General features: G+C 34.0%; 102 protein-coding genes and 10 pseudogenes. 27 read left to right on the top strand and 85 right to left on the bottom strand.

The window, feature by feature from the left end; translation table 11 throughout:
- The 10 genes and pseudogenes from DN393_RS17645 to DN393_RS17605 form a co-directional block, all read right to left on the bottom strand.
- On the bottom strand, positions 1 to 1,153 hold a 1,153-nt coding region (locus DN393_RS17645), incomplete at its 3' end, for an aromatic amino acid transport family protein (protein WP_149173736.1).
- Positions 1,154 to 2,154: 1,001 nt separating this feature from the next.
- A pseudogene (locus tag DN393_RS32610) lies at positions 2,155 to 2,244 on the bottom strand (DUF3888 domain-containing protein); the annotation flags it as partial.
- Between the two features lie 40 nt (positions 2,245 to 2,284).
- A complete protein-coding gene (locus tag DN393_RS17640) occupies positions 2,285 to 2,620 on the bottom strand; it encodes an IDEAL domain-containing protein (RefSeq protein WP_098102708.1) in 336 nt (111 codons plus the stop codon).
- Between the two features lie 125 nt (positions 2,621 to 2,745).
- Positions 2,746 to 3,159: an Rrf2-family transcriptional regulator SaiR gene (gene saiR, locus DN393_RS17635; protein WP_001083471.1), complete on the bottom strand. Its 414-nt coding sequence runs from the start codon at positions 3,157 to 3,159 to the stop codon at positions 2,746 to 2,748.
- Positions 3,160 to 3,353: 194 nt separating this feature from the next.
- Complete coding sequence (locus tag DN393_RS17630) at positions 3,354 to 3,488, bottom strand: BA3454 family stress response protein (protein WP_000573513.1); 135 nt, start codon at positions 3,486 to 3,488, stop codon at positions 3,354 to 3,356.
- Between the two features lie 30 nt (positions 3,489 to 3,518).
- Positions 3,519 to 3,914, bottom strand: a complete 396-nt coding sequence (gene spxA / locus DN393_RS17625) for a transcriptional regulator SpxA (protein WP_000236196.1) — start codon at positions 3,912 to 3,914, stop codon at positions 3,519 to 3,521.
- A gap of 534 nt (positions 3,915 to 4,448) precedes the next feature.
- A complete protein-coding gene (locus DN393_RS17620) occupies positions 4,449 to 5,015 on the bottom strand; it encodes an SGNH/GDSL hydrolase family protein (protein ID WP_064475893.1) in 567 nt (188 codons plus the stop codon).
- 16 nt (positions 5,016 to 5,031) lie between these two features.
- On the bottom strand, positions 5,032 to 5,856 hold the full coding sequence (locus tag DN393_RS17615; RefSeq protein ID WP_064475894.1) for an MBL fold metallo-hydrolase: 825 nt from the start codon (positions 5,854 to 5,856) through the stop codon (positions 5,032 to 5,034).
- 28 nt (positions 5,857 to 5,884) lie between these two features.
- Positions 5,885 to 6,442 (bottom strand): DUF7010 family protein, encoded by a 558-nt coding sequence (locus DN393_RS17610; protein WP_064475895.1) that lies wholly within the window; start codon positions 6,440 to 6,442, stop codon positions 5,885 to 5,887.
- 27 nt (positions 6,443 to 6,469) lie between these two features.
- Positions 6,470 to 7,309, bottom strand: coding sequence for a phosphotransferase family protein (locus DN393_RS17605; protein ID WP_064475896.1), 840 nt, complete (start codon positions 7,307 to 7,309; stop codon positions 6,470 to 6,472).
- 176 nt (positions 7,310 to 7,485) lie between these two features.
- Between DN393_RS17605 and DN393_RS17600 the strand changes: the two genes are divergently transcribed.
- Positions 7,486 to 7,695 (top strand): hypothetical protein, encoded by a 210-nt coding sequence (locus DN393_RS17600; protein WP_000801653.1) that lies wholly within the window; start codon positions 7,486 to 7,488, stop codon positions 7,693 to 7,695.
- Between the two features lie 35 nt (positions 7,696 to 7,730).
- On the opposite strand, the gene DN393_RS17595 is transcribed toward DN393_RS17600, so the two are convergent.
- The 6 genes from DN393_RS17595 to DN393_RS17570 form a co-directional block, all read right to left on the bottom strand.
- Complete coding sequence (locus tag DN393_RS17595) at positions 7,731 to 8,630, bottom strand: PhzF family phenazine biosynthesis isomerase (protein WP_064475897.1); 900 nt, start codon at positions 8,628 to 8,630, stop codon at positions 7,731 to 7,733.
- A gap of 11 nt (positions 8,631 to 8,641) precedes the next feature.
- Positions 8,642 to 9,418 (bottom strand): GNAT family N-acetyltransferase, encoded by a 777-nt coding sequence (locus DN393_RS17590; RefSeq protein ID WP_098102711.1) that lies wholly within the window; start codon positions 9,416 to 9,418, stop codon positions 8,642 to 8,644.
- Complete coding sequence (locus tag DN393_RS17585; RefSeq protein WP_064475899.1) at positions 9,412 to 10,116, bottom strand: SDR family NAD(P)-dependent oxidoreductase; 705 nt, start codon at positions 10,114 to 10,116, stop codon at positions 9,412 to 9,414. The genes DN393_RS17590 and DN393_RS17585 overlap by 7 nt, the downstream gene beginning before the upstream one ends.
- Positions 10,113 to 10,676, bottom strand: a complete 564-nt coding sequence (locus DN393_RS17580) for a GNAT family N-acetyltransferase (protein ID WP_064475900.1) — start codon at positions 10,674 to 10,676, stop codon at positions 10,113 to 10,115. The genes DN393_RS17585 and DN393_RS17580 overlap by 4 nt, the downstream gene beginning before the upstream one ends.
- Before the next feature lie 144 nt (positions 10,677 to 10,820).
- The gene (locus DN393_RS17575; protein ID WP_149173735.1) at positions 10,821 to 12,323 is read right to left on the bottom strand and encodes a class I adenylate-forming enzyme family protein; all 1,503 of its coding nucleotides are present in this window, start codon (positions 12,321 to 12,323) and stop codon (positions 10,821 to 10,823) included.
- 133 nt (positions 12,324 to 12,456) lie between these two features.
- Positions 12,457 to 12,990 (bottom strand): NAD(P)H-dependent oxidoreductase, encoded by a 534-nt coding sequence (locus DN393_RS17570; protein WP_064475984.1) that lies wholly within the window; start codon positions 12,988 to 12,990, stop codon positions 12,457 to 12,459.
- Between the two features lie 124 nt (positions 12,991 to 13,114).
- Between DN393_RS17570 and DN393_RS17565 the strand changes: the two genes are divergently transcribed.
- Positions 13,115 to 13,438: a winged helix-turn-helix transcriptional regulator gene (locus tag DN393_RS17565; RefSeq protein WP_064475902.1), complete on the top strand. Its 324-nt coding sequence runs from the start codon at positions 13,115 to 13,117 to the stop codon at positions 13,436 to 13,438.
- A gap of 1,181 nt (positions 13,439 to 14,619) precedes the next feature.
- Here DN393_RS17565 and DN393_RS31615 read toward each other — a convergent pair.
- On the bottom strand, positions 14,620 to 14,790 hold the full coding sequence (locus DN393_RS31615; RefSeq protein WP_179876817.1) for a hypothetical protein: 171 nt from the start codon (positions 14,788 to 14,790) through the stop codon (positions 14,620 to 14,622).
- 214 nt (positions 14,791 to 15,004) lie between these two features.
- Between DN393_RS31615 and DN393_RS17555 the strand changes: the two genes are divergently transcribed.
- Positions 15,005 to 16,456, top strand: a complete 1,452-nt coding sequence (locus DN393_RS17555; RefSeq protein WP_064475903.1) for an FAD-dependent oxidoreductase — start codon at positions 15,005 to 15,007, stop codon at positions 16,454 to 16,456.
- 230 nt (positions 16,457 to 16,686) lie between these two features.
- Here DN393_RS17555 and DN393_RS17550 read toward each other — a convergent pair.
- The 5 genes and pseudogenes from DN393_RS17550 to sigI all read right to left on the bottom strand — a co-directional run bounded on the left by DN393_RS17550 (position 16,687) and on the right by sigI (position 23,512).
- Positions 16,687 to 17,066, bottom strand: a pseudogene (locus DN393_RS17550) (hypothetical protein).
- A gap of 384 nt (positions 17,067 to 17,450) precedes the next feature.
- A complete protein-coding gene (locus DN393_RS17545) occupies positions 17,451 to 17,717 on the bottom strand; it encodes an ArsR/SmtB family transcription factor (protein WP_064475904.1) in 267 nt (88 codons plus the stop codon).
- A 241-nt stretch (positions 17,718 to 17,958) separates the two neighbouring features.
- Entirely contained in the window at positions 17,959 to 21,306 is a 3,348-nt protein-coding gene (locus DN393_RS17540; protein WP_149173737.1) for a trifunctional glycoside hydrolase family 18/polysaccharide deacetylase/glycosyltransferase family 2 protein, read from the bottom strand.
- A gap of 204 nt (positions 21,307 to 21,510) precedes the next feature.
- On the bottom strand, positions 21,511 to 22,800 hold the full coding sequence (locus DN393_RS17535) for an anti-sigma-I factor RsgI family protein (RefSeq protein WP_149173734.1): 1,290 nt from the start codon (positions 22,798 to 22,800) through the stop codon (positions 21,511 to 21,513).
- Positions 22,790 to 23,512, bottom strand: a complete 723-nt coding sequence (gene sigI, locus DN393_RS17530; protein WP_064475907.1) for an RNA polymerase sigma factor SigI — start codon at positions 23,510 to 23,512, stop codon at positions 22,790 to 22,792. The genes DN393_RS17535 and sigI overlap by 11 nt, the downstream gene beginning before the upstream one ends.
- A gap of 509 nt (positions 23,513 to 24,021) precedes the next feature.
- Here sigI and DN393_RS17525 point away from each other — a divergent pair.
- Entirely contained in the window at positions 24,022 to 24,228 is a 207-nt protein-coding gene (locus DN393_RS17525; RefSeq protein WP_088047108.1) for a hypothetical protein, read from the top strand.
- 68 nt (positions 24,229 to 24,296) lie between these two features.
- Here the strand turns inward: DN393_RS17525 and DN393_RS17520 are convergent, their stop codons facing one another.
- The gene (locus DN393_RS17520; protein WP_229135873.1) at positions 24,297 to 24,575 is read right to left on the bottom strand and encodes a hypothetical protein; all 279 of its coding nucleotides are present in this window, start codon (positions 24,573 to 24,575) and stop codon (positions 24,297 to 24,299) included.
- 558 nt (positions 24,576 to 25,133) lie between these two features.
- On the opposite strand from DN393_RS17520, the gene DN393_RS32050 reads away from it, so the two are divergent.
- On the top strand, positions 25,134 to 25,430 hold the full coding sequence (locus DN393_RS32050; protein ID WP_002142559.1) for a hypothetical protein: 297 nt from the start codon (positions 25,134 to 25,136) through the stop codon (positions 25,428 to 25,430).
- 1,048 nt (positions 25,431 to 26,478) lie between these two features.
- Here DN393_RS32050 and DN393_RS31610 read toward each other — a convergent pair.
- Together DN393_RS31610 and DN393_RS17510 are read right to left on the bottom strand one after the other, a co-directional pair.
- On the bottom strand, positions 26,479 to 26,625 hold the full coding sequence (locus DN393_RS31610; protein WP_179194442.1) for a hypothetical protein: 147 nt from the start codon (positions 26,623 to 26,625) through the stop codon (positions 26,479 to 26,481).
- Positions 26,626 to 26,790: 165 nt separating this feature from the next.
- Positions 26,791 to 27,450: pseudogene (locus DN393_RS17510) on the bottom strand (M15 family metallopeptidase); the annotation flags it as partial.
- A gap of 268 nt (positions 27,451 to 27,718) precedes the next feature.
- Here DN393_RS17510 and DN393_RS17505 point away from each other — a divergent pair.
- Positions 27,719 to 27,973, top strand: coding sequence for a SunI/YnzG family protein (locus tag DN393_RS17505; protein WP_088047107.1), 255 nt, complete (start codon positions 27,719 to 27,721; stop codon positions 27,971 to 27,973).
- Positions 27,974 to 28,150: 177 nt separating this feature from the next.
- On the opposite strand, the gene DN393_RS17500 is transcribed toward DN393_RS17505, so the two are convergent.
- From DN393_RS17500 to DN393_RS17470, 6 genes are all read right to left on the bottom strand, one after another.
- The gene (locus tag DN393_RS17500; RefSeq protein WP_064475910.1) at positions 28,151 to 28,783 is read right to left on the bottom strand and encodes an ATP F0F1 synthase subunit alpha; all 633 of its coding nucleotides are present in this window, start codon (positions 28,781 to 28,783) and stop codon (positions 28,151 to 28,153) included.
- 834 nt (positions 28,784 to 29,617) lie between these two features.
- Entirely contained in the window at positions 29,618 to 30,640 is a 1,023-nt protein-coding gene (locus tag DN393_RS17495) for a sensor histidine kinase (protein WP_149173733.1), read from the bottom strand.
- On the bottom strand, positions 30,637 to 31,308 hold the full coding sequence (locus DN393_RS17490) for a response regulator transcription factor (protein WP_000720526.1): 672 nt from the start codon (positions 31,306 to 31,308) through the stop codon (positions 30,637 to 30,639). The genes DN393_RS17495 and DN393_RS17490 overlap by 4 nt, the downstream gene beginning before the upstream one ends.
- A gap of 81 nt (positions 31,309 to 31,389) precedes the next feature.
- Positions 31,390 to 33,372: an FtsX-like permease family protein gene (locus DN393_RS17485; protein ID WP_149173732.1), complete on the bottom strand. Its 1,983-nt coding sequence runs from the start codon at positions 33,370 to 33,372 to the stop codon at positions 31,390 to 31,392.
- Entirely contained in the window at positions 33,362 to 34,129 is a 768-nt protein-coding gene (locus DN393_RS17480; protein ID WP_064475912.1) for an ABC transporter ATP-binding protein, read from the bottom strand. Before DN393_RS17480 ends, DN393_RS17485 begins: the two co-directional genes overlap by 11 nt.
- 799 nt (positions 34,130 to 34,928) lie before the next feature.
- Positions 34,929 to 38,198 (bottom strand): VaFE repeat-containing surface-anchored protein, encoded by a 3,270-nt coding sequence (locus tag DN393_RS17470; RefSeq protein WP_149173731.1) that lies wholly within the window; start codon positions 38,196 to 38,198, stop codon positions 34,929 to 34,931.
- Positions 38,199 to 39,229: 1,031 nt separating this feature from the next.
- Here DN393_RS17470 and DN393_RS17465 point away from each other — a divergent pair.
- The gene (locus DN393_RS17465; protein ID WP_149173730.1) at positions 39,230 to 40,486 is read left to right on the top strand and encodes an ATP-binding protein; all 1,257 of its coding nucleotides are present in this window, start codon (positions 39,230 to 39,232) and stop codon (positions 40,484 to 40,486) included.
- A 1,782-nt stretch (positions 40,487 to 42,268) separates the two neighbouring features.
- On the top strand, positions 42,269 to 42,901 hold the full coding sequence (locus tag DN393_RS17460; RefSeq protein ID WP_048565956.1) for a lysozyme family protein: 633 nt from the start codon (positions 42,269 to 42,271) through the stop codon (positions 42,899 to 42,901).
- A 781-nt stretch (positions 42,902 to 43,682) separates the two neighbouring features.
- On the opposite strand, the gene DN393_RS17455 is transcribed toward DN393_RS17460, so the two are convergent.
- The 9 genes and pseudogenes from DN393_RS17455 to DN393_RS32045 all read right to left on the bottom strand — a co-directional run.
- Positions 43,683 to 44,120 carry an NUDIX hydrolase gene (locus tag DN393_RS17455; RefSeq protein ID WP_064475915.1) on the bottom strand — a complete coding sequence of 146 codons (438 nt, stop codon included), beginning with the start codon at positions 44,118 to 44,120 and terminating at the stop codon, positions 43,683 to 43,685.
- Between the two features lie 798 nt (positions 44,121 to 44,918).
- A complete protein-coding gene (locus DN393_RS17450; RefSeq protein WP_149173729.1) occupies positions 44,919 to 45,896 on the bottom strand; it encodes a DUF4179 domain-containing protein in 978 nt (325 codons plus the stop codon).
- A gap of 3 nt (positions 45,897 to 45,899) precedes the next feature.
- Positions 45,900 to 46,430, bottom strand: coding sequence for an RNA polymerase sigma factor SigX (locus tag DN393_RS17445; protein ID WP_149173728.1), 531 nt, complete (start codon positions 46,428 to 46,430; stop codon positions 45,900 to 45,902).
- A 403-nt stretch (positions 46,431 to 46,833) separates the two neighbouring features.
- The gene (locus DN393_RS17440) at positions 46,834 to 47,178 is read right to left on the bottom strand and encodes a hypothetical protein (RefSeq protein WP_149173727.1); all 345 of its coding nucleotides are present in this window, start codon (positions 47,176 to 47,178) and stop codon (positions 46,834 to 46,836) included.
- 765 nt (positions 47,179 to 47,943) lie between these two features.
- Positions 47,944 to 48,039: pseudogene (locus tag DN393_RS17435) on the bottom strand (YjcZ family sporulation protein); the annotation flags it as partial.
- Positions 48,040 to 48,332: 293 nt separating this feature from the next.
- Positions 48,333 to 49,313 (bottom strand): alpha/beta hydrolase, encoded by a 981-nt coding sequence (locus DN393_RS17430; RefSeq protein ID WP_064475919.1) that lies wholly within the window; start codon positions 49,311 to 49,313, stop codon positions 48,333 to 48,335.
- Positions 49,314 to 49,494: 181 nt separating this feature from the next.
- The gene (locus DN393_RS17425; RefSeq protein ID WP_064475920.1) at positions 49,495 to 50,862 is read right to left on the bottom strand and encodes a sensor histidine kinase; all 1,368 of its coding nucleotides are present in this window, start codon (positions 50,860 to 50,862) and stop codon (positions 49,495 to 49,497) included.
- Positions 50,859 to 51,533, bottom strand: a complete 675-nt coding sequence (locus DN393_RS17420) for a response regulator transcription factor (RefSeq protein ID WP_001142154.1) — start codon at positions 51,531 to 51,533, stop codon at positions 50,859 to 50,861. Before DN393_RS17420 ends, DN393_RS17425 begins: the two co-directional genes overlap by 4 nt.
- Positions 51,534 to 51,919: 386 nt before the next feature.
- Positions 51,920 to 52,123: pseudogene (locus DN393_RS32045) on the bottom strand (hypothetical protein); the annotation flags it as partial.
- A gap of 114 nt (positions 52,124 to 52,237) precedes the next feature.
- Between DN393_RS32045 and DN393_RS17415 the strand changes: the two are divergent.
- Positions 52,238 to 52,980 (top strand): annotated as a pseudogene (locus DN393_RS17415) (NAD-dependent epimerase/dehydratase family protein).
- A 1,049-nt stretch (positions 52,981 to 54,029) separates the two neighbouring features.
- Here the strand turns inward: DN393_RS17415 and DN393_RS17410 are convergent.
- The 3 genes from DN393_RS17410 to DN393_RS17400 form a co-directional block, all read right to left on the bottom strand.
- Positions 54,030 to 54,968 carry an alpha/beta hydrolase gene (locus DN393_RS17410; RefSeq protein ID WP_064475922.1) on the bottom strand — a complete coding sequence of 313 codons (939 nt, stop codon included), beginning with the start codon at positions 54,966 to 54,968 and terminating at the stop codon, positions 54,030 to 54,032.
- Positions 54,969 to 55,019: 51 nt separating this feature from the next.
- Complete coding sequence (locus DN393_RS17405) at positions 55,020 to 56,093, bottom strand: LLM class flavin-dependent oxidoreductase (RefSeq protein ID WP_149173726.1); 1,074 nt, start codon at positions 56,091 to 56,093, stop codon at positions 55,020 to 55,022.
- A 100-nt stretch (positions 56,094 to 56,193) separates the two neighbouring features.
- Positions 56,194 to 57,453 carry an MFS transporter gene (locus tag DN393_RS17400; protein WP_064475924.1) on the bottom strand — a complete coding sequence of 420 codons (1,260 nt, stop codon included), beginning with the start codon at positions 57,451 to 57,453 and terminating at the stop codon, positions 56,194 to 56,196.
- A gap of 274 nt (positions 57,454 to 57,727) precedes the next feature.
- On the opposite strand from DN393_RS17400, the gene DN393_RS17395 reads away from it, so the two are divergent.
- A complete protein-coding gene (locus DN393_RS17395) occupies positions 57,728 to 58,309 on the top strand; it encodes a TetR/AcrR family transcriptional regulator (RefSeq protein WP_002066413.1) in 582 nt (193 codons plus the stop codon).
- Positions 58,310 to 58,662: 353 nt separating this feature from the next.
- On the opposite strand, the gene DN393_RS31605 is transcribed toward DN393_RS17395, so the two are convergent.
- The 5 genes and pseudogenes from DN393_RS31605 to DN393_RS17375 form a co-directional block, all read right to left on the bottom strand.
- The gene (locus tag DN393_RS31605) at positions 58,663 to 58,821 is read right to left on the bottom strand and encodes a hypothetical protein (RefSeq protein WP_002137521.1); all 159 of its coding nucleotides are present in this window, start codon (positions 58,819 to 58,821) and stop codon (positions 58,663 to 58,665) included.
- A 582-nt stretch (positions 58,822 to 59,403) separates the two neighbouring features.
- Positions 59,404 to 59,682, bottom strand: a pseudogene (locus DN393_RS17390) (hypothetical protein); the annotation flags it as partial.
- Positions 59,683 to 60,191: 509 nt separating this feature from the next.
- A pseudogene (locus DN393_RS17385) lies at positions 60,192 to 60,398 on the bottom strand (isocitrate lyase); the annotation flags it as partial.
- Between the two features lie 243 nt (positions 60,399 to 60,641).
- Positions 60,642 to 60,899, bottom strand: coding sequence for a DUF3963 domain-containing protein (locus tag DN393_RS17380; RefSeq protein WP_098101905.1), 258 nt, complete (start codon positions 60,897 to 60,899; stop codon positions 60,642 to 60,644).
- A 146-nt stretch (positions 60,900 to 61,045) separates the two neighbouring features.
- On the bottom strand, positions 61,046 to 61,525 hold the full coding sequence (locus DN393_RS17375; RefSeq protein ID WP_149173725.1) for a GyrI-like domain-containing protein: 480 nt from the start codon (positions 61,523 to 61,525) through the stop codon (positions 61,046 to 61,048).
- 110 nt (positions 61,526 to 61,635) lie between these two features.
- Here DN393_RS17375 and DN393_RS17370 point away from each other — a divergent pair, with 110 nt between their 5' ends.
- Positions 61,636 to 62,601 (top strand): helix-turn-helix transcriptional regulator, encoded by a 966-nt coding sequence (locus DN393_RS17370; RefSeq protein ID WP_149173724.1) that lies wholly within the window; start codon positions 61,636 to 61,638, stop codon positions 62,599 to 62,601.
- Between the two features lie 149 nt (positions 62,602 to 62,750).
- Here the strand turns inward: DN393_RS17370 and DN393_RS17365 are convergent, their stop codons facing one another.
- The 6 genes from DN393_RS17365 to bla2 all read right to left on the bottom strand — a co-directional run bounded on the left by DN393_RS17365 (position 62,751) and on the right by bla2 (position 68,380).
- Complete coding sequence (locus DN393_RS17365) at positions 62,751 to 63,500, bottom strand: ABC transporter permease (protein ID WP_149173723.1); 750 nt, start codon at positions 63,498 to 63,500, stop codon at positions 62,751 to 62,753.
- Positions 63,501 to 64,262 carry an ABC transporter ATP-binding protein gene (locus DN393_RS17360; RefSeq protein WP_064475930.1) on the bottom strand — a complete coding sequence of 254 codons (762 nt, stop codon included), beginning with the start codon at positions 64,260 to 64,262 and terminating at the stop codon, positions 63,501 to 63,503.
- A gap of 155 nt (positions 64,263 to 64,417) precedes the next feature.
- A complete protein-coding gene (locus DN393_RS17355; protein WP_000891990.1) occupies positions 64,418 to 64,759 on the bottom strand; it encodes a DUF1048 domain-containing protein in 342 nt (113 codons plus the stop codon).
- A gap of 75 nt (positions 64,760 to 64,834) precedes the next feature.
- On the bottom strand, positions 64,835 to 65,155 hold the full coding sequence (locus DN393_RS17350; protein ID WP_064475931.1) for a PadR family transcriptional regulator: 321 nt from the start codon (positions 65,153 to 65,155) through the stop codon (positions 64,835 to 64,837).
- A gap of 466 nt (positions 65,156 to 65,621) precedes the next feature.
- Entirely contained in the window at positions 65,622 to 66,908 is a 1,287-nt protein-coding gene (gene hcp / locus DN393_RS17345) for a hydroxylamine reductase (protein ID WP_064475986.1), read from the bottom strand.
- Positions 66,909 to 67,609: 701 nt separating this feature from the next.
- Positions 67,610 to 68,380, bottom strand: a complete 771-nt coding sequence (gene bla2 / locus DN393_RS17340) for a BcII family subclass B1 metallo-beta-lactamase (protein ID WP_149173722.1) — start codon at positions 68,378 to 68,380, stop codon at positions 67,610 to 67,612.
- A gap of 201 nt (positions 68,381 to 68,581) precedes the next feature.
- Here bla2 and DN393_RS17335 point away from each other — a divergent pair, with 201 nt between their 5' ends.
- Complete coding sequence (locus DN393_RS17335; RefSeq protein WP_149173721.1) at positions 68,582 to 68,872, top strand: DUF3784 domain-containing protein; 291 nt, start codon at positions 68,582 to 68,584, stop codon at positions 68,870 to 68,872.
- 29 nt (positions 68,873 to 68,901) lie between these two features.
- On the opposite strand, the gene DN393_RS17330 is transcribed toward DN393_RS17335, so the two are convergent.
- Positions 68,902 to 69,183, bottom strand: coding sequence for a hypothetical protein (locus tag DN393_RS17330; protein ID WP_000397708.1), 282 nt, complete (start codon positions 69,181 to 69,183; stop codon positions 68,902 to 68,904).
- A gap of 132 nt (positions 69,184 to 69,315) precedes the next feature.
- On the opposite strand from DN393_RS17330, the gene DN393_RS17325 reads away from it, so the two are divergent.
- A complete protein-coding gene (locus DN393_RS17325) occupies positions 69,316 to 69,510 on the top strand; it encodes a hypothetical protein (RefSeq protein ID WP_000819645.1) in 195 nt (64 codons plus the stop codon).
- Between the two features lie 52 nt (positions 69,511 to 69,562).
- On the opposite strand, the gene DN393_RS17320 is transcribed toward DN393_RS17325, so the two are convergent.
- The 4 genes from DN393_RS17320 to yeiL all read right to left on the bottom strand — a co-directional run bounded on the left by DN393_RS17320 (position 69,563) and on the right by yeiL (position 72,387).
- Entirely contained in the window at positions 69,563 to 69,811 is a 249-nt protein-coding gene (locus DN393_RS17320; protein WP_000666939.1) for a hypothetical protein, read from the bottom strand.
- A gap of 268 nt (positions 69,812 to 70,079) precedes the next feature.
- Positions 70,080 to 71,123 carry a flavin-containing monooxygenase gene (locus tag DN393_RS17315; RefSeq protein ID WP_149173720.1) on the bottom strand — a complete coding sequence of 348 codons (1,044 nt, stop codon included), beginning with the start codon at positions 71,121 to 71,123 and terminating at the stop codon, positions 70,080 to 70,082.
- Positions 71,124 to 71,331: 208 nt separating this feature from the next.
- On the bottom strand, positions 71,332 to 71,682 hold the full coding sequence (locus tag DN393_RS17310) for a glyoxalase superfamily protein (RefSeq protein WP_149173719.1): 351 nt from the start codon (positions 71,680 to 71,682) through the stop codon (positions 71,332 to 71,334).
- A gap of 12 nt (positions 71,683 to 71,694) precedes the next feature.
- Positions 71,695 to 72,387 (bottom strand): transcriptional regulator YeiL, encoded by a 693-nt coding sequence (yeiL, locus tag DN393_RS17305; protein ID WP_149173718.1) that lies wholly within the window; start codon positions 72,385 to 72,387, stop codon positions 71,695 to 71,697.
- Positions 72,388 to 72,496: 109 nt separating this feature from the next.
- On the opposite strand from yeiL, the gene DN393_RS17300 reads away from it, so the two are divergent.
- The 3 genes from DN393_RS17300 (at position 72,497) to DN393_RS17290 (ending at position 74,005) form a co-directional block, all read left to right on the top strand.
- On the top strand, positions 72,497 to 72,943 hold the full coding sequence (locus tag DN393_RS17300) for a DMT family transporter (RefSeq protein ID WP_149173717.1): 447 nt from the start codon (positions 72,497 to 72,499) through the stop codon (positions 72,941 to 72,943).
- A 13-nt stretch (positions 72,944 to 72,956) separates the two neighbouring features.
- Positions 72,957 to 73,421 (top strand): DMT family transporter, encoded by a 465-nt coding sequence (locus tag DN393_RS17295; protein WP_149173716.1) that lies wholly within the window; start codon positions 72,957 to 72,959, stop codon positions 73,419 to 73,421.
- 89 nt (positions 73,422 to 73,510) lie between these two features.
- Complete coding sequence (locus DN393_RS17290) at positions 73,511 to 74,005, top strand: hypothetical protein (protein WP_149173715.1); 495 nt, start codon at positions 73,511 to 73,513, stop codon at positions 74,003 to 74,005.
- 40 nt (positions 74,006 to 74,045) lie between these two features.
- Here DN393_RS17290 and aiiA read toward each other — a convergent pair whose 3' ends face one another.
- A complete protein-coding gene (aiiA, locus tag DN393_RS17285) occupies positions 74,046 to 74,798 on the bottom strand; it encodes a quorum-quenching N-acyl homoserine lactonase AiiA (RefSeq protein WP_149173714.1) in 753 nt (250 codons plus the stop codon).
- A gap of 187 nt (positions 74,799 to 74,985) precedes the next feature.
- Here aiiA and DN393_RS17280 point away from each other — a divergent pair, with 187 nt between their 5' ends.
- On the top strand, positions 74,986 to 76,005 hold the full coding sequence (locus DN393_RS17280) for a zinc-binding alcohol dehydrogenase family protein (RefSeq protein ID WP_149173713.1): 1,020 nt from the start codon (positions 74,986 to 74,988) through the stop codon (positions 76,003 to 76,005).
- 48 nt (positions 76,006 to 76,053) lie between these two features.
- Here DN393_RS17280 and DN393_RS17275 read toward each other — a convergent pair whose 3' ends face one another.
- Both DN393_RS17275 and DN393_RS17270 read right to left on the bottom strand, forming a co-directional pair.
- On the bottom strand, positions 76,054 to 77,445 hold the full coding sequence (locus tag DN393_RS17275; RefSeq protein ID WP_149173712.1) for an amino acid permease: 1,392 nt from the start codon (positions 77,443 to 77,445) through the stop codon (positions 76,054 to 76,056).
- 711 nt (positions 77,446 to 78,156) lie between these two features.
- Positions 78,157 to 79,356 (bottom strand): multidrug effflux MFS transporter, encoded by a 1,200-nt coding sequence (locus tag DN393_RS17270; RefSeq protein WP_149173711.1) that lies wholly within the window; start codon positions 79,354 to 79,356, stop codon positions 78,157 to 78,159.
- 364 nt (positions 79,357 to 79,720) lie between these two features.
- Between DN393_RS17270 and DN393_RS17265 the strand changes: the two genes are divergently transcribed.
- Complete coding sequence (locus tag DN393_RS17265; RefSeq protein ID WP_064475943.1) at positions 79,721 to 80,272, top strand: DUF5823 family protein; 552 nt, start codon at positions 79,721 to 79,723, stop codon at positions 80,270 to 80,272.
- 105 nt (positions 80,273 to 80,377) lie between these two features.
- Entirely contained in the window at positions 80,378 to 80,806 is a 429-nt protein-coding gene (locus DN393_RS17260) for a cytidine deaminase (RefSeq protein ID WP_064475944.1), read from the top strand.
- 110 nt (positions 80,807 to 80,916) lie between these two features.
- Here DN393_RS17260 and bshB2 read toward each other — a convergent pair whose 3' ends face one another.
- Together bshB2 and DN393_RS17250 are read right to left on the bottom strand one after the other, a co-directional pair.
- On the bottom strand, positions 80,917 to 81,579 hold the full coding sequence (gene bshB2, locus DN393_RS17255) for a bacillithiol biosynthesis deacetylase BshB2 (RefSeq protein ID WP_000439468.1): 663 nt from the start codon (positions 81,577 to 81,579) through the stop codon (positions 80,917 to 80,919).
- Between the two features lie 15 nt (positions 81,580 to 81,594).
- The gene (locus DN393_RS17250; RefSeq protein ID WP_000407039.1) at positions 81,595 to 81,945 is read right to left on the bottom strand and encodes a YojF family protein; all 351 of its coding nucleotides are present in this window, start codon (positions 81,943 to 81,945) and stop codon (positions 81,595 to 81,597) included.
- Positions 81,946 to 82,207: 262 nt separating this feature from the next.
- Between DN393_RS17250 and DN393_RS17245 the strand changes: the two genes are divergently transcribed.
- Entirely contained in the window at positions 82,208 to 83,533 is a 1,326-nt protein-coding gene (locus DN393_RS17245; RefSeq protein WP_088047457.1) for an ArsB/NhaD family transporter, read from the top strand.
- Between the two features lie 109 nt (positions 83,534 to 83,642).
- On the opposite strand, the gene DN393_RS17240 is transcribed toward DN393_RS17245, so the two are convergent.
- The 5 genes from DN393_RS17240 to DN393_RS17220 form a co-directional block, all read right to left on the bottom strand.
- The gene (locus DN393_RS17240) at positions 83,643 to 83,870 is read right to left on the bottom strand and encodes a coiled-coil domain-containing protein (RefSeq protein WP_001047302.1); all 228 of its coding nucleotides are present in this window, start codon (positions 83,868 to 83,870) and stop codon (positions 83,643 to 83,645) included.
- Between the two features lie 98 nt (positions 83,871 to 83,968).
- Entirely contained in the window at positions 83,969 to 84,520 is a 552-nt protein-coding gene (locus DN393_RS17235; protein WP_064475946.1) for a GNAT family N-acetyltransferase, read from the bottom strand.
- A 215-nt stretch (positions 84,521 to 84,735) separates the two neighbouring features.
- Positions 84,736 to 85,644, bottom strand: coding sequence for an iron-hydroxamate ABC transporter substrate-binding protein (locus tag DN393_RS17230; protein ID WP_103655111.1), 909 nt, complete (start codon positions 85,642 to 85,644; stop codon positions 84,736 to 84,738).
- A gap of 21 nt (positions 85,645 to 85,665) precedes the next feature.
- Entirely contained in the window at positions 85,666 to 86,682 is a 1,017-nt protein-coding gene (locus DN393_RS17225) for a FecCD family ABC transporter permease (RefSeq protein WP_088107058.1), read from the bottom strand.
- A complete protein-coding gene (locus tag DN393_RS17220; protein WP_149173710.1) occupies positions 86,683 to 87,717 on the bottom strand; it encodes a FecCD family ABC transporter permease in 1,035 nt (344 codons plus the stop codon).
- A gap of 275 nt (positions 87,718 to 87,992) precedes the next feature.
- On the opposite strand from DN393_RS17220, the gene DN393_RS17215 reads away from it, so the two are divergent.
- A complete protein-coding gene (locus tag DN393_RS17215; RefSeq protein ID WP_149173709.1) occupies positions 87,993 to 88,802 on the top strand; it encodes a DUF817 domain-containing protein in 810 nt (269 codons plus the stop codon).
- Between the two features lie 77 nt (positions 88,803 to 88,879).
- On the opposite strand, the gene DN393_RS17210 is transcribed toward DN393_RS17215, so the two are convergent.
- Both DN393_RS17210 and DN393_RS17205 read right to left on the bottom strand, forming a co-directional pair.
- On the bottom strand, positions 88,880 to 89,917 hold the full coding sequence (locus tag DN393_RS17210) for a DUF4003 domain-containing protein (RefSeq protein WP_149173708.1): 1,038 nt from the start codon (positions 89,915 to 89,917) through the stop codon (positions 88,880 to 88,882).
- 279 nt (positions 89,918 to 90,196) lie between these two features.
- The gene (locus DN393_RS17205) at positions 90,197 to 90,673 is read right to left on the bottom strand and encodes a DinB family protein (RefSeq protein WP_141669124.1); all 477 of its coding nucleotides are present in this window, start codon (positions 90,671 to 90,673) and stop codon (positions 90,197 to 90,199) included.
- Positions 90,674 to 90,857: 184 nt separating this feature from the next.
- Here DN393_RS17205 and DN393_RS17200 point away from each other — a divergent pair.
- Together DN393_RS17200 and DN393_RS17195 are read left to right on the top strand one after the other, a co-directional pair.
- Positions 90,858 to 91,346: pseudogene (locus DN393_RS17200) on the top strand (DinB family protein).
- 204 nt (positions 91,347 to 91,550) lie between these two features.
- Entirely contained in the window at positions 91,551 to 92,087 is a 537-nt protein-coding gene (locus DN393_RS17195; protein ID WP_064475952.1) for a GNAT family N-acetyltransferase, read from the top strand.
- A gap of 108 nt (positions 92,088 to 92,195) precedes the next feature.
- On the opposite strand, the gene DN393_RS17190 is transcribed toward DN393_RS17195, so the two are convergent.
- The 3 genes from DN393_RS17190 to DN393_RS17180 form a co-directional block, all read right to left on the bottom strand.
- The gene (locus DN393_RS17190) at positions 92,196 to 92,672 is read right to left on the bottom strand and encodes a DUF2690 domain-containing protein (protein ID WP_060631718.1); all 477 of its coding nucleotides are present in this window, start codon (positions 92,670 to 92,672) and stop codon (positions 92,196 to 92,198) included.
- Positions 92,673 to 92,689: 17 nt separating this feature from the next.
- Positions 92,690 to 93,202, bottom strand: a complete 513-nt coding sequence (locus DN393_RS17185) for a DUF2690 domain-containing protein (RefSeq protein WP_149173707.1) — start codon at positions 93,200 to 93,202, stop codon at positions 92,690 to 92,692.
- Positions 93,203 to 93,504: 302 nt separating this feature from the next.
- Positions 93,505 to 94,398, bottom strand: coding sequence for a LysR family transcriptional regulator (locus DN393_RS17180; protein ID WP_064475953.1), 894 nt, complete (start codon positions 94,396 to 94,398; stop codon positions 93,505 to 93,507).
- Positions 94,399 to 94,521: 123 nt separating this feature from the next.
- Between DN393_RS17180 and DN393_RS17175 the strand changes: the two genes are divergently transcribed.
- On the top strand, positions 94,522 to 95,487 hold the full coding sequence (locus DN393_RS17175) for a quinone oxidoreductase family protein (RefSeq protein WP_149173706.1): 966 nt from the start codon (positions 94,522 to 94,524) through the stop codon (positions 95,485 to 95,487).
- A 112-nt stretch (positions 95,488 to 95,599) separates the two neighbouring features.
- On the opposite strand, the gene DN393_RS32040 is transcribed toward DN393_RS17175, so the two are convergent.
- The 6 genes from DN393_RS32040 to DN393_RS17145 form a co-directional block, all read right to left on the bottom strand.
- Entirely contained in the window at positions 95,600 to 95,857 is a 258-nt protein-coding gene (locus tag DN393_RS32040) for a hypothetical protein (RefSeq protein ID WP_078183029.1), read from the bottom strand.
- Positions 95,858 to 96,020: 163 nt separating this feature from the next.
- A complete protein-coding gene (locus DN393_RS17165) occupies positions 96,021 to 96,713 on the bottom strand; it encodes a hypothetical protein (RefSeq protein WP_078183028.1) in 693 nt (230 codons plus the stop codon).
- Between the two features lie 248 nt (positions 96,714 to 96,961).
- Positions 96,962 to 97,672, bottom strand: coding sequence for a histidine phosphatase family protein (locus tag DN393_RS17160; protein WP_064475955.1), 711 nt, complete (start codon positions 97,670 to 97,672; stop codon positions 96,962 to 96,964).
- Positions 97,673 to 97,832: 160 nt separating this feature from the next.
- Positions 97,833 to 98,357, bottom strand: a complete 525-nt coding sequence (locus DN393_RS17155; RefSeq protein WP_098103397.1) for a GNAT family N-acetyltransferase — start codon at positions 98,355 to 98,357, stop codon at positions 97,833 to 97,835.
- Between the two features lie 6 nt (positions 98,358 to 98,363).
- Positions 98,364 to 100,265, bottom strand: coding sequence for an endonuclease MutS2 (locus DN393_RS17150; RefSeq protein WP_078183025.1), 1,902 nt, complete (start codon positions 100,263 to 100,265; stop codon positions 98,364 to 98,366).
- Between the two features lie 453 nt (positions 100,266 to 100,718).
- The gene (locus DN393_RS17145; RefSeq protein WP_078183024.1) at positions 100,719 to 101,438 is read right to left on the bottom strand and encodes a hypothetical protein; all 720 of its coding nucleotides are present in this window, start codon (positions 101,436 to 101,438) and stop codon (positions 100,719 to 100,721) included.
- Between the two features lie 378 nt (positions 101,439 to 101,816).
- Here DN393_RS17145 and betA point away from each other — a divergent pair, with 378 nt between their 5' ends.
- Positions 101,817 to 102,446: a collagen-like exosporium glycoprotein BetA gene (betA, locus tag DN393_RS32300; protein ID WP_098111737.1), complete on the top strand. Its 630-nt coding sequence runs from the start codon at positions 101,817 to 101,819 to the stop codon at positions 102,444 to 102,446.
- 94 nt (positions 102,447 to 102,540) lie between these two features.
- Here the strand turns inward: betA and amyS are convergent, their stop codons facing one another.
- The gene (gene amyS / locus DN393_RS17135; protein ID WP_098111738.1) at positions 102,541 to 104,082 is read right to left on the bottom strand and encodes an alpha-amylase; all 1,542 of its coding nucleotides are present in this window, start codon (positions 104,080 to 104,082) and stop codon (positions 102,541 to 102,543) included.
- A gap of 216 nt (positions 104,083 to 104,298) precedes the next feature.
- Between amyS and DN393_RS17130 the strand changes: the two genes are divergently transcribed.
- Together DN393_RS17130 and pepF are read left to right on the top strand one after the other, a co-directional pair.
- Positions 104,299 to 105,090: an arylamine N-acetyltransferase family protein gene (locus tag DN393_RS17130; RefSeq protein ID WP_064475961.1), complete on the top strand. Its 792-nt coding sequence runs from the start codon at positions 104,299 to 104,301 to the stop codon at positions 105,088 to 105,090.
- Positions 105,091 to 105,207: 117 nt separating this feature from the next.
- Positions 105,208 to 106,995, top strand: coding sequence for an oligoendopeptidase F (gene pepF, locus DN393_RS17125; RefSeq protein WP_149173705.1), 1,788 nt, complete (start codon positions 105,208 to 105,210; stop codon positions 106,993 to 106,995).
- 48 nt (positions 106,996 to 107,043) lie between these two features.
- On the opposite strand, the gene DN393_RS17120 is transcribed toward pepF, so the two are convergent.
- The 4 genes and pseudogenes from DN393_RS17120 to DN393_RS17105 all read right to left on the bottom strand — a co-directional run.
- Entirely contained in the window at positions 107,044 to 108,081 is a 1,038-nt protein-coding gene (locus DN393_RS17120; RefSeq protein WP_149173704.1) for an agmatine deiminase family protein, read from the bottom strand.
- A gap of 107 nt (positions 108,082 to 108,188) precedes the next feature.
- The gene (locus tag DN393_RS17115; RefSeq protein WP_088047102.1) at positions 108,189 to 109,931 is read right to left on the bottom strand and encodes an amidohydrolase; all 1,743 of its coding nucleotides are present in this window, start codon (positions 109,929 to 109,931) and stop codon (positions 108,189 to 108,191) included.
- 81 nt (positions 109,932 to 110,012) lie between these two features.
- Positions 110,013 to 110,096, bottom strand: a pseudogene (locus DN393_RS17110) (MerR family transcriptional regulator); the annotation flags it as partial.
- Between the two features lie 129 nt (positions 110,097 to 110,225).
- The coding region (locus tag DN393_RS17105) for a zinc ribbon domain-containing protein (RefSeq protein ID WP_149173703.1) at positions 110,226 to 110,316 on the bottom strand (91 nt) is incomplete at its 5' end.

Genomic DNA, 110,316 nt, shown 5'->3' with positions numbered 1-110,316 from the left:
TAAGTCCAAGAATACTTGGATTTGTATAAGCAACAAACCAGCATGATAATACAACAAAAGTAAGGACGATTGTCTTAATCGTTTTTTCTTCAATTACTTTTCCACGTGATTTACCGAACTTAATAATCATGTCACGCATTACTTCAAATGCTCCAATATAATGGCCAAGGAAAGATTTTGTAATAGCCACAAAAGCAATGATTGGTGCTGCAATCGTGATTACAGGTGAATTAAGCTCATTCGCAAGATATGAAAGGATTGATAAGTTTTGCTCTTTTGCCATTTTTAAATCTTCTGGAGTCAAGCTTAATGTACTACTCCAAACGAAGAACATAACTACAGCGAATGTCATAATATAACAAACTTTTTGTATTTGCGCACATTTAGCATCAGTAGCTTCTATTCCATACGTAGCTCTCTGTTTCACAACAAATGATGAAATCATAGGTGAATGATTAAATGAGAATACGATGATTGGTAGAATCAACAGTATCGTTCCAAAATATCCTGTTCCTGTTGAAGCAGTAGAAACAGCTGAAAAGCTAAGCATTGACGTATTCCACTGTGGAATTAAAGATATTGCGATAAAAAGTAGAGAAGCTATGAAAGGATACACTAGCATACTCATGATCTTTACAGTAATATCTTGACCAAAATTCAGTATAGCGATAAGACCAAGAACTAATACAAGTGATAAAATAGCCCTTGGAGGCTCTGGCATGTGCAATTGATGCACGATAAAGCTACTTGCAGTATTTGTAAGCGCAACCGAATACATTAGCACGATTGTATAAATTGAACCGAAATATACGATGTTAAAAATGATACTTGCTTTATTTCCGAAATACTCTCTAATTGTACCTGTGATCCCCTCATCAGCAGAATTAGAAGCGTATATCATTTTCGCAAGTGCCCTATGTGAGTAATACATAACTGGATATGCAAGCAATGTAATTAGTAGTAATGATAATAAACCACCTGAACCTGCATTAATCGGTAAAAAGAGCACCCCTGCTCCAATTGCAGTTCCAAATAGGCTCAATGCCCATGTAGTATCCTGCTTATGCCACTTTTTCGGATCTGCATATTGCTCATTTTTTAGTGCGATATTTTCAGCTTGAACTTCTATTTTCTTTGCAGTATTCCCGTTCATATAATAACTCCCCCTTGTATCTATTCTTGCGTCTCTCTTTATAGCTAACAAATATTCCTTTTTTCGGAAAATGAATTCCTTACAAGTTGCCCCACATTGCAAGTCCTTCATCATAATGAATCCAAATTGAAACATTCGCTAGTTAGCGTCCTAACATAAATGTTAGCGTTCACAAAAAAGTTTACTCGTAATATCCGCTCTTTATATAAAGACCGCTTAAGAGAACAATATTGAATAGACTTCATAAATACGTTGCAACATTTCTAATAACAATGTATTACTTTAATGGTTTCTCTGAATTACTTGTAACAGTAATTTTAGTTAAACCGGCCTCTCTTCATTTATGAGGCATTTCTTTCTCAATTCTATACATCACTTTAATAGCTTCGGCAGCATTTATGGTATTGATTACACAAGCCACTGAAGCACTTTACATACATTTCGCCTCTAACCACACACCTTTCTTACTAGTAATCGCATTTTTTATATTTTCTCCAGAGATAATAAAATTTCTCTCGACGCCCTCATTATAACGTGTATATTTATAAAATTAATATTTTTATATTTTCTGAAATATTAAATGGATATAATTTTACATGGATAATACTTTACAGTTAGCATGCAACCCTTGTTCCTATCACTTATAACGGAATTAATCAGCATAAAATACAGTAAAATATTGTTTATTTAAGCTACTCATTTTAAAAATATTTATATTCTTCTTTATCGAAAAATTTTATTTCAAACTAAAAAAGATATTCTAATAAATAATTAACGTGGTGAAAAAGAAATATCTTTTTAAATGTATAAACCAATTTTCAGGATATATATTATAGGCATTGCATTCATATACATTTTTAGGAAAATACATATTTTAACTTGATGGCAATGAGAGAACCGCTATTATTTCGCAAAACCTAAGCTAAACGAAAAAATAAGCTGCCCATATGGACAGCTTATTTACATCATTATTAGGATCGGGTAAACAAATCACTTCAATGTCATCTTAATTGTAGTTTTTTCAACTCTTCTTCAGGGATATTCCTATGTTTGTAATGAATTGGTTTTATTTCATTTCCTTTTAGATAATATTATTGATTATTGCACGATTCAACCGAATAATATAATACGTTAAAATCCCTCATTAACTAGCTCTTTTATCGAGTTTAATTTTGCAGAAAGCTCAATAAACCATTCTTCATCCCCTGTTAATAATGCAAGGTCTATAAGATAAAGGATTTGCTCCTTATTTATTATCTTTAATTCAGGGAGTTTGTTAACGTGTTTACTAAAGAGTAAAATCGCTTCGTTCATTGTGTACTTATCGTCACGTTTCACAATGCTAACTGTAACTACATCTTCCACTTCATCAAGTGATACAATGTAACCAACTATGAATTCACCCTCATTTGATATTCCACGAACCCAATCTCCCACTTTTAAAACATGATTATTATTTGACATCATACTTTTTCACCTTCTTATAAATATTTTTTGTAACGATAAACAATATATAAAAACTAACTTAAACTGTAAAATTTTTCATTACAGTTATTTTTTAAGAACTCACGGCTACATAATAATTAAGCCGCTTAACGTTCTTGATTAATAAGGTCAACAACTTCTTTCATTGTATAATTCTTTAAATATTCACCTAGATGTTCTTCCGCACCTAAGAAAATAGCAAAAAGAACTTTCCGCATGTTCGAACCTACAATACACTGATCATTTGATTCTGGACACTTCGGTTGCAATGCACCTTCAGAGGTTATTTGATACATATTCCAAAGATTAATTTCACTTAAATCACGGGCAAAAATAAATCCTCCACCCGTTCCCTCTTTTGATTGTATAAACTTATGTTTTTTTAACAAACTTAGCACTTTGCGAATGCGTACTGGATGAACACCTGCACTTTCTGAAATAGCATTACTTGTTGACATCCGATCTGGCTGTAAAGCTAAATAAGTTAAACTGTGAATGGCCAAAGTAAAGTCGCTGTTCATTGTTGTCCTCCTACGATAAAAAATATGATGTCTCGTTTAGTAACATACTGTAGCCATAAATATTACAGATAGGTTAGTCAAACGTTAAAATATATAAGAAGCATGCTTAGCATGAAAAATTAAATCCCTTTATATTCTATCAGAACTCCCCTATATCTCCTAACTTCATTTAGCTTTTTAAGTTGCAACTAAATTTAAACAGTCCACTGTTTCTTAACTTGTTCTTCTGCCAATTGTTTAATTTTTGTCCAAATCGTATCTTTACTCACAATAACATTTGTATGATAGTTTCTATCTTTATAATTAACTGTAACACATACTTCAATCACTTCTGTTTCCTCCTTTCAAAATATTACTTATTAATTAGCCATTTTTTGCAATTCAATATTCAAAAATGTTCGAACGCTACGCGGTAAAAATTTGCGAATTTCTTCCTCGTTAAAACCAACCTGTAATCTTTTTTCGTCCAGCATAATTGGACGACGTAACATTTGAGGATACTCAATTATTAATTTATAAAACTCATTAAGCGAAAGCGCCTCAATATTTATATTTAATTCCTGAAAAGTTTTAGATCTAGTTGAAATAATTTCAGTAGCACCATCTTCAGTTAAACGAAGAATGGATTTAAGTTCATCAACTGTAAGCGAATTTGATACGATATTTTTTTCGGTATAATCAATTTGATGTTCTTCAAGCCATGCTTTTGCTTTTCGGCATGAACTACAGCTTGCTGTCGTATATAAAATCACCATATTTTACACACTCCTTTACTTTTTAAAATTATTATATAGATTATTGAAATGTATTAAAAAAAATTACAGTTTAGAATGAAATACACGTTATATTATTTATTCGACAATATTTAATTTATCTGTTTTTTTACAAACGATGGTAACTCACTTCTAAAAACTATACTGTAATTTTAAACTTTACAGTTTGATTAATCAACTGTTAAGTCTTGGATGCATTCCATTAGCGGACCAAATCATTTTCTTTTGTACGAATGTCTCATAGTTTTACGGCTAACCACCTCTTTAAAGTACATTTTATCCCGCTATTTGAGTGCACCGCCTCAAAATTTGGCAAGAACAAAAAAGTTAGGTCGAAGTCAGGCTCCCCCTAATAACTCGATTGGTGCGATCTACTTATATTTCACTTTATTCATTTCATTTTTACATGTGCTACTATGAAATATATTTAGCATATTAAACGCTACTGCATTGAACACAGCAGCATTGTAGGAGGAAATACGCGAGCAAAAAAGCAAAGCGCGCACACTTTGCTTCTTACAAAATCCCTTTTAACTTTTTACCAATTAACTCCGCTAAATATTCATAACCTTGTCGTCCAAAATGTAAACCGTCTTTTTCATCATCTTCTACAAATCTTTTATAATGAGGCTCTTGAATCATTTCAGCATATAAATTTAGAAAATAACTTCCTGTTTCCTTTGCCACTTCCTCTACTACGTCTGCATACTGACCAAGTACTTTATTGGTTCTATTATGCTGGCGTTCTTCATCAACTGGCGCAGGACTAATAAGTAATACTTTTTCTGGTGAAATCATACTTATAATCTTCTCTAGATTGTCTTTGTATACTTGTAATGGTACTGGATCAAATAATACCGAATCATTCGTACCAAGAAAAACTGTGACAAAATCTGGTTTATGTGATAGTACATCATCTTCAACCCTATGTAACGCATCGAACGTATTATCACCCGGAACCCCCGCATTTACCACCTTCCAATTTGGAAACATCTCTTGCAAACGCGGTGTTAATCTCGGCGTTCCATCAAAAAACGTTTCATCAGCTGTAATACTATCACCGAAGCATACTAACGTTTTCATAGAGCTAATTCTCCTTTTACGTACGAAATAACTTTCCTTCTACCGCCTTAATATATCTTTCAGCAGAACGTTCCACTGCCTCATTTGCATTTTCTTTCACTACTCCGTGAAAAGCATTATATAAACGATTAAATTGTAATGGCTTCACTCGATTCGCCATTTCTTCCACTTTTCTCGCCGGTAATGGAATTAAGTTCGGATAGCTGTACATGAAACTCACCCACTGCTGATCCGCTACAACTTGAATAATATCACCTGTTAATAAAATACCTTTCCCATCATTTCCTTCTTCCCAATGTAATACAGAACCGCCGCTAAAATGTCCTCCGAGACGATGAATAGTAATTCCGTCCGCTAATTGTAAAGACTCACCAGACCAGTAAATAATACGACTACTCGGGCGTACTACCCACTCTTTATCGTCTTCATGTATATAAATTGGTACATTAAACGTTTCTGCCCATTCTACTTGCGTTGAATAATAATGAGGATGAGATAGTGCGATCGCATCTAACCCACCCCACTCTTTTATCTTCTCAATTGTCGTTTCATCTAAATAAGTAATGCAATCCCATAATAAACGATAGGAATCCGTTTTTACGACAAATGCTGTTTGACCGATCGCAAATTTCGGTTTTGTCGTAATGCTATAAAGTCTATGCTCTTCTTCTATCATTTCATTTTTATATGTATCAATCGTTCGCAAGTTTTCTAAAGTCGTCCAACACTGCCCTTTCAGATTCACATATTGTCGCTCCTCATCACAAATAACACAACTTACCGGTTCTTCCACACCCGCTGCATACTGTACGCCGCACGTTGTACAAACGAAATTTTTCATAATAATTCCCCCTATCCCTATATTTTTATTAAGCTGATTTTTGTTGATAATGATCTATTTTTTTATTTTCAATTACTAAACCTATTAGAGTTAGTAAGTAGACAACTGTAACTGACAATGGAATTACAGTAAATCCATTGTCAGCAAAAAGAATCCCGCAAACTGACGTTACGAATATGGTCCCTACTGACAGTAAACCATAACTTTTACTTTCATAAATCCATACGTACGGTACAAAATGAACACCTATTAACATCGCTACTACAAAAGGTAACCACTCTGGAAATTGAAAATAGGCAAGTAACACAAACGGAATATTTAATACATTTATCCCGCCAATTAATCCAGCTAAAGTCCCTAGCGGATTCCCCTTCGCAAACATGTCAATTTTTAATATGGCAGCTATCATTAAGCCACAAGGAAACACACAACCCATACCAATTAAATACACCCACACAACTTGCTTTTCTGAAAGAAAAACACCCGTTATACTCGCTATAACCCAAAATAAAATACCAGCTATTATAACTGGAAATCCTTTTTTCGTTCTTTGTGCTAAATCTCGTTTTGCTTCTGCTATGTTCATTTCACTATCTCCCCCAAACTATTTGTACTATAAAGCCGGCTCAATTTCGCCCATCCAATAACGCCAAGCTACTAAATAATCTTCTAAATCTTTCGGGTGGTGTCTTACACATGTATCTATACGCAAATATAATCCTATGACTATTTCTTCGTATAAATCTCGTTCTGTTTTATGAAATACACATTGTTTCATCACATAATCAATCGTTTCTTTTGTTATATCTTCTGGAGTTGAACAGAACGCGTAAATTAAATCATATAAAGGATCTCCTAAAACAGGTAACGGATCAATTACCCCATGTAACCTATTCTCTCGAAATATAAAATTATGAAATCCGAAATCACCATGTAATAAAAAGGGCTGATTTACTCCGGCATCCCTATTTGCTAGTTTTAGAACAATTCTATAATCTTCCTCACTTATGTAACGTCTTACATTTTCATAAGCTTCCATCACATTTGTCGTTAAAAATTCATTCCAAGTTTGAACCGGACTCTCTTTCCATCCCCAGCCTTCTGCCTCTGGAACCATTTTATACTTATTGATAACTTCTTTTACAAGTGTACGAAGCGTACTTCGTTTAAATCCTTGTTCGCACGAAGTATTACCTTCAAGGAAAGAATACACGAAATATGTATGTAAAGGTTCCTTATACAAAAGCTTTGAAAATAAAGTATTCCCCTCATAAAAAGAAAGAAAATTAGCTTCTTCACGTATCACTTCCGCTTCATTCAGCTTTACTACATATTTTTCGTCCAACAAATATACAGTACTTGTCGTTCCTCCGTTCAACACTTTTACGCTATTTGGATCATGTGAAATAACTTTCTCCTTAACTAGTTGTGCAGCAATTATTGAAATGTCCATTCCCTCACCCTTTAATTCCGAAGATTCCCTCAATTCAAAAGACAACTTTACTATTATTTGACAAACGGATAGGAAACCCCTTCCAAAATCTTAATATAACAAAAAATCATTTACTTTTATATTTCAAAAATAAGGAAATACTAACAACAATGTTACATACATATTAGGAGGACAATATGAAACCTGAATTTTTAAAAGCAGTACATGATGCCATTGGAAATGTCGAACACATTCATATAGAAGAAAGCGGTGCTGACAGCTTACTTATCCATCATGATGATGCACAGCAGTTACAACAAGTCGCTAAAACATTAGAAAACAACAATTTCCGCTCTGCTTTAAGAACGACTGGAGATGCTTCGTATATTGAAGTGTTGAACAGATAACGTAAAGCCCTGGCTATATGCCGGGCTTTCTTCTTTTATATTGAAACTTCAAACTCATTCACATACACCGCTGTTCCAGCAATATCTATTTGTAATCTCTTATTTTCTCCATCTTTCGTTACATATACGGTTACACGACCATCTTTATTCATTTCCTGTCCTTGTTCAACGATTAACTCCATTTCATGGTCAAAATCTTTCTCCACATACATCGCATAGTACGCTCCCATCACACCTGAAGCCGTTCCTGTCACTGGATCTTCAATCGTTCCCGCATAAGCCAATGAGAAATGGCGCCCATGCATTTGTGCCTGCTCATCATAAGTTTCTAAACAAACTGGATGAATAGAAGCGTTAGGTATTTCTTTTAATACCGATGGAAACACTTCATTGTTAGGCTTCATCTTCTCACATACATCTAGATTTTTCACCGGTACAATTACAGTCCAGTTCCCCGTACTTCCATATACAATCGGTAAACTTACATCTAAATCCTTTACGTCCAAACCAATGCTATGAGCTAATTCACCTTTTGAACCTGCAAAATCTTTAAACTGAGGTGCTGCCTGCCTCATTTTAATAAAGGCTTCTCCCTTATCATTTACATCTATTTGTATTGGTAAAATTCCTGCCTTCGTTTCAATCGTAAAATTTGTTTTCTCTTCTAATAAACCTCTTTCACGCAAGGCAAATATTGTCCCAACTGTCCCATGACCACATACATCCATTTCAAAACGAGGTGTAAAATAGCGCATTCTTATATCTGCTACTTCTGAAGAAAGAACGAAAGACGTTTCGTTAAATCCAACTTTTTCAGCAATATGCTGCATCTCCTCTTCCGTTAATCCATCTGCCTCTAATACAACACCTGCTGGATTACCCATATTTGGTCTATTCGTAAATGCGTCGTAATGAAATACGTTTATGTTCTTCATTTTCTTTTCTCCTAACCTTCTTTAAAAATTTTATAATAAAGCTCTATCTCCGTTTTCACCGAACAATTATTTCTCCAAAATATCTTCTGCATCTTTTCATTTGAAGTATGTGTGCTTCCGATGTAATAAGTAGCACCCATTTCCTTTAACATATGTAACGATTGAAGATGCAGTTGGGAAGAGATTCCTTTCCCACGATAATGAGGCATTACCCCAAAGTAAAATAATCGTCCTTCATTTTCCGTTCCAGACTCTATATGCGGTATGGACAAACCAATTGGATCATTTTCATTATAAAAAACAATGCATGACTTTTCCCAACCTTTACCTATCTCCGTTTGCACTGAATAAAAATGCTCATCAATATTTAAAATTGAAGTTTGATTTCCTGAATCCGCCATACATTGCTCCCAAATGCATTTAAATTCTTTTTCCGATAACGTCTCTTCTATTGAACCGTATGTAAATCGTTTGTTAAGCGCCTCTACATTGTCTAACCCTCTACACACTTCTATCTTTGCTGCATGTAAAGAAAAATCCGCATCAAGTAACACCCTCGCACTTGAGTTATAACTACTAAACCTTTTGTTTAATACAATACTCGCTCTTTTTAACTCCCAGTTAAAACAAATTTCTTCAAATCTACTTATCTTCTCTTTATAAGTTTGTACGTTATAAAAAATATCTTCTTCTATCTCTTCAATCGTTACTGCATTTGGTAAACCATTTAATACTTTTTTTGAAGGACCAAATAAACTTTGAACAACTGTAAGATCGTACTTCACCACTTCAATTCCCCTACACCCGGCTCAATAAACTTCCCTGAAACATCCTCATTTGAATCGATTACCCAATCAAATATATTTTGCGCTCCTTCAGCCGGAGTCATATTCGCATCAAAGGCACCAATGTCAGTCTTTAATTTCCCAGGATGAATTGCCGTTACACGAATTCCTTTATTCTCAAACTCTTGTTGTAAGCAGAGTGTTAACATATTTTGTGCAGCTTTAGCAATTCGATAGGAATATGAGAACTGACCTTGCGGAAATTCTTTGTTCGCCATTTTATGTAATGATCCTAATCGAGAGGACACATTTATTATTCTCGGATGATCCGATTTAGCTAAAGCCACATAGGTACCTTTTACAGCTCGAATTACACCTAAGCAATGAATATTAAATAAGTCTGTTAACTCTTCTGAATTCGTATGTAAAATCTCAGTCTCCTTTCCAGTAATTCCAGCGTTATTTATAACTAGATCAATATGCTCCGTATATTCCTTAAGCTGGTTCTTAATTCGCTCCGTACTCTCATCAATCGATAAGTCTGCCATTATAGGAAAACATCTACAACTAAACATTTGCTTCAATTGCGTAACCGCAACCTCAGTTCTAACTAACGGATAAACGATATGCCCATGTTCATGAAATACTTTTACTAACTGTAACCCTAATCCACGATTTCCACCTGTAATTAGAACTCTCATTTTTCCATCTCCTTATTTTTAAAATAAATAAGAAAATCCATCCACTTACCATTCTCTAAAGAAAACGCCTCTCTCTTGCATTCAAAAGAAAAACCTGCTCGTTCCGCAAGACGAATGGATGGCTCATTATCAACATGTATATGTAATTCAATTCTATGAAAATGAAGACTATTAAAAAATAACGATAACGCAGCTTTCACACTTTCCATGCCATATCCATTTTTCCAGTATTGATTATGTATGGAATAGCCCATCATCGCCCATTGATAGTCCATACGTAAAATTTTTATTAGCTCTAGCTTTCCAATATTAGCCCCATCTTCTTTACGAAAAATACCTAATACATACATCTCATCTCGATGCGCTGCTTCATCAAAACCTCTTATCCATTCCGTGAACCATTCTTTTGTTGAAGACGACATATCATGATAGCCATCATCGTATTTATACTGAGCTGGTAACCGCATTCGAAATCCATCTAACCAACTTTCATAATCATTTTTTTGGAACTGACGAATCATAAGTCTCTCTGTCTCTACTTGTAATAGCGGCAGCTTCATTTATATCTCTTCCTTTAATTAATGATTGAATATTCTTTATTATCTTACAAGAAATACAAAATCTAGTAAATTATTATGTTCTTTACAAGTAAAAATCCAGTCATGCTCACTGCATAACTGGATTTCTCATCATCTAATAACTTTTTATTTTACAAGTACATCTTCCCTTAATTCCCTCTTCAACACTTTCCCTAAAGCATTTTTCGGTAATTTTTCCATAAATACAACTTCGGGTATTTTATAACTTGCTAATTTCCCTTTACAATGCTGTATAATTTCTTCTTCCGTTAAAGACGTTTGCATGTCTTTTACAATGTACGCTGTCGGAATCTCTCCCCAAAAGTCATCTGAAACCCCAACTACTGCAACTTCTAAAACACCATGTATTTCATGAATAACATCTTCTACTTGATCTGGATATACGTTGTCACCACCGCGTATGATAACGTCTTTATATCTTCCCATAATATGCAGGAATCCGTCATCATCTATCATGCCAGCATCGCCCATGTTAAACCAACTATCTTTTACTACCTTCTTTGTCGCCTTTTCATTATTCCAATACCCTTTAAACATGTATGGACTTCTTACATGAATCTCTCCAATTTCATTTGTTGTTAGTTCATCACCTGTTTCTGGATGAACAATTTTCAGCTCTACATGTTTCAGTGTTTTCCCTACAGAAGACATCTTTTCTTTTCCCATCATTGGATGCCATGAAGTTACAACCCAACCTTCTGTACTCCCATATCCTTGCACCATATATATTCCTTTTTCCATATATTTTTGAATGAGGGTTTCTGGCACTTTTGTACCACCACTTTGCGCTACTTTAAAAGTTGAAATGTTTCGTTCCTTTTTATTTAGCTCATCCAGCATGTAGCTATAAACAGCTGGGAACGCAAGCATCGTCGTAATTTTCTCTTCTTCAATCTTATCCCAAATTAGAGTAGGATTCGAATCAGCTAAGAAAATCATCGTAACACCATGATAAATACAATTTAAAATAGAAAGCACGCCACTCATATGAAATAATGGATGCACGGATAAAAAGCGTTCACCTGCAGGAAATTCTCTTTGCCCCGCAATTTTAGTAAAATAATGATGTAAGTTTTTATGTCCAATTACACATGCTTTTGCCTGTCCAGTCGTTCCTGAAGTAAATAAGTAAATCGCATCATCATCTTCATGAACTTCTACGTTCGGCTCTGTACTTGGCTGTTCTTGTAATGTTAATTCAAACGAACCAAAACCTTCTTCTGTCGTTTTCATTACATAAGGAATTTCTTTAACAGCATCAATCTTTAATAAAACTTCACTAAATTCTTCATCAATAACTAACACTTTTAATTTCGCTTCTTTTACAATCGTTTCTAGTTCATAAACAGTAAGCTGATGATTTAGCGGAATACATACCGCTCCAATTTTTAAACTTGCCATCATAACGCTTGGAAACAGGTGATTATTTTTGCATAGTATTCCTATACGATCGCCTCTTTGCACACCATTATGTAACAAATAATGTGCAAGCTGATTTACTCGTTCATTATACTGCTGAAACGAATACCGTTTCTCTCCGCCTACAAGCGCTTCCAAATTTGGTGATTGCATTGCTCTTTTTTGTAATAATTTTTGCATCGTTCTCAAGTAAAACTCCCCTTTATATATGTTAGGTTTTTTATTTTACCAGATTAACTATTAATTTACTAAAGATTACACTTAGTGAATATAAATTCACTAAAAATAGCCATCTACTTAACAAGTAAATGGCTATTGCCTCTTATATATTAGAATACTCCTTATTCATCACATAGCGCACATACTCCGGTGCACTTTTATCAATCTCTTCATCACTTAATTTATATTCGGCACCATATAAATAAAATGAAGGTATAAATTTCATATCTGTATATAAGCAAGTAGCTTGAAATGGTTTCGTTAACTCATCCATTGTAATTCCGCTATTTTCATAGTCTTTTTCTAATCCACCTATAGAAATAGCTACACCAAACTCTTTTCCCTTCACTTTATCCCCTTTTGATCCGTACGCAAATCCATATGTTAATACATCGTCAAACCATTTTTTCAATAATGGTGGTGAGCTGTACCAGTAGAGTGGAAATTGAAATATATATCGGTCGTGTTCTACTAACAACTTTTGTTCCTCTTCCACATTAAACTCCCAATTCGGTGCCACTTTATACAATTCATGCACCGTAATTTCATCCGAATATTTCTCAATTTCTTCAATCCATCTTTTATTAATTTTTGATTTTTCAATATCAGGATGTGCTACAATTACAAGTGTTTTCATCATCTTCCATCCCCTTTATAAATTAATCAACCCTTTACGTATTAGTATGAATGAGTCACATATAATTGAAAAGTACGTACTTTAAAGTGCTATAGGAACCTTAAAGTACCTGTGGAGGTGTTATATGAATCAAAATGAAGACTGCCCAATTGCAACGACACTCGATGTAATCGGCGGAAAATGGAAAGTTCATATTTTATGTGTTTTGATGGATGGAAAAATGCGAACAAATGAAATCCGAAGAGAAATCTCAAACATTACGCAAAAAGTTCTGACTCAACAACTTCGGCAACTTGAAGCTGATGGGATTATCCATCGTACTGTATATCAAGAAGTACCACCAAAGGTTGAGTACACAATAAGCGAATACGGGAAATCTTTAATGCAAATTATGGATGAACTATGTGAATGGGGAAAAGATCATCAAATGAAAAGATTACATGACTAACAGAACATTACCATCTTTATTAAATCTGATACATTCATATTAGTAGTTCAATATTTCTATTGAAATTTTATATTAGAGGTACTCCAACAACTCGTAATTTAGAACCTCAAATCTTTCAAAAGTAAAAAACAATAACATTCATCTATAAATACTCTTTATAACAAAAGTATCCTATACTTTTTACCTTATATTTAACTCGGACACTTTTTATTAATTGAACCGCATCCTAGTTGTTAGACATACAGTCGACAATTTGAGATGTGGTTTTATTATGACTAGAAAAATACGGGTTATCTCATAGTCATAGTCATAGTAAAACATCATCACTGCATTTAACACTATATATATATTGATCACCGCTAATCCTTTAAAATATCCCCTTATGAATGTATCCTTTTGCGAATTATAGCAATAACAAATATAAATTACCGGTATAATAATCTGAAGTGGAATATGCACAAATATCAGGACTTTCTACAATCCTAGTTCTACATGCTCCATATAATTAACAGCAATCATAAGTGATAGATGGACTACAATTGTGTCCTGTTTTCGGAATTCACTTCATATAAAGGAACATCTTGAATAATGATTATTTTAATACCACTCTTTTCTTAACTGTCGCTCTAGTAACTGGTCGATGGGGTTTCTTTTTTGGGAGCTTAATGGCTAGTTTTATTAGTCGGATAACAGCTCTCATCAACTTTAAAAATTATGACTGCAGACAAAATACTTTGCAAAGAGTGCCTGTACAAGACGTTTTTTTACATAGACTTACCAAATAGCGTTTTTATTAAAAAACTTCTCACATTTAAATTGGACAAGCATATTTTATTGTATGGGGACTCCCTACTCATAGAAAACTACCTTTCTATTCTAAGAGCACGCATATTTGTGTGCTCTTACATTATTTACAATAAAATAAAGAGTTTATTAATTTTCTTAATTCACTATCGGAAAAGTACCCATAATAATATCTTTATATTTATCTATTGTTTTTTGATTTTTATAAAACTATATTATTTTGGAGTTGGTTAATACGTTACAAAAAACTGGCCGTGTAATCATTATGGTCCCTCCATTTTCACAAGTGTTTGTTACATTTTACTCATCATCAGGAGAACTTCTTTCATCACAAGTCTTATCTAATACCTCTCCACATCCTGTATCAATGTATGCACTTAATGAAATTGAAAGCGAATTATTTGAAGTCGAGTTAAAACCACTACTACTTCATTAAAACTACGAATAGCGGAAAGACCTTTACAACTCCCACATGGAACTACAACAGTAGCATTTTTAGCAAAAATAGCACAAGCAGAAGAAGCTGCAGCTTTTAATGCAAACGCCATTACATATCAATGCTACCCAATGGCTACTGCTGTAGACACGCTATATAGCTTTAACTACACACTTACTATGTAGACTTCTCCTAGGAACTTCATTTTAGTTTCTAAGGAAACTAAAATGAAGTATACTTATATATGTACAATAGATAGCATTTATAAATCTATTTACAATTTTTCACATTAGCTCTTAAACAATTAAATAAATGGAGGGCATGATATGGACAATTATTATGATGTAGCGGTAGTTGGTGGTGGTCCAGTTGGACTTATGGCAGCATGTGAATTAGCTATCCAAGGCGTAAAAGTTGTTGTTTTAGAGAGAAGATTAGACAGGGTACGAAATTCTAGAGCACTCACACTACACCCCCGCTCCTTAGAATTGATGGCTATGAGAGGTATTGCAGATAGATTTTTAGCTAGAGGAAAGAAATTAAATACAAGTCATTTTGCTGCCTTAGATACAAGATTAAACTTTAAAAATTTAAATACTGATTTTCCATATACACTTTTTATTCCCCAATCTATTACAGAAGAAATATTAGAAGAACATGCATTAGAATTAGGTGTAGTCATTAAACGCGGGCATACTCTGAAAGACTTAAAACAATATGAAACATTCGTACAACTAAAAATAGAACAAAGAGAAACAATATATAAAATAGAAGTTCCATATGTAATAGGAGCTGATGGAGCAAGAAGTATAGTTCGTGAATTATCAAATATACCGTTTAATGGAACAAACACAACAACTACTGCTATATTAGGTGATGTTATTTTAGAAGATATACCAGATACTCCATTTTTATCTACTTCTAATATAAATGGGATATTAATGATGGTACCTATTAAACCTGATGTATTTCGTTTTGCAATTGTTGATCCTAAAAATCAGACAATACCTGTTCATGTTGCTGTTACAAAAAAAGAGTTTATAGATAGTATTTATAGTATTACAGGTGAACATCTTCAAATTAAGAGCACAATATGGCTTTCTCGTTTTGGTAATGCAACCAAACTAGCAAATACTTATCAACATAAGCGTGTATTCTTAGCAGGGGATGCAGCACATATTCATTTCCCTGCTGGAGGACAAGGTTTAAATGTAGGTCTACAAGATGCTTTTAATATAGGCTGGAAATTAGGACTCGCAATAAAACAAAAAAAATATGAAAGCCTATTAGAAAGTTATCATATTGAAAGACATGCTGTGGGAAAACAATTTTTCAAGGAAGTACAAGCGCAAGAACAATTAATGATAAACTTTTCAAACGCAGGAATGGAATTAAGGGATTTATTTTCGCACCTACTTACATACCCCGAGATAAATCACGATTTATCTGAAAGAGTAAGTGGCTTAGGGATAATGTATTCGTCGATGCACGATACAGAAAGGCATCCATTGATAGGAAAAAGATGTACAAATCTCACTATTTCTTCTCTAAATAAGAAAAGTTATAGACTCTTTGAATTAATGCAGGATGGTAAATTTATCTTATTAATACACCCTTCTTATATAGATAAGATAAATAAAATAAATATTGATTCACACATAAAGGTGATAGTAGGAGAAATACAAGATCCCAAGTTAAAAAATATAGATACCGTTTTGATTCGACCGGATGGTCACATAGCCGACATTGAGTATAACAAGGTAGATAATTGCGAATAGTCCAGAAAAATGATTATCAATTGTATTAGTGATATAAGATAAATTCACTTTTATAAAACGAAGAGAATCCTATTTATTTAGGACTCTCTTCGTTTTGCCCATCTCACTATTTATAAAAACATATCTACAGGGGAAGAAACACTACATTTACAGTTAACTATAAAATCCCGTTCCAAAGGACTACCCAAAACTCCCCACCTATATACTCTCATGATCATAAATATTTGTCTCTATTTCATATAAAGTATTATAAGCATCCATAAAGATAAAGCACCAAGGATAGCAAGCACTATACGAGTAGATAGTACCCTTACTTCGAAATCGGTTTTCTTGGATGGTTCAGGATATGCAATTACATAAATCCCTTTTAATAGTGCGAGCCATGCAATCAGTGTAATGAGTCCCTGCCAATTAAGTGTCCAAACATTATGCAGGATAACAGTATCTAATCCTAGGAAAATTGATAGAAAGCCATACATAATTCCAAATCCTCTGTCTTCTACCACTAATTTTTTCAGTTCACGTAGTACAGATGGTCGCACAAAAAGTATTCCTGTGATGATAACCGTTACCCATCCCCAAAAAAACCTAAAAAAAGGCTTACCTCCATTGTTATTCCACTCCTTTCAATTACATTTATATTTCAGTTATTTTCCCTTTAGTATTAGATCTATAGATGAAAAAACTAAAAATGTAACTTTGGAGTAAAGTCGTACTCTTTATAAAATATTTCATGTGTACATAAATAATCCTTCACCTTACTAATTTTTAATAAAATAATATTAAATTTAACAAGGTGAAGATCATACAATATTATTAAATAAATAAAATAAGCTAATTAAGAAGTATAACAAATTAATAACCAGTCTACATACAACTTATGTTAGTAAGAAAATCACATACACTTATACATATTACTTTTGTATAAAATCTTAAAAATTGTAGTCATAAACTTACTTTAGCATCCTCTTCTTAATGTCTAGACAATCAGTATTTAAACTAAACATGCTAGTATTGATTTTGTGCGATTGTCAGTTACCTCATAATAAATTTCTAACCCTTTCCGAGTACCTGTAACGACTTTCGTAGCTTTTAGTTTAGATAAATGTTGACTAATTGTACTTTGAGGCATTTGTAACATTTCATACATTGTCGTTACGTTAATAGGACCATTTGCAAGCATTATTTTTACTAATGATAAACGGACAGGATGTGCTAATACCTTCAATATTTCAGTGATTTCTTCATACATTTCTTTCATGTTTTTTCTCCCCTTTTATATACATATTTATGTTATCCATATATATAATTCGAAGGCATATACGATTTTATGTCCGTCATTTTAAAAAAAAATAAAAAACTTTAGTCCGAAACTAAAGGTGTATCTTAGCAGAGTGTCTCACTATCAGTAATCATTAGAAATTTCGTTATAGAAGCGAAAGCTTTATATTACATATAACTTACTAAAAACAATGAAAAAAGAGAGCAGGTAAACTGCCCTCTTATGATGCCTCCTTATGTTCGGTAGAATGCTTAACACTCCCCATTCTCTTTAATTTATTCCATCCTACCGCTACTCCTCGAATAGATGAGAATATAGATTTAATTACAACATAAGTCATAAATTGACGATAAATAAAGCGTTGTAAAATTAACCACATTAACGGTTTAGGGTCCTCTTTCTCTAATTTAAATGCAAACAGAGATGCGAGAAGGTCTAATAAAAAGAATACAAGATAAAATCCTAAAACTTTTAGCGGATCGCTACCAAATAGCCCCATGATCATTAATATATCCGCTAAAGGAGCAATGAATTGCAGAACATATTGGAATAACCACATGTTAGGCAATGCAATAAATCCTAACGTTTTATGTTTTGTATTAAACAATGCCTTTCGATGTTTCCAAAGACATTGGAGTGTACCATATGACCAACGATATCGCTGTTTAATGAGACTTTTCACATCTTCAGGTGATTCCGTATAAGCATACGCCTTTTCTTCATATACAATTCTATATCCTTGACGTACAAATGTAATAGTAAGATCCGTATCTTCTGCCAATGTATCTTCACTTAAATAACCAGATTCCACTACATTTTTTTTACGCCATGCCCCAATAGCTCCTGGAACTACTGTAATACAATTTAACTCATCAAAAGCTCTACGTTCTAAATTAAACCCTGTAATATACTCAACATGTTGCCAAGTAGTTAACAAGTTTCGTCTATTCCCCACTTTGACATTACCTGAAACTGCCGCTACATTCTGATCTTCAAAGTGTCTAATCATGAGAGAAATAGCGTCTTGCGCAATAATAGTATCCGCATCTAAAGTGACAATGATCTCTCCTCGCGATTGTTGAAACGCTAGGTTCATTGCCGATGATTTCCCGCCGTTTTCTTTCTGAATGAAACGAACTTTAGGGTGTTTATAAAATGTTTCTTGCATTACTTTTAATGTACCATCTGTCGATCCGTCATCCACAACAATAACTTCAAACTCCCTATAATTACTATCCAAAATTGAGCGAATCGTCTTGGCTATCACCTTTTCTTCATTATATGCTGCTATGACAACACTTACAAAAGGTTGATAGGACGAATTAATGCAACGAGATAGCGTTTTTCTTTTCTGCTTCCATGCAAAATAAATTAAGAATAAGAATCGAAAAATACCTAATCCAATGGCAATATAAAAAATAGTTGTTACTATATGTTTAAAGTATCCCACTCCTGAAAAGACAGCTTTATTGTAAAGTAAATATTGCTTTCCTTCAGAAGAAACAGGAGGCATAATTTCATCTCGTTCTTTATTCATTAAATCTGAAATTGTTACAAAACTATATCCATGTTTTTTAAGTTCTTTAATAATAATCGGAAGCGCTTCTACCGTATGGGTACGATTCCCTCCCGCATCATGTAGTAGAACAATATTTCCCTCTCCCTTATAAACGGGAGTAAGAGCACGATTTACTAATTCATTTGTTGATGGCGTTGCCCAGTCTTCAGGATCAACTTTTTCCGCTACCATTGTATAGTTCATATTTTGTGCACGCAAAATAGGCAATATTTCATTTGATGAATCTGGGTTAGCATCCGCTTCATATGGTGGCCTAAATAAAACCGTAGAATGTCCAGTTATTTCCTGAATTAAACGTTGCGTCGTATTAAGCTCTAATTTTGTTCGTAGTAAAGACGTATCAGCGACGTTAGGATGCTTGAAAGTATGATTGCCAATTTCATGCCCTTCATCGTATATTCTTTTCACAATACTAGGATTTAGTTGCGCGTTTTCACCAAGTACAAAAAACGCTGCATTTATTTTATTCTCTTTTAATATATTTAAAATTTCCGGCGTATATTTCGGATCTGGTCCATCATCAAATGTTAATACTACTTGTTTCCCATTTGGTTTGCCATATCGTTGCACTTCGTATGCAGATGGTAAGGATTCATATACTTCATCTGTAAGATAACCATCTTTTCCCACTTTAAAATCTCTCATACCATTTTTTCTTTCATTCTCAATCTGTAAAATTTCACCTTGTCCAGAATAATTCACTTCATCTAAACTAGTAATTTTATGTAATGCATCAAGATTTTTTTGTGCCTCAATCGGATTTTTTAAAACCTTCCATATTGTAGGGTCTTCTGCTCCTAATCTCCATAGTGCAAACCCCTTTGCATTGTTGTCCAGTGCGATTTTCACTTGATTATAGAGAGTAACACTGTCTAAGAACCAAGCAGTATGTTCTTTCTCTCCTTTTTTATATCTAAAATAAGGATTTCCACTAATCTTATCCCATTGAATTTTCATATTTGAATTATGAGCCATTGCCATAACTTCTGAAAAAGTTAAAGACTTCGCAGGTTCTTTACTATTCACTTTCCAATCATATCCATAGTTACCGAAAGCAACTACAAGTTTATTAGACGGAATATTCAGTTCTTTCAATGTATGTTGGAACCATTTATTCGAAGCAATTGGCCCTGGTTCCCCCGCTCCATAGTGCTCATCGTACATCATTACAATCATTCGATCTATTACCTTCGCTAACGCACTATAATCAAAAGCCTTATCGTTAGCTGGAACATCTTGTGTAACGAGCAAACCATGTTTATGAAAGACCGTAGTAAGTTCTTTCATAAAATTTGTTAAGTTTTCTCTATCACTTTCAGGTATCGCCTCAAAGTCAATATTAATACCCGCAAATCGATTCTTTTCAACTTGCTTTACTAAATCATTTATAAACTTTGTCTTTACATCATTTGGGGAGTTCAGTAACTTATGAATTAGCCCACTATCAGGACCAGAAGCTTCCTCTGTATAGTTAGTAAGTAACGGCATAATTTTCACTTGATTTTTTTCTGCTAGTTTTACAATCTCAGGTTTTATCTCACTTCTAATCGTTAAATCTTCTTTTAAATGATACCATTCTGGTACTAACGTGGTTAATGAATTGATATTTTCTTTTAAAGACGCTGTACTATTTTCATCCCAATTTACATAAAAACCATACACTTCTTTAGGTTGTTTACTATCGCTCGTCGAACTCACCAAATTTTTATTATCCCTCATTTCGGTATTCGGTTTGAATTCTTCCTTTTTTAACTGCTCGTCACTAAGTTTTTGATTAATTGGTACAAGTTTCGTATCTTGTTTTACAGTAGGATTCATATTTGGAATTTCTGGTGTTGAAAAAATACTTTGAAAGAAAAAATATAATACAATACTTACGCTAACTATTGAGATACATAGAAACGAGATAAAAGCTATATTTCTCCTTCCTTTAGGATCATAAAAAATAGGTTTTGATTTATCTTTCTCTTGTTGAATGTTTTTCTCCATTATATTTTTCACATACTCCTTCTTAATAAAACTATAGAATAATAAAATGCAACTTTAATCAGCCCTCACCAATTGGGCATTTACAAGCAGCCCAACTCCCATCTAACTTCTTTGCCCCAGCCAAAATTAGAGATGGGAGTTTTACTGTCCACAATAGCGAGATACATCCTTTTAGCTTTGAATTGAATCTCTTACTTCCATATTCTATTGATTCTTCTTTTCATTTCCTTGTTGGTGGCCTCTATTTTCTTGTTGAGACCCCCTCCCATTGTTCCCTTGTTGATTTCCATTATTTCCTTGTTGCGATTCTCTACCGTTGTTCCCTTCCTGTTTTCCATTATTTCCTTGTTGCGATTCTCTACCGTTGTTCCCTTCCTGTTTTCCATTATTTCCTTGTTGCGATTCTCTACCGTTGTTCCCTTCCTGATTCCCATTATTTCCTTGTTGCGATTCTCTACCGTTGTTCCCTTCCTGTTTTCCATTATTCCCTTGTTGGGATCCCTTACCGTTGTTCCCTTGCTGATTCCCATTATTTCCTTGTTGGGATCCTCTACCGTTATTCTCCTGCTGATTCCCTCTATTTTCTTGTTGGGATCCTCTACCGTTATTCTCCTGCTGATTCCCTCTATTTTCTTGCTGAGATCCTCTACCATTGTTTTCTTTTATTTGCCTCGATGGCTGTTCCTCTGTTTTCTTTTGTTCTTCATGCTCTGGCTTCTCATATTTTTTTTCTTTTACAGGAGACAAATCTGGTGATGCATCAGAAGCTGACTCCTGCTGCGATTGCACCTCTTCTTCGTTTTCCACCGGATTAGACGGCGTGGCAGGTGGAGTAAGCGAATTGTTCTTCTCATTCTCTTGCTTTATATAGACTCCTGTGCCAATTCCAGCTTTTCTAGCATCCTCTCGTACTTGCATCGTGCTACTTTGATATTCGACTGTAATATGTTTTAGCTCATATTCTTTCGTTAATTCTTTCATTTCCTTTATCAACTGTGGTGCTAGTGACTTATCCTTTGCAACAGCCGTTAGCATAACTTGCTTATCATTCGTTAAATACTTATCCTCTTGACTTTGCTTTATAATCGTACGTATTACGTCTTGCAGATGTTTATTTTCCCATCTTTTCATTTCTTGTAAAATACGCCTTCCATCATCATTACGAGCCCGCAAATCTATAACACGAAGATCCTCCGTTACGCTCGCCTCTAAACTTGGATTTATATCAACTGAGACATAAGCAAACACTTTTTCTTCTGGTTGATTGTAAAAAAACAGCAATACGCATAGAAAACCAGCAACAATTACTGTTGTAGGCTTTAAGAAAGGTAGTATGGAAAAACGCGACGCTCTTTGTTCTTGTTTGTTAAACGAGATTTCCTCTCCTATCATGTATGGGTGCGCTTTTCTTTTAAATGTAATAAACTCTCCATTTGGAGTCAAAACAACTACGTTATGCTTTTTTATATCCATCACAATTCCTTTATTCATCATGCTTTTCCCCTCTTATATAATCAAGAATGTATGTATAGTTGTTTGCAAAAATAATACTCATCGCAATAATGTATTTTCTATGTCGTTCCAACGTTTTACGACTTACCCTAACAAGTGGTTCAATATGTTTTAGGGGTAATCTTTTCTTACGGAACAGCTCTTCCATCATTTCCTCTTCTTTTATAATAATCTTCACAATTTCTATTAGGTGCTCACGCGTATCACGATGCTTAGGAGATTCTTTAGCAAGCTCTGAAAATGTAATTTTAAACTCAGCTAACACACTTTGAAAATGAAGAATTTCCTCCTTACGGTTACTATTTTCGATTTCTTTCATATACTCCGTAAGCGATACTTGCCTTTCTAACATTTCCTCTTGCTCATCTTCTTTTAAAAAGACAAAGTTATGCTTAGACTCCTTGCGTATATAGTCAATTACATCTCTTTTTATAAGAAGATCAGCAAACGCTAGAAAAGATTTCCCTCTTTTATATGAATACTGTTCAATTGCTTCGTTAAACGCAAACAGTCCAATACTATATTCATCATCCTGTTCTGTAATATATCGGCGACAGACAGACGATATGGATTTTCTAATAAAAGGCTGATACTGTACGATAAATGCTTCCTTATCTCCTCCGTTGTTTTGTATGTTATATACGATATCTTCTATTTTCGGTTTTCTTAGGATCTTCATTACTAAACTCAACACTAGTAATCTTCCAGCCTCCTTCTGCTTCAAATAGCAAAATGACCACTAAACAAGTGACCATTTAACCACATTTTCTTAGTACTTTTCTTTGGGCTTGTCTACTTGCTATTACTCATATTTTTCGAGGCCGATTTTTTATATGACTATTTTTTCCACTTGTACTAAAGTGAAGTCTGTATTTTGTACTGCTTTCTTGTTTTCTTTTGCAATACCACTTGCTCTTTTCTATTTTAGCCGCAATCTTTGAATAACTCTTCGCTATATTTTTGGTAATTTTAGCTTTTTCTTTCATTTATTTTCTTCTACTTTACATATATTCGAAGGAACAAATAATTTTATGGGGGTCAAAAAAATTTTTTTTATAAAATAGTTATTTTTTCAAAAATAAAAACCATCAATTGGAAGAAAATCGTTATAACTCCTCCTTATGGTAATTCCTTTGTAAACCTTTTTATTTAAATGTATAATTGTATCAAAAGTCTGAATTTTCAGAATCAGAGGACGGCGTCATGAAAAGTTTTGGTACGTTAGTAATCTCTACCGTCATTTCAGCAGGCTTAGTGTATTATAATATCGATTCCTTTTATAATACATTTACATCCGGGAATACATATTACTGGGTAAACGGTATCCTAGCTGCTGGATTCCTTATATCCTTAATTATCAACATAAAAGATATCATCAAGAAAAACTACACAACTTCTGAATCAAATTAAGGAGCCTATTATGGTTCCTTTTTCTATGCAAAATAAAAAAGCAGCTGTTAAGCTACTTTCAATTCTTCTTATCCCCAAATGAAATGATATATATATTCTCCCGTTACACGTTCATTAATTCCAGCGATTCTAGCGAATCTCATTAAGTCCGCCCCTTGAAGAAAATACACCGAGATCGTAACTGGTACTTGTGACCACATGAATTGATAAAGCTCATTCATTCTCTGATTCGTCGAAACGATTAAATCATTTACAGGTCCATGATTCCATGCAGAGGTTTGAACTGAAGTGAACGGAAGGTCTTTCCCATTAACCACTATTCTTACCACACTTTGAGTTATGTCCATAACAATCCCCTCCACCATTACAGAATTTAGACCTGTTTCTATACTCATATTCTTGATTAATAATAAATGTTTAAGGCAACCCCCTATTTTCATTTCTACTCAAAAACAATTTATTTGATAAAATAAAAAAGCAGCGCATTCGCTACTTTAAAATGTCCATTTTGTTCAAATTCACGTTTAATGTGTACTAATTTATGTTTTTTCTTCTAAATAGACCAACGATATATTATAATCCTCTATATACCCAAGGAGGTTTACCATGCTTAATTTTCATAAAACATTCCCCATCTTAGGATTCTTTTGGTTTTTATACGGTTTCATTGGCCTCATCTTTTTATTACTATTCCTTAGCCTGTCGTAACAGCGCTTATTAATATATGTTTAATGTATAATTTCTATATAACAAAGAAAAAAGCATTCATGTCCCATTGTTATTCCTCGCTTTTTATTAAAAGGATTATTTTGTTAAAAAATTGATTCTAATTTATAACCTCTATCTTTTTCTTTTATTTCCCATTAATATTGAGTAAAACTATTTTGAAAACATAGGAGAAAGCTATGAAGCATAACCTCAATCTATGGTCCTTTATATGCTCTTTGATTTGCGTTGGACTATTCCGTTTATATTTTGAAATTCCACTTGAATTATTCAAATTTTTCACGGATTCATTACACATTCACCCTTTATTTATATTACTAGTTTTAACAATAGGAACTTTTTTTGCTGGCATTATAGGATTTTCTAAGATGAATAATTGGATTGCGATGCTTAGGAGTGTAGCAACAGTCTTACTAACATTGTTATTATCAGTGTTTTTAACACTAACTTTGATTGTGGGTTATGCATTAAGTTAAACGTAGTTTTTTATGAGTAAAACTCAATATTCCGTCAATAATATAGATGACATTAGATTTTTCTCCTTGTTCCCCCTTGGAGATGAGCAGTTAGTTTTTGCTAACTGCTCTTATATTTATAACAAAGATAAGATTCTTTAGAATGATTCTTCTTTATTTCTCAATATAAGGAGCCTTGGATTTTCATTAAAACTCCTGTAGTATATGAACAAAGAGTAAGGTAAGAGTTACTCTTTGCCATTTTAGGAAAGGTTCTGTTGGAAACAACAGGACCTTTTTTTTGTAAAGAGATGGTTTTGTTAAATTTCTCACCACTAACCACAAAAAGTATCTTATAATCGTTATATAATAAATTAAAATAATTGATTAGGAGTAGATCAAATGCCAGTTACACTAGAACTTATTCTTTTCATTCTTCTAGCAATTAGCGCTATTGGCTATTTAGTAAAAGAATTTCAAAAAACTAGGAAAAGAACACTTGGAATTTCACTAGAATTCTTGGTTCTTTTCTGGTCAATATGGAGAATATCGACTATCATAATCTGATTTGTAAAACATGAATTCCTTCGAATAAAAATCAATATTATGTCCATAATGTTGATAGGCTGTATGCCAAAATCCATTTAGTTTTCTCTGTATCTCCTTGTATTGAGCAGTTAGTTTTTGCTAGCTGCTCTTTTATTTATGAAAAAAGATACAATTTTTTATAATGATTCTTCTTTATTTTTCAATATAAGGAGCCTTGGATTTTCATTAACACTCCTGTAGTATATGAACAAAGAGTAAGGTAAGAGTTACTCTTTGCCACTTTAGGAAAGGTTCTGTTGGAAACAGCGGAACCTTTTTTCGTGATTTAAAGGTACTAAGGCAAAATGAAATATTTACCACGAAGTTAATTGTTAAATATTTTACGCTTATACAGTATAATGGGATAGTTATTGTGTATTGGCATTAAGAGGAGCGTCCTGATTAAGCGCTTCTCTTTTTTTATAAAATAGCTCCAAATTACTTGGACACATTTACCAGTTTATTCAACACAAATATCATGTTAAAATCCCTTTTGAATACGACATAACTCAACTTGGTGAAGCCCTGTAATATTTCCTGTAGGGCTTCTTTTTTTACAAGCAGTTATTTCATTAAGCTGGCTACCTTGTTGTGCAAAATAACGATTTTGTTCACTTTTTTGATACATTTATAAAACATTCATATGTTATCTTCAGTAAGTTCTATTTCCTTTATAATATTGTGTGAAGTATACCAACGAACGAAGCCTAAAAAACTCTAATAAAGTGATGAAAAAAAACTAATTTCTCTACAAAACATTGAGAAATTAGGCTTTTTAATTGAAAAAGTAGCATTCATAAGCATATCCAGTAATATTCTCTTTACCTTTTGGATAACGGATGATAAATCCTGCACGATGTGCGTTATCTTTTAGCCATTTTCCTTCCTTCGTATTTGCAAAGGCTAGCTCTAGTTCATTGTTTGCACTTTTAGAAGAAACATCCATCGTTAATCCTGTTTGATGTTCACTATGCCCTGGCTTTGCAGAGAAGCGATCCGTATGCTCTTGCCCTTTCTTTTTAACATTGTTGGCATACAGGCCTTTTTGATACTCATAGGAACGAAATCCTGAAACAGCATTCAACTGGATCTCATCTTGCTTAGCTAAAAGGAATAGTTTTTCTAACGCTTCTGCTGCTTCTTTACGAAGATGACTCTTTTCTACCGTTCCACTAAATGAGAACGGTACATTTGGTACAACTAAATCCTCTGGCATATAGTCTTCGGGTAAACCATATTCCTTATTTACTACAGCCTGTACACTAGCAAAAGAACTTGCTATCTTATTTGAAGTCCTATTTTGCTTACTATTTTTTTCTTTATTTATGGAGTTTTCACTAGTTTCATAGTTTGTCTTATATGGTTCTTTACCAATAGATATATTGGTATAAATGATAAAGATACCTAACATTACTACTATACAAGTTAAGGTTCCTACTAATTTAAGTCTCATCATTCATTTCCTTCCTGCAACTCCTACTGTTACTGTTACTGTTACTGTTACTGTTACTCATTCATCATACTTCAACCATATCAAATCCATATTAATTCCCTGTGAACTTTTCTTCATAACGTATTCCTTAATAGATTGATAGTATATCTTCCCGTTCTTTTGGCACCCTTAAAATACCCGCTCTATTCATACATGTAGAAATATAATCTAAAAATTTGTATAATAAGATAAGAAGTGTAGCATTCTATTATAGAAAGGTCTTGGTATAATGCTAGGTATTGATGTCAAAAAAACAAAAGAAGAGTTAATTATTTCATGGCAATTTGCGGAGGTCACGATTCCATTACGTGATGTAATCGAGGTTACCGAAGATGATACCTATGCGGGTGTTGAAGAACCAAGTGCAATCCGTATCGGAACAGCATATGGGACAACTGATCGTATATTAATTAGAACTGTAAAACAAAATTATGTATTATTTACTACAAACAAAGTGTCAATTTTAAAAGCTATTCTTGCTTAAATATGGTCATATAAATAGACTCAAACAAAGTTCGAATAAAGCAAAAGAGAGAAGTCATAGAATAGACTCCTCTCTTTTGCTTTATTCGAAATAAATTTTATAATCCATACTCACTTCAGTATAGATTTTACAACATAAGTACGTCTTACTGTTTCGATTCTAATATTACTAATCTTATTAAGACCAAATCCACACATCATCATTATTTTGAGTGCTATTGTTTATCTCATGCACTTTTTCGATATGATCAACTGTGTTGTAATTAATAGAAATGCCGCCCCAACCTACATACTTCATATCAATTTTCACTTTCTCACCTGTTTTAAATACTTGTCCCTTTGTTAAGAACACGTCAATAACATCTTTCTCCCCATTTTGTGATGGATACTCAACTACGACATATGTAGTCGCACTGTCTTCCATCGTACCTACTTCTGATACTTCACCAATCACATAATCAGGTGAGCCATTTTCTTTTAAATGCATACCTAATTTGTTTGTCGTATTCTCAACTTCTGTTGCAACCATATATTCCGTGAAGTTACGCATCATAGATCCAGTTGCTTTTACTTCGTCTCCTACTTTCACATTTGAAAGATTTTCTATATACACACTAACTGGTTCTTCGTATTGTTTAGATTTCACAACAATCACACCATGGTCCACTTCTACTACGCGTCCTTCTAACGTCGAGAAATTCGTTTCAATAGAAGCTGCACTCGCTTTTGTTGCTTCTAATCCTGGTAGATTTGTTCCTGATAATGCTGCGAATCCTAAAGCACCTGCTAAAATTAATTTTTTCATACCCATTCTATAACATCTCCATTCATGATAATTGTATTTGTTTGATTGGTATCGGCCAACCTGTAACTATTATAGTTACAGGTTGGCCAGAATTGCAACCATTTTATTGATGCAATCTTACATACTACATTTTCGCAATATATCTATGTAATTTTCTTATGCCTGCTTCTAACTAACAAAAAATAACTTGATAAGGTAATTAAAAGACCTTCTATTTACAATATAATCCTCGTTAGAACACAATAATGCAAACAAAAATATGCCCCCCAGATTTGTCCTCAGGTTTTGTTGAGTTTAAATTAAAGCCTACTTCTCCCTGATGTTTCCCCTTTTTATTAAGTACTTCAAATCTACCATGTTGTGTATCTAAAGCATAAAGATATTACATTGTCTAAAAAGGGCGTAGTACTGGTGTATTCAAAGGAAAGTTAATTAAAAACAGATGGATTCTAATGAATTGTGTACAGTTTAGCAGTATCTTATGAACATTATCTTAAGGATAATGGTATCACTTTATTCAGTATGTTGTTTCTTGTTTTTTCGTTGGTAGGTTTACAATAAAGAGACGATAGACATGTCTCACCTGCATATGAACATAATCGGACCCTGTTTTACTGTAGAAGTTTAAACAGGCGAAGTAACACCCTCGAACAATCGCGGGTGTTTTTTTATATTGTATGAAATGGATAAAGAGCATAGCCTTTAATTAAATATACCAATACATTAATTGGCTAAATAATACAAACGGTATGAAAAGAATAGAATTTCTACTCTTTTCATACCGTTTTACATTTGTTCATAAGTATCATATGAAATTCGTGGGAAGATGGCAGCATTTCTTTATAAATAAGACTCAAAAGTTACCATACCTGATAAAGGAAATATTAATGTAACTCTAGTTCCTTTATTCATTTCAGATTCAATGCCAATTTTCAATCCTAATTTTGAACACAGTTTTTCGCATAGATACAAGCCCATTCCTGTACTTTTGCTAAATCTCCTTCCATTCTCTCCAGTAAATCCTTTTTCGAAAACTCTATTTATATCTTTAGGTATTATCCCTACTCCATTGTCCTCTATGGTTACTATTACTGAGTTAGCTTTCTTAATTGAATATATACGTATCATTGATTTTTTGTTATTTGAGTACTTTATGGAATTTCCTATTATTTGATTAATAATAAATTCAATCCATTTCCCATCACTATATACAATCTCATCAATATCCTGTATATCTAATTTTATTCTCTTATGAATAAAATCTCTATAATTTCTTTTAATTACAGTTCTTACTACATCATCAAGGTTGATTGGTTTTATAATATAGTCCTTACCGACATTATTGCTTCGAGAATAATACAGCACCTGTTCTACAAACCCTTCGATTCGATCCAATTGGGAGTCTATTTTATTAGTTACTTCATTTTGATTATTTTCAATTATTAGCTTTGTAGAAGCTATCGGCGTCTTAATTTCATGTACCCATGTTTCTATATATTCCCTATAATCCGATTGCATATCTATATAATATTTTACATTTTCATGCATATCTCTACTTACTTCTTTCAGTATAGCGTTAAGCTTTTCCCCATGTATAAAGTTTGATTCCTTTACTACCTCTGGAAGTAGGTATTTTTTCTCCAACTTTTCTAATATGCCATTAATCTCATTATAATAATTTTTACATTTTATAAATTCTATAGCCATATATATAATCAATGGAAAAAACCAAATACAAAAGACAAAGAATATTATAATGAACTGAACATTCACAGTCAGCAATATACCTGCTAGTATAATAAATAACAGTACATTAAATAGTATTACTACCATTTTATCTTTAATAAATTCACCTATATTCATGGCATTATATACCCTAAGCTTCTTCTTGTTGCAATTGGATTTTCTATACCTATCTCTTCAAGCTTTTTTCTTAATCTATTTATATTAACAGTTAAGGTGCTATCATCCACAAAATAATCAGATTTCCATAAGGTTTCTATGAGTGAATCTCTTTTTACAATATATCCGCGATTATTTATTAAGCATGAGAGTATTTTAACTTCATTTTTAGTTAACTCTACAGACTTGTCTTGATAAGTAACTGTTGCATTTGAGAGATTTAAATTAAAATCTCTATAAATTAAGATATGATTCGTCTTTAAATCTCCAGATGTTCTTCTTAAAATGTTTGTTACTCTTGCTAATAGTATTTCTGTATTATAAGGCTTTGTTATAAAATCATCTGCTCCTAAATTCATACTTATTAGTTCATCTACATCACTATCTCTGCTTGTAACCATGATGATTGGAACATCTGAAGTTTTACGTATTTCTCTGCATATATAATAGCCATCGAACACAGGAAGATTTATGTCTAGTAATATAAGGTCTACATTCTCACTTTCTATATGTTTGATAATATGATTAAAATCTGTGGGAGCCTTTACTTCATATCCATACTTTATAAAAAAATGTTGTAATTCTTCTCTGATGATTTCGTCATCTTCAATCAGAATGATTTTTTTCATGACTTTTCCCTCCCTATACAGAATATAAGGCTATTACATCTTGAGAAACAAAGTGTAATAGCCCTAATAAGCATTATAAAATCAAGTATTACTTTTTACAATATTTTTATAACCGACATATGTCGTGTAGAAATATACTACATAAACTACAAGAAATACTAAGCCCGTCATCAATGCTGGTAAAATAATGTCTGTTTGTTGAAATCTGTTAATATAATAATTGACTACATAAATTCCAACTATAGAATGAATTATGGCAAGAAAAACTGGAAGACTAAAGTATACGAACGTTTGAATGAAAATCGTTTTGTCGATCATTGTTCCGTTTGAACCAATTCTCTTCAAAGATTTATATCGATCTATGCTATCACTGGCTTCTGATAATTGTTGAAGAGCTAATACAGCCATACTCGTTATTAAAAATACAATACCTATATATATCCCAATAAACAGTACGATAGTTTTCAATCCCTTACTTCCTGCACAAACTTCATCCTTTGATTTGCCTGCTATACGATTAATATTTAATTTCGGGCCATTTTCGTCATAAAAGCCCCGTGCAACGTTATCATATTTTTTATTATATTCTTCTCTATTTCCATCTAAATAATTTACATTAAGTACGGATTCAGTAATTTTGTAGCCTGATAAAAACTCATCATTTATAACGATTGTGAAGTAATTAGTTCGCACATCATAAGTGTAAAGATTCTCTTGTATAACTTTAGCGTTTTTTACCAAATATTCTTTTTCTTTAATATTCACCTTATTGCTATTTTTTAATCTTTCATTTGTCGAATTAGCCAACCGGCTTTCATTTGATAAAAGTAAAATTTCATTGTTATTTAAAGTGATTTCCTTTTCACCTTTAAGATTTAAAATTTTATTATAATCAGATACTTTAATGAAATCTATATCGTTATTATAATCTTTACCTTCTGGTACAAAGTCCACCACTTCCATCCCTGTTCGATATACATTATAAGATACATATTTTTCGTTATTACTTATTTTAAAATTAGCTTTATTTAATACTTCTTCTATAGTGTAACTTTCATCCTTATTCTCCAACGTAATACTGGCATCAAATGGTGTTATTTCTTTCGTTGTGGCGTCCATCATTCTGTTAAAGTTGATTCCTGTAGATAAAGCCACCATTGTAAGGAATAACATTAAACAAATTACAGACATGGATATAAAATTTGTATTAACCTTACTATTTATTTGTTTGATGATAAATATATTTAAACCTTTAAAATAGACTTTTTTATTCTTCTTTACAACATATAATATAAATCCAGATAAACTAAAGAAAAACAGCAATGTACCTAATATGCCAAGAATGATTGATACCACGAGCATAGGATTAGTAAAATTCAATCCGATTTTTAGTACAGTCACATATGCATATCCAAGTGATGCTACACACATAATAAATGTGATTACATAGATAAGAGGATTTCTAAATTTTACATCTTCGTTTTTTCTACCTGCTGTTAACAAATCAATTATTTTGTATTTAGAAACAACATATACATTAAATAACATAACAAGTAAAAACATGATTCCAAAGTATAATACGCTTTTACCTATAGCACCTGTTGAAATTGCAAATTTATATTTATTGATGGGCAAGTCAAATAGCTTTAATGCAAATGTAGATAACCCCTGCGATACTCCAATACCTATTATAAGTCCACTCACTAAAGATATAACGCCAACTAGAAATGTCTCTGTTACTAATATTCTGGATATGTTTCTTCTTCCCATACCTAAAGTCATGTATATTCCTAATTCTTTTTTACGTTTTTTAATTAAGAAATTATTTGCATACAATATTAAACCACCTAATATTACGGATACAAATACTGACACATTTGAGATAGCGTTCATTACTGTAGGCACATACTTTCTATCTGAAGCGTTAATTTCCATAAGTGCCTTTTGTGATTCTATTGAGTTAAAGCTATAAAATATACAAACAGCCAGTGTTAGTGTTAAGAAATATATTGCATAATCTTTAAAACTTTTCTTTACATTCCCAATAGCAATCTTAGAGTACATTATTATCGTCACCTCCAAGAAGGGTTATAACTTCGATAATTTTAGTAAAGAATTCTTTTCTAGAATCATTCCCTCTTACCAACTCAATAAATATTTTTCCATCTTTAATAAAAAGAATTCTACGAGCATAGCTTGCTGTAAATGCATCATGAGTAACCATAAGTATTGTAGCTTTTAAATCCCTATTAAGACTTTCAAATCTTTCGAGTAATAATCTAGCTGATTTAGAATCTAGCGATCCTGTTGGTTCATCTGCAAGTACTAAAGATGGATCTGTTACGATAGCTCTTGCCGAAGCAACCCTTTGTTTTTGTCCGCCTGATATTTGATAAGGGTATTTGCTTAATACTTGTTCAATGTCTAAATATTTTGCAACAGCTTGTATTTTGCCATCAATTTTTGAACTTTCCTCACCTTTTATAGTTAACGCTAGGGCAATATTTTCATAAGCAGTAAGGGTATCTAATAAATTAAAGTCCTGAAATACAAACCCTAATTCATTTTGTCTAAACTTATCTAGTGACTTTGATTTTAACCGAGTAATGTCACTATTATTGATTATTATTTTTCCCGTAGTAACATTATCAATAGTTGATATACAGTTAAGTAATGTAGTTTTTCCGCTTCCTGAGGGGCCCATTATCCCAACAAATTCTCCCTCATCTACCTTAAAACTAATATTATCTATAGCCTTTGTAACATTATCTTTATTACCATAATATTTTTCGATTTTTTCTACATTTAATATATTTCGCATTAATACTTCTCCTTTTTCATTATAAAAATTCTTTAACTCTCCTTCATTTTATATAATTTCATTAATAGTATCGGTGGAATTACATTTCATTAACATTACATTTTTGTTATATTGAGTGATACCTCTATATGTAAGTTATCAGGAATCGCAGTGGTATACATAAGGTTTATTCGATGCCTTACCAAATGGACAGATAAATATAGGGATATCGGTTCTGGTGCAAAAACGATAATCTTTATGTATGTCGAACAATTAAGATGGCTTCCTGCCATCCCTTGTTCGAAGCCAATTCATCTCCCACCTACTCACTGGGCTGTAACCCTTCACGCTCATTGAGAAAGGAGTTTTCTTGGCTAAAATGATAAAAAATAGTTACTAAAACATCTTTTTAAAATGTGTTTGCTCAATATAACATATAAGCTTTATGTATCCTTAAGTTCAATCATATCGAGAATTCAACTAGTCCTTTATAGAATAGAATGTTATGGAAGTTTTCCAATTAATTTTGAAATCCCTGTCATTGCCATGTATTTCTGTAGCTTTGAAATAAAGTCTTATCAAAAATATTGAACAAGATCATATTTTACAGCATGAAAAAGGAATCTATTTTGACAAAAGATTAATCAAAACTCAATTGTTTTTTTGAAGTAATGCAATATCGCCACTTTTTTCAAAACCTCGCGTCTTTCTTAAAAACATCGTGACTTTATTTCAAACCCACAAATACTGTAAATAAGACTAAATTACTAACATAAAAAAGCACATCTTGTAAAAAACAGATGTGCTTTTTTTAAAATTTTTATGCGTTTTTACGTTTTAAGAAAATAACTCCACCAACAATTAACAGTAATGCGCCTGCAGCCATAGAGATCCAACTTGTAAGGTCTGCACCTGTTTGCGGTAACCATCCAATTTTAGATTGAACTTCTTTCTTAGGTTGTGGTTGTTCTTTTGGTTGTTCTGTAGTTGGAGTATTTTTATCTTGATGCGGCTGTTCTGGTTTTGGTTGCTCCGGTTTTACTTCTTTAAATTTCACTGTCTGACCCTTATCTTCGATGTCAACGTGAATAGCTACCAAGACATTATCTTGATACAATTCTTCAAACACTACCACTTCTTTACCTTGTAATGCAGAAGCATTGAATGTGAAATCGAGTGTGATAGAACTATTCTTCTCTTTAGCAGTAAACTTAGATTCTACTGTTACTTCTTTACCATTTACTAATAATGGTTTTTTTGTTGCTTTATCCATTAGTTTACCTTTTACTACGTACTCTTTACCCACGATTAAGTCTTTGTATTCAACTTTATCTTGGATAGTTACTGTTTTAGAAGCGTCTAACTCTTTAGAACCATCAGCTTTATTTGTAGCTGTCGTTTTAATTGAAGGCTCTACAAATCGAACTGTTTGACCTACATCGTTAATGTCAGCGTGAGTTGCAATTACTTGCCCTTCATGCAATAAATCTTCGAACACAACTACTTCTCTTCCTTGCTGTTCAGCACCAACGAAAGTAAAATCTAATATTACAAAACCATTCTTTTCTTTTGCAATAAATTTAGTCTCAGCTGTTACTTCTTTACCATCAATTAATAATGGTTCGTTAATAGCTTTGTTCATTAATTTTCCTTTTACAGTGTACTCTTTACCAACAACTAAGTTAGTGTACTCCACTTTATCCTGGATTGTGATAGAATCCTTTGAATGTATCTCTTTTCCACTATCAGCTTTGTTTGTAGCAGTTGTTTTTACTGATGGCTTAACGAACTTAACTGTTTGACCTTTATCATTGATATCAGCATGTGTAGTAACAACTTTTCCGTCTTTCAGTAACTCTTCGAATACTACTACTTCTTTTTCTTCTAAACCAGTTGCATCAAAAGTGAAATCTAGTGTAATAGAACCGTTTGCTTCTTTTGGTGTAAACTTAGTTTCAGCAGTTACTTCTATACCATTTACAACTAATGTTTTATTAGTCTCTTTATCCATTAATTTACCTTTTAAAGTGTACTCTTTACCTACTTGTAGGTCTTTGTATTCCACTTTATCTTGGATTGTTACAGACTTAGAAGTGTGCATTTCTTTTGTACCATCGGTTTTATCAGTAGCTGTTGTTTTTACTGATGGAATCTTTTCATCTTTGACAATATGTTTAATGATTTGACCATTCTCTTTGATCTCAAAAGAGAATATTTCTTCATTCAATACATAACCTTTTGGTGCAACAGTTTCTTTATATGTGTATTTTCCAAATGGTAACTTTTCAAACTTCGCGATACCTTTATCGTCTGTTTTCCCTTTAACTACTTCTTTTCCTGCTTCATTATAAATAGTAAACTCTGCATTCGGAAGCTTATTGTTTCCATCAGCTACATCAACTTTTGTAATTTCTAGATCACCTTTGATAAGATGATTAACTGCTAATAGCTCAATAATTTTTCCGTGTTCCTTTATTTCGAATACAATTGGTTCTGTAATAAGAACGTAACCATTTGGAGAAGCCTTTTCTACAAATGAATATTTACCATACGCTAAATCTTTGACGTTAACTTCACCATTTTTATCTGTCTTATATTCCCCAATTACTTTCCCGCTTGCATCTTTTAGCTCGAATACTGCACCTTCTAATTTTTTACTGATATCTTCATTATCTACTTTTAGTAATTTCACACTACCTTTCACTTCTGTATTTTCCACTGTAAAAGTAAGTGTTTTATTGTGCTCTTTAATTTCAAAAGGATACTTTGTTTTATTTCCAATATATCCATTAGGTGTTTTTGTCTCTAAGAAATAATATTTACCATACGTAAGACCATCAACATTTGCAATTCCATTTTCTTTTGTTACTACTTTTTTCACTTCTGTTCCATCTTCAGTAAAGACCGTGAATTCAACATTAGGTAACATCTTACCTGAATCACTAAGTTTTTTTATTTCGATGTTACCTTTTACTTTGTTGTTTACTACTTGAACAGCTCCTATTTCCCCTGTCTTAACTTCAATAGTTTGTGGTTTATCACCTGAAACATAACCTGTTGGTGCTTTAATTTCTTTTACTGTGTAGGTACCAATTGGTAGGTTATTTAATTCTGCAGTACCATCAGCACCCGTCGTGATTTTTCCAACTGATTCATTATTTGCATTAAAGACTTCAAATATTGCACCAGCTAATATTTCTCCATTTTCCCCAACCTTTTTAATTTTTAAAGAACCAGCAGCTTCCCAATTTACTGCAAGGTCACTACTAAGCTTTTCCTCATTTCTTTCTAGTAGCACTGTAGCATTCTGAACAGTATCAGTACCGCGATAAGCAATTGCTTGAACTTTAGTTAAATTTGCAGCAACACTTAGATTAAATTCACCTGTTTTTGTATCTTTAGGAATTTGGATACGGAATTTTTCCCCAAGTAAAAGCTGATCTTTCACTTCTCCATTTTCACTAACAATTTTAACTCCATTAGGTGCATTTTTCGCTACTACTTTATAAGAACCACTCTTAGCATTTGTTTGTACTGTGTATAGGTTTGTTTCAAAAAACTCACCCTTTAATTCTGCCTTTTGCTTTTCAGCAGGAATCACATTCATAAAAATATCCTGAGTATCTTCACTTGTATTTGCAGCATTAATAATTGTCTTAGCCGCTTTTTCAACATTTTTATTTTCATGCTTTAATTCATTTACATCAAGTTGACCTAATGCATTCCAAACCGCAAGCTGAGTTGCATAATGTGCTTCATTCTTATTAGCTACTCCCAGTTGTTCTATACTTTTTTGTGGGAAACCATTTAATAGAACCCTATATACTACATTATCTGTTTTCCCCATTTCAGGAAGATCTTCACCATTTGGTGATTTTAAGCCAAGAGTTAAACAATAAGCAATTTGACCGCTTGAATTTTTAATAATTTCAGTTCGGATATCCTTTCCTAAACTGTTGCTATAACTCCAGTTCATTGAATACTTTTCATGCGTCATAACCTCCGCATTTGCCTTCGGTAGAAACACATTAAAGAATAATGCTAGTACTGATAATAATGCAAAAACTCTTTTAACAACTCTTCTCCCCAATTTTAAAACCTCCCTAGATAAAATGAATCTGATGTATTATTCAAATATTTAAAATAATCACAACGAAGATATTTCATATTATAAGACATAAAGTTACAAATATTATATTATTTTTACAAATTATTTATTTTCTCAACATCCACTATAAATTATAATATTTAAATATTTAATTTCACAAAAGTAACGATATTAGGATACCTTAACAAAATAAGAAACTTGGTAAAATACTAGAATAACGGTAGTGGGAGTACGGAAACGATTCTTGGCATGAAGGACCACTACAAAGATATTTTAATATGTAAACAGATATTTTCAGATTGAATATATGTATTAATAATGAAATTTTATTGCATTTACACCTGCAATGTTTATATAAAAGATTGTAAATTATGTTTTTATAGGATTTTTTCTATTAGTTTACTGGAAATTTGCATTATTATGTGACAATAAATATCATTGTATTTAATATAAAATGATATAAAAAAAAGGGTATGTAAATAATTATCAGAACTTTCGATTAATTAATTATACTAAAATTAGTATTAAGAATATTAGCAAAAAAAGTAACAACGTTATTACAAAGTTCGAATATTGGTCTAAGTACCCTAGCATCTCAATGGTAACCTCTTGAATACTTTTACGTCTTTAAATAAATTAAAATAACAAAAAAATAATAATTTTTAATTTTTTCTTTGTAATTTAATAAGTTGCATGTTAATATGACGAAGGTTATAAAATGGATTTCGCCATATACAATGTTTTTTCGGAATATTCACTCCAGAGAAATGTAGCTATTTCAGTAATTTGCTTCATCTTTTACCTATACACGGGCTACTTTCAATTTTTTTGTTCATAAGTAAAAGTAACTTTTTATTCTATCTTCCTCATCAATTTTAATATAAATGGTAAAAAAGCACTTTTTCAAGTGCCCTTCCTTTTCTTTTTTTAAAGATAGAAAATCTAATAAAATCAAACACCTAGATTAAACACAGACATAATCCTACTTACAAACTCTCAGAGAGGTATAAACTATGGGAATTCCTACACTATTATTAAATACATTTATTATTATTATTTGTATCCTTAGTTACCAAGTATTTTGGCTAGAACATAAAGAAAAAATGGCATGTAATAATATATTAATTTCTGTACTTTCCTCCATTGCAATTATTTTTTGTATGACTTTTCCTTTTCATTTACACGCTGGGTTCATTTATGATTTACGTTTTATTCCCATTATATTAGTTTTTCTATATGGAAATACAAAGAGCATTATTTGTATTGGAGTTTTATATCTTTCTTATAGATTTTACTTAGGTGGAAGCGGAGTCTTCCCATCATTTATTATCTTTACTATTATTTCTGTTATTACAATCATGTTTCGTTACTTGTCACCTACTTATTTCAAGGAAAAGAAGATATTATTAAGTATTTTACTTATTTTGATATGTACAACTTCCCTTTCTATCTGCGGTATTGTAACGCAAATAGATACAGGTGGTAAAATTGACTCTACTCTCATTGAATTTTTATTCAATTATATAATCATAAATATTTTCACAGTATTATTATCAGTTTATTTAATAGAAGGAATGATCAAGAAATATAAAATAAAAGAAAGAATGCAAAGAGCAGAAAAATTTTATATAGCTAGCGAACTAGCTGCATCGATCGCGCATGAAATTCATAATCCACTGACCACGGTACGTGGATTCACTCAATTACTAAATGAAGATGAGAGTGCTAAGATGTCTCAAGATAAGTACTTAGAAATTATGTTACTTGAAATGCAGCAAATACAATCTACTATTAATAACTATTTATCTTTAACCAAACCACAAAATATTATAAAAGAGGAACTAAATATTAATTACATATTAAATCAAGTGAAAGATAATATTTCACCACTCGCTCTTTCATATAATGTTGAAATAAAACAGCATATTACAACAGATTCCCTTTACATAAATGCTAATCCTGAAAAATTAAAAATATGTCTAACCAACATCATACAAAATGGAATTGAGGCTATGAAAAATGGTGGCGTATTACAAATAAATATACAAAAAATAAAAGATAATATTGTAATTGATATCATTGATACAGGAATAGGAATGTCTTCCCAACAAATAAAACGTATTGCCTTGCCATTTTATTCAACAACAGAAAAAGGTACTGGGCTTGGTACTATGATTGCGTACAGTATTATTAAAGAATTAAACGGAGATATAGAGATAGAAAGTGAACTAGGAAAAGGAACACACTTTTCTATCACTATCCCCTGCTAATATAATAGAAGATTTATTTAAATGATATTATTTTGTGGCTAATATACCCATATAAAAAGAGGACGTAACTATTCGTCCTCTTTTTATATGGTTCTGGTGCAAAAATGTTAGTTAGAAACATAGAGTAGCAATTTCACAATTTATTCACAAGTACCGTTAAGCGCAAGTTTACGTTAAGTATGCTATTTGCATAATAATGTTTTCAAGAAAAAAGTAGCTGTACTTTTGTACAGCTACTTTTTTATGCAATAAATGCCCCTTTTATACTTTGAAATGTAATTTACAAACTACAATTTGACATAATTCTAATAGTATGGGATGTATATTTCTCCATAAAGCAACTTATTTTTATCTCTTTTAAATAATTTATTATATTATTTTCATCTAATTAGGCACAGAAACGTTTTGCAAAATCTTACTACTTTTTAGGAAAAACGTTTTTAGGGTACATTTTAAAATAGCTCTTTTTCTTTGAAATGTTTCTGTGCTTAATATTTAAATTATCTTATGACAAAATTTTCCGCAACTAATATGTTAAATGATTCATAATTATATATAATATGGAATATTTAAGTTAAATATTTCGTATTATACTCTATTAAATATAGCTTATTTAATTTATTAGTAATTAATTTATTAGTCTAAGTATGAATTATAAAGTATGTTCGTTTAAAATTGTCACAATATAATTTTATATTCGACGTTTTTAATTACTCGTGAAACATTTGCAAATGTTTTAACCGTTATGTATAAGGTAAATATCCCCTCTAAATATAAGATTTACTTAATTTAGATTCTTTCTCTCATAGTCGTAATGTCGAAAAAAGTCGAATTTTTATATTTTTTCTTTATTTTCTAGTTGTAAACGTTTTATTTTCATGTTACCATCTTAATCAAACATTAGATGGTAATAAAACTTAAAGTATTTCTTTCCCTTAGAGACATATAAACGTTCGGTAATACCATGAAAATAAGGCCAAAGAAATATGAGCTACCTGATAAAAGATTTAATAGGATTTTTACCACATTAATTTTCTGTTAATTCAGAATGTAACATTTTGTCCCTAAACAAAATTTAAATTTTAGTGTGGTAAACTCAAAAAGCTAAATCACCCACCCAAATTAACAAATGATATATCCTGTTATATCTAGCGATCAGTCATGAGAAATAGATTTCTTCCTAAGAAAACTTAGCCCATTAATAAAAAGTGTCTAAATTTCTATCTTTATTACCATCTATTGTTGATAACGTATTTACCAACTATAAAAAAGAACCTATTGAAGGTTCTTTTTTATTATAATCATTAGCACTTCAATTATTGATAATCATTGGTATTGAATCTTTATTCTCTCACCTTATATAGTTTTCTTTTATTAACACTTGAAGACTTATTGAGGTACGGTTCTGATTTTAATTTTTTTTTTATTTTTAAGCGACTAATTTCCGAATGATGGGCCATCCACAGTTTTATATCTAATAAAGAAAGAAAGAATTATGTCTGTTTCAAGTGACATTTTGCTTACCTCCTTCTCTCTTATGGGTTATGTAGGTAATATATCACTTGAATCTGAAGCCTTTAGAACACATAATGGATACCCTAAAAAATAGACTTTATTTTATCTTTATCTTATCTTTACCTTATCTTTAAATTTTTCTATTAAACTTAGCATTTAGAAAAAAATTTTCGAGTCTAAAAAAGCTGGGAAATAGAGAATTATTGAATTTTTTTAATAACCAGCCACCATTGAAAATAGGGTTTCTTGTAAAAGGAGGAGTAATATTTGAAGAATAAGAGAAAAGTACAAACTATTATATTATTCTTTATTAGTATTTTAGGGTTAGGAACAATAATCGGGATACTATATTTTAATGACAAAACCAATACTCAAAAAAATAAAGCGTTTGCTACCGAGGAACGTTTATTGCAATATGAGCCCATCATGAAAAAAGAATTAGAAAAATATAATTTGGGAGAAAAAACAGCAATTTTACTAGGAATTATGTACCACGAGAGTAGGGGTGAGGGCAACGACCCTATGCAATCTTCCGAATCACTTGGATTAAAGCCAAATGAAATCCAAGAGATAAACTTGAGCATTAAACAAGGGGTAAAGCACTTTGTTCAAATGTATAGATATGGAGAAGAAAAAGGTGTTAGTATGGAGACAATTATTCAAAGCTATAATATGGGGCCAGGCTATATTGATTTTATTGCCAATCAAGAAGCTAAACAACACTCGGAAGATACAGCTAAACAGTTTTCTAAGTTGAAAGTTGATCAGAATCCAGCTACATACACTTGTGGTGGAAATAAACAAAATTTTAGATATCCATATTGTTACGGTGATTTCACATATACAACAAAAGTGAATGAAAAAGCAAAACTTATTGAAAAACGCCTCCAAAAAAATTAAAATTGTATATATTTGTTTGAAGGAGTTTTCCATTTACTTTTATATGGTTTTTCATCAACTTTTATCCCCTCTTACCATCTAAATGTATATATACAACTATCGTATCATATTTCAATTTAAATACGGCTCTAGTTACATATTTCGCAAAAAATCTATCCAAAATATAAATAAAATCACCATTTTACATGAAATAGTATCCACTTAGCGAATTCATTAGGCATAAAAATAAATGTAGATTCAATAAAAAGAGAGCACCCTCTCTATTGGTGCTCTCAATGTGAATTGGGGTTGATCCTGAGCATTGAATAGGACACGAAGAACTCGTCCTGTTACATAATATTATGCTTGTCCATATTATAAATGTGCAATAAAAAAAGCACCCTCGCCCAGGCGCCAAGAGATACATATACGTTGAGGTAACTAACACGTTAGAAAAGGCCCTTCCATATCATTGTATGATTATCAATTATCTTTATACCTAGCAGACTCATTAAATACGTTTAATGTATCATTTCTATTAGTTTAACCATGCCTAATGCCATCCAATTCATGGTTAGTATTTTAAATAGACCAACGATGTATTATAATCCTTTATATACCCAAGGAGGTTTACTATGCTTAATTTTCATAAAACATTCCCCATCTTAGGATTCTTTTGGTTTTTATATAGTTTTATCGGCATCATCTTTTTATTACTATTCCTTAGCGTGTAGTAACAAAGCGTATAAATATATGTTTAATGTGTGATTTCTATTATCGGCTTTGTTAACTAACACTTAAATTATTTTAACAGCCTTTTGTTTAATTCCCACAAAGCTGTTTTGTTACTATCCCATTTTAAAAGCGTTACGGCTTCCTCAAAGCACAACCATTTATACTTGAAGTGTTCTTTAGATAATTTAATATTTTTTGTAGGAACTTTAACTCCAAAAGAAAATTCTTTTATTACATAAACATCTTCTCCCCAAAGAAATTCACCGACTACATCCTCTACTGGTAGTGAAGACACAGAATCTAGTTTTATATAGGGACATTCTCTTATAATACCAGCCTCTTCAAACGTTTCCCGTTTTGCTGATTCAATAGGAGTCTCACCATCTTCTCCACCACCAGCTATTCCTTGCCAATAACCATAATCACTTCGATTAAAAATGCCATATTGAATGGAATCATCAGTTTTTATATAAGGAAATATCAATACTTGATACGGCGCTCTCATTGTTTAACCTCCTCTCGAAAAAATATGAACAATTTATTCACTAACTTGCTATTTTAGTAAATAAAGAGCCAACATCGAAATTCTACATTAATAATGCAGGTTTATGGTATCGGCTCTCCATTTTTTAAGAATTTTATTTTTCATAAATCGGTTTACTCTTAACGTGATAAAAACCTGCTTATTTCTTATTTAATTTGCTTAGCATGTTTTTTTCGAAATGCTGGCGGTATCACATGTTGACTAACCAGTCCAAATAGTCCCTAAAACGGTCATTTAAGGAACTTTATTTATATCTATCAAAACTGACTGAAATATGTTTAAAATTCAGTTCAAAAACTCATGACCAAAAACAAAGTTTTATATCAAACATCAAATATCGTTTATGGAACACTCTTAATGTACGGAAAACCAAGTTTTTCAAATAAAAAGTTCCTTAGCATACGAAATTCGCGTTATGTTGGCGGGACCCCATTGCCATCAAGTCAAGGTTTTGAAGTACCCCCTAAACGAAAAAATTCTTTCTCTATAGGGGAACCATATCAAAAAAGAAAATTGTAAGTTTAGACACATTTCAGATACAAAATAACCGATTCCTTATACGTTAAGGGACCGGTTATTTTTTTCCCTACTTTTTAGGAAGGTTTTTCTTGTAATGGTCTTAAATGATTGATTTAAGGTTATAAACTTAAATCATAAATAAAAGATACAGTAAAAACTATATAAGAAATAAATGTAACGAAAACAAGAAAACATATAAACTGAGCATTAGATACATATTGTTCTATTCTTTTTTTCATTTTAATTAGTATTATTTTTCAGATGTGAAGTATCAATTTGAATTTCACCTTTCCAAGATCCAATTACTTTTCCAATTCTATTTATATTTACATCTAAAGTAAGGGGCTGTTTAAAATCGTCTTTTCCTCCAGTAACTATAACAAATGTAGCAACACCTTCGGGTTTATCATTATCACGAATGCCTACATCATTTAATTTTTTACCTGCTGCCATAAGTTCAAAAGGAAGACGGTCATCTGAATCATGGATAAATGATAGTCTCCCTTCATGTTTAATCTCAGGGTTTTCCTCTTGTTGCCCATTAATTTTACCATCACTTTCGAGCTCTAATCCTGATGTATCAAATTCAAATGGTACTAAACTTCCGTCAGCTTTTTCCATTCTATAATGAACTGATATACGTGAATCTGCGATATATAATTCTTTGAAATGTACAGTAATACCTTGATCTGTAATTTTTTCATCAATAGGAATATATTTACCATTCTTCATCATATCTTGTGTGACACCATTTTCATCTTGTATTCCTTCATTTACAACTTTATCATTTGTAATTGCATCAGAAAAATATGAGGCAACATTTGTAGCCGCTACTTGTACTTGTGGAATCATTGCAGTTGTGAAAAGTGCTGCTGCAGCTACTGCTGTATACATAAAACGTTTTGATTTTTTACTCATGTTTGTAAAGAGTCCCTTCTTCTGTTGTTTTTTGTGATTTATATTAGAAACATTGTCTAGCTTGGAACGACTTTCAAATGTTTTCCATGCTTGTTCTATATCAATTTTGATTTCTTGTGGTGAATTTGCAGATTCTTCATCTAGCATTACGCTTTCCCATTGATTTAATTTGCTGATTTCTACTAATAAATCTTGGCATGCTTCACATGTATCTAGATGCATTGTGAATTCCTTTCTTATATCATGAGGAAGTTCTCCATCAATATATGTTTGAATAAATCCGATATCATAACATTTCATTTGTTATGCCTCCTCCATTTGTTTATAAATCTTGCGAAATTTCATTTTGGCTCGGACCAATAATGTTCCAATAAAAGATATTTCAATTTGAAGTATTTCTGCAATTTCTTTATATTGAAAACCAGAGAATTTCATTAGTAAAAGGGTTCGTTCTCGATCATTCATTTTATTTAGTATCGTTTGTACCTTTGTAATTTCCTCTTTTCTTATCCAATCATCGTCTAATGATGAAACATTTTGTACTTCATGGTATTGTATTTCTTTATCAATCTTCGCTTGTTGCCTTTTTTCAGATCGCAAATGGTTATAAGCTACATAAGTAGAAGATTTAATCAACCATCCAGGTATGTTTTCAATTACTTTCCAGTCATTACGATATAATTGTAAAAATACTTCTTGTGCTAACTCTTCAGCGATAGATTGATCTTTAACAATCCATATAATCTGTTTCACAGCATAAGCATAGTACTGCTTAAATAAACCTTCAAAAGGCATATCAGAAGCATGACTTTCTTCATTTTTTATGGTTAACATGTTAGTTTAAACCTCACTTTCAATTTGATGCCTGTATTATAGAGAAACCAGAAAAACGGATTTTGTGACAGTTTTTCTGGTTATTTTTTTATTATGTACTAAAAAAACATTCATCTGATTAAAAGATAAATGCCAAAAGGGAAATAAAAACATAAAACTATAACTCTTGCAGTAGTTTTCTATTAATGGGGTACCGCCACATCGCTATCAAGCTAATAAAAAGAAATGCCCCCTAGAATGAAAAAAACGCCATCCTTTCCTATGATTCTACAGAAAGAATAACGTATTTTTTCATTTTAGTGGAACAATTAACCTCTTAAGTTGATGAGCATGCAGCAAGCCCCTTTAAAGGTAATATTGCGGTACCAGGCTGCCCTCTATACTGAAAAGGTAATATCACAACTCAAACTGCTATATTTATTTCCTGCCAAATACACTCTTTTTTATTAGCACGTTTCCATAAATATATGGTGTAGAAGAATAAAATTGCAATAATAATATATGCAAAAAGCGACGAGGCTTGAACATTCCCCATAAAATTAAAGAAATTATTAAAAGTGTGGAAAGTAATGTTCATAATAATTGATTGCTTATTTACGATAAGTAAGGACAGAACAAGTCCAATAAATTGTAATACCGGACTGGATGGCTTAGTAATAGTTTGATAGGCCCCGTTAAGCGTGTAAAAAATCATTAATAAAAATTCTAACCCAATAATTTTTAAAACAATATTCTGATTTACCTTCATCTAGAATTCTCCCCTATTTATCGATTTGAGCATTTTTCTTTTGGATTACTGCACTGTTACTATTTATAGATTAATAGTAACTTATTAATTCATCGAATAACTTACTGATATTTCAAAAAATATAGTATAAAACACTTTATTGTCCTCATGATAAGGTAAACAAATACCTCAAACGAGAAAATTGATCTCTTCAAATTGAAAATATATAAAATTCCTTTTTAGGGGTTATATATATTTTTTTAGTTGATGGCGATGTGATGAGACCCCATAAAGAAAAGACACCCTAAGGTGCCTTCCTCCGACTTGAACCACTTTAATTTAATAATATGTATTGGACATTAAGTAAACACGTCCTATAAAACAGAATCATTTATTTTCAACAGATTGTTAGTGTACAAATACAAGAGAATCAAGATCGTTTGTTTGGCTAGATTAAAGCAACGCCACACCTATATGGTTGAAATGTGTTACGCCTTCTAATCGGAGAATCAGCTTTATAGAACGTGTCCACAATTTATATTTTACTACATGTAATATTTATTTTATGTAGTTTTTACAAATATGTATAATTACATAAAATTCACGAGAAAAAGAGAGTATACTTTGATATTGTGTAATAAAGATAAGGCCCACCTACGGAAATAGGTGGGTTTTTTATTGGGCATTACTATCTCATTGCACAAAAGGGAATTTGCATTAAAATAATATCATATTCTTAGGGTTCTTATATTGAGAAAAAAGACACTCTTATGAGTGCCCCTTTTTTTAGTAACCGAATCCGCCGCTACCGCCGCCCCAACAACTACATCCTATAATGATTAACAGGATGAATAGAACGATCAGTAAAGCAAATCCGCCACCTAACTGTTTACGCTTAAAGACTAAAGTTACCTTTAGCCCTCCAAGACTCGCTACGAGCGAATGGCTAGTTCTTACTCGACGGGAATCCCACCCGTTATATGATACGACCTAGGCTCGGCCGCACACCTGCCTCGTTAGTTAATATGAAAATGCAACCCAATATCTTTCAGGCGAAAGTATAATCTTGGTTTGGAAATATACAACTGTTTGGACATAAAAAAGACCATCGAAATGATGGTCTTGCAGACTGTAGACAAATGCATAAAATAACGAATGAACCTTTCTCTGAACACTTACTTTACTTCTTTTATAAATAGTCTAACGTTTTCAGCGATTTCTTTGAATTTGGTATGGTGTAAATAATGTGATCCATCCATGGTTACTACTTTTCCATGTACCGAGTCTTTGATCTGCCCTTCATGCAGAGGTATCCATCCTGCTACATCTTCATTATTCGCTTGTACAAAGAGAAGAAGTGGAAGATTTTTAGGGAAGATTAAACCTTGAGCCCCTTTAAAATTAGACGAAATATGGTCCATCTCATTCAAGGTTGTGTCATTATACATGTTTTTATTCGAAATCATTTTCATTTGCTCTACGGTTTTTTCATCAAATGCCAGTCCAGCATAGGGGTCAGCACTAATTTTCATAGCCAATCTTAAGAGACCTGATTTTTTGAGATATGCAAACGTTTTTAATGGGAAATTGATATCCATACCCGGTTGTGTTGCAACACTGCTATCGATTCCGACAAATGCAGTCACCTCGTTTGGATATTTGTTCACATAATCAATTCCATAAATACCTGTAATGGAGTGGCCCATGAGCATGTATCTGTTAATATTAAGCTGCTGTAGAGCTTCATGAACTTCACTTACCATATTCTCCGTGGTTCGCTCTTTTACAGTTTCATCACTTAATCCATAACCGAAAGGCTCTACCGCAACAACTTTGTAAAATGGAGATAATTCATCGATAAGAAGCTTAAAATCAAGCCCTGGAGTAGCTGTTCCATAACCAGGCAGGAGCACGATTGTTTCCTCGCCCTCGCCTTGAATTAATACATTCATGTTTTTCCCGTCTACAGATACGTGCTGCCCGTAGGGCACTATTCGTTTTTGCTCCGAATGACTACTCATCACATTTACGATATAAACAATACCTAAAAAAAGTACAATGGCTAGAACGATTGCTCCTATGGTTTTAAGTAAGATGCTTCGCACTTTCTTTATTTTCATTCCACTCAGCGTTTTCTTTTCCTCTTGTTGTGTCACTGTCATCTTCTCCTGTCCTGATCTGTTTGCCTTCCTTTATGTGCCTGTAATGAAAACTTAATCAATGAAGATGTACTCACCATGACGACAATATGAACTGAATATGAACTGCAAAAAAAAATGCTACGACTCATATGCAAGTAAGCTTGCATATGAGTCGTAGCATAGAGAATGAATCTAACTAATCTGTTGGTGTAGTGATTGGCAAAGTGACAATGAAGGTCGTTCCTTGACCAAGTTCACTTTTCACTCGGATGTCACCTTGATGAAGCGACACGATCTGTTTAACGATAGCGAGTCCCATACCACTTCCGTCATACTTGCGACTGTGGGAACGATCAGCCTTAAAAAAACGCTCGAATATACGCTTCTGGTCGTCAAGGTGAATACCAATACCAGTGTCGGATATTAGGATTGTCACGTTTTTGGTATCTTGTTTGATGCTTACGTTAATCACGCCGGCATCCTCGGAAAATTTGATGCTATTTCTGAGGATATTCGTCCAAACCTGATTTAACAGGTCATGATCAGCCGTTACTTTAACTGTCTGTAAATCAAGCTCGAAATGTATATCGCGAGCAGACCATTGTGGCTGGAGCGCCACAATTATCCGTCGGATTTGTTCATCGAGGCTGAGCGTGACGAGCCGCAGTTGCTTTGACTGCGATTCAAGAAAACTCAGCTTTAGCAGGTTATCGCTCATTTTGGACATCCTTTTCGCTTCAGCGATGATAATATCAAGATAACGGCTTCGTTCGTATTCTGAGAGGTCAACTTGCTTAAGCACTAGAGCATAACCGGATATCGAAGTGAGCGGAGACTGAACCTCGTGCGACACGTTCGTTACGAATTCCCTGCGCATCTGCTCAAGTTGCTGCAGATCGTGCATCATTTCTTCGAAGCTGCGAGCCAAAGTACCCAGCTCACTCGTTTGCTTAATATTCAACTTGACGTTGAAATCTCCAGATGCTATCCGCCTGGTCGCTTTTGTCAGCTTTTTTATCGGTCTTACCAGGAATACAGAGGCAACTAGAATCAATAAGCTTCCTGCAATCAACGAACATGTTGCAAAGACCACTGCCCACTTTGTGACAAAAGAGGCTGAAGGAGGGGCGAGCGCTTCCAAAAATATCGCTTTCGTTCCCATTTCCGTTTTCAACGGTAGCCCTAAGAGGACCGTGGCAATACCATTAGGAGTGTCCTGAACAACACCTCCATCTAATACTTTCTTTAGTTGCTCCATCGTCACAGGCGCAGGTTTGTGTCCGTGAAGTTTACCGTAAGACTTGAACTGACCCGTTGCTTCGTAAATTCGAATATAATAAGAATCGAGCTGCTTCATTTCACTTACGAACAAGTCCGCTTCACGTAACGGAAAGGTCTTGTAAATCCGGACGATGTCTTGGCCAAAGTTACGTAAGTTGATTTGAGCGTTTTCGTTCAATTTATCCTCGAATATCCAAGTTGACACCAAAAAAGAAATGATCGTGCCCCCGATGATGGAGACTAAAAATGTCAGGACAACACGTATATATAAGGATCTGATCATTCATAAACCTCAAGCCGATACCCAAGCCCGCGCACCGTTTCGATCCGAAAATCGGGTGTTGTCGCGAACCGTTCACGCAGCCGTTTAATATGTACGTCTACCGTTCGATCATCTCCGGCGTAATCGATACCCCAAATCTGATCGATCAACTGCACGCGCGTATAGACTTGTCCGGGTGTTCCAGCGAGCTTATACAGCAATTCGAACTCCTTTAGCGGCAACGTAAGCGACTCCGTCCCTTTCATCACCTTATAGGTCTGTCGATCAAGGATGACGTTCCCTAAATGGATCGTCTGCGTGGAGCCAATCTTGTATCGTTTGAGTAGTGCCCTAACACGAACCGTCAACTCTAACGGATCGAATGGTTTGGTTAAATAATCGTCCGTCCCAAGTTCGAAACCTTTCACTTTCTCCCATGTTTCTCCTCTCGCAGTCAGCATAAGTAAAGGTAGATCAGGATTGGCTCTTCGGAGCTCCTTGCTTAACGTCCAACCATCCATAATCGGCATCATAATGTCAAGTACGACAAGATCGACATTCGTTGAGATGTAGACAGCCAGTGCTTCCTTGCCATCCGCTGCTTCAGCTGTTGCGAATCCGTCGTTGCGTAGAAATAAACAGACGAGTTCGCGAATGTTCGCATCGTCGTCAGCAACTAGTATAGTAGGCATCGTTTCCCTCTTTTCCCTGTTTTCCACCGCATTATTTCAAGCAATCATTATACTATAAATTAACACGTATGTTGATTAACCAAAGTAATACAGTTTCTTGATTTATCGACCTGTAGAATTCAAGTGTTTCTTTCAAACTAATTTTCCACTCAATTGACAAGGCTTCACAAAAAAACAGGCGTGTGAAACCTGCAAATGACAAGCGTTTATTTTGTCTTTTGGCCTTGTGCACGAAGAAATTTCAGCAAAGCATAGGCAATTATAGCTGTGAATAACTGATTGAACAACGCATTGGATGTTGTACCAAACAATACGGAAACGTTCAAATTCAGCTAAATCCAGCGGAAAAATGATTCAATTTCCCAGCGCTATTTGTACATGGCGGCGATTCCTTCGGACAGATAGATTGGTAGAACACATATTCCCCAAACTACTCCAGTAATTACACCATCTGAAATAACACGTCCCATACCCACTAATTATTTTTCATCAAATGCGTAAATGCCGTGTCAACTTTGATTGCACATTCGTTCCAAATCATTATTTGTTAATTTAAGTGAACTATGGTCCTCCTCATGAATTTTATTCATGCCTCCATTATATTTCTTCGTTTTATTTAATGCCATTACCAACATACAATAAGTGCATGCTCTATTATATGACCCTTGACAAGGGATATATTTTTTATGGAAGGATAAAGTGAAATGCAAAAAATTTTAGTTACAGGTGCTGCAGGTAAGATTGGCCAAGATGTTACAAGATTCCTAGATAAGCAAGGGAATTACTAGTTACGGCTAGCAGATATTAACTTATCTGCTTTAGAAACTTTTAAAGATATAAATCATGAAATCATATATTTAGATATTTCTGATTTAGCTGCTTGTCAAGAATTTACGAAAGGGATAGATATAGTTATACACTTGGCAGGTAATCCTTCGCCAAATGCTGATTTTTATGGCTCCTTATTAGAAAATCATATAAAGGGAACCTATAATATTTTTAGAGCTGCTAGTGATAATAATGTATCCAAAGTGATAGTTGCTCCCAGTGCTCAAACAATTGAAGGCTATCCTTTGGATTATCAACCACATGCTTATTCACCCACGAGACCCAAAAATATGTACGGGGTAAGTAAGTGTTTCGCATAGGCTGTTGCTTCTTACTTTGCTTATGAAGAAGGGTTACAAAGTCTTGCTATTCGTATAATAATCCATACGGTAAACCACTAACAGCTAGAGATATGAGTACATACTTAAACCCAGAAGATTTTATGGACCTTCTCTTAAAGTCGATGACGGCAAAGAACTTACCTCCATTTTCAATTTTACATGGTGTATCTAACAACAGGTTTAAACGAATTGATATTGAAGGAACAAGAAAGTTAGTTGGTTATAGCCCTAGTTCTGATGCTTTTGTACTAAGTGGTATTAAGTTCTTTGATTCTTGATAAATGCATATCTAGAAAAGAGATTATATTATTGTTATTTAGCTTTTATTTGTTCTATTTTCAATAGATACAGTTTATACAATCGTAATATCACAATTCCTTTAGATAGGGCACACTATTCTTCTGTCTCATTTGTGGAACAACTCTATTGTCACCACTAGTTCCACAGATGTTCTTTTCCGTTTCAGCATAATGGGGTAGCACCATCAAAACGCGAATTTCGTACGCTAAGCAAAATTTCATAAGAAAAAGCCGATTTCCGGTACTCTAAGAGAATAATTGGCTTTTTACTGTTAAGTCGTTTGTAGTGATTGTAGGGAGTCTAATGATGCAATTTCTTTTATACTAAATCGGTATTTTCCTAGAATATTAATGTGTTCCCATTCTAATGGAGAAATATATTTCAATAATTCTTCATTAAGATGGGAATTAAATAACTCAACTTTCGCACCTATAAAATAAGCTGGGAGATTTAGCAATATTGAATTTAGAGTCTATCAATTGTGTACTGTACAACTTGAGTAAAATGAAAAGCACCTCGATTCTTGTTATAGTGAGATTACCTAGAAATCACTACCACAGAAGAGGTGCCTTAACTACAATAGCTCAAAATAACCAATATCATCAACTACCAAAAGAACTTAATTCTATTTTTTCCGAGCTTGAAATGAAGATCCAGCTAAGGATGCAGTCTATCGCTTCTTATAAACGGTGCCAATGTTCAATTGGCGCCCTTTCCTGCTGCTGTTTAGTATGAATGCGATTAAAAAAGTAACTCGACTTACGAAAAAAAACGCTCCAAAGTGTTGATTGTGCTTATCATCGTAACTGCAGTAAAAAAGTTGAATTGCTAGCACACTATTTTGACACCTTGGTTAACTATTCCACCTTTGCAGTATTTCCTGTTTTTAATCAATGAGTAAGGGGCAAAATTTAAAGTATATGGTGGCACTATTTGTACTTCTTTCTGTAATCTCTACTCATCGAATAAATTTAGAGCTATCACTCATGCCTTCAGTTGAACACCCCGATGACTGAACTAAGATAAGTTATGGATGAAGCGCCCGTGCCATCGCATCAAAATAATTCTGACTGGCACGCTGACTCACTTCGGCTTCAGGCACAAGTACTTCAAAGCAATGGAAGCAGCCGGGGTAGAGATGAAATTCAACATCTACTCCTGCTTGTGCAAGTCGTGTTACATATTCAATAATTTCATCTCGGAATAAATCGAGTTGACCTACACATGTATAAGTTGGCGGTAGTCCTGCTAAGTTGTCTGCTCTCGAAGGTACGGCATAGGGAGATTGTTCGTTAGTATCGTTCTTCTTTCCTAAGTACATATTCCAAGCCGTTAAATTGTTTGATCTATTCCATGTTGCATTTTCTTCTATAATCTCATAGCTTGATGGTGTTATGTTGTGGCTATCAAGCATCGGATACAGCGGCATCTGAAAAATAATAGATGGACCTCCTTTATCACGAGCCATTAATGCAAGCGCTGCTGTTAGCCCACCGCCTCCACTTGCGCCGGCGATCGCAACTCGATTTACATCAATTCCAAGCGAGTCTGCCTCATTTGTCATCCAAACCAAGCCTGCATAACAATCTTCAATAGCCGCTGGATAAGGGTTTTCGGGCGCAAGTCGATAATTGACAGACACAACAACGCATTCAGCAGTCTGAACAAAGCGTTCACACAAAACATCGTCCATATCAGGGTGGCCCATTACGTATCCACCACCGTGAATCCACAGCATAGCTGGAAGTTTATCAAGATTTTTCTCAACGGGTTCATAAATTTTAACTAACATCTCGCCGGCTGCGCCAGGAATCATTCGCTTGGTCATGTGTACAAGCTCTGATTTTTCCAAATGTGGATTCGACAAGAGACTTCGACTCACCTCTAAATCCCCCTCTAATTGAAAGCCTGGAAATTGTGAGAAAGCCTGTTTTAATTCTGGTAATACTCGACTGTCAATTTTCATATAAATTCCTCCAGTTAAATAATGAGACTTGATGCAATCCTTATCGAATAATTAGCGGAATAGATGTGTCTCCTGTTCTCCTTCAGCTTCCCATTTGGCAATTTCCTCTCTCACACGAGGGGCAACTTCTGTTCCAAGCAATTCTATGGCACGCATGACTTGATCATGTGGCATGGTACTTAATGGTACATACATCATAAAGCGTGTAATCCCTACATGCTTACGAAGATGGATGATTTTTTCGGCGACCGTATCTGGATCACCAACATACAACGCCCCTTCAAAACTTCGTGCAGTATCAAAGCTGGAACGATCATAATAAGGCCACCCCCGCTCTTTACCAAGTTTATTCATGCCTGCCTGAGTGGAAGGGAAAAATGTCTCTGCTGCCAATTCCGTATTCTCTCCAACAAATCCAATCGAATGAGACCCCACCTGAAGTTTTGATACATCATGACCAGCGTGAGCCGCCGCTTTCTTATATAGTTGTACAATTCGTGCAAAGTGCATTGGGCTACCACCAATAATCGCCAGCATAAGTGGTAATCCCAGAAAACCGGCACGGATAGCAGATTCCTGATTCCCACCGCTACCAACCCATATCGGTAAAGGATTTTGAACAGGTCTTGGATACACACCTAAATTATTGATTGCCGGTCGATGTCTGCCTTCCCAAGTCACTTTTTCGGACTGACGTATTTTGAGCAGTAGGTCCAAATGTTCTTCAAACAGTTCATCATAGTCCTTCAATTCATAACCAAACAGTGGAAAAGATTCGATAAAGGAACCACGACCCGCCATAATCTCTGCACGTCCATTTGAAATGCCATCCAGTGTAGAGAAATCCTGAAAAACACGCACAGGATCAGCTGAAGAAAGCACGGTTACTGCACTCGCAAGCCGTATCTTTTTCGTTTGTGGTGCCGCCGCTGATAGAACCATCGCTGGAGAGGATGCTGCATAATCCTCCCTATGGTGCTCACCAACACCAAACACATCAAGTCCTACTTGATCAGCAAGAACGATTTCTTCAACAACTTCACGCAATCGCTGTGCGTGACTTATCACTTCACCACTATGAACATCTGGTTTCGTTTCTACAAAAGACGTAATACCTATTTCCATTTGTTATCTCTCCTAGTCTAATTAGATTTTAAGTCAAAAAAATTAATCATTTCCTTTATGGAAGTAACATGTTTCTCATATTGGCTAACACACGTTTATTTCATAAAATCTTAACTCGTCTGGTCATAGCCCAAAAAAGAAGAGCGAAAGCACTGACAGAGGCTCCGAGTAAGGAAACCCCTCCCCAGCCAAAGTGTGCGTATATTTGAGTCGAAGCAATTGAACCACCAGCACTGCCGATAGAATAAAAAACCATATATCCAGCAGTAAGTCGACTCCGTGCTTCTGTATGCAATGGAAGAATCATGGTTTGATTCGTGACATGTATTGCTTGTACGGCCAAATCAAGTAGAATTATCCCTATCACTAATGCGATTAATGACTGCTCCATATAGCTGATGAACAACCATGAAATCAATAATAGAGCTAAAGCAATGCCTGTCGTTCGTTGTCCGTAACCTTGATCGGCCAATTTCCCTGCCCGTGCCGCAGCTAAGGCTCCAGCCACACCTACAAGACCGAATGCACCAATTGCACTATGAGATAGAGCAATTGGCGGTGTACTAAGTGGCAGTACTAGTGAAGTCCACAAAATGCTGAAATCAGCAAAAATCAGCATGGCTAGAACGGAGCGAACGCGTAACGTTCGTTCTTGAATAAATAAAGTAAGCACCGATCTAATCAACTGAGGGTAGGATAGCGATTTTACCTCGCGCTCAACATTGGGCAACATCTTTATAAACATAAAAACCATCAAAAGCATGAGCGCAGCAGAAAATAGATATACAGAACGCCATCCCACAACATCTGTTAATATACCAGCAAAAGTACGTGCAAGAAGTATACCAATAACAATTCCACTTGTTACAATGCCAACGACACGTCCTCTTTCTCTAGGGGAAGCGATGGTCGCTGCAAACGCCACGAGAGTCTGTGTCACAACTGCAAGCAGACCCACCAAAGCCATACCTGCGAAAAGTACCATGCTGGAGGAAGCAGTACCAACTATAACCAGAGCTGTTGTAGATAATAGCATCTGACCGACAATTAGATGTCGCTGGTTTAGCAAATCTCCAAGTGGTACGAGTAGCAGTAAGCCCACTCCATAAAAAATTTGTGTAACGGTAATAACAACACCAATAATGGAATGGTTAATACCAAACTCATTAGATAGTTGATCAAGCAACGGCTGTGCAAAGTAAATATTGGCAACAGACATTCCACAGGCAGCCGCAAACAATAATGCCAAAGCGTGAGACATGGATGGCTGTTGATTCAAATTAGGTTTTGTTATGGAAGATTTATGACTTATCTTAGTGTAGAGTGGATCATCTTCTATATTTGTCTCTGTTTTGAACATACCTTGACCTCCAATCACATTAGATTTTTAATCATAACATACCGTTCGGTACAATATGATTACTGGTAAATATAACTTAGCCTTATTCATTCTGTCAACGATTTTTACACTAAAGTTAATGTTACATTAACTTAATGGAGCTTAATTTGACATGAAGAATGGCTAATTATATAATAATTACATACTGTCTGGTAATTAAAAAAATAATTGTAATTACCTACACACCTATCCTAAAACAATTAATAAAATCAAAGTTTGAAGAGGAGAATTCTTAATGGCAAGAACCCGTGAATTTGATGAGGATCAAGTTTTAGATGCAGCAATGCAGTTATTTTGGGAGAAAGGATATGAGGCTACCTCATTAAGTGATCTTACTTCCAGAATGGGCATTCAACGTCCTAGTATTTATTCGACTTTTGGAGATAAGAAAGAATTATTTGAAGCCGCACTTCGCAGGTATACAATGTCTCGGGCCTCTGATATACGAAATAGGCTTCAAAGTCACTCCTCTGTAAAAGAGGCATTTTCTATTTTCTTTGCCGATGTCGTCAATGAAGAATACGCAGGGGATCTTAGTAAAGGTTGTTTTTGTATCAATACAATGGTTGAACTAGCACCTCATGATGAGAGATTTGAAATTTTGACCAGAGAACATCAAATGTACCTCGCCGTCATTTTTCAGGAGACGATCGAACGAGGAATCCAATCAGGTGAGCTGGAATTCAACACAGATGCAAAGTCTTTGGCACAGGCACTGATTGTAGCGTTAATCGGTCTAACGGTTATGATGAAATCTCGCCCCCAACGTTCATTTGTGGACAATGTAATAGCAGCGACGCTCACATTACTTAAGTGACATAATTGTATTTAAAAGTACGAAAACCATACCTTTATAGGGGGAACATCAAATCTCCATCAAGCTACAATTTTATAGTACCCCCAGAACGAAATTTTGTGCTAACTTGTAACAAAAATGCTCATTTTTTCATTTCGGGGTAATTCTGAATTCTTAAGTTGATGGGTATGAGGGAGCACCACATGCCCATCAACTCAAAATCTCATACCACCTCCAGAACGAAAATTTTATGCATGTTGCTCGTATTTATTGTTTGGGGATAAATCGTTCTTTAAGCTTGATGGCGATTTGGTGCTATCCCTAAAACATCTGGACTTTAATAGCCAACTAAAAAAACGCAAACAAAAAGACCTTTAATCAGTCGTTTTGTTTGCATTTCCTTTTTCTAAAACCACAGAAAAGATAAGTACTATAGTTAACACCATAATAAACCCAACTTCACTTCCATCACTTACAAAAAATGAATACAAAGTATAAATTAAAATTAATATTCCATAAATAACTTTGTGCAATGAACTCCTCCCTTTTTACCATATATTTTAGTGTAAAAATTTAATTCAAGCCCTATATTAAAATGAAAATAAAAAGCACCTGTGATATACACGTGCTTTTCTCTTGTCAATTTATCTATTTTCTTTTTATAACTCAAATTTCTTCGAATCGTACTTTTCTAGAGTTTGTTACAATTCATTTTGTTCATACGGAATATGTTTTTCTGTCTGTACATCTTCAACATTTTCTCCACCTGTTAATAATCTCCTGTACTTAAAAGAGTGCCCTGTTAATACTGCTGTAATCATTTTGTATTGCCCTCCTTTTGTTTGATTACTTGTATCATAAAACAAGTATCTGAAGTTGATATGTAGTTTATCTAGAGTGTATGTAAATTTAAAAAATCTCTAATAAAATGTTTATGTTGTAACGTTACCATCAAAACTAGTGCTTCAAACACCCTGATTTGAAGAGACAGTAACCCATATTCTAGCTTAAATTTCCACTACAGTTCTATATTGAGTAAAACCAGTTGATCCCTATAATATAAAAAGAGCACCACTTTTTGGATGCTCTTCGTTATAACTATATAGTATTTAATTTCCTTCTTTTGTTGGTACCATTTTTCCTTCTTGAGAACCTGTACCTTCTGTTCTTTCAACAGTTTTTGCATCTCCATTAGGAGTTGCTGGCACTGCATCTTTAGGTACATCAAAGTTTTGTGAGAAAGACGTTGTTCCATCTGCACTCCGTGTAATTACTTGATTTGAACTATCTTCATTTGATTTTAAATTGTTCATTTTCGCATCATCTGCACCTACTGCACCCCCAGCTACCAATCCTGTACTTAAAAGTGCTCCTGCTAATAATGTTTTAATCATTTTTCATTACCTCCTTGTTTTGTTTGGAACTACATTTAGCATAAGACAAGAATCTATAGTTGATATGGACTGTATCTGGAGATTATGTAAAGAAAAATAGATGATCAGTTGTATATCCTAATGGGTGCTTAGGCAAGATTGAAACTTAATATGAGTTTGATAATTGAGTTACCCTTCGTTTTTGGGTGTAAGGTTTTTGGCTGGGGTGAAGTGAAGAGCTAACCTTTTCTAATTTGAAACATTTACAAATAAAGCGTGATAAAAATATGATGATTATCCCTTATGTTACTCCTTGTACTAAAGATAAGATTGAATTCTCCGATCTTATCTTTTTTGTTTGTAGAAATTTAATGCAAAAAAACAGAATCCTTGTAATAAGGATTCTGTAACAAGAAATGACAGATATATATCAATAAAAAGAGTTACTTATATTATAATTTAAAATGCAACAAACACCTGCAATTTTTGTTCAAAACGCCAATGTTTTTTAAGACTTTCTCCACATCTTTAAACTGCAATTCTTCCGTAGAACCTTTCAACGCTGTCGTAGATGAAGTTCCACCCGTAATCACTTGTGCCACTTCATCAAAGTAACCTGTTCCGACTTCGCGTTGATGACGCATAGCAAAATAACCATGCTCTTCTGCTGCAAATTCGGCCTGTTGTAATTCAGAATACGCTGCCATACCACGTTCTTTATAGCCGCGTGCTAATTTCTTGGTCCATAACATCTACTATTTAGTTGTAGGTAAAAAATTTCATTTTAATATGTGGTCTTCCATTATTATATTTAGTATCGTATTTATTCCGGGTTTCTCGTATATGTTGAAAAAGGGTCCAGATATACTTATTAATGATTAAACCAATAGTACTTATCGTAGGCGCTACCATGATCTGGTTGGCGTCTTGTTTGTTGTTAAGGAAAGATAACAAAACAAAATTTCCTTAATCACAAGGCTTTAAAAGTAACCTATCCATAGTGATACTACAGCAACTACTAACAAAGCAAAACAAATTGTGATATTTCGAACCCACTTTTGTATATCATCAAAATACCGTTCTATAAATATAGCGTAAATATAAACCATAAGAAATAGAACAACGAAAGTAAAGGAACCCAATTTATCGTTAAATTTTTCATTAGTAAATGTGCTTACATGAAGGAATAGAAAAACAAACACTACTATGAATAACTCAAATATCCTTTTTTTATTCACCCTGCCACTAACTTACATTAATTCCCTTTTATTCCATTTCATCAGAACATAATGTGTAGCAGCATATGAATAATTTATTTATGTCAAAAAGACCAACAATTTAATATTGTTAGCCTCTACTTTCCATATTCGTACCTTTTATCACTTTACTTCCTAACAACTGGAATCCACATTTCACCAAATACTAAACCGTCTCTCTGCCCCATCTCAACCATTGTATTCGGTCCACCAACATAGGCAAAATCTTTTGCATCTGGTAAAGCTTGACCGAAGGCGATGCCAGTCAACTTATTACTTAGCTCTTCAGCCGTTTTGTCTTCCCCTTTCACTACTAAGTATTCTCCCTTCGGAAACTGGATCACTCTAGATTCTTCTTCTATTTGTGCTTCTGTCATGACACCAGCATAATACATCATCTTATTATTCACCGCTTCGCTCACAGAAAAAATATATTCGTTTGTAGCTAAAGCTTTTAATCTGTCCAACCTTCCATCTTCTTTAACAGCTGACCAAAAGTCTTCTTTTTCTTTATTTATTCCAGCAAAGTTTGTATAGTCACTCTTAATTTCAGTTCCAATACCTAACACAATAAAGCTATCTTTTTCTTCAATCGTATAATTTTTCATATTCAAAACCTTCCTTTTTTTAAAATGAATCAAACGATTTATCTTTTCATCTGATACGTTTATAATATCCTTAAATCATGTCAAAAAATGATACTGTTTAGGAGACTCCAATGAAAAAAGTTGAACGGATTAATACAATTATGCGGTATATCAACAATCGCTCCCACTTTACGATTACTGAAATCATGCGAGAATTTAACATATCACGATCGACAGCTATTAGAGACATTAGAGACATTGAAGCTATGGGCATGCCACTTGTCGCTGAAGTTGGAAGAACTGGTGGATATTTTGTCATGCATAATTCTATCCTGCCCGTTGTTCGCTTTACTGACAATGAAGTCAAAGCTCTTTTTATTGCCTTTATGGCTACAAGAAATCAACAACTTCCCTATTTAAAAAGTCGCCAATCTTTAGCCGAAAAACTACTAGGACTCATCTCAGAAATCCAGCAAGATGACCTCGTTCTTTTAAATCAACTCTTGCTTTTTGAAGGGACTAACCCTCATAATCCCGATCTACTTGAGCTTTCTGACCTACCCCACCCTATGTTAGAAAAACTCATCCAAATCCTTCTTTTGGATAGACATTTATTGATTACCGTCAAAGAAGAAGAAGAAGAAATCAAGTCTTACCCAATTTATCTATTACACCTTTATCAAGAAAAAAGCCATTGGATCATTGAAGGGTTCGACTTAAAAGAGGAAAAGAAGATGATGTTTCCTGTCGATGACCTCATCAATACCGAACCGTACACGACGAAAAAGAGGTTAAATAAGAAACAGATTTTAGAAAAACTCAATAAGAAGGACGAAGCAATTAACCTTGTACTTGAACTTGGTCCAAAAGCGATTGCCCAGTACAAAAAATACCATCCTTTAAAAATTTCAATTTCTTATACAAACCCTTACCAATCCACAGCCATTTTAAAAACATTTATCGATGTTAACAATTCCGATGAAGTGACAGAGATAACACATTGGCTACTTTTCCTAGGGAAAGATATTACAATCAGGGAAATGCCTGAAGAAATATTAAACGATTTACAAGAGCGGTTAGGTTTATATTCTCCATAAGCAGTGATCGGTTAAACCTCAAAATATTGAGTTTAATTCGTTACCTGTTGCCCATATTTTTTTACCATGAGAGCACAATACATAATAAAAGCACGGAAAATCTTCCCGTGCTTTTTCAAATATATATAATTTCGGATGACTTAATTCACTTACCCTAACTGACGTTTAAATGCTTTACTAGCTAAAAAGTAAGAGATGATCATGATACCTACGCACCAAGCGAGTGCAGTCCAAATATCGTTGCCAACAGTCCCTTCATATAATAGGGCACGAATCGCATTCACGATTGAAGTTACAGGCTGATTCTCAGCAAACACACGGACAATTTTAGGCATCGTTTCGGTAGGTACGAAGGCCGAACTAATAAATGGAAGAAAAACGAGTGGGTACGAGTACGCTGTCGCCCCTTCCATAGACTTCGCTTTCAGCCCTGGAATGATAGCTAGCCATGTTAGCGCTAACGTAAACATACCCAGTATTCCCGCTACCGCAAGCCAATCTAGCATATTTGCACTAGAACGAAAGCCCATTAAGAGCGCAACAAGAATAACCACCACGATAGTAAGTACATTAGCAACAAGAGAAGTTAAAACGTGAGCCCACAATATCGATGAGCGCTTAATAGGCATCGTAATGAAACGTGCCATCAGCCCACTCTTTACATCCGTAAACAATCGTACAGAAGTGTAAGCCACGCCGGATGCGATAGCCATTAACAAAATTCCCGGCAATAAATAATTAACGTAGTTATCCGTTCCAGTCTTTATAGCCCCGCCAAACACGTAGACAAACAATAACATCATCATAATCGGTGTAATTGCTACTGTAATAATTGTATCCGGACTACGCATAATATTACGCATTAAGCGCCCTAGTAATACCCCTGTTTTGCTTTTCATTTACATCTCCTCCTTTTTACCGATAATCGCAAGAAAAATTTCTTCCAACGTCGGCTGCTTCTCGATATACTCTACTTTTGCTGGCGGGAACATCTCTTTCAGTTCTGTAAGAGTACCTGTCGTTATGATTTTTCCGCCATGCAAAATAGCGATACGGTCCGCCAGTTGTTCTGCTTCCTCCAAGTACTGAGTCGTAAGTAAGATCGTTGTGCCACTGCCGGCAAGTTCCTTGACTGTATCCCACACTTCGATCCGCGCTTCCGGATCAAGTCCAGTCGTTGGTTCGTCTAGAAAAATAACTGCTGGCGCCCCAATCAAACTCATCGCGATATCAAGTCGGCGCTTCATCCCGCCTGAATACTGGTCTGCCCTCTGGTTGGCCGCATCAGTCAGGCTAAATCTTACAAGTAGATTATCAGCAACTTGCGCGGGATTGGAAACACCACGTAACTTAGCAATCATTATCAAGTTTTCCCTTCCAGTAAGCATGCCGTCTAAAGCTGCGAACTGTCCTGTCAAACTGATGCTTTGACGAACATGATCTGATTGACGTTGGACGTCAAAACCGCAAATACTTACTTCACCATCATCTTGTTTCATTAGCGTTGAAAGGATGTTGACCGTTGTCGTCTTTCCCGCTCCATTTGAGCCTAGCAGCGCGAAAATTTCGCCACGCTGCACCTCAAAATCCACTCCCTTTAAGACTTCTTTATCTTTAAAAGATTTTTTTAACCCTTTTACAGAAATTGCTGCATTGCTCATACTTTTTCCCCCTTATTAAAATAGGTTACCTATAACCTCTATTTAGTATCACTGATAATCTGTATTACTTAGTAGCGGTTTAAAAATATAACTGAATAGCGATGGTGGCAATTTACATTTGTAACCAGCTAATCAGTCGGTATTACTAATTGCATTTATTTTTTTCTCAATTTCTTCATAATACTTTCATTCAAATCTTCACGATACTTAGAGACATACGTTTTAGCGTTTGCCACTAGTTCATCAGCAAAGGATGCTACGTCCTCCCCAGTAATGTCAAGCACTTGTCTACCTTCCGCTGCACCAGCTTCAAACAAATCGATTAATTCATACTGTATGTGCAGCATATCCATTCCATTACCCGCTGAGAAATTCCACATGTAGTTTTGAATTTTCTTAAACACAAACTGATAATCTTCCGGTAGTGCTCCAACACGTGCCATCATCATTTTGTACTCTTTTTTATCACCGATTAATTTTTTAAACATTTCCAACATCTTATTTTCCTCCTTTTTTATAAAGCAGAACAAGAAATTCTCCAAATATGAGCCGGAACATTTTATTTTATGAGGCTAGTTTGACTTCAAGACGTTAATTTTTGAAGAAACGAAATCCCATTTTTCCCAAAATAATTCAAGCTCCTGACGGCCATCATCATTTAATGAATAAAACTTACGAGGCGGTCCCATATCTGATGGTTTCTTTTCAATATTCACAAGCTTTTTCTTTTCTAATCGTACGAGGATAGTATAAACCGTCCCTTCCACAACCTCTGTAAACCCAAGATCATTCAGGTGGCGGGTAATCTCATAGCCATACGTTTCACGGCGACTAATGATTTCCAGCACACACCCTTCCAGTGAACCTTTTAGCATTTCAGTTAAATTTTCCATGTCCTGATCCTCCTTTACCCCCTATTCTGTCTGACTTATATTCAGTATCACAGAGTACTAAGGCGAATTTTTACTGAATAGCTTCTGAGTAAAACCACACTATTCAGTATTACTTATTACAACTACATTGTATGACTAAGTAGCTATAGATGTCAACTGATTTTCAAATTTTTTCTAAAATCCGCTATTACCTATTGTTTACTGAAAACATTTTGAGAAACAACACTACTCAGTATCACCTATTACTTCTACATTGTATGACTGAGTAGTTGTAAATGTCAACACGATTTTTATATTTTTCTAAAATCAACTATTGCCTATCAGATACAGCCGATTTTCTTTTTAAAGAAATTTCACCATATACCTATCCGGCCAAGAAAAGAAAATACCCCGAAACAAATATTCTACATTTTTGTTTTGGGGCGCTATAGGTTAGCTCTTCTTAATAAGACAGATCATCCTTTTGTTACGATAACATCATATCCATATCTTCCGCTGCAGTTGTAATTAGTTTTAAACCGAATGTTTCTTGTAATACATCAAGCACGCCAGGTGAAATAAATTCAGGTGCCTTTGGACCGATACGAATATCTTGAATTCCAAGACTAAATAGCCCAAGTAAAATAGCAACCGCTTTTTGTTCAAACCATGATAAGACAATACTTACTGGCAATTCATTCACTTCACATTGGAAAGCATCTGCTAAAGCGGCCGCTATTTTCACTGTAGAAATTGAATTATTGCATTGTCCTAAATCAATGTAACGCGGAATCTCCGTACCAGGTACAACACCATAACTCACATCATTAAAACGGAATTTCCCGCAAGAAGTTGTTAAAATAACCGTTTCTGGCGGAAGCGACGTTGCTAATTCACGATAATATTCTCCGCCTTTTCCCGGAGCATCACAACCTGCGATGACAAAGAAACGCTTAATCTTTCCTTCTTTTACTGCATTAATAATTTCCGGAGCTAATGATAATACTGTATTATGATGAAACCCTGTTACTAACTGCTCATCCGACTCCATATGTACTTCTGGAAGTTCAAGCGCTTTTTGAATCAATGGTGCAAAATCATCATTTTCAATTTTTTGTACACCCTCTAAACCGGCAATATCATATGAAAAGAATCGATCAGAGTATGACCCTTTAATTGGCATAACACAGTTCGTTGTCGCTAATATAGCACCTGTAAATTTTTCGAAAAGACGTCGTTGATCATACCATGCCTTACCGATGTTTCCTTTTAAATGTTTATATTTTTTTAGCTGCGGATAACCGTGTGCTGGTAACATTTCAGAATGCGTATAAATATTAATTTCTTTTCCTTCTGTTTGCTTTAATAACTCTTCTAACGCAAATAAATTATGACCAGTAACTACAATTGCTTTACCTTCTACATGGTTTTGTGTAATTTGAACGGGCTCTGGAACACCAAAGTGATTCGTATGCGCCCCATCTAACAACTCCATTACTCGTAAAGCCGATTTCCCTACTTTCATAGCCATATCAATATGTTCTTGTTCATTAAAGTTGGAATTTGTTAATGTCATATACAGTGCTTCTTGCGTCGTAGCATCTACAAATGCATCGGTATACCCTAGCTGAGCAGCATGCGTACGATAAGCTGCAATTCCTTTTAGCCCAAACACAATCGTATCTTGTAAACTTGCTATTGTTTCATTTTTACCGCAAACACCTATTACTTTACATCCGCCTGTTGGCGTTTGTTCACATTGATAACAAAACATGATCATCCCACCCTCTCCCAATCATTCCTTACAAACTAAGCATAATATCCGGTGAGATAAAAGGATGTGATATCAATCACAATACTAAGTATAAATTTGTGACAGTTCATATTGTTGACATAATATTTTTATTGACACCAAAAAAACATTACATAATCATATTGTTCAGGTTTTCAAATATCTAAACTATTGCTGAATCACATATAAACTAGAAAGTTAACAGAAATAGACATACAAAAACGCTATTCTTTCTTTTTATTATTCAACTGAAAGAATAGCTTTTTTTCATTTTGAAGAACTATCAATTTTTTGATTAAAGATTTTATGAAAAATCACTTTATTTACAATACATTTACACTATCTTAACATTACTTACATTATTTATATGATATATTTATATAGAAACTACTTAAGAAATTTCATGTACATTACAATCTTTATAATCTCTTATCTAATTAACAAGAGATTATGTTATATTTTCATACCAGGGGTGAATTAGGATGACTGAAACTTTAAAAACACTTATAATGCTTGATATTACTTACGTTGTTATAGCAATTATGACGGTACTGGTATTTGTATACTTGGAATTAAAATCTCAGTAACGTATGCAGGCATAATTGATAGCTTCGCATTTAAATATAGTTAGAAGAAAGCGAGGAGAAAATTGTTTCTCCTCGCTTTTATATTCCCACAGTTTCTTATTTCAACAAATCCAATGTATGTAAAAGTAATCCTCTGTCCCCTACTTCTCCATGACCAGGCACTACTGCATTTATGTTTCCATATCGCTTCAGCACATTTTCAATCGATGTAGACCATTCATTTACATAAGCATCAGCAACGTTTCCTAAATCTTTAGCTTCCGCAGATTTCACTAAACAACCTCCAGCTAAAATTTTATATTGCGGTAACCATACGACAATATTATCTTCTGTATGTCCTTTCCCTGGATAGAACGTTTCTACTTTCATATTTCCAAACTTTAATTTCGTAATGGTTTGTAAGTCTCCAAGTGGTTCCTCATATCCATTTTTCTTTGCTAGTTCTGCAGTCAATGCCGTACTATGCGCTTTAATGCCTCTTTCTTTCAACGTTTTTATTCCGCCAATTCGATCAGCGTGCGCATGTGTAATAATGACATCCGTTACGCGCTTCTTAAATTTCTTTTCTACCATCTCTATTAATTCCTTCGTTAACTTATCATCCCAAGAAGAATCGACTAGTACTAACCCTTTAGAAGTAGTAAGAACTAGACCGTTCGAAGGAACTGCTTCTCCGTTAAAGTAACCTAACTCCGTATGAACCCATACATTTTTGTTTAACTGAGAAATTGAAATAGTTCCTGTCTCATTTTTTATTACTTTTTGCTCTAGCTTTTGTTCCGCTTTCACAGAAGAAATTGTACTAACAAATTGAGTTATTCCTAGTAAACTAACACATACCCCTAATTTTAATAATGTATTTTTCATTTTCTCCACCCTTTCTTTCAAACGAAATAGTTATTACCTATATTAGACAATTCATTTCAAATGTTTGTTCCATCTTTTCTTACATATTTTTCATACCATTAATAAAAAGCGCACAAAATTTTGTGCGCTTTAATTATATTTTGTTAAATTATAACATTCATATTATAATTTATTTATAACTCTTTAACGGAGGTGTTTTCAATGACTCTCTTCGCTTCCCCATCATTATTCATACTTGCAATCATTTCATTTGCACTAGCCTATTTCATCGGAGTAAAACAATACACTTGGCTCTTATCAGGATTCAATGAACGCTGTGTACCAAATAAAGTAAAGTTATCAAAAATAGTTGGTCTTTATAATTTAACTGCCGGTGTTATCGCCACAATTGGTAGTGTCTTCCTTACTCCTAATGCAAAAATCGTATTTCCTATCATTATAATTGGGCACGTTATAATCGCTGCTTATGTAAATACACGCATGGTGCAATGAAAAAAGACCACCCAATCGGATGATCTTTTTTATAATTTATCAACATATTGCTTCGCTTCTAATAAGGAAAACCCGAAAGCCTCTCTTACTCTCTTAACTGCTGTAACTGTTTTTCCTTCTTCCATAAGCTGGCGCAACTCTTTATTAATTTCAGGTTCTCTATCTATAATTCCCATTTCTTTCGTAATTAGCTGTAATCTATCTTCCATCCGCTTTAAACGGGCATCTGTTTTCTTTTCGATTTTATTTAATTTTTCAACGATATAAATAAATCCAAAGACCGCTATCGGTATGATCATCCAAAATTCCATGACTATCCCTCCTATTAGCTTTCATTTGTTTTATTTCACTAACTTATGTAAATTTTACCACAAAACACATTTAATGTATAACAGTAATGTGCAACATTGTTGATACAACCTTTTATTTTAGGTGGACACTTTATGAAAAGATTTTTAAATACGCTACTACAATTTGTAGTTCTTTCAATTGCACTACATTTATTATTTGATATCGTTGGCTGGCTTGTTTTCAATGCGCCATTTAAAAATAAACAAATCATTATTTCCTTACTAACAACCTCATGGCTTATGTACATGTACCGAGACAAATTTTTTAAAACATTCACTTCGAATTAACTAAAAGAACTTCATCGATAAAAGATGAAGTTTTTTCTTTTTCTCTCATTCTCTATATAACATTTTTCGCAACAATTTTTATATGTTCTGGTGCGATAATCTCCGTTATACTTTCTTGAAAATCTTCCTGCAACATTTCTTCAATATGTTCTAGCTGCACTTCAACATGTGTGCATTCTAAATTATGTATATTTAAAAGTGCATAATGATCTTTTTTCTTAACTACTAAATATTGATTTTCCTCTGTTACAAGTATAGAACCTAACCGTACTCCTAATAGGCGTTGATCATCAAACTTCACAACAATTTCCCCCTTCATCACTATGTAATAAAATAACATTTTATGTAATCTATTCTTCATAAACTATATCACAATTTATTAAAATATAAATATCATATCTCTTTTACTAAAAACCCCTATTCTTTTATATATTTCGATACAAAAAACTTTCTCAACATAAAATTAGAATTTTCAGTTTTTATCCTTATGAAAATCTATTATAATAAAGTTAATAAATGTTTGACCTCTCCTAATTCATGTACATATGGATGATCAGTAGTTGCTGTTGCTACTGATCTATTTTTTTGATTTCAGAAAATAAATACGCTGCATCCTTTCCTACACCATAAATAAGTGCAGATCCCCTTTGAGATTGCCACGGCAAACCGATATAATATAATCCTTTTACTGGACTTATTCCTCTTACATGATTAGGAAATCCATTCTCATTCACTGCCTTTTCTATTTCAATCCATTTATAGTTCTGAATAAAACCAGTTGACCATATAATGCTTTCTGCACTATACGTGCCACCATTTTGAAACATAATATTATTTTCTGATGCACTAACCACTTTTTTCTCTAGTTTAATTACTCCATTACGAATAAGTTCCTTGCCTTCAAAACCAAAAATAGGATCCTTTCTCTTCTGAAACCATTTTCCCCTCTTAGTATTTACTTCGGCGTACAATAAACCCAATTTTTCTAGCCAATTAAAAATGCTTTTTCTAAAAAGATGTAACGGTAAAAATGTTAACGGATGACCGATAGACATTGTAACTTCATGAGTTTTTGCAAGTTCTACTGCAATTTGCATTCCTGAATTCCCGCCACCTACTACTAGTACTTTTCCTTTAGGAATTTGTGATGGTGATTTATATTGTGATGAATGTATTTGAAAAACATGCGATGATAGATGTTGTGAAAATGAGGGGATGTACGGTTGCTGAAAACCACCTGTTGCGAGAACAACCTTTTTTGCTTGTAAAATTTCTGTAGGAGTATGTAATTCGAATATCTCTTTTTCTTTCTTTATTTTTAAAACTTCGGTTTGCAATTGAACCGGTAATGTAAAGTACCTTGCATATTCTTCTAAATACGTTGCCATTTCATCTTTACATGGAAATCCCTTTCCTTCTCCTTTTACTATCATCCCTGGTAAACTACTATATTCCCTCGGTGTGAAGAGCTGTAAAGAATCATATCTGTTTCTCCATGAATCTCCAATTCGGTTTCCTGCCTCAAGTAATAAAAAATTATATCCTTTTTGCTTCAAGTAATATCCCATTGTTAATCCAGCTTGACCAGCTCCGACGATAATTGCATCTAACATCCTTTTCCTCCTTCTTATTTCATATGAATACATGCTCATTCGTTCATATGTTTTATCATACGATTTATTTTTCAATAATTCAATCTGTTTAACAAAATGAAAAGGAGCAGTTCACTGCTTTATGAACTACTCTTCATTACATTTATTTAATACGCAATTACACTGCACTCTCTCTAAAAAATTTATATATTAATCCCTTCCGGCTCTATCATCTCTCCTCATAAAATACGATTCTATTTGAAAACGGATCAATTACAGTTAATTCGATTGTATCCCAAGGTGTTTTTTCTATATTTGGCTTCGAATAAGCATATTTTTTACTTAATAATATAGAATGATAATCCTTTACATTATCTATTTTGACCCGAATCGCACCGCCTGGCGAAGCATCCCCATGATGTTCTGATAAATGTATTACAGCATCATGTAACGAAATTTGTATATATAATGGCATATGTTCCTCATACCGATGTTCCCAATCCATTTTAAACCCTAAAAAATCTATGTAAAATCGCTTTGCTTTTTCAACATCAAAAATTCTAAATATAGGTGTAATCATTATAATCTCCTCCTATTTATAAACATCTGCCGCCAATTCCCTCAAAACATCCACGTTTACTACTTCAAAGCAACCATTGTTTTTCTTTATAATCTCTTTATCACAAAAAATATTTAATGTACGTAATAGGTGCCGATAACTCGTTCCTAACAATTCAGCTGTTTCCGTTAAATTCCCACTAAACACAATTCGATTTCCGTGCCGCACCGCTCTTTCCCCTGCTGCTAACATGTAACTCGCAAGTCTATTTTCAAGTGGATATAGTAAATTAATTGTACTATTTTTTGAAAGTCGATTTAACTTATGTGCTAACGATCCACAAATACATCGTAAAAATTTCGCATCATGAAATAGTTGATTTCTCACTTTTCCTAAAGGTAAACCAACACAATATGAATCTGCCATTACTTGTACATTTGAAGCAGTCTTTTGAGAATGAATTAACTCCACATCTCCTAACAGCTGCAAACTATCATAAAAACATAGCAATACAGATTTCCCGTTACTTAATGTATTAAACGCTTTCGCTTTTCCTTCAACGAAGAAAAATAAATAATCTATCTCTTCATTTTCTCTACAAATAAACTCATTCTTTTTAAAAAATATTAATTCCATATACGGTTTCATGTCATTACTAAAAAATGAATCAATATTATTTTGTTTCATATAATGTGCTAATTTAATTGAATTACATACTTTCTTCATAGTTCCCCCGCCTTTACAACTACTCCCCATTGTAATCAAAATTTTCTTCTTCCACTATGACATATGTCATAGTAATACACAATTTCAGCATGATACAGTCATTACAAATATGAAATACAAAGGGGATATTACATTGTATAACTTTCTTTCTGTCTTTATTGGTGTGCTCATCGCCGTTATGCTTCCATTGAATGGGATTTTATCTGAATTAATTGGCAAGTACACAGCGAGCGTTGTCATTCACCTTGTCGGTTTAATTGCAGTTATCATCATTTTAATCATAAACAAAAATAAAATTCATTTTGATAAAGGCATTCCACTTTTTTTATATAGCGCTGGAGCGATTGGAGTATTCACTGTTCTTTTTAATAATATAAGTTTCTCCGTCCTTGGTGCCTCTATTACGATCGCATTAAGTTTACTTGGTCAATCTATTGCTTCCATCGTTATTGATCATTTCGGCTTATTAGGAATGAAAGTTGCAAAGTTTGAAAAGAAAAAACTAATTGGATTATGTTTCATTTCTTCCGGAATTATAATCATGACAATTTATTAATGGAGGCAAGAAAATGTTATATATTACTATCGCTATTTTAGCTGGTGTTTCTATCGTTGTTGCTAGAATTATTAACGCAAATTTAGCAGCGAAAATTGGGAATTGGGAAGGTACGTTTTTTAATTATATTACTGGATTATTTTTCTCTATGTTATTTTTAATTTTCAGTTCAGATTCAATGTACATTCCTAGTCAGACGTTACAATCTATTCCTATCGCTGTTTACTTAGGCGGATTAGTTGGCGTTATCGTCATCTCTTTATCGAACTATATTACGCCTAAAATATCAGCATTTTATTTAACGTTACTCATCTTTATTGGACAATTATTTGCGGGGACTATCATTGATTTTATCTTGTCACACGAACTCTCTATGGGAAAGGTTGTCGGTGGCATTTTCGTACTAATCGGACTCACTTACAATTTACTCGTAGATCGCCCTGTTAAAACTGTGCAGAATAACCAAGTTCAACTATAATACTTTACGCTTCCCTATCATATATTAATAGAAAAGCTCTTCATACGAAGTGATAGAGAGGAGAATATTCTATTAAAAAAATCATTTTACTGCTCGGCAGCACGTTGATTATTTTGGGTATCATATGGTTTTTTAACTCTGGAAAACCTATTCAAGACTTCTATACAGCAAATAAACCAAAGAAGAAAGCTACTATCATTTCAACTCAAAGAGACCCAAATGAGCCCCCTGTCTTTTTAGGAAAACAGGAAATAAAAGATATACATGTCGAGTCAATTAAAACAAAAAAGGATATCTTTCTCACAAAAACAGATGAATTAAAAACGTTCATTAACAGTATGGATACCGCAAAAAAAGGAAAATTAACATTAGATGAAGAAGGATCAGATTTAATAGACTGTGATATGTGGATTACTTTCGAGGATGGGACTTATAAAAAATATTTCATATGGGTAGTTGACCATCACAGTAACGAAGTGATGATTGCTCAACAAGATACTCCTGATGATGTAAACCTTACGTACTATCAATTAAATGAAGATAGTTCTAAAAAAGTTTATAACTTATTTAAAAAAATCATTTAAACGGAAAAGTCATGAGCAAGTGAGCTCATGACTTTTTGCACTATATATATTCAGGGAACACTTTACATCCCTTTTCCTGCTCTATATCATGCCCAAAGAAAACAATTGGCTTCTCTTTTATCACAACTTCTTTTAAACGTTTAATTGAAGATAAAGCTAATTCTGAATCAAATCCAGCAAATGGCACTTCATTTTCAAAATTCTCTTTCGTATACGATGCATCAATCGTTAATAATACAGGACCGGATTTTTCTGTCTCAATTAATAGCGATTGATGCCCTGGAGTATGGCCTGGTGTATGCAATACTTGAACTCCTGGTACGACTTCATAATCCCCTTCAATGATTTTGTAGTTTAAATTCGGCAATATACATTCTTTCAAATATTCTTCGCTATGCTGCGCCGCCTCATATTCAGCACGCTGTACAATGATTGGTGTATTTATAAAAGCGCCATTTCCTCCTGCATGATCAAAATGCAAGTGAGAACTAATAATATAAAGAAGGTCATCCGGCTCATAACCAACCCGTTTTAAAATATTCACGATTCTATCTTCTTCAGTCATTTTCGGTAAAACCTGTCCTTCGACAAATGTACCGTTAAAAAGACCTTCATTATTAACTGCACTTTCTGGCATACCTGTATCTACTAAAATAGTCCCCTCTTCTGTCTCCAAAAGATAACACCATACAGGTAAGTTCAATAAATTTCCCGGTGTGAGCGTACTATTAACAGAAGAATGATCTAACATACAACGACCTGCTGGGATGAAATAAAGCTTTTTTACTGACATTATGTATCCACCTTTACATTTAATTTAAGATAAAGTAACACAGTAAATAATTCTGCTTTTTAGAAATAAACTCCTTCCACACTTTCATACCAGCATAAATAAAAAAGAGTGTACTTTTTTACATAATGGCATTTCACCATCTATAATAAAAGAGTAAATGACTCTTACTTTAATGGAGGGAATAGAAATGAAAGCAATCGGTTTACATGAATACTTACCTATTGAAGAAGAAAACAGTTTAATTGATATTGAAGTTGAAAGACCTGTTGCTACAGGAAGAGACATACTTGTTAAAATTAACGCTATTTCCGTTAACCCAGTTGATACTAAAGTTCGCTCTCCGAAAGATAAAAAAGAAGATGTAGCGAAAATACTTGGCTGGGATGCAAGTGGTATTGTCGTACAAACGGGCGAAGGTTGTACGTTATTTAAAGAAGGCGACGAAGTGTTTTACGCTGGAAGCATTACGAGACAAGGTACATATAGTGAATACCATTTAGTTGATGAAAGAATCGTTGGTAAAAAACCAAAAACGTTAAGTGATGCTGAATCTGCAGCACTTCCTTTAACAGCTATTACGGCTTGGGAAGGTTTATTCGAACGTTTGGGAATTGATTATAATAAGAAAGATACAAATACATTTAAAAACATTTTAATTATCGGTGGAGCTGGTGGTGTAGGTTCAATTGCAATTCAACTTGCGAAATGGGCTGGACTGAATGTAATCACAACTGCATCTCGTAATGAAACAATACACTGGGTTGAAAAATTCGGTGCCGATTATATCGTTAACCATCACCAACCTTTACAAGATCAAATATTAGAGTTTGGGCTAAAAGATGTAGATTATATTTTCTGCTTAAACAATACAGATCAACATTGGCAAGCAATATGTGAGCTCATTAAGCCACAAGGAAAAATTTGCTCTATCGTAGAAAATGAACACCCTCTTGAAATGGGTATTTTAAAAAGTAAAAGTGCTACATTCGTTTGGGAGTTTATGTTTACAAAAGCGATGTATGAAACTGGCGACATGATTACGCAGCACGAACTATTAAATAAAGTAAGCGAACTTTTAGATGAAGGTATTTTAAAGACTACTTTAAATGAAACATTCACACCAATTAACGCTGAAAACGTAAAGAAAGCACATGCACTGCTTGAAAGCGGAAGTACGATTGGGAAAATCGTTTTAGAGAAATTTTAATAACAAAAAGTCCGATTTTCATATGAGAAATCGGACTTTTTACTATCTTTATTTACTTGAAATCTCTTGATCATTTTGAACGTCTAACGGAGGTCGTTTCCCTATTCCGAAAGCATAGAAACTAATTGTTACGATAGCTAAGAAAACAATACCTACAACTAGTGAAATGCGCGTATCATCGTTAAACCACATTCCGATTAATACCATAATTAAAAAGGCAATTGTTAAATAGTTTGTAACAGGAGCAAATGGCATTTTGAACGGATGATCGTTCATCTCTGCCCCTTTTGCTTTTCTAAAATTAATTTGACTAATTAAAATGACGAACCATGGTACCATACCAGGAAGTACACTCGCACTATATACATATACGAATAAGTTTTTCGGTGCAATATAACTTAATACAACACCAACCGCTAAACCGATAATTACGCCAACTGTACCGAATAAAGGTACACCATTTCCAGAAAGTTTCGTGAAATATTTCGGTGCTTGTCCATTTACACCTAACGTATAAAGCATACGACCCGCACTATAAATACCACTATTACAACCAGACATTGCCGCTGTAATAACAACGAAGTTAATAAGTCCAGCTGCTGCCGTAATACCAACCTTCGCAAAAGTTGCTACGAACGGACTACCAATTGTACTTAATTGATCCCATGGATACACAGTTACAATAACGAAAATAGCACCGATATAGAATATTAAAATACGCCAAATTGTACTTTGAATCGCTCTTGTAAGTGTCTTCTTCGGATTTTTCGCTTCACCAGCAGTAATACCGATTAATTCCACACCTTGGTATGCACCAACTACAAGTGATAATGCAAAGAAGAATCCTGAAAAACCACCTGTAAAGAAACCGCCATTTGACCAAAGATTAGATATTCCAATCGCTTCTCCGCCGTTACCAATTCCAAAGAAAATAAGTCCAAATCCCGCAATAATCATTAATAGAATCGTAACGATTTTAATCATCGCAAACCAAAATTCAAATTCACCAAATGACTTAACAGAAATTAAGTTAGCTGCGCCAAGAATAACCATTGCGATTACACCTGGTATCCAAGCTGGTAATTCCGGGAACCAATATTTCATATACGCTCCAACTGCAATAATCTCTGACATCCCAACAATAACCCACTGGAACCAGTTACTCCACGCTGTCATATAGCCAGCTAGCGGATGAATATACTTATGACCGAACGTCGCAAATGAACCTGTACTCGGCTCCATATACAACATTTCACCCATCGCACGCATAATGAAGAAGATAAAAATACCTGCAATTGCATAGGCAAGCATTACTGACGGACCTGTCCATTTAATCGTGCTGGCCGACCCCATAAACAAACCAACACCAATTGTTCCGCCTAAAGCGATCATTTGAATATGACGTGCTTCTAAGCCCCTTTTCAATTCCTTGTTTGCCACTTCACTTCCCCCTCTTAGATGATTCATAGCCGCATTTTAAAACAAGATGCTTTACCTAATTCCTTTCGGCCCTGAAAATGATGAAGCAAACATCATTTTAGACTAACTTTAAAGCTATCCTAAAATCGTTTTTTGCCTCTTACAAAATTCTCAAAACCTTTCATCTTCCAATATTCTATAAATCTTAAAATTACTTACCTTATATTAATTCATTTATCTGAAAAGTTCAATTATTTTTTCGGTAAATCATTATACATAGTCTGATTAATTTTTAACTAAATTAACAATAAAATACATCTATTCAATATGATTCCGGTATGAATATTATTACAATATAAATAACCGAGGAGATTTTATCTTCCTCGATTTCATACCACATATACTTCACTAATTATAGTTTGTACTATAATTACTTACACATGCAATTAACACATCACGCAAAAATTTAATATATTAGTAGAACTACAAAGTCACTAGCTTCTACATCTCTTAATTATCACAGCTAAAAATTATTTTACCATCTCCTACTTTAGGAAAAATATCACTACACTTAAAACAATCAACAATACGCCGAAAAGCGGCAAACTTTTCTCCTCAGCTTTTATCTTCCCCTCAACAATACCTTTAATTCTTGTTCGTATATCCACTAATCATTTTCATAAAATATAAAAGAGTCTCATTAAAAAATGAGACTCTTTTACCATTTCATATTCAAATCATTTTTGAAGTTTGTTTACCTAAAATAAACACTTTAGTAAACACCATCATGATAACTACAATAGCCAGAAAATAAAGTGGCATCACCAGTAACGAGCCCGTATGAAGTTGACTCATTCCCCAAACTGTCATCGTCACAATTACATAGTACCCTAAGCTAAACAATGCTCCGGCTGTACCAATGACATCTTGAAAATCTACTAACGCTAAACTTAAACAGTTTGGTAACGCTATCCCAATTCCTAATAGCAATATAAACATCGCTACTAAAAATCCAATCATATATATTATGTTTGGATTTGATCCAAATGAATTAATAACAGTTAAGAAGATAGCTCCCCCTGTCATTACAAGACAACCGATATATATAATTTTCTCTGGTTTATAAGTAGCAAGCAATCTTTTCGAAACTTTCGCTCCAATAATAGAAGCGGAAGCAACAACAATTCCTAGAAGTCCATACATACTAGGCGATAACTGAAAGTATTCAATAAAGATAAACGGCGCTTCTGCATAATAGCTAAATAAAACACCATTCGCTCCTCCAATTAATAACCCATATGTTACTACTTTCGGATTTGTAACTAACCTCTTCAAGACTGAAAACACATTTATTTTATTCGTTACTGAGTCCGCCTTTGTTTCCGGAAGAGAAACAAACGTATACAGAAAAATTCCGACACTCATAACTACTAAACTTAAAAATACGATTTTAAATCCAAACATTTGATCAAGAAAGCCACCAATTAACGGTCCTATCGCTGGTGTAAAAGCAATGACTGCCGAGATTTGAGCAAACATAACATGCCTCTTATGCCCTTCTACACTTTCACGAAGAATCGTTTGTGTCACAACTGAGCCAGCACTTGCTCCAAACGCTTGAATAAAACGACTTAGCAATAAAACTTCAATGGAACTTGCAATAAAGCATAAGAAACTCCCAACGCCATATACAACAATTCCAAATAACATTGCCGGGCGACGGCCAATGTTATCCGATAACCACCCAATAAAAAATACACCTAAAGCAAATCCAGCAAAATACACACTAAGTGTTAACTGCACCTCATTATTACTTACGTGTAACGCCTGTGAAATGTCAGGTAAAGACGGTGTGTAAATCGTTTCACTAATTTGCGGAAATGCCACAAGAATAATCATTAACAAAAGTGATGGTACTGAGACTTTTTTCATTTTTCATACCCTCCTATAACTTTGAAAATCTCAGAAATAAAAAGACTTTCCTAAGCTACGGAACAGGAGGGGCCATTATAGAAATTCGATCATAAAACAACAAAAAAAACACCTCAATTACGTATGTTAATACTTATAGGAGGGTAATATTAACATTAATTTTTAAATATACTTTTTCAATTATATTACATATTGCGGTTCTTTTTCTAGTGTTGAGTCTTGGAGGTTTTGTAAAAAAGACAACTTGATACTACTACCTTTTTATGGAATAATTATAAATAGTTTGAATTTACAGATCTGTTTATGAAACGATAGACTAGCATATTTTAATGTCGCAAAGCTTACAAACAGGAGGCCTTTCGTAATGATTGAAATTTTAAGGACAGTAATAAATTTCCTGATTGCTCTATTCTCAGGAGAATTACCAATTGTATATTATGTGTGGATTATTACCCTATTCCTAATTCAAATAAGCCAATCTACTCTGAATTATAAACTCTTTAATAAGAAAGATAATTTCAGCACTTATACATCGGAAGGATTACTTGCTTTTATTATTTTATTATTTGGAGGTATGTTAGTATCTAAGTTACTTGCTTACATAATAGACGATCCTACTATTAGTATGACAAATGTAACACATTATTTTATTTCTCTTATTATATTAACTATATTTGTCGTCATAAGCTGTCTTAAAGATTTTATAGAAACATCTATCAAAAATAAAAATTTGTCTCTTTTTAGCTTTTTAGTAGTTTCCTTAATAACAAGTATACTTTCATTCAAATTTTTATCACTTTTAATCGAAGGTTCTTTTTCTCTTTCTAAATCTTTTATAAACACTTTAATCATTCTTGTAACTATATCAATTCCTCTATTAATTGCCTTAGAGGAAAAGTATGCAGATGAAAAATAATTCTTGAATTTATAGTTTGAAATTGAGTGTCTATTCTTTTTTAACGGTATTACTATAAAAATAACAGTCATTGAATCGAAAATTAAGCAGAAATGAGGACTACAATTGAGCATTGAACAACAATTATATGAAGCAGTGAAAAATTTAATTGAACAAAGGTATCCGCATAATTGGGGCGGAGCTGCAGCAATCCGTGTAGAAGATGGATCCATTTATACAAGTGTGGCCCCTGACGTAATAAACGCTTCAACAGAACTTTGTATGGAAACAGGTGCAATTTTAGAAGCTCATAAATTTCATAAGAAAGTTACACATTCTATTTGTCTTGCAAGGGAAAATGAGCATTCTGAATTAAAAGTATTATCACCTTGTGGTGTATGCCAAGAACGTTTATTTTATTGGGGACCAGAAGTACTATGCGCCATTACAAATTCTAAACAAGATATTATTTTCAAACCGTTAAAAGAGTTGCAGCCATACCATTGGAGCGAAGCATATCATGATGAATTTACAAAAGAATGGAGTACACGATAAAGTGAAGGTTACTCTCAAATAGCGGAGAATAAAGATTATTCACTAAAAAAGCACCGTCACAAATGACTGTGCTTTTTCTATGTAAGAGCTACTAGAAGTTTCCTTCTAGCCTACTCCCATTTATAAGTCCAAAATTGTTCAAGTTGCAGCCATTTTAACGTTGCTGCATCTTTATTTTTGATTTTTGCATGTGTTTCTTCTAACATCGCTTCTGTTTGTGAACGATGCGCACCTAGTGCAGCTAATTTATGCTCGAATACTTCACTAATATTATTTACAACATCCGGCTCACCTAATACAGCTTCGCGATTTCTCGTAATCGCAACTGCATGAATGACTGGACGTTCTTCTTTTTGCATACGTGATACAGCACGAACGACTGCGCGGCCAAATGCATCATGATCTGGATGTACGCCGTGCTCTGGATAAAATGTAATAATTCGAGATGGATTTACTTCTTGAATGATTGCTTCAATTTTATCTGCAACGAAATCAACATCTTCAAATTCTAACGTTTTATCATGAAAACCAAGCATTCTTAAATCTTGAATTCCCATCGCTTCACATGCATCTTTTAATTCTTTTTCACGGATATTTGGAATCGTTTCACGGTTAGCGAATACATTTTTCCCCATGTTACGTCCCATTTGTCCTAAAGTACCACATGCATACGTTACAGGTACTCCTTGATCTGTTAATAAGCGAATTGTTCCTCCCGCCGCAAATGCTTCATCATCTGGATGCGGAAATACAACAAGTACATGTCTCTCCATAAGTTTCCCTCCTTCTTACTTAAATGGTGTTAAGCTTAACTCAAGTGCAACTGCTAAGCGGCCTTGGTTATCATGCCCTGCTAGTAATAAACGCTCTTTATCGTCTACTTCCCAGTGCGTAATACCTTCTGCATATACCCAGCCATGATCCATTTTCAAACCAACTCGGTATGGATTCGTTCCAGTAATCTTCCCGCGCTCAAAGCGAATAATTGCATTTCGAATGAATGCTCCAACTGTCATCATCTTTTCGTTAAAGTGTGACGCATACGCTCCGTTCGTTGTTTCTAAATGAATATATACATCTTTATTTACAAAACGTTCAATTTCATTTTGAATAAGAGAACTATCTTTTACTATTTCCATCGGAATTCACCTCTTTAAACCATTTTACGCAAAAATAATGTAAATTGCTATCTCTATATTAGAGGACAACGCTCACTTTTCCTAATAATTTGCACTGTGTTTTTTATATTTTTTATATGATATGTAAAAATCATATTTTTCCCTTCACTTTGTTAAATAGTTTTCTTTCTTTTTTGAATTTGCTACAATATATTTTATCCCGTATTAATATAGCGAGATACATTTCGACAATTGAATACATACTTTAAAGAAGGTGACATGATTGGAACAATCAGCACATGAAGTAGCAAATTGGCAATATTATTTTGCAATTGCCGTATTTTTAATCACGTACGGATTTATTATTTCTGAGAAATTGAATCGTGCTGTAATCGCACTATTCGGCGCTGCTATTATGATTATTTTTGGAGTTGTAGATTTACATACCGCTTTCACATCACATATTCAATGGGAAACAATCACCCTTTTAATTGGGATGATGATTCTCGTACATATTACGAGTCAATCAGGCGTATTTGAATTTGTGGCTATTAAAGCAGCTAAGGCAGCTGGTGGAAAACCAATCCGCATTTTATTATTACTATCTTTATTAACCGCAGTTGGTTCTGCATTTTTGGACAACGTAACAACCGTCTTATTAATCGTACCTGTTACACTATCCATTACACGTATTTTAAAAGTAAACCCTGTTCCTTATTTGATTTCAGAAGTGCTATTTTCAAATATAGGCGGAACAGCAACATTAATCGGTGACCCACCGAACATTATGATTGGGTCAGCAAATAAGCATTTAGACTTTAATGCCTTTTTACTAAACTTAGCTCCAATCGTAATTATTATTTCTATTGTTACACTTGGCATTATTTACTTTATGTATCGTAACAAACTAAAAACAACACCTGAGCAAATTAAAATATTAATGGCATTGAACGAAAAAGATTATATTAAAGATCAAAGCCTCCTTTTAAAATCCATTTCAATTTTAGGACTAACTATTTTAGGCTTTGTACTTCATTCGATTATTCATGTAGACGCTGCGGTTATCGCGATGACAGGCGCTACAATTCTTATGCTAATTGGCGTAAAAGAACATGATATTGAAGATGTATTTGCCCACGTTGAATGGGTAACCATTTTCTTCTTCGCTGGATTATTCGTTCTCGTTGGCGGGTTAATTGATATCGGGCTCATTTCTTCACTCGCAAAAGAAGTGCTCGACGTAACGAACGGTGATATCGGTTTCGCTGCGATACTTATCTTATGGGTATCAGGCATTGCATCTGCAACAATTGACAATATCCCATTTGTCGCAACGATGATACCACTTATTCAAGATTTAGCTACAGGACTCGGATTATCTGTCGACTCTCCGCAAATTGAAGTACTATGGTGGGCGTTATCACTTGGGGCTTGCTTAGGAGGAAACGGAACATTAATCGGAGCATCCGCAAACGTAGTCGTTGCTGGTATTGCAAAACGTGAAGGACATGCTTTCTCGTATATGGACTTCTTAAAAATTGGTTTACCGTTAACTATTATTGCATTATTACTATCACATGTTTATATATATTTACGTTATTTAATGTAATAGTTGTAGTGGGTGAAATTATATCGATGATTCTACAGAGAATATCGACTTACCGACAAATAACGAAAATGAAAAAGGTATGCAGCTAAATTGCATACCTTTTTTTCGTTCACCAAAATATACCGATAATTGCTAATCCACCTAAAATCATACCGCCAATTTGTCCAACGATTGCTGGCGATAATTGAACACCTTTTCTCACTTCAACAACCGGTCTTTCGTGCCTTAGTTGCTGCACTTCACTTTGAAGTTGATGTACACTTCCGTGTAATTCTTTAATTAGTTCCTTCAATTCAGCGACCTCTTCATTTACTGGTTTTGCTTTTTCTAAATTCATTTTGCATAACTCCTTATAAAATCAATCAGTGCACTGTAAAATTTCGCCAATTACTGGTATATCTCCTGCATACTACATATATAATATGGAATGTATTTTTAATCTTGCAGCTCTATCCATTCCTCCCGCAATATCCCCATAATGATACGATCAAAACATTTCCCATCTCTTTGCACCGCTTCTCTCATACAGCCTTCCATCTGAAAACCCATCTTTTTATATAACTTAATAGCAGCTTTGTTATAAGAAATAACATCAAGACCGACGCGGTGTAAATTCAATTCATAAAATGCATAATTTAATATAAGATTGATTGCTTCTCTTCCATATCCCTTCCCTCTATCATTTCCCTCTCCTATACCAATGGCTAATAAACCCATTCTGTTATTCCACTCTATGCCATGAATCGCCACAAAACCAATTAAGCGATCATCTTGAACTGTCCTTACCATGAAAGAAACACTATTCGATCTTCGTCCTTTTAATAGCCCATTACTTGCTATTTCTTGTATCGATTGCGGGAATGCTACATCTGTATCTACATTTCTTAAATACTCACTATCTTCTTGCCACATAGCCATTACTTCAGCATCCGCTTCTCTAATAGCTGATAATTTAATCGTTTTATTTTGAAATAGATTCATTGTCATTTCAAACTCCCCCTTTATTAAATAACGGGGATACTTATTTCAGCCTATTTATCCCCTCGTTCTATAAACTGCTTTATACACGAGATACTTACAATAAGCGCTGACATTGGCACATCTCCTCTACATTAAATTACATTCATTGTATAATTTTTCATTTATTCTAACAATAAAAAAGACCCCCAAATTTAGAGGATCTTCCTAACAACGAATCGATATTATTTCGTAAACATTTTCTCCGCTTCATCCATTGCCATTTTGTTACCTAAAGCAGAATAGTCAAGCCATGGTTGGTCATTGATAATGTATACATGCTTGCCTTTAACAGCTTTTAAGTCTTTCCAAATTGGTGTTTCTTGAAGTTGCTTAAATGCAGCTTTTGCCTTATCATCTCCGTTTACAACAACGAAAATAGCATCTGCATCAAAGTCAGGTAATACTTCTTGTGAAATGACTTCGAAAGGACGGTTTCCATCAATTTTCTCTACACCGTTTGCAGGTTGCAATCCTAAGTCTTGGAATAAAATTGGCCCCATCGGTCTTTTCGTACTAAATACACGTAATTCTTTTGCAGTAACACGAATTGCCATTACTTTTTCGTTATTACCTAGCTCTTTATCTATTAAATTTTTTACTCGTTTTGATTGCTCTTCGTAATCTTGAATATATGTATCCGCTTCTTTCTCACGGTTTACAAGTTTACCAACTTGTTTTAAATGATCTCTCCACGTACCTTCATCTAAATTGAAAGTATGCGTTTTTGCAATTTTTTCGTATTTCGCTACATCTTTGCCAGCGTATTTTTCATCAACATAAATTTCAGATGGCTTTAATTGAAGTAATGCTTCCATATTTGGATCAGTTACAACACCAAGTTTCTTCGTATCTTTCAGTTGTTCTTTTGCATGCGGTAAGAAATCTTTTAAATCTCCACCAATTACAGAACCTACTGGTGTAATTCCTAATGCAAGTAAATCATTTGTTAAGTGAATAGACATTGAAGCAATTTTTGGGTCATTACTTTTTTCCGTTTTTTTCGTTGCCTCTTCATTAGCTTTCGTTTGACCACATGCTGCTAATACTAAAATACACATCATGCTAAATAAAATAGTAAGTTTCTTTTTCATATGTTCTCCTCTTTGAAGTATTTATTTTGTTTTTGTAAGTAAATAAAGAAAATACGGTGCTCCTAAAGCGGCCACTACTACACCAGCTGGAATAGAGTTTGGCTCAAATATAGAACGACCTATCGTATCTGCTAGCACTAAAATAATCATTCCGATAATACCAGCTAAAAGAAGAAAGTGTTGATATGTAGTACCTACTAACTTTCTGGCAATATGCGGAGCAACTAAACCGATAAAACCAATCCCTCCAGCCATCGATACACTCGCACAAGACAATCCAACCGCTGTAGCTAAAAGTAGTAACCGTTCTTTTTGAACAGAAACTCCAAGTCCTGCTGCCACACTATCACCTAGTGACAATGCATTTAACGTCTTAGATTTTAGCCATGCATATGGAGTTAGTATGAAAATCCAAGGTAATAATGCAAGGACATGAATCCAATCCCTTCCCCACACATTACCAACTAACCATCTAGAAGCGAATGTATACGTTTCATCATTTAACTTAAGAGAGAAAAATAACGAAATCGCACTAAATCCAGCTGAAACTGCAATACCAACAAGAATAAGTCGAATAGGAAGTAAACCTTTTGACCGATCACTCGCAAGTATAATAATTAAAAATGCAGCTAGCACTCCCCCGCCAAATGTAAATAACGGTATTAAAATCGATGCATTCTCATTAATAGAATGAAAGAAAGTAACAAATATAATTAGCCCGAAAGATGCACCTGAATGTAATCCGAGGATACCAGGATCGGCCAGCGCATTGCGAGATAACCCTTGCAAAATCGCACCAGAAATCCCAAGACCAATACCTGCTAACATTGTGATTATAATTCTTGGCATACGATAATCGTATAGCACTGTTGCGCTCTCAAAATCACCATAACCGAAAAGCGTTTGAATTACTTTGAGCGGCGCTATGCTCAATGTCCCTGTATTTAAACTAATTAAAATTACAGCGATACTAATACAACCGAAAATTGTAGTTACAGTAATAGCTCTCTTTTTATCCGTGTTTAAAATCTTCTTCACTTACAACTCCCTCCCAACTTTACGTGCTATATAGAGGAAGAACGGAACTCCAACAAGAGCTACCATAATTCCTATCGCAAGTTCTTTAGGAGGATTTACTGTTCTTGCTCCTAAGTCAGCTAAAACTAATAACATAGCTCCTAATAATGCTGACATAGGAATAATGAGTCGATAATTCACACCAACTAATTTTCTAGCAATATGCGGGATAACTAGTCCTACAAACCCAATAGAGCCAACAGCTGAAACAGATACACCAGCAAGAATGACTACTATAATCATCCCTAGTATTCTCGTTCGGTTCGTTTTTACTCCTAAATTCGTAGCAACATCATCCCCCATTGATATGAGTGAAATAGATCGCCCTAACACTGTCGCAAAAACAATCGTTATGAGAATAATAGGAACTAAAAATTTCAAGTGTTCCCACTTAACTCCTGCAACACCACCAGCGTACCAAAACGCTAAATCTTGGCTTAAATCATAATAAATTGCAACACCTGAACTTAACGAATGTAAAAGTGCGGCCATAACTGCTCCAGCAATCGTTAACCTCATCGGTGTTAACCCACCTGAAGTAGCCGATCCGATAATAAAAATGAGTACTGTACTTAAGACTGCTCCAATAAAGGAAACAATCATCAAATAGGAATACGGCATATGCGGGAAAAAGGCAAAACTAAGTGCTACTACAAACATCGCACCTGCATTTATTCCGAGTACACCCGCATCCGCTAAAGGATTTTGTGTTCCCCCTTGCATTACAGCCCCAGCGACTGCAAAAGCAGCTCCTACAACCGCTGCGCCAATTACCCTTGGGAGCCTTAATTCATAAATAATTTGGTGCTGCGTTAATTTCGGATTATAATCAAAAACCGCTGCCCATACTGTTTGCAAATGAATATCCTTTGCACCAAATGCAACGGCCAAAAATATAGACCCAATTAAACATAAAATTGTTAAGCTCATGAAACATATGAACTTAATATGTATCCAGCGATTATTGCTAGCATATACAGCAGGCTTATGTAACATGTTTCATTTCATCCTTTATATTCAGTTGTTTTTTATAATTATTTTTTATTTATAATTATTATTGATAATAATTATCATTTTCATTTAGATATTATATCCTCACTTTTTTTAAATAGCAAACTATTTTTTCACTTTGTTAAATATTAAAATACTTATTACAATTCCTTTCTAAAACTTACAAATACATGCAAAATAGACTACTGGCTTATTTTTAAAATTGTAGTATACTTAGTCATTATTTCGAGTTTTCTAACAAAAATATCGAAGGTGACACAATGTTCTATATAAAACAACTATTACACTTCACTTACGAGCAAGCATTATCTTGCTTATTCCCAGTCGTTATTTTCTTAACACTAGCCCTTTCAAAAATAGTTTCTATCCCAGGGTTATACCGCTACGATTTCATACTCATCGTATGTCTTCTTATGCAGTGGATTATGTACAAGACTGGGCTTGAGACGAAAGACGAATTAAAAGTAATTACTGTCTTCCACCTCATCGGCCTTCTACTAGAAATATATAAAGTACATTTCGGTTCATGGAGTTATCCGGAAGAGGCATATTCAAAAGTTTTTGGAGTTCCACTTTACAGCGGTTTTATGTACGCAAGTGTTTCAAGTTACATATGCCAAGCGTGGAGAAGATTGCATTTACAAATGCATCATTGGCCGAAAGCTATTTTTGCCGTGCCGTTAGGAGCAATGATTTACTTTAATTTTTTTACACATCATTTTTTATATGACTTTAGATGGGTGTTAACTGTTCTTTTATTCATCGTTTTCTTTCGAACATTTGTAGAATTTTCATTACGAGGTGTTACATATAAAATGCCACTCGTTCTCTCATTTTTCCTTATTGGTTTCTTTATTTGGATTGCAGAGAACATCGCAACTTTTTTCGGAGCATGGCAATATCCAAATCAACGGGAAGCGTGGAATCTCGTTCACTTAAGCAAAATTAGCTCATGGTTTTTACTCGTTGTTATTAGCATTATGATTGTTACACAACTCAAACTTTTGAAGGAGTCCAAAAATAACGCTGATTATGTAAAAACAGGTAGCCCATCACTCATTAGAGAGTGATGGGCTTTTTTAATAATATTTTTTAAACCGTCCTTATCAAAGGAGTTATAAATTACAAGAGCATACGCAATTGCACATTATGAACTAGTACTAGCAGAAGATGTTGCAGCAGATGAAGCAGCAATCGTTGCCATCATAGCTGCCTGTTGTGCTTGTATGAGGACTTCTATCATAGTTTGTAAACCTGTGTTGGTAGCTTTACTTTCCTCACCTTTCTGACTTACGAACAGTTGAATAGCAATAAGAATATTCGCATCTGTATGCCAACGGAATAATTTCTCTCCCTGCAATTTTTCAATCAACGCTTTAATAGCATGAACCTCTTTTTCTCCATCCTCAAGTAACGCTAGTAGCCCGATAGCTGGGTAATGCATCTGTTTCACTTTAACTTTTTCTTGTTTTAACAACTTCCATATGTTTGTACATGTTGCAACTAACATTTCTTCACGGACATCCTTCTTTAGTGAGAGGATATGACTTAAAAACTGAAGATCATTCCCTTTACGCAAACCAGCTTTCGCTAGTTTCTGATACAGACGTTCTACTCGGTCCATAAGTGTTTCTACATTCTCTGATTGTCCTGCTAGTAAAACTGCGAGCGGATAATCATTTGTACCTGTAAGAAAAAGATGATCCTCTTTCATGCGTTTATATACTTGCATCGAACGCTGAATGTGCGTGCCATGCTGTTCATTTTCTTCTGTTAAAAGCACAGCAGCTGCGAGATAAGTAAATATACTTCGGCTAAAACCACCAGCAACCAATTGTTCATATAAATCTAAAAACTTCCGAAAAGCTTTCTTGTAATCTGTAAAGTGAATATCTAATGTTGCGGCCACAACAAAGCGATGATAAGACTTTAAGTATGAAAACATCCCTACCTGATTCTTAATATAACTACTAATTTCTAAAAAACGTCCGAGATCTAACAATTTATCACTACCTGCATACATAGCAGCAATCATCATTCCTGTTCGAGAATCACTCGTTTTCCATTTTAGTTCTCCCTTTATCTGTGCATATGTATGTGTGTATTGCTCCAACTTTTGTTCTAATGTAATCATAGTATTCACCCCTATTTCTAGTTCTTCTCTATTATTATACTTATATTTCATACAGATTTTGCAACCTTATTTTTGTATTATCTTCAATATTTTTCTATTATGTAAAACAAAAAATAATAACTATTCCTACTTCATCAGTATCACGATGATAATCGTTCATAATCCTTCAAAAAGTTCAACAACAAAAAAAGATAGATAATAAATTATCTATCTTTTTTTGTCTTTATATTATTTAACATTACACCTGTATTGTGAAAAATAAGATTGTAACTACTTACACCTCAATTTTCACAAAACATCTGTGATTTCGTTTTTCATATGCAATTAAAACTAAAGAGCCTTAATAATACGTTCCATCGCCTTCATTTGCCCAATATGATCAGCTTCATGATAAAGCATCATACCGTATAGCTCTCCTACTGTTTCCAATCCTAGGAATGGCTCTGGCAGTTTATTTTCAAATGCTTCTGCTGGAATTTCGTTAATACGTTTAGCTTGTTCTTTTAATTGAGCCGTTAACACTTCTAACGATGGTCCTTCTGTTTTCCATTTAGACGGTCTTGATCCATACCCAAACATACCTGGATATTCAGTTGGTAATTGTTTAAATTCTTTTCCAAACATGAAAACTTCTGCTGCCGTTAACACGTGACCAATATGCCAACGAATTGTATTGTTAAAACCCTCTGGCTGTGTATCTACAGTTTTATCATCTAACGTTTCCATAAATTTAAGCAGTTCCCCGCGCGTTATTTCAAATTGTTTTAAGCCAACTAGTCTATTCATTTTATCGTTCCCCTTCTTCATGTACCATTTATTATGAACTAAGAATGTTCAACTTATTAAAGTTTCACCTTGTTTAATATATCAGAAACGATTAAGAAATACATCTAATATGCCTAGTAAAAATAATAAAAAGGTTCACCTCTCGTACATATAGAATTACTTACTACACAAATAGTTTAGTAAATAAAAGAGGAGTGTTAATTTCATGTTACATATTTTAAAACAACAATATAATCTTATTAGCTCTACAAGAGAAACTCTATTTACATTTTTGGAAGAAATTCCACTAGAAAAATTACATAGCACTGTTCCTAATTTCGGGAGCGGTAGTATTATAAAGACGCATATTCATGTAGCCGATTGCTATTAATACTGGCTTGGATCATTTGCATTCAAGCAAAAACGAGCAGATTTTTCATTCGCTAGTGATTATGAAATTGAGCATGCAGATGTGGAGAAAGTCCGTGCTAGATTTAAGTTAGTAGATGAGACTGTACAAAACTTTTTAGATGAATACAATGACCGTTGGCTCGAAAATATAGCAAATGAAGTGAAATGGCAAAAAGAACCTTGGAGTACAACACCGATATGGCTTTTAACTCATACAGAGACACATGAGTTTCATCATAAAGGACAAATTGTATCTATGGCTCGTCACCTTGGGTACACTCCTCCTGATACAGACCTTAGTTAATTCGATTATAAAAAAACTTGTTGATACATTTTGTTGTGTATAAAACTTTTATCATTTGTTTTAGGTATACCATATCATTATAAAATTCATGTAACATCAAAGTAAGACACATACTTTTCAAACAATACACAAAATAAAACTCTTCTTCCATGTAGAGCAAAAATATTTATATACTCTATCACCAAACTTAAGGAGAAATTTATAATGAGATTAGAGAGTGAAAGAATTTATTTAAGACCTCTTTGCGAACTAGATGCCCCAATTATATTAGAAAGTACGATGGATACAGAGATACGTTATATGACTGGAACCAAACCTACTTTTTCATTGGAACAAATAAAGACACATATAGCTCATATAAATAATGATTCGAGTCGCTATGATTTCGCTATTTGTTTACAAAGCAATGACGAAATGATTGGAGAGTTGTCGATTTTAGATATCGATGAGGAGAACAAAAGAGCAGGATTCAGAATATCAATGCTTTCAATAGCACTAACAGGACAAGGATATGGAACTGAAGCTATTACAATTGTTTTAAAATTTGTTTTTGAACAACTATATTTAAATCGGTTACAGTTAGAAGTATTTAGCCATAATTTACGCGGAATTAGAGCTTATGAAAAGATTGGGTTTGTAAAAGAAGGAACCTTACGTCAATCTTTATTTTATAACGATACATTCTCAGATGAAATTATTATGGCGATACTTAAAAGTGATTATAAAGAGATGTCATTGTAAATAACTGTTCTTAAACTATTAACAACTTGAAAGAACCTTACCACACTAAAATGCAATAAGGCTCTTTCATTTTTATATCAAATAACAACTCTTAACTCATGTATTATATTAATACCAAATTGTCTCCGCATAATTATATGCATCACTATTCGGAATGGCATGTTTCCCTTGTGCTTGTGCCTTTCTTGGATCTAAATCATATACCATTGGCGTATAACATGATGTTTGCCCTTTATTCACAACACCATTTCCTCCAGCACTTCCGCAAGTATATGCCTTTCCATCGGTTTTTCTGACTATCCTTGCATCAGCTTCGTTATTATAAACCGCTGCACGAGTTACAGTAACCTTTGCCCACGCTGTTTTACACGTCGTGCTAAATTTTAATTCCACATATGAATTAGAATCAATCCACTTCTTTTCTTTCGTTACTGCTGATTGATCACAGCTATTGTAGTAAGGGCTTTTCCCATCATATGAATGGTCTTCTGCAAATGCTTTATCATTATTCGTCGTACTAAAAACACTAGTTATGACGAGCAATGCCAGACAAAGACATGCGCTTACCTTTTTAAAAAGCTTCATAGAATTCCACTCCTTTATTAATAACGTCCAGTTTTCCCGTAACCATTATTAATCGTCACCGCTTCGGCATCAGCCGTATAACCAAAATCAGCAGTTAAATCAAATACCATTCCTGTATACGTGTTCGTTTGACCTGTTTTTATTGCTCCATTACCACTATTAGAGTCTACTGATTTTTGAAATACACCGTTTTTATATTTATTAATAACAGCGTAAGCATATATCCCTCCAGAAACGGAAGGTGCTGGTTGATCTAAAACAAGCTTAGACCATGCTGCGTGACATTTATTACTGTAACGTAAATACACTGTCCCTACTTTTTTACTACCCTCATACACCGCTGTAGACTTTGCATTAAATCCATCTGCATCACACGTTGTACTGCCTCCGTATACTTTCGTTGTAGCCGGATTTTTTCCGTCATAGTAACTACTTAAATCAGTAGCTGCAAATGTACTTCCTTGAAAACTAAATAATACACCTACACTCGCTACACTTAACACACATACTTTCATTAACTTTTTAAACATTGCAAATCTCCTCCCCAAAAATAAGTACGTATCATAAAAACAAGCTATACCGCTATGTAAGCCCTCCTTTCATGCTTCCTAGAGGCATCTTACAGAAACGGATAAACGTTGTAAATTTCCTTATGATTATTGGAATATACGAAGAATTTTACTTATCTGTCTAAGAAAAAAAGTTGAGAAATACACATTTTATAGCATTCTTTATTTAAAACATAAAAGAACCGATACTTGTTACATGCAAGCATCGGTTCTTTATACAAAATTGCCATTTTTTCTTTTATATAAAATAAATATTTCTCCACTTAATCTGTTGTAAAAAACTCCCTCGTCACATCAATAAATTGCTGCAGTGGCGCTGTCATCCATTTATCTTTATGCCAAGCAATTTGTGTATAAATCGGTGAAATTGCATTTTCTAAATGTAACTCTTTTATCGTTCCCTCTCGTATATCTTTTTCTACTACTATCGCGGGTAAAACTGCTATACCTAAATCTGCAATAACACATTGTTTAATTGCCTCGACACTAACGAACTCAATTTTATTTGCTGGATACACATCTTCTGTACGAAATAGCTCTTCAAATAAAGTTCTATACGAGCAACCGAGTTCTGTTAACAAAAGTGTTTCCTTCTCTAAATCTTTTGTAGAAACGGAAGTTTGCTCGAGTAAATAATGCCCTGAAGCAGCTACTACTTTTAATTCTTCTTTCATAAGCGGCTCCACATGTAAAGCATCTTCTGTTTTACATTCGTCCAAAATAAAGGCAAGATCGACTTTTCCCTCCATCAATTGTTCCCTCGCATCTTTATTGGAATGTGCTGGTTTAAATATAAGCTTTATTTGAGGAAATTGTGCTTTAAACCTCTTTAATATAGAAGGAAGTCTATATGTACATTGGCTTTCTTGCGCACCGATTATTAACGTACCTGCTATTTCCTCATCATCTTTCACAGCCATTTTAGCTTCGTTACTGAGTGCAATCATCTTGTCGGCATATAGTTGAAACTTTCTGCCTGCTTCAGTTAAAAAAAGACGTTTTCCTAATCTTTCAAATAACGGCGTACCTAACTCTGCTTCTAACGTTTTAATTTGCGCCGTTACACTCGATTGAGCAAAGTTTAATTTCTTCGCAGTTTGCGTAAAATTCAAAGTGTCCGCTGCTACTTTAAATGTAATTAATTGTTTTATCTCCATTTATCGTCCCTCTTTTCAATCGATATTCCCGATTGATTTCATCGAAATAATCCTCTTTGTCTATTGATATTTGTATTGTATGATAAAGAGCATCGACAAACAATAAAAATGGAGGGATTCCATATGAAAGCACTTTGTTTCGAACAGTTCGGAAATCCGGATGTACTACAATATAAAGAAATACATGATCCAATCATAAATCCAAATGAAATTCTTGTCCGCACGAAAGCAATCGGTTTAAATTTCGCTGATATTTATAGACGCCGCGGTGATTATCATCTCGCTGGCAACCCACCATATGTATTAGGTTATGAAGGAGCTGGCGTTGTTGAAAAAGTAGGAGCTGACGTTACGAATATTAATCCTGGAGACCGTATTGCATTTGCTGATGTCCCATTTGCAAATGCAGACCTAGTTGCTGTTCCATCGGAGAAAGCAATTAAGCTTCCAGATTCTATCTCTTTTGAAACAGCCGCTTCTGTCTTATTGCAAGGTCTAACAGCACATTACTTAACGAAAGATAGCTATGAAATAAAACAAGGTGATATAGCTTTAGTACATGCCGCAGCTGGTGGTGTTGGGCAACTTCTTATTCAAATAATTAAACTACTAGGCGGAAAAGTAATCGGCCTAACTTCATCAAAAGATAAAGCACAGATAGCTACGTTAGCTGGTGCTGATCACGTATTTTTATATACTGAAGCATGGCCTGCGAAAGTACTTGAAACAACAAACGGTGATGGAGTAAATGTTGTATATGAATCAGTAGGTTCTACATTAGAGGAAAGTTTTAGCGCAACTAAAACTGGTGGTACTGTCGTATTTTACGGAATGGCTGGTGGTAATCCTGCGCCCGTTGATCCGCGTATGCTTATGGATACTTCGAAAACTTTAACTGGCGGAGACCTTTGGAACGTGCTTACATCTTATGAAGAGAGAAAAGAACGCTCCTCTCAATTATTCGAATGGATTGCGACCGAAAAAGTAAAAATCACAAGTCCTACTACATTCTCTTTACGAGACGGTGCCCGTGCTCATGAATTATTAGAGAGCCGAAAAAGTACAGGGAAGATTTTATTAATTCCATAATCGTACTAATAAAAAAAGGAAGCTAGAATATATTTCTTCACTTCCTTTTTTAACGTTATTTATGTTCGATTTCGCTTCTTTTCAATTACCCAGTTATTTATATTTTTTCTGTCTATGCTTCTCTTTCTAGGCCCCTCATTTTTAAGTTTATATAATAAACAAATCTAAATATTAAAGGAAAAAACAAACCTCCAAATATCAACGATCCAATAAATACAGTATCAATAAAAGAAAAAACCAAAAATAATAGCATTCCAAAAAAATAAAATACAACTGCACTCCAATAAATAAAACGTGGAAACTTAGTTTGGAACGAATCACCTTTTTCACACGGTTTTCCAAATAACAAATGAACGAATTTAATCAACATAATCACTTCTCCATATAATTGTTAATATTCTTTTCTTCTTAGAACTGAACATAAATCACATACTATGTATCATTTTCTTTTAATTTTCCGACACCAAAGTTATTAACTATGTCGAATACGGTAGCCTTTTACTCATACATTTCATAAATGCAATAATATATTTTTATTTCAATACAAATCGTCTATCCCCTTTATCATGTTGCAATTCAAACAATACTGGATTACTAACAAATCTTTTTAGCAAAACATACGCCTCATAATCAGATATTTCATTAGGAATATTAATTCCACTAAATGATGTTGAGGTAATTAGTGTATGAAAATCATATTTAAATTCATAATCACCAATATACGCTAGTGCCAATTTCCCTTTCCATTCAATTTGATATGTCTGCCCTTCTAATCTAGTAAACTTAATATTATGAAAGGCTGACGCATCATGTCCAAGTAAATAAACGTCAAATGCAGTTAACTCTAAATCTAAGTCCTGCTGCTCATCTTCCGATAAACAATCAATTGCAAATCTCTTCCCATTTAGCGTATCCAAATTAAAAGGCGCCTCATCACTGCCTACACGAAACCCTTTAAAATCCCATTCTTCTGATGACAAAGTGCATCTATGGAAGTTGTTCCATACAATCTTAGCCTGCCAATCATCTTCTTCCTCATTCTCTTCATCTTCTTCATCCAAATCTTCCTCATCATAATCCGCGGTCTCTAAATGCAAATCAAAATACAAACCAGCCATACCATTTAACTCTTCTTCCTCAGCATATTTAAAATGTGCACTCCACTTAAAATTAACAATTCGATGACCATTAGGCCACGGGTTGTCCACAAAATATATTCGATCCATATTCACACATTCCTTACTTTGTTTTATTTCTCGTATACTTATTTTAGATTCCGAGATGAGATGAAATGTAAAGCTAGACTAATGTCCCTCCAATACACTACAAACTAATTTGTTGTTCCTACTCCCTAATTATACCATTACAATAATTTTCACAGTTCTTTTCAACAGAATATTCCGATTATAGTTAATAAATGATATATTTAAAAATAAAAAGGAAGCTAGATTTCTCTACCTTCCTTTTCTTATTTTTATATTTCCACACTTTCTTTCCCTTTTGCAACGTAACTCATATCTCCAACAGACTCGACTGTGTATGTTCCGTCTTTATATACAACCTGGGTCACACTAGCATTTTCTACTCCAAGTTTTGTTTTGCTACTGTCTAACATTTCGATTAAGGTAGTAATCAAGAGCCCATGAACGACAACTAAAACATTACCGCCACCATTTGCAGCAGCTTCTTCACTAATTTTATCAATCTCTTCTTTTATACGAGTAGAAAATAATTCCCAATCTTCCGCCTGTTTCGTAGGGTCTGCTGCTCTAATAAGATTAATCACTTCTTGAATAGAAAACTTCATAAGTTCTTCTGGTGATGCAACGCCTGCAGCTTTTCCAACCACATCCCACATATTTTCAAGTTTTTCACCTTCAAAAATACCAAAATTTAATTCTCGTAATTTTTTTCTTTTCTCAAGTTTTAACTTTGATTGCTCACTATATTTTAATACTAAATTAGCAGTTTCAATCGCTCGGCCGCTATCACTACTATACGCATTCGTAAAATGAACATCTTTTAATCCTGTTCCTAAATTAGAGGCAACTTCAACACCTTTTTCTACTAACGGGGAGTCTGCCCAACCTTGCGCGCGATGATTCGTATTTAATATTGTTTTTCCGTGTCTTGTAACATATAACGTAACTACATTCTCATTGCTATCTGTTTCTCGATTCTTCATTCTATTCTCTCCCTTTACATTTCTATATCAATTTTACCACCTTAATTATTCATTGAGCAAAATATACGTAAGTGAATTTGCTAAATAAAAAAAGCTATCTTTCTGTATATCTCTACAAAAAGATAGCATCTTTTATGATTACATTTTTCAACTGATATTCCTACTCAGCAAAAGCACTCGAATACTGAACGACTCCTTCTACACCTTGCAGAGCGTTCTCACTTAGCTCAATCACCATAAACACTTCATCTGGCACTTCAAATGGTGCTTTTATATTCCACTCTCTTGCTTTCTTAAAACCAAATTTCGGATAGTATTCTGGATGCCCTAACACTACAACTGATCCATATCCAAGTTCTTTCGCTTTTTCTAACGCAGCTACAATAAGCTTCCCGCCGATTCCTTTTTTCTGATGGTCCCTAGCAACTGATACAGGTGCAAGCGCTAATGATTCTACAGAAGTTCCATCCTGTTCTATCGTAATTTTGGATAACAGAATGTGACCGACTATTTCCTCATCTACTGCAACGATTGATAACTCTGGAATAAATGCGTCACATTCTCTAATACGTTTTACAAGTTCATGCTCTTTTTTATCACTAAATTCTTCATGTAAAAATGCTTGTTGTACACCTTCTTCTGTTTTTCTATAATCGTTTTTTTGTTCTTGTCTAATCGTTACCATTCTATATTATCCTCTATTCTTTCTTATTTCTTTTTGAATTTTACGAAGCGCTTTTTTCGATCCGCGCTCTATATCATGCTGTATTTTTCTTTCTTTATAATCGACAAATAGTGTATTTAAATCATATCCCTCTGGGTATAATTCCTTCGCCGCTACCTCTAACGTAATACGTTTTACATTCACTTCAACAAATTCACCGTTATAATATACAACGACGTTATAGAAATTATCTATTTCCTTATAGATGATACCAAAATCATCATAATCTAATAAATTTACACGATCGCCGATTTTGTACTCGTAATGATTTCCTCTTTTTTCTTGCACAAATTTCGGTTTTCTAATTTTGCTTTCATTCAGTTTTTCAAAACAATATTCTTTATTTTCCATGTACTCTTTCGCTCTTTTCAGTACATGTTCTCTTACGTTCATTTTATTCGCAATCCAAAGTGCATTACTTTCACCTGATTTTCCAATTACTAATTTATAAAGTGGCTCTAGTGTTTCACTATTGAATTGCATTGCTGCATTCATAAAATCATCGTGCATTTCTGAGAAGCGCTTAATTTCACCGTAATGCGTACTCGCAACTGTAATACATCCTGCAAGATAAAACTCCTCTAAAATAGAAATTGCAAGTGCTGCCCCTTCATTCGGTTCAGTCCCGCTTCCTATCTCATCAAATAATAGTAGCGTATTATTATTTGACATCCTCATAATTTCAGATAGATTTTTCATATGAGATGAAAATGTACTTAGTGCATTTTCGATACTTTGATTATCACCAATGTCTACAAATACATTTTCGAAAATCGCAATTTCTGTTTCTTTATCTCCAGCAATATGCAAGCCTGACATTGTCGCTAAAGTTAACAATCCGATTGTTTTTAATACAATTGTTTTCCCGCCCGCATTTGGTCCTGTAATAATTAAACTACGGTAGTTTTGACCAATTTCAAAGTGTAACGGTACTACTTTTCCACTTAAAAGCGGATGCTTACAATTTACTAAATGAATGTAGCCATGATCATTTAACTTCGGCTCTATTCCATCAATTGATTTACTAAATTTCGCTTTCGCAAACACCATATCATATTGGCTAATCAATTCCATATTAATTTTTATATGATAAATACTTTCTACTACCATTCCTGATAAAGTCGCTAAAATTTGATACTCTTCCATCGCTTCTTCTGCTTTCAAACTAGCGAGTTCCGCATTTAACTTTGTAACCGTGTGTGGTTCTATAAATACAGTAGAGCCTTTAGCGGACGCTTCAACTATACTTCCCGCAACTTGATTTTTATAAGAAGATTTAATTGGAATCGTATACCGATCATCCTTCTTACTAATAAAGAACTCTTGAATATACTTCTTATTTGCACTACTATTTAAAAACTTCGTTAAACGTTCTTTTATTTTCCCATCTACTGAATCTATGTTATTTCGAATTCGTTTTAACTCTTTACTCGCAGCTGCATCAATACTATTGCCTTTAATGGAAAAGTTAATTTCCTCTTCAATACTTTTAAATTCAGTCATTGAATTTGCATAAGAAGCTAATACTGGCGCAAAAAATTCTTTATCTAACATAAATTTTTTAATCTTTCTACAGCCGCGTAAAAAGTCTGAAACACTTACTAACTCTTCAGGGTCTAAAATCATCCCTTTTTCTAATTTTTGAATTGTACTAGCAATATTTGAAATGCCAAAGAAAGGAACATGCCCTTCTGCATCTACTATAGCTCGTGCTTCTGTCGTTTCATTCAAGCGATTCCTCACTACTTTTATACTCGTACTCGGTTCTAATTTATTTAATAATTCTTTACCTAATCCACTTACACAATAAGATTTCACTATATCCTTTAATTCGTTATATTGTAACTTTTCAAAAGTCATCGTATTCATTTTGTTTCTCCTCACTATGATTGATTTATATCATAAATGAAGATACCTACTCATTAGATTCCAATGAGCCCTACATTATTCAATTACCATTTTTATACATTAAAAACGTATACAAAAAAGCTGCGGGGATACCGCAGCTTTTACATTTACAAGGCAAGTGTAATAATATATGAGGAAATAAGCCATAAAAAACAGATGGCAATCCCCTTATTACACGCTTTATAAAGTATTGTAGGTATCTTCATAGGTTTCGAAATAAATCCATGACAAAATTAGGGGTATGATGTACATAAAAATCCCCTGGTCTTATCCGATTTATTTCATTAAATTTTTCCTATTTAGTACCTACCGCACTCACAAAAAGCACCTCTCATTAATTTATATTATAGTCATTGAAATCTAATTTATTGAAATCATCATACTATATGTTTTGTGAGAAGTAAAGGTGTCAAACTATTCCCTTGCAGATTGTAAAGCTTTCATATAATCAACCTTTTTCTCAAGGGTCTTTTTCGCATCTTCAACCGTTACTATATAATCTACTGCAATATGTTGTAATATTTCCTTATTAGCATTTGGCAACTGAATTGTAATATCATCCACACTACTCTTACTATTTTCAATCGTTTTATTAAATTCCTGAATACTTCTCGCAAGCTCCGCTAACGTTTCCATATGTGCACGGTTGTTTACGTCCAAAAAGATATTACTTTTGAAAACTGCCGTAACATAATGCTTCGGATGTTTCTTCGCTATTTTTTTCTCTTCATTCTTACCGAAAACGGTATCCCCTGTTTGCATTTGCTCGAAAGTAAGTATAGTATCATTTCCTTTTTCTTCATAATATGTATTGAATCTTTCTCGTAAATCATTCGCTTCTTTTTTTATTTTATAGTTATCATTATTTACCTTTGGAGAGGTTCGTCCATCGAAATACATTTGAAATTGTAAATATGGTTCATCTACTTGCTGTACATAAGCTATTCGTATATCTGGTCCTAAAAAATCCTTACCTTGTTCGGGTATTTCAATTCGATCTAGTTTTACAGTAATACCATGCTCCGATTTTGTATAACTTTGTGCTTTTCGTTCAATTTCTTCATCCGATATATCACATGATGTTAATAGTAATAAACTAAGCATTATGCTATATTTCATTATTGTTCTTTTCATATTGCCTCTCCTTTTGCTACTACTGCCTATACAGAAATGTCCTTATGGATTTTAAATTACGATTTATATAAAGAACTTCTTCTCATAACCACAAGTGTTAAAAAACCCTTTTATTATCACTTTACACTTATAGTGTAATTTTACACTATATTTATTTTATCGTAAAACTAATATAAAAACTATTAAAATCACGTTAAAAACATACTAATATTTAGTTCTATAGCAATCACAATACAGTTTTTTATTGTATCGAACTTTAAAGTACTAACTTTAATTTCGCTGCGAAAAAATTAAATAAGCACCTCCGCTATTGCGAATGTCATTTACTTTCTCTAATACATTTAATAATTATGACAAGCAATCATAGGAGGTTACTATATGAGCGAACAATACATCATTTTACACGGACCTACTCTTGAACCCAATTTAATTGGCCCCACACTACCACCAATTCCACCATTTACATTCCCAACCGGACCTACTGGAATGACAGGACCTACCGGTGCGACAGGTTTTACTGGAATTGGAATAACTGGTCCTACTGGGGTTACAGGATCTACCGGAATTGGAATAACTGGTCCCACTGGAGCAACCGGTTTCGGGATACTCCCCGTATTTGGAACAATAACTTCTGAAATAGGTATCGGTTTTTCAGCAGTAGTTAATACAAATGTTAATTTTACCGTTCCAGGACCTGTTAGTGAAACTACTCTAAATCCAGTAGACAACTCCATTACCATTAATACCACTGGTGTATACTCTGTATCCTTTTCAATCGTATTTGCGATACAAGCTATTTCGTCTAGTATATTAAATCTTACAATAAACGATTCTATTCAATTCGCAATTGAAACACGAGTTGGTGGTGGTTCTGGGGTAAGAGCTACATCCGCCAGAACTGATTTATTACCTTTAAACCAAGGAGATGTTCTTCGGGTACGAATAAGAGAAGCTACTGGTGATATTATTTATTCCAATGCATCTCTTGTTGTTTTAAAAGTCGATTAATTCATTTATTAAAATAAAAATCTAGGTATGATAACAATATAAAAAGAAGAGGAAGACTTATATTTCAGTCTACCTCTTCTTTTCTATCACCAATTCACTGCTGAACATATATGGAAACTGATCCTCCACTTACATGGAACTGCCCCCATCCGTCCTTATTAATTGTTACAGTATTTTTTTGATTACCCGTCATATCGTACCATACTTCCCCTGCGTTATCCTTTCCAACTTCCATCCACTTTGATCCTCCTGGTCCATCTGAGATTAATGTCGCTAAACCGGAATCCGCATGTACATCATCCCCTTCTCTTGTCCAGCCAATTACATCTGGATGGTCTAAATAATCACGCTGCGTACCATATGCAAAGTTTTTTCGTGCCGTCAAAATCGGATCAATTTTATTTTTTAACGCTGGAATTTCATAACTACTATTTCCGTTTGTCCCATAGTAATCACCATAGAAAACTGAAGGATACCCCTCTGCACGAGTTAAAATAAATGCATATGCCAACGGTTTAAACCACGGACTTACTACAGATTCCAATGACTGTCCAGGCTGAGAATCATGATTCTCAACGAGAGTAACTGCAAGTGCAGGGTGATTTTGCATTACTGTTCCATTTAAAATATTTCTCATATCATAATTCCCATTTCCTTTTGAAGCATAATGAAAATTGTAATGCAGTGGTGCATCAAATACAGATTGATTATAATTGACTTTCGCTAAATAATTATTTAAAGTTTGGATATCATTTTGCCAATATTCAGCCACAGTAAACATTTCTTTTCCTGTTTGCTGTCTGACATGATTTACCCAATCGCGTAAATATTCATGATCAATATGCTTAACAGCATCTAAACGAAAGCCATCTAAATTTAATTCATTCGCATACCACGTCCCCCAATTTTTCATCTCATTCGCAACATCTGGATGATCAAAATCAAGATCTGCATACATTAAATAATCATAATTTCCATTCTCGCTAGACACCTCCCAGTCCCACGCTTTACCTATACCCCTAAATTTATAAATTCGATTTAATTTCCTTCCTTCATCCCAATCCGTTCCGTCAAAATGATACCATTTCCATTTGAAATTAGAATAAGCATCTCCGCGCCCAGGAAAGTTAAACCCCGTCCATGCATTAATTTCATAATCACCTGATACCTCAACATTTCGATTGTTACGGTCTACCTCAACAGCCGTTACATTTTCAGTATAATCTGCTCCACCTTTATGATTCATAACTACATCGCCGTATACATCGATGTTTTGCTTATGTAAAGCTTCAATTGCAGATTTCAACTGTGCTTTTGTCCCATATTTCGTCCGCACCGTTCCTTTTTGATTGAATTCCCCTAAATCATATAGATCATACGCTCCATATCCTACATCATTTTGCGTAGTTCCTTTATATGCAGGTGGTATCCAAACAGATGTAATTCCTTTTTGAGCTAAATTTTCAGCATTTGAATGCAAGCGATTCCAATGATTACCATCATTCGGAGCATACCACTCAAAATACTGCATTAACGTTCCATTGTTAACCGTATCTGCATACACTTTACTTCCCCCATGTATACTAGGTAAAAACAAAACAACCGACAAGCCGACTACTGTTATTTTTTTCAACATATTTACACCATCCCCTTCAAAGAAAACGTTTGCATAGTTTATCGGAATTATTATAATATTCGTTCTACGATTAGTAAAGTAGTAATCTCTCACTCTCCCACATTATTTTTTAATCTAACTTCAAATATTCAACAAATACTTCAACGTAGTTTTTATTTCACATCTTATTCAAGATTGTTTACAATTTATCTATAAAAGCATAACGGAGGGATTTCTATGACGGACTTTCAAAAACATTTTTTTGCAAGATTACATATAGAAGAAATACACAAAATTTCATTCGAAGATTTACCTAACATTATGTACGCGATGGCACAAACTGTCCCTTTTGAAAACTTAAATATTCTCGAAAACAACTTTACAGAAATATCAAAAGAAAATCTAAAAGAAAAAATTTTAGTAAACAACCGTGGCGGTCTTTGTTATGAACTCAATCCTACTATGTATTACTTCCTTAAAGACGCTGGATTTGATGTTCATCTCGTTTCAGGAACAGTGTACAATGCTGCAAATTCTATATGGGCTGTTGATTCTGGCCATATCGCAACCGTTTTAACACATCATAATGAACTTTATTTAATTGAAGTAGGATTCGGATCATACTTACCTCTTGCACCTGTCCCTTTCTCAGGTGAAGTCATTCACTCCGTTACAGGAGATTATCGTATTCGTAAAGAAATGACCGAAAAAGGAAACTACATGTTAGAGATGCGTAAAAATAATGAGTTTTTGGATCAATCTTCTGCTGATGATTGGACGTTAGGCTACGCATTTTATATAGAAGAAGTGGATGAAGAAAAAGCAAATGCAGCACAAGAAATTATCGTTGAACATGAGGGCTCACCATTTAACAAAGTACCTCTTATTGTAAAACTAACTGAAGATGGGCATGCATCTTTAACAAAGGATAGTCTGACAATAGCGAAAAACGGTAAAAAAACGAAAGAAAACGTTACAGATGTACAATATAAAAATCTTTTACATTCAAAATTCGGAATTACATTATAATTTTTTAAGCCTTGCCATTTTAGCAAGGCTTTTCATTTTCCAGCAGGGATTTTTTGCAATTTGTTGTATTTCATAGTTATATAGGAATATAACTACATATTTAGAAAGGAAATGATTATGACTGAACTTAAAGATCGACTACAAGTAGATGATAAAGAAAAATGGGATTTAACGGATATTTACCATACAATTGAAGATTGGGAAAGCGATTTTCATAAAATTGAAGTATTAACGAAAGATTTACATGAGTTTAATGGAAATATTCACGATGGCAATAGTTTATTAGCTTATTTAACAAAGAGTGAAGAAATTTCTAGCATAATATCTTTAATGTTCGCTTATGCACGATTACAATCTGACCTTGATACACGCGATACTGACGCCCAATCTCTTGTCGATAAAGTATCACAATTACACGTGAAAGTAAGTGCGGCTAAATCTTTCTTTTCCCCATTCTTACTTAGCATAGATGAAAACACATTACATTCTTACATAGAAGAAGCAGAAGGCTTACAATACTATAAAGAAGATTTATTTGAATTATACCGTTATAAAAAACACGTATTGAATAAGGACCAAGAAGAGATTTTATCACAAATGGGTGAAGCACTCTCCTCCCCGCAGCATACATATGGCATGTTAAATAATGCAGATATACTATTTGGTGAAGTGACTACTAATGATGGAGAAAAAGTTACTTTAACGCGCGGAATGTATGCAAAGTTAATAGAAGATGAAAATCGTGAGAAACGTAAAGAAGCCTATAAAGCTTATTACAAACCATACGTTCAATTAAAAAATTCTATCGCTTCTACTTTATCTGCTGCTATTAAAAATAATGTTACTGTTTCAAAGCTAAGAAACTATCCATCAGCTTTAGAAAAGTCATTATTTGGCGACATGGTTCCGAAAGAAGTATATGAAAATTTAATTGAGACGACGAAAAAAAACATTCAATCACTACATACTTATAATGAACTTCGAAAAACAAAATTAAATGTAGATGAACTACGTCAATACGACTTGGGCGTTGACTTAGTAGCGGGTGTAAAACAAGACATTCCATATGACAAAGCGTTTGACATCATGATCGAATCACTAGCTCCATTAGGTGAAGAATATATTGAAACATTAAAAAGCTTTAAAGATAAACGTTATATCGACGTGAGAGAAACGCCAGGAAAACGTTCCGGTGCTTATAACTTTGGTGTATACGGTGTTCATCCTTTCATCCTTTTAAATCATCACGATGATTTAAATAGCCTTTTCACTCTTACTCATGAATGTGGTCACGGCATGCATACACATTACTCACACGGATACCAACCAAGAATTTCTGCACACTATACTATTTTTGTCGCAGAAGTCGCTTCTACAGTAAATGAAGTGCTATTAATTCATCATTTATTAAAAGAAGCAAAAGATGCTGATGTACGTAATCATTTAGTAAACCATTTCATCGATAAATTTAAAGGCACTTTCTTTACACAAATCATGTTCGCTGAGTTTGAAAAAATCACACATGAAATGGCACAGCAAGGTAAACCATTAAATGCCCAAGTCTTTAGCGAAGTTTATGAAAACTTGTTTAGAGAGTATAATGGCGACTCCCTCGTATTTGACGAAGAAGTAAAATACGGCTGGGCTAGAATACCGCATTTCTATCGTCCATTTTACGTGTACAAATATGCAACTGGATTCGCTTCTGCAATCCAAATTGCTGATAAGTTATTGAGCGGCGATCCAAATGCTCAAAAACATTATATTGAATTCCTTAAAGGCGGAAGTTCTGACTATCCATTAAACTTACTGAAAAAAGCTGGAGTTGATTTAACTACGCCAGAACCGATTGAAAGTGCACTAAATCGTTTTAGCTCACTTGTTGAAGAGTTTTCAGCATTATAAAAAGCATGCAGAGTATATACTCTGCATGCTTTTTTCATTTCGGTTACTTTATGCTAAATGTTGCTGCGTCACACAGTGAATCATGCCACCATACGCAAACAGCTCATTTACATAAATGCCGATAATTCTTCTTCCCGGAAACTGCCCTTCAATAATTTGAAGCGCTAACTTGTCATGCTCATCGCCATATATAGGAACCAATACAACCTCATTTCCAATATAAAAGTTTAAATATGAGCCCTTACAATCTGCTTCTTTTACAGCTTTTCTTGTCACCGTTACTGGTATAAGCTGAAATGGTTTTCCATCTATATTTCTTGCTTTTCGCAATTCTTGATAATGCTTTTCGTACGCCTCCAAAAGGTAGGATTCACTCTCCCCGAAAGGATCATATTCATAAAGAATTGTATTTTCATTTACAAAACGTGCTGCGCCATCAATATGGTAATCCGTATCTTCATCATAATTATCCTCACCGCGAATACCAGTTATCCATATAAAATTCGTTACCCCCAAATACTTCGTTAACTCCATTTCAATCTCTTCCTGACTTAGTGTAGGGTTTCGATTTTCATTTATAATAGAAGTTTTTGCCGCCATTAAGGTTCCATTTCCGTTTATCTCTATTCCTCCACCTTCTAGACAGACACTAGATTTAACTTTTGGAATACTATACATCTTACTTATTTTTGCCGGAATAACAGCATCATTTTCATACGGATATTTATCTCCCCAACCATTAAAAACCCAGTGTGTTAAGCAGAGATTGCCTTCCTTATCTTTTACAAAGATCGGTCCATTATCTCTTATCCACACATCATCCGTCTCTTGAACTAAGAAATCAATTTTATCCATATCCACTTTCGCTTCCATTAACTTCGATTGGACATGTACTTTTTCTTCCTCATCATATACAACAATATGCACAATTTCTCCGTAATGAAGCTCCTTTGCCATCGTTACCCAAATATCATCTAGCTTAGCTCTGTAACCTTCACCTCTATGAGCTTTATCATGAGGCCATTGGAGCCATGTCCCCTCATGTTTCTCCCACTCAGCAGGCATATAAAATAAATTTTTTATCATACGTGTTCACCCCTTCTTTGAATGTAAGTTCAGTCTAAACTTTGACATCGTGTTAAGGTCAACAGATATATATTCATTTACTTGTAACTACTTTATAAGGTGTCTCTCTATTTCTCTTTGTGATACACTACTTCTCCTTGTAAAACCGTCACTAAAACTTTCGCATTCGGAATCTTATCGGCACTCATTTTAGTAATATCTTCATTTAGTAATACCATATCGGCTGATTTACCTACTTCAATTGAACCAGTAATAGTATCAAGACCTAATGCTTTGGCGGGCTTAATTGTATATGCATCAATAGCTGCGTATACATCAGATAAGCCTTTCTCTTCAATACTTAGTGCATTCGAAATCGTCACAAGTGGATTTAGTTCATTTACATCCCAATCACTACTAAGCGATACGTTCGCTCCTGTTTTCCAAATGTGTCCTAACGGCATAATTCGTTTCATCTGTTGATCTGAAAAATACGCACTTGCCCAGCTTTGTTTAGGATCTTCTGCAAAATCATGGCCTACTTGGAAATCAGCACTAATACCTAACTTAGCAAAACGATTTATATCACTATCTTCTACCATTTCAACATGCGTAAGCGTATAAGGCTGATTCGCCCCTTCTTTTTTCGCTGCTTCAATTGCATTTAAACTCTCTCTTACCCCGCCATCTCCAATCGCGTGAATGAGTGCACCGTAACCAATTTTATTAAGTTCCGTCAACCACCACTTCATCTTTTCTTCTGGAATATAGTTCAAACCGTACGGGGTTCCTTTAAACCATTCAAATTTATATTTTTCTAGTATTTTAGCTGTGCTGTTAATGCTAATTCCATCACTATACATTTTCACTTGATTAATAAGCATTCTAGATGATACATCATCACGCTTAATTTTTTTGAAATACTCCATTTGTTCTGCTTCATTTAAATTTGGATATACCCACGGACGAAGTACTACTCGCGACGTTAACTTTTTCTCATCATTAACTTTATTCCAAACGTCTAACCAGCCTCGTTTCCAATAAAGACGTCCATCGCCGACTGTAGTAATACCATTCTTCGCAACCTCATCTAAACCATCTAACAAACCTTCATAATTTTTTTCAAAGAGTTTAGGCTGAGAATTCCATGCTTTTTCCATTACGATATCCCCTGCTGTATCATACAGAAGCCCGAATGGTTCTCCTGTTTCTGGATCCCGGATGATTCTTCCGCCTTGCGGATCTTTCGTCTCTTTATTTATTCCCGCTATTTCCAATGCTTTTGAGTTAACCCATACAGAATGCGAAGTTCTTTCCATAATTAATACAGGGTTATTAGGAAATAACTCATCAAGAACTTGTAATGGCGTTTGTTGTTCTGATTTTTCGTCCATATCTTTTAACAGCTCTTCCAAACTAAATCCTGTTCCACTTATCCATTCACCATCTTTCACATCTTTTTTACAAGCTTTTAAATACGATCGTTGTTCTTGCAGCGCAGCATCCGGTGAAACACTACAATTCCCTGCTGCTGGTGATTTTGCTTCAAAAATATGATTATGGTTATCCACAAAACCAGGAAGAATAAAACGCCCTTGTAAATCCACCACTTTCGTATCTTCATTTATAAATCCTTCTACATCCTTGTTTGAACCAACAAAAGTAATTTTCCCTTCTTTAACGGCTACAGCCTCTACAATGTCTTGCTTTCCATTTGAAGTATAGATTGTACCATTTTTAAACACTACATTTTTAGGCAACTGATTAGGTAGAACGAAGCTACCATTCTCACCTTCTCCTACTCCAGGAGTACACGCTGAAACCCATGTCACACTTAGAATCAGACAAATAATCATGATTGTTCTTTTCATATTCTTTCTCCTTTTTATTATGATGAATTACTTACATAAATAGAATAAGGATTGACATAATGTTAATGTCAATCCTTATTCTCAGTCTATTTTCATCACTATAAAACAAATTTGTGTCACATATTCCTCTACTAAACAATCACATTCAGGTCCGATACGATAAACTTAACTAAATCTATACAATTCAATCCAATTTACACAAGTTAGTGCTTCATCGTGTTCTCGCAACCCCGAAGGGACGAGGGGTATAACACTCCACACGAGGCAGTATCGTTACCTCCTATTATCAAGCATTTATTTTACCCATCTTGATAAATTTATCGACGCATTTACATCCCTATCGTGATGGCTATTGCACCCAACACAACACCACTCACGTATTTTT

The sequence above is a fragment of the Bacillus sp. BPN334 genome (assembly GCF_008368885.1).
GTDB classification, from domain to species: domain Bacteria; phylum Bacillota; class Bacilli; order Bacillales; family Bacillaceae_G; genus Bacillus_A; species Bacillus_A wiedmannii.
Note: the sequence above shows the minus strand (reverse complement) of the source record. Positions and strands in the feature narration are given on the sequence as shown.

Bases quoted from the DNA above. Each gene is read 5' to 3' on its own strand.
- pepF (WP_149173705.1), top strand. From the start codon at position 105,208: ATGACTGAACTTAAAGATCGACTACAAGTAGATGATAAAGAAAAATGG.
- DN393_RS17160 (WP_064475955.1), bottom strand. From the start codon at position 97,672: ATGAAGAATCGAGAAACAGATAGCAATGAGAATGTAGTTACGTTATAT.
- spxA (WP_000236196.1), bottom strand. From the start codon at position 3,914: ATGGTGATTTTATATACGACAGCAAGCTGTAGTTCATGCCGAAAAGCA.
- DN393_RS17250 (WP_000407039.1), bottom strand. From the start codon at position 81,945: ATGGAAATAGTAAAAGATAGTTCTCTTATTCAAAATGAAATTGAACGT.
- hcp (WP_064475986.1), bottom strand. From the start codon at position 66,908: ATGTTTTGTTATCAATGTGAACAAACGCCAACAGGCGGATGTAAAGTA.
- DN393_RS17315 (WP_149173720.1), bottom strand. From the start codon at position 71,123: ATGTTAGATGCAATTATCGTCGGAGCTGGTCAAGCTGGATTAACAATG.
- DN393_RS17370 (WP_149173724.1), top strand. From the start codon at position 61,636: ATGAAAAAAGTTGAACGGATTAATACAATTATGCGGTATATCAACAAT.
- DN393_RS17490 (WP_000720526.1), bottom strand. From the start codon at position 31,308: ATGAAAAAAATCATTCTGATTGAAGATGACGAAATCATCAGAGAAGAA.
- DN393_RS17450 (WP_149173729.1), bottom strand. From the start codon at position 45,896: ATGAAATGTTATGATATCGGATTTATTCAAACATATATTGATGGAGAA.
- DN393_RS17540 (WP_149173737.1), bottom strand. From the start codon at position 21,306: ATGGAGAAAAACATTCAACAAGAGAAAGATAAATCAAAACCTATTTTT.
- DN393_RS17580 (WP_064475900.1), bottom strand. From the start codon at position 10,676: ATGAAGCTGCCGCTATTACAAGTAGAGACAGAGAGACTTATGATTCGT.
- DN393_RS17445 (WP_149173728.1), bottom strand. From the start codon at position 46,430: ATGTTAACCATAAAAAATGAAGAAAGTCATGCTTCTGATATGCCTTTT.
- DN393_RS32040 (WP_078183029.1), bottom strand. From the start codon at position 95,857: ATGTTGATTAAATTCGTTCATTTGTTATTTGGAAAACCGTGTGAAAAA.
- DN393_RS17220 (WP_149173710.1), bottom strand. From the start codon at position 87,717: ATGTTACATAAGCCTGCTGTATATGCTAGCAATAATCGCTGGATACAT.
- aiiA (WP_149173714.1), bottom strand. From the start codon at position 74,798: ATGTCAGTAAAAAAGCTTTATTTCATCCCAGCAGGTCGTTGTATGTTA.
- DN393_RS17565 (WP_064475902.1), top strand. From the start codon at position 13,115: ATGAATCAAAATGAAGACTGCCCAATTGCAACGACACTCGATGTAATC.
- DN393_RS17130 (WP_064475961.1), top strand. From the start codon at position 104,299: ATGACGGACTTTCAAAAACATTTTTTTGCAAGATTACATATAGAAGAA.
- DN393_RS17585 (WP_064475899.1), bottom strand. From the start codon at position 10,116: ATGAGAGTTCTAATTACAGGTGGAAATCGTGGATTAGGGTTACAGTTA.
- DN393_RS17165 (WP_078183028.1), bottom strand. From the start codon at position 96,713: ATGGATCGAATATATTTTGTGGACAACCCGTGGCCTAATGGTCATCGA.
- DN393_RS17265 (WP_064475943.1), top strand. From the start codon at position 79,721: ATGATTGAAATTTTAAGGACAGTAATAAATTTCCTGATTGCTCTATTC.
- betA (WP_098111737.1), top strand. From the start codon at position 101,817: ATGAGCGAACAATACATCATTTTACACGGACCTACTCTTGAACCCAAT.
- DN393_RS17155 (WP_098103397.1), bottom strand. From the start codon at position 98,357: ATGGTAACGATTAGACAAGAACAAAAAAACGATTATAGAAAAACAGAA.
- DN393_RS17500 (WP_064475910.1), bottom strand. From the start codon at position 28,783: ATGGGTATGAAAAAATTAATTTTAGCAGGTGCTTTAGGATTCGCAGCA.
- DN393_RS17570 (WP_064475984.1), bottom strand. From the start codon at position 12,990: ATGAAAACACTTGTAATTGTAGCACATCCTGATATTGAAAAATCAAAA.
- DN393_RS17525 (WP_088047108.1), top strand. From the start codon at position 24,022: ATGAAAAGTTTTGGTACGTTAGTAATCTCTACCGTCATTTCAGCAGGC.
- DN393_RS17300 (WP_149173717.1), top strand. From the start codon at position 72,497: ATGAAATACAAAGGGGATATTACATTGTATAACTTTCTTTCTGTCTTT.
- DN393_RS17420 (WP_001142154.1), bottom strand. From the start codon at position 51,533: ATGCCTACTATACTAGTTGCTGACGACGATGCGAACATTCGCGAACTC.
- yeiL (WP_149173718.1), bottom strand. From the start codon at position 72,387: ATGAAGAAAGTATGTAATTCAATTAAATTAGCACATTATATGAAACAA.
- DN393_RS17365 (WP_149173723.1), bottom strand. From the start codon at position 63,500: ATGAAAAGCAAAACAGGGGTATTACTAGGGCGCTTAATGCGTAATATT.
- DN393_RS17215 (WP_149173709.1), top strand. From the start codon at position 87,993: ATGTTCTATATAAAACAACTATTACACTTCACTTACGAGCAAGCATTA.
- saiR (WP_001083471.1), bottom strand. From the start codon at position 3,159: ATGAACAGCGACTTTACTTTGGCCATTCACAGTTTAACTTATTTAGCT.
- DN393_RS17405 (WP_149173726.1), bottom strand. From the start codon at position 56,093: ATGGAAATAGGTATTACGTCTTTTGTAGAAACGAAACCAGATGTTCAT.
- DN393_RS17395 (WP_002066413.1), top strand. From the start codon at position 57,728: ATGGCAAGAACCCGTGAATTTGATGAGGATCAAGTTTTAGATGCAGCA.
- DN393_RS17115 (WP_088047102.1), bottom strand. From the start codon at position 109,931: ATGAAAAGAACAATCATGATTATTTGTCTGATTCTAAGTGTGACATGG.
- DN393_RS17185 (WP_149173707.1), bottom strand. From the start codon at position 93,202: ATGTTTAAAAAGTTAATGAAAGTATGTGTGTTAAGTGTAGCGAGTGTA.
- DN393_RS17610 (WP_064475895.1), bottom strand. From the start codon at position 6,442: ATGAACATAGCAGAAGCAAAACGAGATTTAGCACAAAGAACGAAAAAA.
- DN393_RS17640 (WP_098102708.1), bottom strand. From the start codon at position 2,620: ATGATGTCAAATAATAATCATGTTTTAAAAGTGGGAGATTGGGTTCGT.
- DN393_RS17595 (WP_064475897.1), bottom strand. From the start codon at position 8,630: ATGAAGAACATAAACGTATTTCATTACGACGCATTTACGAATAGACCA.
- DN393_RS17210 (WP_149173708.1), bottom strand. From the start codon at position 89,917: ATGAAATATAAGTATAATAATAGAGAAGAACTAGAAATAGGGGTGAAT.
- DN393_RS17615 (WP_064475894.1), bottom strand. From the start codon at position 5,856: ATGAAAAATTTCGTTTGTACAACGTGCGGCGTACAGTATGCAGCGGGT.
- DN393_RS32050 (WP_002142559.1), top strand. From the start codon at position 25,134: ATGAAGCATAACCTCAATCTATGGTCCTTTATATGCTCTTTGATTTGC.
- DN393_RS17350 (WP_064475931.1), bottom strand. From the start codon at position 65,155: ATGGAAAATTTAACTGAAATGCTAAAAGGTTCACTGGAAGGGTGTGTG.
- DN393_RS17295 (WP_149173716.1), top strand. From the start codon at position 72,957: ATGTTATATATTACTATCGCTATTTTAGCTGGTGTTTCTATCGTTGTT.
- DN393_RS17280 (WP_149173713.1), top strand. From the start codon at position 74,986: ATGAAAGCAATCGGTTTACATGAATACTTACCTATTGAAGAAGAAAAC.
- DN393_RS17240 (WP_001047302.1), bottom strand. From the start codon at position 83,870: ATGAATTTAGAAAAAGCAAAACCAGTAAATGAAGAGGTCGCTGAATTG.
- DN393_RS17535 (WP_149173734.1), bottom strand. From the start codon at position 22,800: ATGATGAATAAAGGAATTGTGATGGATATAAAAAAGCATAACGTAGTT.
- DN393_RS17150 (WP_078183025.1), bottom strand. From the start codon at position 100,265: ATGAATACGATGACTTTTGAAAAGTTACAATATAACGAATTAAAGGAT.
- DN393_RS17455 (WP_064475915.1), bottom strand. From the start codon at position 44,120: ATGAGAGCGCCGTATCAAGTATTGATATTTCCTTATATAAAAACTGAT.
- DN393_RS17605 (WP_064475896.1), bottom strand. From the start codon at position 7,309: ATGGACATTTCAATAATTGCTGCACAACTAGTTAAGGAGAAAGTTATT.
- DN393_RS31615 (WP_179876817.1), bottom strand. From the start codon at position 14,790: ATGGCGTTTGCATTAAAAGCTGCAGCTTCTTCTGCTTGTGCTATTTTT.
- DN393_RS17480 (WP_064475912.1), bottom strand. From the start codon at position 34,129: ATGCGAAATATATTAAATGTAGAAAAAATCGAAAAATATTATGGTAAT.
- DN393_RS17555 (WP_064475903.1), top strand. From the start codon at position 15,005: ATGGACAATTATTATGATGTAGCGGTAGTTGGTGGTGGTCCAGTTGGA.
- DN393_RS17175 (WP_149173706.1), top strand. From the start codon at position 94,522: ATGAAAGCACTTTGTTTCGAACAGTTCGGAAATCCGGATGTACTACAA.
- DN393_RS17440 (WP_149173727.1), bottom strand. From the start codon at position 47,178: ATGAAGGTAAATCAGAATATTGTTTTAAAAATTATTGGGTTAGAATTT.
- DN393_RS17145 (WP_078183024.1), bottom strand. From the start codon at position 101,438: ATGAAAAGAACAATAATGAAATATAGCATAATGCTTAGTTTATTACTA.
- DN393_RS17600 (WP_000801653.1), top strand. From the start codon at position 7,486: ATGAAACCTGAATTTTTAAAAGCAGTACATGATGCCATTGGAAATGTC.
- DN393_RS17495 (WP_149173733.1), bottom strand. From the start codon at position 30,640: ATGAATATAGGTGAATTTATTAAAGATAAAATGGTAGTAATACTATTT.
- DN393_RS17180 (WP_064475953.1), bottom strand. From the start codon at position 94,398: ATGGAGATAAAACAATTAATTACATTTAAAGTAGCAGCGGACACTTTG.
- DN393_RS17505 (WP_088047107.1), top strand. From the start codon at position 27,719: ATGCTAGGTATTGATGTCAAAAAAACAAAAGAAGAGTTAATTATTTCA.
- DN393_RS17410 (WP_064475922.1), bottom strand. From the start codon at position 54,968: ATGAAAATTGACAGTCGAGTATTACCAGAATTAAAACAGGCTTTCTCA.
- DN393_RS31610 (WP_179194442.1), bottom strand. From the start codon at position 26,625: ATGTATCAAAAAAGTGAACAAAATCGTTATTTTGCACAACAAGGTAGC.
- DN393_RS17195 (WP_064475952.1), top strand. From the start codon at position 91,551: ATGAGATTAGAGAGTGAAAGAATTTATTTAAGACCTCTTTGCGAACTA.
- DN393_RS17190 (WP_060631718.1), bottom strand. From the start codon at position 92,672: ATGAAGCTTTTTAAAAAGGTAAGCGCATGTCTTTGTCTGGCATTGCTC.
- DN393_RS17400 (WP_064475924.1), bottom strand. From the start codon at position 57,453: ATGTTCAAAACAGAGACAAATATAGAAGATGATCCACTCTACACTAAG.
- DN393_RS17310 (WP_149173719.1), bottom strand. From the start codon at position 71,682: ATGATTACACCTATATTTAGAATTTTTGATGTTGAAAAAGCAAAGCGA.
- DN393_RS17270 (WP_149173711.1), bottom strand. From the start codon at position 79,356: ATGAAAAAAGTCTCAGTACCATCACTTTTGTTAATGATTATTCTTGTG.
- DN393_RS17335 (WP_149173721.1), top strand. From the start codon at position 68,582: ATGACTCTCTTCGCTTCCCCATCATTATTCATACTTGCAATCATTTCA.
- DN393_RS17230 (WP_103655111.1), bottom strand. From the start codon at position 85,644: ATGAAAAAGAAACTTACTATTTTATTTAGCATGATGTGTATTTTAGTA.
- DN393_RS17520 (WP_229135873.1), bottom strand. From the start codon at position 24,575: ATGGACATAACTCAAAGTGTGGTAAGAATAGTGGTTAATGGGAAAGAC.
- DN393_RS17620 (WP_064475893.1), bottom strand. From the start codon at position 5,015: ATGAAAACGTTAGTATGCTTCGGTGATAGTATTACAGCTGATGAAACG.
- amyS (WP_098111738.1), bottom strand. From the start codon at position 104,082: ATGTTGAAAAAAATAACAGTAGTCGGCTTGTCGGTTGTTTTGTTTTTA.
- DN393_RS17485 (WP_149173732.1), bottom strand. From the start codon at position 33,372: ATGTACTCTAAGATTGCTATTGGGAATGTAAAGAAAAGTTTTAAAGAT.
- DN393_RS17325 (WP_000819645.1), top strand. From the start codon at position 69,316: ATGAAAAGATTTTTAAATACGCTACTACAATTTGTAGTTCTTTCAATT.
- DN393_RS17360 (WP_064475930.1), bottom strand. From the start codon at position 64,262: ATGAGCAATGCAGCAATTTCTGTAAAAGGGTTAAAAAAATCTTTTAAA.
- DN393_RS17355 (WP_000891990.1), bottom strand. From the start codon at position 64,759: ATGTTGGAAATGTTTAAAAAATTAATCGGTGATAAAAAAGAGTACAAA.
- bla2 (WP_149173722.1), bottom strand. From the start codon at position 68,380: ATGAAAAATACATTATTAAAATTAGGGGTATGTGTTAGTTTACTAGGA.
- DN393_RS17235 (WP_064475946.1), bottom strand. From the start codon at position 84,520: ATGACAATGAATCTATTTCAAAATAAAACGATTAAATTATCAGCTATT.
- DN393_RS17425 (WP_064475920.1), bottom strand. From the start codon at position 50,862: ATGATCAGATCCTTATATATACGTGTTGTCCTGACATTTTTAGTCTCC.
- DN393_RS17465 (WP_149173730.1), top strand. From the start codon at position 39,230: ATGGGAATTCCTACACTATTATTAAATACATTTATTATTATTATTTGT.
- DN393_RS17375 (WP_149173725.1), bottom strand. From the start codon at position 61,525: ATGAAAAATTATACGATTGAAGAAAAAGATAGCTTTATTGTGTTAGGT.
- DN393_RS17545 (WP_064475904.1), bottom strand. From the start codon at position 17,717: ATGAAAGAAATGTATGAAGAAATCACTGAAATATTGAAGGTATTAGCA.
- DN393_RS17205 (WP_141669124.1), bottom strand. From the start codon at position 90,673: ATGAAGAAGGGGAACGATAAAATGAATAGACTAGTTGGCTTAAAACAA.
- bshB2 (WP_000439468.1), bottom strand. From the start codon at position 81,579: ATGGAGAGACATGTACTTGTTGTATTTCCGCATCCAGATGATGAAGCA.
- DN393_RS17330 (WP_000397708.1), bottom strand. From the start codon at position 69,183: ATGGAATTTTGGATGATCATACCGATAGCGGTCTTTGGATTTATTTAT.
- DN393_RS17120 (WP_149173704.1), bottom strand. From the start codon at position 108,081: ATGATAAAAAATTTATTTTATATGCCTGCTGAGTGGGAGAAACATGAG.